Raw genomic sequence first — 101,449 nt, 5'->3', positions numbered from 1 at the left:
AGCAGCCCCAGTAACGCTTAACCTTTAGTTTCGGAACTTCTGGCACTTTTTGACGCGCAAATAAAAACCCCGCAGACGTTAATCTGCGGGGCTTTCGAATGGTGGAGGCCGAGGTCGGAATCGAACCGGCGTAGACGGATTTGCAATCCGGAGCATAACCACTTTGCTACTCGGCCTCAAAGTCGGACATAGCAGCTTGCGCTTTGCTATCCCCTTGAAACACTGAACCTTTTCAAGGTTCGCTGCGTTTCGATGGGCGCCATTATGTCTTCATTCTTTTAACCTTGCAACCCCCTCGACGAAAAAAAATTTCAACGGGTTCAAGGTGTTAGCGCAGGCGGCCGAGTTTGCTCCACAAACCCACCAAGGTGTTCTCCATCGCGCCACTGGCTGCCACGCCGATTCGCTCCTGCAGGCTTTTGCGCTCGGCATAGTGCAGGTGGAACAGGTTGGCGTTGCGAGCACGTTCGCTAAGGTACTCGTCGCTGGTCTGCAAGGTATCTACCAACTGGCGGTTGAGGGCCGCCACACCTAGCCACACTTCACCGGTAGCCACTTCGTCAATGTGCAATTGCGGGCGATAGCGGGCTACGAAGTCCTTGAACAGCTGGTGGGTGATGTCGAGGTCTTCCTGGAACTTCTCCCGGCCTTTCTCGGTGTTTTCGCCGAATACGGTCAAGGTGCGCTTGTATTCGCCAGCGGTCAGCACCTCGAAATCGATGTCGTGTTTCTTCAGCAAGCGATTGACGTTGGGCAGTTGCGCCACCACGCCGATCGAACCCAGTACGGCGAATGGCGCACTGACGATCTTGTCGCCGATACAGGCCATCATGTAACCACCGCTGGCAGCCACCTTGTCGATGCACACGGTCAGCGGGATGCCTGCCTGGCGAATGCGCGCCAGCTGGGAGGCGGCCAGGCCGTAGCTGTGCACCAGACCACCGCCGCTTTCCAGGCGCAGTACCACTTCATCGCGTGCGGTAGCGAGGGTCAGCAGCGCAGTGATTTCATTGCGCAGGCTTTCAGTGGCCGAGGCCTTGATGTCGCCATCGAAGTCCAGGACGAACACGCGGCCCTGCTCGTCGGCCTTGCCTTTGCCCTTCTTCTGTTGTTTCTCCGCCTTGGCCTGCTGCTTGCGCAGCGCCTTTAGCTGGGCCTTGTCGAGCAAGCCGGATTCCAGGCGCTCGCGCAGGTCCTTGTAGAACTCGTTCAGACGGGTGACCTGCAACTGCCCACCCGATTTGCGCCGCCCTTTGCCACGCAGCCCGGCGATGGCCGATAACACCACCAGAATGGCGATGACCAGGGTGGCGGTTTTGGCGAGAAAGCTTGCGTATTCGGCAAGAAACTCCACGTTGACTCCTTAAATACCAGCGCCATCACGGCGCGTAACTGTTGCAAGCATACCGGTGCATCTGGCGTGCTGCCAGCGTACGCAAACGCTGGCAACATCTTTCAAACAACCTTTTCAAACGCTTGTATGTTTTTCGTTGACAGCCTCTGTGCCGCGTCCTAACCTCGCAGCAACCTCCTACAGGCCGGAACCTTCCGTGGGCAACCTCTACCTGATCCGACACGGCCAAGCCTCTTTCGGTGCCGCTGACTACGACGTACTTTCGCCAGTGGGCGAACGTCAGAGCCTGGCGCTGGGCGAACACCTGGCCCAACTCGGCGTGCGGCTGGACCGCTGCGTAGCTGGGGACCTGCGCCGCCAGCAGGACACCGCGCGCCTGGCGCTGCAGGCCTTGCACGCCACGGGTTGCCCGGTACCCGCTGTAGAGACCGACGTGGCGTTCAACGAGTTCGATGCCGACGGTGTTATCCGGGCCATGCTGCCTGGGCTGCTGCCGGCAGAGCCCGATGCGCTGCAGGTGCTGCGCAACGGCGCCGAGCACCGTAGCGAGTTCCAGCGCCTGTTCGCACTGATGGTGCAGCGCTGGCACGATGGCGAGCACGCCGGCGATGACCTGGAAACCTGGCAGGCCTTCACCGGCCGCGTGCACGCAGGCCTGCAACGCGTACTGGATGCAGCCGGCAGCGGCGACAACATCGCTATCTTCACCTCGGGTGGCACCATTGCTGCCCTGCTCCACCTGGTGACCCGTATCACCCCCAGCCAGGCGTTCGCGCTGAACTGGCAGATCATCAACACGTCGCTCAGCCAGCTGAAGTTTCGCGGCCGCGACGTGGCGTTGGCTTCCTTCAACAGCCAGGCCCATGTGCAGCTGTTGAGGGCGCCGGAGCTTGTCACTTACCGATAAAGCCGGCTAGTTATGTCCCTGCGGGGACGTGTAAATCACTCAATAAGGAATGCGCCATGACCTCCGTAGCTGATGCCGTCAAAAAGATGCAAGAGAAGTTCAACCCATCCGCTGCTGCCGGCCTGGACCTGGTGTTCGGCTTCAATATCACCGATGAAGACAAGCACTACGCACTGATCGTCAAGGACGGCACCTGCGAGCTGCAGGAAGGTGAAAACCCGGATGCCAACTGCACCCTGGTAATGGACAGCGAAACCCTGAAGGGCATCGTCAGTGGCGAAACCGACGGCATGCAGGCCTTCATGGGCGGCAAGCTGCGCGTAGAGGGCGACATGATGTTGTCGATGAAGTTGAGCGAACTGTTCCCATCCTGAAGGCCGGGAACAGCGCATGATCGAAAAACCGAAGCCTGACCGGCTTCGGTTTTTTTTTTGCCTGCACAACCCTTCAGCGGCTGCATCAAGGCAGCTGATCGTACAGCAACACCCCCACCTATTACGCACCTGGGACGCTTGTTCCATAACGGGCAGGCCATTAGATTAGCCAATAGTTCTTGCGATCGAGAATAAGGAAAACGCATGACGCTCACCGACCAGTCCACCCAGGCACGCCCCGGCGAAGAGCTCGACGCGGGCGTCATCGATCCTTATCTGAAGGCCAACATCGCCGGCCTTGATGGCCAGCCCAGCATCAGCCAGTTTCCGGGCGGCGCTTCGAACCTTACCTACCTGGTCAGCTACCCTGGTCGCGACCTCGTGCTGCGCCGCCCGCCGTTTGGCCAGAAGGCCAAGTCGGCCCACGACATGGGTCGCGAGTTCCGCATACTCAACCAACTGAACAGCGGCTTCCCGTACTGCCCAAAAGCCTACGTACATTGCACCGACACCAGCCTGGTCGGCAGCGAATTCTATGTGATGGAACGGGTCAAGGGCATCATCCTGCGCTCGGACATTCCGGCTGAACTCAAGCTGGATGCCGAGCGCACCGAAACCTTGTGCAAAAGCTTCATCGATCGGCTGGTCGAACTGCACCGGGTGGACTACAACGCCTGCGGCCTGGCCGACCTGGGCAAGCCGGAAGGCTACGTGCAGCGCCAGGTAGAAGGCTGGACCAACCGCTACGAGAAGGCCCTGACACCGGATGCGCCGCACTGGCAACACGTGACCGCCTGGCTGCACGAGAAAATGCCCGCCGACCACCCGCGGCCCGGCATCGTGCACAACGATTACCGCTTCGACAACGTGATCCTCGACGCGGACAACCCTATGCGCATCATCGGCGTGCTGGATTGGGAAATGGCCACCGTGGGTGACCCGTTGATGGACCTGGGCAACAGCCTCGCCTACTGGATCGAAGCGGGTGACCCGGCGCCCGTGCAACTCATGCGCCGCCAACCCAGCAATGCGCCAGGGATGCTCAGCCGTCGGCAGTTCGTTGACTATTATGCCGAGCGTGCCGGAATACGCCTGGAAAACTTCGATTTCTACTACTGCTACGGCCTGTTCCGCCTGGCCGGGATTGTCCAGCAGATCTACTACCGCTACTACCACGGCCAGACTCAGGACAAGCGCTTCGCCCAGTTCATCCACATGAACCGCTTGCTGGAACAGATGACCCTGCAGGTCATCGCCAAGTCCAGCCTTTGAGCCCCGCCCACCACGGATAACAAGGAAAACAGCATGTCCAAGACCCACCTGTTCGACCTCGATGGCAAGATTGCCTTCGTTTCCGGCGCTAGCCGTGGCATTGGCGAGGCCATTGCACACTTGCTGGCGCAGCAAGGTGCCCACGTGATCGTTTCCAGCCGCAAGCTGGAGGGCTGCCAGCAAGTAGCGGACGCCATCACTGCTGCAGGTGGCAAGGCCACGGCGGTGGCCTGCCACATCGGTGAACTGGAGCAGATCCAGCACGTGTTTGCCGGCATCCGCGAACAGTTCGGGCGCCTGGACGTGCTGGTCAACAACGCCGCCACCAACCCGCAATTCTGCAACGTGCTGGACACCGACCCGGGCGCCTTTGAGAAAACCGTGGACGTCAACATCCGCGGTTACTTCTTCATGTCGGTCGAGGCCGGCAAGCTGATGCGCGAGCATGGCGGCGGCAGCATCATCAACGTGGCCTCGATCAACGGGGTGTCACCAGGCTTGTTCCAAGGCATCTATTCGGTAACCAAGGCAGCGGTCATCAATATGACCAAGGTGTTCGCCAAGGAGTGCGCCCAGTTCGGTATCCGCTGCAACGCCCTGCTGCCGGGCCTGACGGACACCAAGTTCGCCTCGGCGCTGGTGAAGAACGATGCCATTCTCAACGCGGCCTTGCAGCAGATCCCCCTCAAACGCGTGGCCGACCCCAAGGAGATGGCCGGCGCGGTGCTCTACCTGGCCAGCGATGCCTCCAGCTATACCACCGGCACCGCGCTGAATGTCGACGGTGGGTTCCTGTCCTGATCAGGCTTTGACCGCCACCAGGGTATAGCTCAGGGGCAGGCGTGCGGGCTGTTCGCGAAGGCGATACTCGCCGTCGTCGCCCTTGATCATTTGCCCTGGCAGCGCCTCCGAGGGAATGCTCTGGTGCTCGACCAGCGTGGTCAGGTGCAGGCCGTGGCAATGACTTTACAAGCAGGTCGCAGCCGCTGCCCGGCGCTGCAGCGCCACGCCGTCGCGCTTCTGCGCGTAGTAATCGACCCGCGTGCCACCGGCCTGCGGGTACACGTCCACGAACGCTTCGGCTTCACGGGTATACACCGTCAACCCGCCCTGCTTACGCGACTGCAGGTAACCACTGGCATTGTCACCGAACACCCTTTCTTCCTGCCAGCTGTACTGAATGCACTGGGCCACCAGCTCTGGCGCCTTGTGCGAGTCGAGCTGCGCCGTCGGCTTGCCGCCGCGGGCAGTGTCCATGGTCGCAGCAGCACAACCAACCAGCATCAGCGCCGCAGCCATCGGCAGAATCGCACGCATGTTCCATCCTCGGGGGTTTGAAAAAGAAGCGACTCTAGCATTGGCACGCAGCGCGAGTGAATTGTCACGCGTATTCCGCTGTCGCAGACAATACAAGCCGTCATAAGGACATTGCCATGAAACTGCACTATCTACTGTTCGCCGCCCTGCCCTGCCTGCCATTGGCCGCCACCGCTGCTCCCTCGAGCGAAGAAAGCGTCACCGCGCCAGATACCCACAACCGCGAGCTGAAGGTTGGTGACAAAGCGCCAGACCAGTACAAGCGTGAGGAGGAAGCCATCAAGAACTGGAAAGCCAAGGGCCTGCCACAGCCTGAGAAGGAAAGCCACTGGGTGCGCATGGGCGATCACTACGTACTGATACAGATTACCAACGGCGTGGTGCTGGCCATTCAGCCTGCCTCCTGATTCAACCCGCTGCGTCCAGCGCCACCATGCGCACGGTGTCGCGCCCGGCGGCCTTGGCCTGATAAAGCGCCGCATCGGCCTGCGCCAATAGGCTGGCGGTGCTGTCTTTGCTCCCCGGCACACCGCACCACAGGCCAACGCTGAAACGCAGCTCGATGTGGTCGCCGGCAAACCGGGCCGGGCTGCGCGCAATGGCCTCGCGCAGCCCTTGCACCGCAGCCAGGGCACCGGCGCGGTCGGTAGCAGGCAGCAGCAACAGAAACTCCTCTCCACCGTAACGCCCCAGGCTGTCGCCCTGACGCAAGCGTTGCTGCAACTGCCGTACGCAATGGCATAGCACTTCGTCACCGGCCAAGTGCCCATACAAGTCGTTGATGCGCTTGAAATGGTCAATATCGATCATCGCCACCGCAAGGCTCGCCTGCTGCCCGCGTGCGCGGTCCAGTTCGCTGGCAAAGCGCTCGAGAATCGCCCGACGGTTGAGGGTACCGGTGAGCACATCATGCAAGGCCAGGTGCTGCAGGCGCGATTCACTGCGCTCCTTGGCCATCAGCACCAGCCCGATCGAATACATCATCACCGTCACGGTGCCAATGGCTACCGAGATGCTCTGTTTCAGGTTGCTGGTGTCATAGCGCAGTTCCACAGCCGTGCCATTGGCCACCGCAACCACCCGCATGCCCAGGCCCACCAGGCTGATCAGCGCACCGATCTCCAGCAGCAGGTGCGCTTTGCCCGGTCGTTCGCCATGGCGCCATGCCCAATAAAGGATCAGCGCACATTGCAACATCAGTACCAGGGTCGCCAGCAACATGCGCGGCTCGACGGTATCGAGCAGTAGCATCAACCCCACCAGCATGAACGCCGGGATGATGAAAATGACCCGCCAGGGCACTACCCGCTCACGCACACGGAACAAGCTGGCCGTATAGAAGGCCAGCGCCAGGGAAAGCAGGCTGTTGCCCAACCCGTAGCTGAGCCACAGGGGGGCCTGGGCATAAAGGGTGTAACAGACGTAAGCCAGCGCATGCACCAGCAACCCGCAACCGGTGAGCATCAGGTTGTCGCGGCGGTTGCCGTGCCCCACCAGCAACAGGCAGAACGCCAGGATGGTGGCAACCAAAGCAACAGCGGCGAACAAGGTAGGGGTATGCGCGATCATCATGATTCACTGAGTGGCAGACTGCCGTCTTGGCTGCGGCTTACCGTGCAGTCTAGAGCTGCCACGGGCGCCCGGCCATGACCGTGCGGGACAGAACAGCAACCCAGAAGCACGTGGAGGCCCGTGGATAGCACAAATTTTTGCCCGCCCACGAAACCAAATGGATCGATCCGGGTCTCAGAGAGTGTGCGGTAAACCTTTGTGGATCAAGGACCTATCTCGTGATAAACCGTCTTGCAAGCCTTTCGCTGGTTGCTGTGGTACTGCTGACTGCAGGTTGCCACAGCCATCGCTACCATGACGACGATGGCTGGCGTGATCGCGACCGTGATCATCGCCACCACCGGCATGACCGCGACGATGACGACCGTCAATACCGCGGCGACCGCTACTACCGCTGAAGCGTTTACAGCCCCGGCTCGGCTCGCCGCCGTTCAGGCGGCACCTTAACCTGGTGAAATTTTCGAGGTTTATATCATGCGTCTGACTCTGCCTTCCGTTGCCCTTGGCCTGCTGCTGTGCCAAGGCGCTTTCGCCGGTGATGGTACTGCCGCCATCGGCGGTGGCCTGGGTGGCGTACTGGGTAATGTGGTTGGTCAGCAACTGGGTGGCAAGACCGGCGCAGCCATTGGTGCTGGCGTTGGCGGCGCAGCAGGCAGTGCGGTAGGGGCGCGCAAGGGCAACCGTACCGAAGCGGCGCTGGGCGGCGGCCTGGGCTCGGCGGGCGGCTCATTGCTGGGCGGTGCAGTTGGCGGGCAGACTGGCTCGACCGTAGGCGCAGGCCTGGGTGGCGCCGCCGGGGGTGCCTTGGGCAACCATCTGGGCGACGACGACCGGGGCGGCAAGAAGCACCGCCGGCACCGTCACTGACCAGCCGAGCTGGCCGGGGCCGCTGACGCCGATTGGTAGCAGCGGCCTTAAACCCTGCAGTACATCAACACCCCCTTCACCACAAGCTGGCACACTGGCTGCTACTGTCTAACGTGCCCCTGTGTGAAGGAACACCCCCTCCCCATGAACCAAGAGTTGCTTTGGGTCCTTGGCCTGCTGGCCATCGTCATTGTTCTGTTCGTCATCAACCGCCCACGCATGGACGTGGTTGCGCTGATGGTGATCCTTGCCCTGCCGCTGCTGGGCATCCTGAGCGTGGAGCAGGCGCTGGCCGGTTTCAGCGACCCCAATGTGGTGCTGATCGCCGCCTTGTTCGTGATCGGCGAGGGCTTGGTACGCACCGGCATTGCCTACCGCATTGGCGAGTGGATGAGCGAGCGGGCCGGCAACAGCGAGGCGCGCCTGCTGGTGCTGCTGATGGTCGCGGTAGCCGGCCTGGGCTCGATCATGAGTTCCACAGGTGTGGTCGCCATTTTCATCCCGGTGGTGCTGAGCATTGCCGCGCGCCTGCAGCTCTCGCCCAGCCGCCTGATGATGCCGCTGGCCTTCGCCGGCCTGATCAGCGGCATGCTCAGCCTGGTCGCCACGCCGCCCAACGTAGTGGTGCACAGCGAGCTGGTACGCCATGGCCATGCCGGCTTCAGCTTCTTCAGTTTCACCCCCTTCGGCCTGGTAGTGCTGGTGCTGGGTGTCGGCTACATGCTGCTGACCCGCAACTGGCTCAACGGCGAGGTGCGCAAGGACGGCCGCGTGGAAAGCCGCCGCACCCTGCTGGACCTGGTACTGGACTACAAGCTCAACGGGCGCGAGCGGCGCCTGCGTATTCGCCCACACTCGCCGCTGATCGGCCATACCCTCGGCGAACTGGAACTGCGTACGCGGCATGGCGCCAACGTGATCGGTATCGAGCGCCAGCACAAGTTCACCACGCGGGTCATCACCGCAGATTCCAACACGGTGCTGCACCAGGGCGATGTGCTGCTGCTCGACCTGTTCGCCAACCATGACAACCTGCGTAGCCTGTGCCAGACCATGCAACTGGAACCCCTGCACTTCAAGGCAGCTTATTTCATCGACCAGTCCCAGGAATTGGGCATGGCCGAGGTGTCGCTGCCGCCTGGCTCGCAGCTGATCGGCAAAAGCATCCTGGAACTGGCGTTCCGTACCCGCTATGACCTCAACGTGGTCGGCCTGCGCCGCGACCAGGCGGCGATTGAAGGCCAGCTGGTAGAAGAAAAGCTGCGCCTTGGCGACACACTGCTGGTGGTCGGCCCGTGGAAGGCTGTGCGCCTGCTGCAGGGCAAACCCAAGGACTTCCTGGTACTGAGCCTGCCTGCAGAGATCGACCAGGTAGCACCAGCCCGCACCCGCGCACCGCAGGCGTTGCTGAGCCTGGCAGTCATGGTGGGGCTGATGGTCACCGGCGTGGTACCCAATGTCATCGCCGCGCTGATCGGCTGCCTGCTGATGGGCGCAGGTCGTTGCATCGACATGAACAGCGCCTACCGCGCCATCCACTGGCAGAGCCTGGTGCTGATCGTGGGCATGCTGCCATTTGCCCAGGCACTGCAGAAAACCGGCGGCATCGACCTGGCAGTGGGCGGCCTGGTCAGCGTGCTGGGCGGAGCCGGCCCCAGTGCCATTCTGGCCTGCCTGTTTGCGGTTACCGCGGTGATCGGCCTGTTCATTTCAAACACCGCCACGGCTGTGCTGATGGCACCGGTTGCGGTCAGCACTGCGGCGCAGCTGGGCATGTCGCCCTACCCGTTTGCCATGACCGTGGCGCTGGCCGCATCGGCGGCGTTCATGACGCCCGTGTCTTCGCCGGTCAACACGTTGGTGCTGGGCCCGGGCCAATACCGCTTCGCCGATTTCGTCAAGATCGGGGTGCCGTTCACCGTGCTGGTGATGCTGGTCACCGTGCTGATGGTGCCGTGGTTCTTCGGCCTGCAGTAAAAACGCCAAGCAGTAGCGGCAGTTTGGCATTATTACGACCTGCCGCGGCAGATTGACATCAACTGCCATGACGAAACACACTGCCGAACAAAGTCCCAGGTGCTACAAGGCGTTGTCCTGGATTTCGTCTCCGCTTGCCGGTCGAGCCCATGGTTTTCCCAGCCCCATCGCGCCTATTGCCCTACGCTGCTCTGCTATGCCTGGCCTTCGGCCTCACCTTGGGCGGCATCCTTGCGCGCCCGATCGAGTCCCTGTCATTGTTCTGGCCTGTGAATGCGGTAATGGCCGGCGTGTTGCTGCGGCACCCGCGCCAAGCCACGCTGGCCGGCTTCAGCCTGATGTGGCTGGCCATGGTCGGCGCCGACCTGCTGTGCGGCAGCGCCTGGCTGCCCGCACTGTGGTTCAACCTGTGCAACCTGGCTGTCGTGGCCACCCTCTGGCTGCTACTGTCGCGCCTGCCTCGTGTGCACCGGCGCTTGCGCACCCCACAGGGTGTACTCAGCGTGTTCGCCGCCTGTGCCGCCGGCGCCGTGGTTGCGGCCAGCATGGCAGCGGTGATGGCCGCACCCTGGTTTGAACAGTCCCTTGGCGCCACCTGGCGGGCGTGGTTCAGCGAACAGTTCTCGACCAGCGTGCTGATCCTGCCCGTGCTGCTCACTGCACCCTCGATGCGAGCCATGATACGCGGTGGCGCGCAGCCTGTGCGGCTGGCGCCGCTGCTGGGGCTGCTGGCCTCACTGGCGTTCAGCATTGCCTTCGGCGGCCCTGGCGCCATCGCCTTTCCCATCGCTGCACTGCTGTGGTGTGCCTGGACCTACTCGCCGTTTCTGGTCTCGCTGCTGGCACTTACCGCTGGGAGTACGCTGATCGTGGCCGTGGCACAAAACCTCATGCATTTCATCGTGCCGCAAAGCGCGCCGGGGGTGACGACACTGTTGTCGGCGCGCCTGGGCATTGCCATGCTGGTGCTCGGGCCGCTGGTGGTGGCCTGCGTCAGCCAGGCCAACCGTAGCCTCATGGCCCGCCTGGCCCACCAGGCCACCATCGACCACCTCACCGGCACGCTCACCCGCAGTGCCTTCACCCGCCGCGCAAACGCGCTGCTGGACAGCCGGCAACACACCCAGGCACTGCCACTGACCCTGATGATGCTGGACATCGACCACTTCAAGTCGATCAACGACGCCCATGGCCATGGAGTGGGCGACCAGGTGCTGCGCCAGTTCGCCGGCGCCCTGCAAGACCAGCTGCACAACAATGAACTGTTTGCCCGCCTGGGCGGGGAAGAGTTTGTCTTGGTGATGCCAGGCCTTGCGCCCGAGCGGGCCAAGTTCACCGCCGAACGGCTGCGCCGTGCCGTGCAGGACCTGCAGGTGGTCCACGGTGAGCACCGCCTGCAAATTACTGTCAGCATCGGCGTGGCCGGGTGCGAAGCGCACATGCCGTCACCCAGCCTGGACGTGCTGTTGGCCAGCGCCGACCAAGCGCTGTACCGGGCCAAGGCCCATGGCCGCAACTGTGTGGTGCATGCAGAACCGCAGCGCCAGGTGGTCTGATTCAGCCGACGAACACATCCCACGACAGCTTGGCGATCAGCACGCACAACAGCACCAGGAACAGCCCGCGAACGAAGCCCGCGCCCTTGCGCACCGCCAGCCAGGTGCCGGTCAACGCACCAAGGACATTGCACAGGGCCATGGGCAGGGCAATGGCGTACAGCACGTTGCCCGACGGCACGAAAAACACCAGCGCCGCCAGGTTGGTGGCAATGTTCACGACCTTGGCCGAGGCCGATGCGTGCAGGAAATCCAAGGCAAAGAAGCGGATGAACAGGAAGATCAGGAAGCTGCCGGTGCCAGGGCCGAACAGACCATCGTAGAAACCGATCGCCCCACCGATCAGCACTGCCAGGCATTGCTCCTTGCGGCCGATCCGGGCCGGTTTGTGCAGGGTGCCGAAGTCTTTCTTGCAGAACGTGTACACCGCCATCAGCACGATAAGCACCAACACCGCCGGGCGCATTACCCCCGGCGGCAGCAGCGACACCGTGGCAGCACCGGCGAACGACATGACGAAGGCGCTGACCGCCGCCGGCACGATCAGGCCCCAGTCCAACGTGACCTTGCGGATGAACGAACGCGCTGCGAAGGCCGTGCCACACACCGAAGCCAGCTTGTTGCTGCCTAGCAATGCCGCCGGTTGCGCGGTGGGTAGCACGTTGAACAACGCGGGAATCTGGATCAAGCCGCCGCCGCCCACGGCCGCATCGATCAGGCCGGCGGCAAAGGCAAATACAGAAAGTACAGCGATATCCATCATGACGCGGTTCCAGGCAGTGGGTACTGGTGCAAGGCTAATCAAAATGGCGTGGCTGTGTTGAAATGCCATATTGCGAAAACTGCAACAAGGAGCAGCGCATGGCATTGGACATGCTGCGGGAAATTCAAGCGTTCGTGAGCGTCGCGCACAAGCGCAGTTTTGTTGCCGCGGCTCGGGCACTCGGGCGTTCGCCCAGCGCGGTGACACGTGCGGTACAAACCCTGGAAGACAACGCCGGGAGCAAGTTGCTCAACCGCAACGCCAATGCGGTCACCCTGACCGCAGCGGGCGAACGCTTGCTGCCGCATGCCGAGCGCTTGCTGGATGTGCAACGCGATGCAGCCGACGAACTGGCTGCGCTCAGCGGGAGCGCACAAGGCTGGATCCGCTTTGCCGTGCCGCAACTGCTGGGCGAACACCTGTTGCCCCAGGTGCTCGCAGATTTTTCCCGTTGCAACCCCCAAGTCACATTGGACGTGCAGTACAGCGACGAAGCGCTCGACCCCCTGCTGGGCAAGATGGATTTCGTAGTACGCGGCGCCTTTCCGCAGTCCAGCGAACTGATCGGCTACCCGCTTTGGCCCTACCAGCGGCACTTGTATGCGAGCCCGGCGTACCTGGCCTTGGCCGGTACGCCGGCGCATCCCGAACAGCTGGAAGGCCACTCGCTGATCCTGCATACCGCACCGCGCATCCTCAAAGCCTGGCACTTTTGCCGCGATGGCCAGATCACCAGCGTGCGCCCCAGGCCACGGTTGCGCCTCGCCTCGGGCACTGCGGTGTACCACGGCGCCTTGGCGGGCGCCGGTATCGCGCGCCTGGCAGCCTGGGTAGGCGAAGCGCAGGTCAAGGCTGGGCGCCTGGTGCGTGTATGCGCGCCATACCGCCTCACCTCCAGCACTGGCCAGGACCCGCAAATGCACGCCGTATACCCGGCGGGCGAGCTGCCCGCCCGGGTACGCGACTTGCTGACAGCCCTGCGCCAGGCCGGCCTGGCGCCATGAACCGGCCCCGAAAAGGCTGTTCAAATTCTGCTCAATTTAACAGAGCCCGCCGCCGGCATGGCTTTCAGCACTTTATCCACAGACCTACCCACGTTTTTTGTGGACAGATTTCCCAACGCAAAGAATGACTTATCCCACACCCAGCAATGCCGCATTGGCCAGCTTTACCAGCTCGATCCACTCTGACGTGCTGATATCCCCAGCCTGCTCCAGCGCTTGCGCATTGCGCAGCGCCTGCTCATAACCGTGCTCATCCAACGTGCCCTCGGCGAGGAAACGGCTACGCCACTCCAGGGCGGCGCAGGCGCCTTTCTTGCATTCCATTAATGTGTCGACTCCCAGCTGAAAAGGCCGACCCGAATGAGCGGCGGCGGGAGACTACACGAGGTATTAGTGCTTGAAAATGAGGTGCAGCGACCGCCGGTCCAGCGATGCTGACGGTAGAGATAGCAGCCATTTGCCAGGAGATTGGGCCCGAGCTTGAAGTAGACGGGCCGCGCGGAAAAAAGACCGATCACCCTCAGCTTGGCGGAATGGTGCCAAGCAGACCGATCAGAATAGTGAGTAGCAGAAACCCTCCCAGGAACAGCGCCAGCTTGCCCATTGGAACCTCGACAGTTATGAAGCGGGAATGGGCGTATTGTCGGGCAAGGGCTGATACGGTTACAGATCCAGGTTGGCGCAAAAAAAGCGTATCAGATGCAGCGCACAACACATGGCAGCGTTGTGGCGCCCCTCAGCCCAATTGCTGAAGCTTCTCTGCCGGTAACCAGCCCAGCTCGCCATTGCCATGGCGACGGCACCAGAGCCATCCATTGAGCGGCCGCACCATCTGCACCAGTTGCCCCGGGTCGGCGTCCAGCTCGTGCGCACAGTAATGATCCAGCGCCCGCCCCTGGCAAACGCTGAGCCGTTCAATGAGCTGCGCGGGCACCCAGCCGGGCTCCTGGCCGGTGCAACTGCACAAATACCAGTCCTGCCAGCCAGGCTCGCCTTCATAGCGTGGGCCAATCTCCAGCAAAGTGCCTTTTGCGAAGCGGATTGGCCGCAGGTACTCGCTGCGGTGGGATTCGATCACAACGTAGTGCATGGGCCTCTCCTTGGCCGGTAAAACCTTCGCGCCAGGCTCAGGCGGCAGATACCGCCCGTTATCGGCGCATGAATGGGGCGACAACGGCAATGATACACACCAACGCCGCAGTGTTGCCTGCGGCATGCAGAGCGTTATGACAACCCCTGTTTTGCAGAAGTTGCACCGGCTCTGGATAGGTCCCGAGCAGGTCGCTGGGGGCACGGCACCTGCAGGTTGTGCGAGGTAAGTGCTACATAACATTTCCAAAGCTGATCAAGCCCTGCGCAGAAGGCCTGCCGATGGAGAACCGCCCCAACCCAGCGGATATGGGATGCCAGGCGGCATGTGGCGACATATTCAGAAATGCATCTTGTAGGAAACTTTACCGCTCGATGTGGGAAATACCGCGATCACCAGATTTTCCTGTATGAAACATCAGTTTCTAGGGGGAATTCGAGCTGTTACGGTCCAAGTTTCCTACAACGGCATGGAAGCCCACAGTGTGAGAAGCCCATGGACCCTTTCAACGCTTCAGCCCTGAAATTGCAGAAAACCCTGCTCAACCTGCGCATCGAGCGGGACCGCCTGAAAAGTGCGGGCAAGCACGAGGAGGCTGATCAACTTGCCCAGTCTGTCGCGCAACTGGAGGCGGCGTTGCAGCAGTTGCCAAGCGAGCTCAAACCAGCGACCTTGCAGTAAGAATACCCACGCGGTGCCCCCAGGCCGGTGAAGCCTACCGGGCTGAAAACCGCCGCCTGGGGGGGCCGCACAACGATCCCCTGCGGCCGGCTGACGCTGTGCCGCATCCACAATTCCACTGGCCTTGATCCTGATAATTAATTGGAGGCAAGCGCTCATCCGCCTTACCGTGGCAAGCCACCAAGCCCCAGTAGAGAAGGCCAGTTCCATGAACGACCGTGAGTTCATCAACGCCATCGATGCCGATGGCCTGCCCCTGCACATTGCCGTCAGTAACGGCCGCATCAGCCACATTGGCCCGCAGCGCGCCGGCACCCCAGCCCTCGAGACCATCGACCTGGAAGGGTTGCTGGTATTGCCGGGTTTCGTTGATGGCCACATTCACCTGGACAAGAGCTTCGTGGGTGATCGCTGGCGCCCGCACCAACCTGTCGCCAGCCTGCGCGAGCGCCTGGCCGTGGAAAAACGTGAGCTGGCGAGCGCACCGCCCATCATCGAGCGCGCCAACGCGCTGATGCGTCAGGCTGCTGCGTACGGCACCCTGGCCATGCGTTGCCATGTGGACGTGGACGCCACCACCGGCCTGAGTCACCTGCACGCCATGCTCGAAGCCCGGGATAACTGGAAACACCTGCTCGACATCGAGCTGGTGGCCTTCCCCCAGGCCGGCGTGGTCACCTGCCCGGGCGCCGCCCAGGTCATGGAAGCCGCTATCGGCGAAGGTGCGCAGGTGGTAGGCGGCATCGACCCCACCACCTTGGACGGCGACGCTGACGCCCAGCTGGATATCGTATTCGGCATCGCTGAGCGGCACGGCGTTAAAGTCGATATCCACCTGCATGAACCCGGCGATATCTGCATCGCCCAACTTCAGCGCATTGCCGCGCGCACCCAGGCCCTGGGCATGCAAGGCCTGGTTGCGGTCAGCCACGCCTACGGCCTGGGCGACGTCACCGACGCGGTAGTCGACCACACCGCCGAAGCTTTGGCGGGCGCAGGTATCTCGATCATGACCAATGCCCCGGGCGACCGTGCCTTTCCGCCGGTGCTACGCTTGCGCGCCGGGGGTGTGCAGGTGTTCACCGGCAACGACAACATCCAGGATGCCTGGTGGCCGTATGGCAATGGCGACATGCTGCAGCGGGCGATGCTGGTCGGTTACCGCTCGGGGTTCAACACCGACGAAGAGCTGCGGGTGGCGCTGCAGATGGCGACCGAGGCCAGTGCCGCGGTCATGGGCAAGCAGGATTACGGCCTGCAGCTGGGTAACGAGGCCAGCTTCGTGTTGTTGAGGGCGCCCAATGCGGCGGCGGCGGTGGCAGCGGCCATTCATGAACGGGTGATCGTCCGCCACGGCGCGTTCTGGGGCGGGCCTGCACAGGTGCACCTGCAGGCTGGCCAGTTCGCTGCCGAACTGCGGCGCTGACAACAGCCCTGGCCGGCGTCGGCACTCAAGCGGCAGCCGCCCGTTTGCCCTCTTCGCTGGTCTCGAACTGCCCGACCAGCTTCTGCAACTTGCCGGCATCCACCCGCACCTTCTGCGCACTGCTCTGCAACACCACCGCGGTCTGGCGCATCTCGTGGGAAGACTGGTTGACCTGCTCGATGGTCTTGCCATATTCCAGGCTGCGCCGGTTGAGCTGCTGGATGATCGCGAACATACCCTCCACCGCCTGGTGCAGTTGCACGTTTTCGGACGAGGCGTCCTCGGCCAGGCGCAGGCTGCTGTCCACGTCCTGCACGCCCCGCTCCATGAAACTCACGGCCTGACGGGTCTCACCCTGCAGGCTCTCGACCATGGTGCGTATGTCATCGGCAGCCCGCGCCGTTCGCGCCGCCAGGCTGCGCACTTCGTCGGCCACCACGGCAAAGCCACGGCCGTGCTCGCCAGCGCGCGCCGCCTCGATCGCAGCATTGAGCGCCAACAGGTTGGTCTGGTTGGTAATGTCACTGATCAACCCGGTGATGTTGTCGATCTCGACCATGCGGCTGTCAAGGCGTTGCACACTGGACGACGAGCGCGCCACCACGTCGCGGATCGACTGCGTACCGGCCTGCACCGCCTGGAACTGCTCGCGGGCGCGGGTGACCACTTCGTCCATGGCCTGCTTCATCTGCTCGGCGCTGACCGAGGCCTGCTGCAATTCGCCCAACTGCTCTTCCATGATGATCATCATCTGATGCACGGCCTCGGCCACGTCAGCCGAAGTGACGCTGGCATCCTGGCTACGGCCCAGCATCATCTGGTTGGTGACGCCCACCGTGTGGCTGGCCTTGACCACCTGCCCTACCACTGCATCCAGGCGGTCGATGAAGCTGTTGATCCAGCGGGCCATGTCGCCGCTTTCATCGTTACCCACCGTGTGGGTATCCAGCCGCTGGCGCAGGTTGCCCTCACCCTCGGCGATGGTCCGCAGCACATTGCTCATGCCATTGAGGCGCGCCGCCACACGGCGCGGCCCGAGCATGCCGAACAGCACCGCGGCGGCGAGCATGGCCAAGGCTTCGACCACCTCGTTCAGGCCCTGCGGCAGGCCAGCGTAGTGCTGCACCAGGTAGTTGCAACCGAACAGGCCGACCATCGTCGCAAGGTAGGGCTTCATCAAGCCATAACTGAGCGAGCGGCGCCGGTACACCTCCTCGAGGTCTGCCTCGCACATCATTCCCCAGCGGTCCGGCGAGCCCGGCAGTTGGAAGGTCACGCCCTTGCCCACCACTGGCACATGACGGTAGTCGGAATACCCGGGGTAGGTAACGAACACGTTGGCGCCGCAACGGATGGTTTCGCGCACCCCCGGGTGCAGCTCGCGGGTGGATGGGTCGGTGAAACGCAGCTCCAGCTCGGTATGGCGCTGCACCTGCACGGTGCCCCACGTCGTGTGAACGCCGTTTTTCAGGTTCTCGCCGTGGGTGAAGGTGGCATCTTCGAAACGCGAGCGCGACAACGCCGTACCCGGCTGGATCGTCGGGTCGAAGCGCGACTGCGCCATGAACAGGTAGTTGTCACCCGATTCGGCGTAAATATGCCCGGCCTCGCGCTGGATCAGATCGCCCAGCACATCGTTGGGTACGCGACCACAGAGGCAACCCACGACGTTGCCGGTAACCTTCACAGGCTGGTAGAACATCAGGGTTACCTCATCGTGAAAGCGCGAAGAGGACGGGCCGATGCTCAAGGTCAGCGGGTCGCAATAGGGGCCGTGCAGAAATGGCGCCTTCAGCCCCTGCGCCAGCGCACGGGTGTGCTCGATGGGCGCTGTTGCCCGTTGCCGCCAGGTCGAGGCAAGCACCTTGCCAGTGGGGTCGACGACGAACAGCTCGGAGAAGTCCTCAGCCTGGGCCAGCTTGTCCTGCAATTGCGCGCTGCCCAGCCGGTCAAAGCCGGGGGCCAGTTGCTCGGCCAGCTCGGCCAGGTGCTCCCATTGTTCGTGCGCCCACTCATGCAGCAAACGGACGCGGGTCTGGGCAATGGCCTCGAAGGTTTGCTCGATTTGCGGGTAATTTGCCCGGTTCAAGTGACATGCCCAGCCCATGCTGAACTTGCCGGTTCTGCCAAACCAGGGCAGCCAGCCCTTCTCTTGGGATGACAACTGCATAGAAGCACTGGAAAGCGACATTATCTTCACCATACGCGACATCGAATGGCAATTTGATAGCAAGTCGCAGGCCAATACAGGCATCGGGATAGAATCAGGGTTCACCACCGCATCTCGCCCGCTAACGGTGCAAAAACACACAGTCAGGTGGCTGGTCGCACCCTACAGGGGCACAAAGGGAGGCGCCAAGCCCCTGAGCAAACGCGACTGCACCGCCCCTGCGGGGTGCTCGCAGATCGCACAACAGTTCGATAATCGCACGAATTCCGCCAAACCCCCTCTACTGTTGCCCTATCTTGCGGCACGCTATGGCCAAAGTCAGCAAGCAATTGCACATGCTGACAGGCCCATCGCTTTACAGGCGCCGGCCAGCCCGACAACTCCAACTCCAGGAACAACCAGGAGCTCGCCTTGATCAATAAAACGTACGAGTCCATCGCCAGCGCGGTGGAAGGGATCACCGACGGATCGACCATCATGGTCGGTGGCTTCGGCACTGCCGGCATGCCGTCCGAGCTGATCGATGGCCTGATCGCCACCGGCGCCCGCGACCTCACCATCATCAGCAACAACGCCGGTAACGGCGAGATCGGCCTGGCAGCCTTGCTGATGGCCGGCTGCGTGCGCAAGGTGATCTGCTCGTTCCCGCGTCAGTCCGACTCGTACGTGTTCGACGAACTGTACCGCGCCGGCAAGATCGAACTGGAGGTGGTGCCCCAGGGCAACCTGGCCGAGCGTATCCGCGCAGCGGGCTCGGGCATTGGTGCGTTCTTCTCGCCGACCGGCTACGGCACGTTGCTGGCCGAAGGCAAGGAAACCCGTGAGATCGACGGCCGCATGTACGTGCTGGAAATGCCGCTGCACGCCGATTTTGCACTGATCAAGGCGCACAAAGGCGACCGTTGGGGCAACCTGGTCTACCGCAAGGCGGCGCGCAACTTCGGCCCGATCATGGCCATGGCCGCCAAGACGGCCATCGCCCAGGTCGACCAGGTTGTCGAACTGGGTGAACTGGACCCAGAACACATCATCACCCCGGGTATCTTCGTCCAGCGCGTCGTCGCCGTTACCGGCACCCGCGCTGCTTCGCTTGCCACCGCTGTCTGAGGCCTGCCATGACCATCACCAAAAAGCTCTCCCGCACCGAGATGGCCCAACGCGTGGCCGCAGACATTCAGGAAGGTGCCTACGTAAACCTGGGCATCGGCGCACCGACCCTGGTGGCCAATTACCTGGGTGACAAGGAAGTATTCCTGCACAGCGAAAACGGCCTGCTGGGCATGGGCCCTAGCCCGGCCCCGGGCGAAGAAGACGATGACCTGATCAACGCCGGCAAGCAACATGTGACCCTGTTAACCGGTGGCGCTTTCTTCCACCATGCCGACTCGTTCTCGATGATGCGCGGTGGCCACCTGGACATCGCGGTATTGGGTGCCTTCCAGGTCTCGGTCAAAGGCGATCTGGCCAACTGGCACACCGGTGCCGAGGGTTCGATCCCGGCGGTAGGCGGCGCGATGGACCTGGCCACCGGCGCGCGCCAGGTGTTCGTGATGATGGACCACCTGACCAAGACAGGCGAAAGCAAGCTGGTGCCTGAATGCACCTACCCACTGACCGGTATTGGCTGCGTCAGCCGTATCTACACCGACCTGGCAGTGCTGGAAGTCACGGCTGATGGGTTGAAAGTGATCGAAATATGCGCAGACATCGACTTTGAAGAACTGCAAAAACTCAGTGGCGTGCCACTGATCCAGTGATCGAGCGCAGGCGCCCGCTAAAGGCAGGCCCTCGGCAAATGATCGATAACCGCATTCGGGTTCATCTGAACGCGGTTATTCGGTACACTAGCGCCCGGGTGTCTGCTGCATGGTGCAGTGAGGCAGGTTAAAGAACAGCGCAGGTCGGGCCGCCATGCGGGAGTACTTGCGCCTATGCCTAAAACAGATTTGCCTCGCGCCCAGAAAGTGGCCGAGCGCGCCTTGGCCAGCCTTCAACGCTTTTTGCATATTGAAGCAGTCAGTGGCATCGTCCTGTTGGTTGCCGCTGTCGCCGCCCTGATCTGGGCAAATTCCCCTGCCGCACACAGTTATGAAGCCCTGTGGCACGCCCCGATAACGTTCGGCGTGGGCTCGTATGTGTACTCGCAGTCCCTGCATTTCTGGGTCAATGATGGGCTGATGACCATCTTTTTCCTGGTGGTGGGCATGGAGATCCGCCGCGAAATCCACGAGGGTGCACTGGCCAGCCTGCGCCAGGCCATGCTGCCCATGGCCGCTGCAATCGGCGGCGTAGCCGCACCGGCACTTCTCTACCTCGGTATCGTTCATTCGCCAGCCGACCATCAGGGTTGGGCAGTGCCAACGGCCACCGATATCGCTTTTGCGGTAGGCGTCTTGGCCCTGCTGGGCAAGTCGATTCCGTCCAACGTACGTGTGTTTCTGCTTGCCCTGGCGATCATCGATGACATTATCGCTGTGCTGATCATCGCGGTCTTCTACTCGGGCGGCCTCGACTACAGCGGTTTCGGCGTCGCGGCGATCGGCCTGCTGATGGTAATCGCGCTGCAGAAGATTGGTGTGGGGTCGGCCTACGCCTATATCGTGCCCGGTGCGATCGTTTGGCTAGGCATCCTGTTGACCGGTGCCCACCCGACCCTCGCCGGCGTTGTGCTCGGGCTGATGACCCCGGTAGCCGCCATGCCGATGCGTGAGCGCCCTCTGGATGCCATTAGCCGCTTCACCAACGAGTTGCTGGGCCGCGCCAAAGCGCCAGAGCGCGATGCCAGCGAACTCATCGACCCACTGAAACGCCTGCGCCTGGCCCAGCGCGAACTGCTGCCGCCGGTGGTGCGGATGCAAGGCACGCTGCACCCTTGGGTAGCCTACGGCATCATGCCAGTGTTCGCCCTGGCCAATGCCGGGGTCAGCCTGGCTGGGGTCGACCTGTCTGCTGCGGGCCCACAATGGGTCATGATCGCCGTGGTAGTCGCCTTGGTCGCAGGCAAGCCCTTGGGCATCATCAGCGTCAGCTGGTTGATGGTACGCCTGGGCTGGTGCGCGCTCCCCGCCGGGGTGAACTGGCGCAGCATCACGCTGGTGGGCCTGTTGGCCGGTATCGGTTTCACCATGTCGATCTTCATCGCCAACCTGGCGTTCGTCGACCCCGGCTCACTGGGGGCAGCCAAACTTGGCGTGCTATCGGCCTCGGTGATCGCGGCGGTGTTGGGGCTGACCTGGGGCGTATGTAGCGTGCGCCGTGCAGCCCCTGCAGGCAACCTGGGTTCGTCAACCTAGCAGCGCCTGCACCGGGCCGCTTTGCCGGGCTGGCCGGGGCTGAAAAATGCCCTGGCCAGCCCGGCGGCCCTTTGCAATCTACAGGAGCAACCGGCGCCGCTGATGCTGGCATGAGCATGAGGCGAAAAACCATCGCCCACAAAAAAGCCCCATTTTCAGGGGCTTTGATGAAGAATATGGCGGAAGCGTAGAGATTCGAACTCTAGGATAGTTGCCCATCGACGGTTTTCAAGACCGTTGCCTTAAACCACTCGGCCACGCTTCCAGCTCGTTTGCGGCCGCCATAATACCGTAATGAAACAAGCTGTCAAACTCTCTGTGTCGCGGGTTGCAATGGCTCTGGTAGACTCCCAGCATCTGAACGTTCGAAACCACAGGTTTACCAAGGAGTGTCGCCATGCGCGAACAGGATTATGCCGTACATCACGGCCAGCAGGTCGAGCAGCAGGAGATCAGCAAGGTCCTGCGCAACACGTACAGTCTGCTGGCGCTCACCCTCGCCTTCAGCGGCGTCATGGCCTTCGTTGCCCAGCAAATGCGTGTCGGCTACCCGAACGTGTTCGTGGTGCTGATCGGCTTCTACGGGCTGTTCTTCCTGACCAACAAGCTGCGTGATTCGGCCTGGGGCCTGGTCTCCACCTTCGCCCTTACCGGCTTCATGGGCTTCATTCTCGGCCCAATCCTCAACCGCTACCTGGGCATGGCCGGTGGTGCCGAGGTTGTCAGCTCGGCATTTGCCATGACTGCCCTGGTGTTCGGTGGTCTGTCGGCTTACGTACTGATTACCCGCAAGGACATGAGCTTCCTCAGTGGCTTCATCACTGCCGGCTTCTTCGTGCTGCTGGGTGCGGTCGTGGCCAGCTTCTTCTTCCAGATCAGCGGCCTGCAACTGGCGATCAGCGCCGGCTTCGTGCTGTTCTCGTCGGTGTGCATCCTGTTCCAGACCAGCGCGATCATTCACGGTGGTGAGCGGAACTACATCATGGCCACCATCAGCCTGTATGTGTCCATCTACAACCTGTTCGTCAGCCTGCTCCAGCTGTTTGGCATCATGGGGCGTGATGACTGATTGTTGTAGGTTGTGAGAAAGCCCGCTTCGGCGGGCTTTTTTGTGGGTGTGGGAAAGGCATGCCGGTGTTCGCCTTCAGCATGGGTTAACCGGCGCGGCAGTGCACATTCGCGGCAGGCAGTTTTTGACTGAAAAGTCAGGTAATTAGGCATAGGGTCGCCGATCATGTCGGCATCGTGCTTTGCTCTACCGCAATCTGCCTTCACCCCGTAGAATGCGCTCCTTTTTTCTTCAGGGGCAGCTTTCAGCCATGAGCACACATGAACACAGCCCAGCAGCATCGGCCCCCGCCAATGAGCTGGTGCTTGGCCTCGAGGACAAGCCTCGGCTGCTGATCGGCCTGCTGGCAGCGCTGCAACACCTGCTGGCGATCATCGTGCCGATCGTAACGCCCGGGCTGTTGATCTGCCAGGCGCTGGGGGTGTCCGCACGGGATACCAACCTGATCGTCTCCATGTCGCTGGTAATCTCCGGTATCGCCACATTCGTACAGTGCAAGCGCTTCGGGCCGTTTGGCGCCGGGTTGCTGATCGTGCAGGGCACCAGCTTCAACTTCGTGGGCCCGCTGATTGCCGGGGGTGCGCTGATGGTCAAGCAAGGCACGCCGGTCGAAGGTGTAATGGCCGCCATCTTTGGCGTGGTCATCGCTGGCTCGTTCGTCGAAATGGGTGTTTCGCGCATCCTGCCCTTCGTCAAACGCCTAATCACCCCGCTGGTCACCGGTATTGTCGTGCTGATGATCGGCCTGACGCTGATCAAGGTCGGCCTGATCAGCATGGGCGGTGGCTTCGGCGCCATGGCCAATGGCACCTTCGCCAATGGCGAGAACTTGCTACTGTCGGGTGTGGTGTTGGCAATCATCGTCATCCTCAACCGTATTCCACTGGTATGGATGCGCAGCTGTGCCATCCTCATTGCCCTGGCGGTCGGCTATGCCCTGGCGGGCTACCTGGGCCGCCTGGACTTCACCGGCATGCACCAAGCCGCGCTGTTCCAGCTGCCGACGCCGCTGCATTTCGGCCTGAGCTTCTCCTGGGCGCTGTTCATTCCGATGCTGGTGATCTACCTGGTGACGTCGCTGGAAGCGATTGGTGACGTCACCGCCACCAGCAAGGTATCGCGCCAGCCCGTCGATGGCCCAGTGTGGATGCAGCGCATCAAGGGTGGTGTGCTGGTCAACGGCGCCAACTCGTTGTTGGCGGGCTTGTTCAACACGTTCCCGAGCTCGATCTTTGCGCAGAACAACGGCGTGATTCAGCTCACAGGCATTGCCAGTCGCCATATCGGCATGTGGATTGCCGTAATGCTGGTGATATTGGGGCTGTTCCCCAGTGTTGCCGGGGTGATCCAGGCGGTGCCAGAACCGGTGCTGGGGGGTGCGGCAATGGTCATGTTTGGCGCGGTTGCAGCGTCGGGCATCAATATTCTGGCCAGCACCCGCCTGGACCGGCGTGCGCTGCTGATCATCGCCGTGTCGTTGGCGCTGGGCCTGGGTGTGGCGCAGGTGCCGGAGTTCCTGGCGCATATGCCGGCGGCGGTGCGCAATGTGCTGGAGTCGGGCGTGGCGACCGGTGGCATCTGTGCCCTGGTGCTGAACTGGTTCCTGCCGGAGAGCAAGGAACAGGCTTGAGGCCTGTTCCCTTCTGACAGGGCCTTGCGCAATCCCTGTAGGAGCGGCCTTGTGTCGCGAATGGGCTGCGAAGCAGCCCCAGCAATTTGTGCATTTGCGCTGAAGCCCCGGGGCTGCTTTGCAGCCCATCGCGACACAAGGCCGCTCCTTCAAAAGCCCGCGCCCGCATGCACAAGCGGGCGCGGGCTTTTTTGCTTTATCATGGCGGTAGTCCTTTGCATGAGTTACCCATGAAATTCGCTATCGCGGTATTCTCCCCGGCCCATGCGCCCTCCTCGCGGCGCGCCTTGCGCTATGCCGAGGCGGTGCTGGCCGGCGGGCATGAGATTGCCCGGCTCTTCTTCTATCAGGACGGGGTACACAGTGCCTCGGCCAACGTGGTCGCGCCCCAGGATGAAGTGGACGTGGCCGCGCAGTGGCGTGCCTTTATCGAGACCCACCAGCTGGACGCCGTGGTGTGCATCGCCGCCGCCTTGCGCCGTGGCGTGCTCGACGAGGCCGAGGCCAACCGCTATCAGCGCCCGGCCGTGAACCTGCCCAAGCCATGGGAGTTGTCCGGCCTGGGGCAACTGCATGAGGCCGCGCAAATCGCCGACCGCCTTGTCTGCTTTGGAGGCGACTGAAATGGCCAAATCCTTGTTGATCATCAGCCGCCAGGCGCCGTGGAACGGCCCATCTGCCCGCGAGGCGCTGGACATCGCCCTGGCCGGTGGCGCGTTCGACCTGCCGCTGGGCATGCTGTTCCTCGACGATGGCGTGTTCCAGCTAGCGCCAAACCAGCGACCTGCCGCCGTGCAACATAAGAACCTGGCCGCCAACCTGCAGGCGTTGCCGATGTTCGGCGTCGAAGAACTGTTCGCCTGCAACCACAGCCTCACCCGCCGTGGCCTGGCCGCCGACAGCCTGGCACTGCCCGTGCAAGTGCTGGATGACGCGGCACTGACCGCACTGATCGCCCGTTTTGACCAGGTGGTAACGCTCTGATGACGACCCTGCACGTAATTGCCCACTCCCCGTTCGGCGACGAGCGCCTGGCCAGTTGCCTGCGCCTGCTTGGCGCGAACGACGCCCTGCTGCTGTGCGGCGATGCGGTGTACGCCCTGCGCAGCGGCAGCGAAGCGTACCGCCAGTTGCAAGCCGCCAGCCTGGCCCAGCGCCTGTTCGCCCTGGACGAAGACCTGCAAGCCCGCGCGGTTGGCAACGAACTGGCCAAGGCCGTGGACTACGCCAGTTTCGTCGAACTGTCGCTGCACTACGACAAGGTCAACAGCTGGTTATGAATACCCTCACCGTTGCCGATCAGGCGATCGCCCTGGACAAGGACGGCTTCCTGGTCGACCTGCAAGACTGGTCCCATGCAGCCGCCGAGGCCCTTGCCGAGCGCGAGGGCATTGCGCTGACCGCGGACCACTGGGAAATCCTCGAACTGCTGCGACAGTTCTACCAGGAGTACCAGCTGTCCCCGGCCACCCGCCCAATGATCAAGTACACCGCCCTGAAGCTGGGCCCTGACAAGGGCAATAGTCCGCACCTGAACCGCCTGTTCAATGGCACCCCCGCCAAACTTGCCGCCAAGCTGGCGGGCCTGCCCAAGCCGACCAATTGCATATGACCCTGCCACCCTTGAATCAAGCCCGCCCGCTGACCCTGGAAACTCCGGCCGAACACCCGTTCGCTGAATTCGTGCGCATTCTTGGTAAAGGCAAGCGCGGCGCGCGCGGCCTTACCCGCGAGGAAGCACGGGCTGCCATGACCCTGCTGCTGGAAGGCAAGGTCGAGGACACCCAGCTGGGCGCCTTCCTGATGCTGCTGCGGCACAAGGAAGAAAGCGCCGAAGAGCTGGCCGGCTTCACCGAAGCGCTACGCGGCCACCTACAAGCCCCGCGCATTGCCGTGGACCTGGACTGGCCAACCTACGCTGGCAAGAAGCGCCACTTGCCCTGGTACCTGCTGGCCGCCAAATGCCTGGCCGGCAATGGCGTGCGCATCCTGATGCATGGCGGCGGCGCACACACGGCCGGGCGGCTGTACACCGAGCAATTGCTCGACCTGTTGCAGATCCCCCTGTGCCGCGACTGGGCAGCGGTCGACACCGCGCTGGGCCAACATCAGCTGGCGTTTTTCCCCTTGCACGACTGGGCACCGCAACTGCAGCGCATGATCGACCTGCGCAACACCCTGGGCCTGCGCTCGCCCATTCACTCCCTGGCGCGGGTGCTCAACCCGCTGGGCGCGCGGTGCGGCCTGCAAAGCATCTTCCACCCCGGTTACCAGGCGGTACACCGTGAGGCCAGCCGCCTGCTGGGCGACCATGCCGTGGTGATCAAGGGCGATGGCGGCGAGATCGAGGTCAACCCGGACGTCATCAGCCACCTCTACGGCACCACTGCCGGCGTAGCCTGGGATGAGGAATGGCCGGCGCTGAGCGAGCGCCGTCACGTCAAACCCGCCACGCTGCAACCGGAGCATTTGCTCGCCTTCTGGCGTGGTGAAGTGCAGGACAGCTACGGCGAGAAAGCGCTGATCGCGACCATGGCCTTGGCACTGCGTGGCCTGGAGCAGACCCGGGAACAGGCCTTCACCAACGCGCAGACCTATTGGGACAACCGTGATAGATCGATTTAGTCGATAACACTACCCGGATCTTTGCGCTATTACTTCGAACGATCTGGCCTAGACTGGGCTCCAACGACAAACCCTTTGTTCCAGGAGCTCACCATGGGCCTTTTGATCGACGGCCGCTGGCATGACCAGTGGTATGAAAACGGCAAGGACGGCACCTTCAAACGCGAAAACGCCCAGCGCCGCCATTCGTTGCCTGCCCCCGAAGCCGGCCGTTACCACCTGTACGTGTCGCTGGCCTGCCCTTGGGCCCACCGCACGTTGATCTTCCGCGCCATCAAAGGCCTGGCCCCGTTGATCGACGTTTCGGTGGTGAGCTGGCTGATGCAAGACCATGGCTGGACCTTCGACCAGCAGCAAGGCTCCAGCGGCGATCACCTCGATGCGCTGCAGTACCTTCACCAGCGTTACACCCAGGACGACCCGCACTATACCGGCCGGGTGACAGTACCCGTGTTGTGGGACAAGAAAGAGAAACGCATCGTCAACAATGAGTCGGCTGAGATCATTCGCATTTTCAACAGCGCGTTCAACGAGTTAACCGGCAACACCCTCGACCTGTACCCAGCGCCGCTGCGCCCGGCCATCGAGGCGCTGAACGAACGTATCTATCCGGCGGTGAACAACGGTGTGTATCGCGCCGGCTTCGCGACTACGCAGGAGGCCTACGAGGCGGCGTTCGATGACGTGTTCAACGAGCTGGATCATCTGGAAGAGTTGTTAGGCCGCAATCGCTACCTGGCGGGGGAATACCTGACTGAAGCCGATGTGCGCCTGTTCACCACGCTAGTGCGCTTCGACGCTGTGTATCACGGGCACTTCAAGTGCAACTTGCGGCGCCTCAGCGATTATCACAACCTGTCGAACTGGCTGCGCGAGCTGTACCAGTGGCCTGGGGTGGCGGGAACTGTAGATATGGAGCATATCCAGAAGCACTATTACATGAGCCACAAGACCATCAACCCGAACGGGATCGTGCCTAAGGGGCCGTTGCAGGATTTCAACCAGCCGCATGATCGGGAGCGGTTGGTGGGTGAAGGGATTTGGCAAGGTTGAGATCGTTGGGCTGCTTTGCAGCCCATCGCGACACAAGGCCGCTCCTACAGGGTGTGTAGGAGCGGCCTTGTGTCGCGATGGGCCGCAAAGCGGCCCCGGCGGCTTCAGCTGTTCTGCGAACCTTCAAACCAGGCCAGCTTGTCGCGCAACTGCACCACTTCCCCAACAATCACCAGGGTCGGCGCATGCACTTCATGCTGGGCCACCAGCTCCGGCAAGTCCGCCAAGGTACCGGTGAACACCCGCTGGTTACGCGTAGTGCCCTGCTGCACCAGGGCCGCCGGGGTACTGGCCGCACGCCCATGGCGAATCAGCTCTGCGCAGATCGTAGGCAAGCCCACCAAACCCATGTAGAACACCAGGGTCTGCGACGGCGCTACCAGGTCGTTCCATGGCAGGTTGCTGGTACCATCCTTGAGGTGCCCGGTCACGAAGCGCACCGACTGGGCATGGTCGCGATGGGTCAGTGGAATGCCGCCATAGGCGGAACAGCCACTGGCCGCCGTAATACCCGGCACCACCTGGAAGGGGATGCCATGCTCGGCCAGCTCTTCGATCTCTTCGCCACCGCGGCCAAAGATGAACGGGTCGCCGCCCTTCAGGCGCAGCACGCGCTTGCCTTGCTGGGCCAGGTCAACCAACAGGCGGTTGATCTGGTCCTGCGGTACAGCGTGGTCAGCGCGGCGCTTGCCAACATAGATACGCTCGGCATCACGCCGGCACATATCGATGATCGCCGGGGCCACCAGGCGGTCATACAGCACCACGTCGGCCTGCTGCATGAGGCGCAAGGCGCGGAAGGTGAGCAGGTCAGGGTCGCCTGGGCCCGCACCTACCAGGTACACCTCGCCCCCCTGCTGCACCGGTGCGCCCTCCACCATCGCCTGCAACAGGCGTTCGGCTTCGGCGCCCTGCCCGGCCAGCTGGCGCTCGGCGATCGGGCCCTGGAACACGGTCTCCCAGAAGCCGCGGCGCTGGTTCACGTCCGGATACAAGGACTTGACCTTGTGCCGGAACCGCGCCGCCAGCCCGGCCAGCTCACCGTAGGCAGCCGGGATCCACGCCTCCAGCTTGGCGCGAATCAGACGCGCCAGCACCGGAGCGTCCCCGCCACTGGAGACCGCAATCACCAACGGTGAACGGTCGACAATCGCCGGGAAGATCACCGTGCACAAGGCCGGCGCGTCCACCACGTTGACTGGCAGGCTGACGGCCTGCGCATCGGCCGACACCTGCGCGTTCAGCCCAGGGTCGTCAGTGGCGGCGATCACCAGCCGGCACCCGACCAGGTCGGCGGCCTGGTAGCCACGCACCAGCACCTCACCGCCACCTTCCCGCGCCAATGCAGCCAACTGACCGTCGACGTCCGGCGCCACCACGCGCAGCACACTCCCGGCATCGGCCAGCAAGCGCGCCTTGCGCAAGGCGATCTCACCGCCGCCGACGACCAGTACACGGCCGCCCTGCAGCTTGTGGAACAGCGGCAGATAATCCATTTAGCGGATGACCTCGACGCCGCCCATGTAAGGCTTCAGCACCTCTGGCACGCGGATCGAGCCGTCGGCCTGCTGGTAGTTTTCCAGCACCGCAACCAAGGTACGGCCAACCGCCAGGCCGGACCCGTTGAGGGTGTGTACCAGTTCTGGCTTGCCGGTTTCCGGGTTGCGCCAGCGGGCCTGCATGCGGCGCGCCTGGAAGTCGCCGCAGTTGGAGCACGAGCTGATTTCACGGTACTTGTCCTGGCTCGGCACCCACACTTCCAGGTCATAGGTTTTCACCGCGCCGAAGCCCATGTCGCCGGTGCACAGGGCCAGCACGCGGTACGGCAGCTCCAGCAGCTGCAGCACGCGCTCGGCGTTGGCCGTCAGCCCCTCCAGGGCTTCCATCGATTTCGCCGGCTCCACCACCTGCACCATCTCGACCTTGTCGAACTGGTGCTGGCGGATCATGCCGCGGGTGTCGCGGCCGGAAGCGCCCGCTTCACTGCGGAAGCACGGGGTGTGGGCAACCAGCTTAAGCGGCAGTTGCTTGGCGTCCAGAATCGCGCCTGCCACCAGGTTGGTCAGCGACACCTCGGCAGTCGGGATCAGGTAGAAGTCAGCCTCGCCTTCGCGGGTAATCTTGAACAGGTCTTCTTCGAACTTCGGCAACTGGCCAGTGCCCTGCAGCGCTGGGGCCTGCACCAGGTACGGGGTGTAGTGCTCCTCGTAACCATGCTCGCCGGTGTGCAGGTTGATCATGAACTGCGCCAGGGCGCGGTGCAGGCGGGCAATCGGCCCGCGCAGCACGGCAAAGCGTGCGCCGGACAGCTTGGCGGCGGCTTCAAAGTCCAGGCCACCGCTGAGTTCACCCAGGGCAACGTGGTCCTTGATGTCGAAATCGAAGGTTTTCGGGGTGCCCCAACGGCGCACTTCAACGTTGTCGTCTTCGCTGGCACCGACCGGTACGCTGGCATCCGGCAAGTTGGGAATGGTCAGCAGGATGCCGTCCAGCTCGGCCTGGATCTCGTCCAGTTCGGCCTTGCCGGCCGCCAGCTCATTGGCCATGCGCTCGACATCGGCCATCAGTGGGGCGATGTCTTCACCCTTGGCTTTTGCCTGGCCGATGGACTTGGAACGGGCGTTACGCTCGGCCTGCAGTTGCTCGGTACGGGTCTGCACCGCCTTGCGGCGTTCTTCCAGTGATTCGATGCGCGCGACATCCAGGCTGAAGCCACGGGAGGCCAGGCGATCCGCCACTTCCTGAAGTTGGCCGCGTAACAGTTTGGAATCGAGCATATCGTTCTCTCGTTATAGGTAGGTGTTGGTTCAGAAACGGGTCAGGGACAGGCCAGCCCAGGTCGCGAGCAGCCCGCCCACTACGCTGATAGTGGTATAGCCCAAGGCCAGCGGCACTTGCCCGCTTTCCATCAGGCGCACGGTATCGAGCGAAAAAGAGGAAAAAGTTGTAAGGCCACCAAGGAAGCCGACGATCAAGCCGGCGCGCAACTCGACCGGCGCCAGCGGCTTGTGCAGGAACAAGCCGTAGAGCAGGCCGATCAGCAGGCAGCCAACCAGGTTGACCGCCAGCGTACCGGCATAGAAGTGCCGTGGCCAGTGGGCGGTGACCCAATTGGCGGTGGCGAAGCGCAGCAACGTACCGGCCACGCCCCCGGCACTCACGGCAGCGATCAAGGCAATCATGGTTTTCTCCGCTGACGGGGGCTATTGCGGTCAAGGTCGGCCAGGTGACGCAGCTTCTCGCCGATTTTCAGTTCCAGGCCGCGCGGCACGGGCTGGTAGTACTGGCGCGGCTCGAGTGCATCGGGGAAGTAGTCCTCACCGGCCGCATAGGCGTCGGGCTCATCGTGGGCGTAGCGGTACTCGTCGCCGTAACCCAGTTGCTTCATGAGCTTGGTGGGCGCATTGCGCAAGTGCAGCGGCACTTCCAGCGAGCCATGCTCGGCGGCTTCGCGCAGGGCGGTCTTGAAGCCCATGTACACCGCGTTGCTCTTCGGTGCACAGGCCAGGTAGGTGATGGCCTGGGCCACCGCCAGCTCGCCTTCGGGGCTGCCCAGGCGCTCTTGGACATCCCAGGCCGCCAGGCACAAGCCGAGCGCCCGCGGGTCGGCGTTGCCAATGTCTTCGCTGGCCATGCGCACCACACGGCGGGCGATGTACAGCGGGTCGCAGCCGCCGTCGAGCATGCGCGCGAACCAGTAGAGGGCGCCGTCCGGGTTGGAGCCGCGTACCGATTTGTGCAGCGCGGAAATCTGGTCGTAGAAGGCTTCGCCGCCCTTGTCGAAACGGCGACGGCTGTCGCCCAACAGGCTCTGCAGCATCTCGACGTCGATTTCACTGCCATCTTCGGCCAGGTCCGAGGCGTTTTCGAGAAAATTGAGCATGCGCCGGCCGTCGCCGTCTGCGGCGGCCATCAGCATCTTGAAGGCATCGTCGCCCACCCGCAGGTTGCGCTTGCCCAGGCCACGCTCCTCGGTGAGGGCGCGGTCGACCAGCTTGCGCAACGCCGCCTCGTCCAGGCTCTTGAGCACGTACACCCGCGCCCGCGACAACAGTGCGTTGTTGAGCTCGAACGAGGGGTTTTCGGTGGTGGCGCCAATGAACAGCAGGGTGCCGTCTTCCACATATGGCAAGAAGGCATCCTGCTGCGACTTGTTGAAGCGGTGCACCTCGTCGACGAACAAAATGGTGCGCCGGCCGTATTGCCCTGCCTGCTGCTTGGCAACCTCCACCGCCTGGCGAATTTCCTTGACCCCGGCCAGTACCGCCGACACGGTTTCGAAATGCGCATCACAGAACTGCGCCAGCAGCCGCGCCAGGGTGGTTTTGCCTACCCCTGGCGGGCCCCAGAAGATCATCGAGTGCAGCGCGCCTTGCTCCAATGCCTCGCGCAGCGGTTTGCCGCGCGCCAGCAGGTGCTCCTGGCCTACGTACTCGTCCAGGTTGGACGGGCGCAGGCGGGCCGCCAGAGGCTGGGCGACAGGTTCGCTTCGAAACAGGTCCATGGCGAGCTCTGGTTACTCCTTGATCACGTCCGCGCCTTTGGGGATGTCGAACTTGAACCTGCTGTCCGGCACCGCCTGGTTGGCCTTGACGCCATTGAACAGGATGTTGGTGCGCTGGCCGACGCTGTCGATCAGCTGCATGTCATTGATCAGGCCCTTGCGGAACGACACGCGCAGCGAGTCGAACAAGGTGTCCTTGGTTTTCGGCTTGAGGGTGAAGTCCATGACTTCGCCCTGCTCCTTCGAGGTGATGTCGAAACTCTGGCTGATCTTCGACACATCACCCGACAGCAGCAGCGCCGGGGTCTGGTTCAGGCGCACGTCGAGCTTCTTGATGGTGGCCTGTTCCAGGTCCGGGTCCCACAGGGTGACGTTCTTGCCGTCCGACACCACCACTTGCTCCTGCGGTGCGTCGGTATGCCAGTAGAACAGGCCCGGACGCTTGACGGTCATCTTGCCCGAGGTTTCTTGCAGGCTGGTGCCATCGGCGCCCAAGGTCAGCTGGGAGAAATTGGCCTCGATAGTCTGTGACTTTTCCAGCAACTGGGTCAGGCGTTGCACATCTTGCTCACCGGCGTAAGCGGTAACCGAGCCCAGGGTCAGGGCAGAAACCAACAGCATGCGAATCGCGCGCATGGGAATCCTCATTGAGCATTGAAAAGGCCGGGCATCAACACTGGCGCCCGGCAGGGTGTTCATCAGTCGCGCGGGCCGCCTGGGGCAATTACTTCCCGCGAGCCGTTGCTGTTCATCGGGGTAACCACGCCGGCCATCTCCATCGACTCGATCATGCGAGCAGCACGGTTGTAGCCAATCTTCAGTTTGCGCTGCACGGCAGAAATGGAAGCACGCCGGCTCTCGAGCACGAACTGCACCGCTTCATCATACAGCGCATCGGTTTCGGCATCGTCGCCATCACCGCCACCGCCGCCGCCGTCGAAGCCGCTGCCGGCCTCTTCCACGCCATTGAGAATGTCGTCGTTGTAGTCTGGGGCGCCGCGCAGCTTCCACGCCTCTACCGTGCGATGCACCTCGTCATCGGAAACGAACGCGCCATGCACCCGGATCGGCAGGCTGGTACCCGGCGGCATGTACAGCATGTCACCGTGGCCCAGCAGTTGTTCGGCACCGCCCTGGTCGATGATGGTCCGCGAGTCGATCTTGCTCGACACCTGGAAGGCCATGCGGGTCGGGATGTTGGCCTTGATCAGACCGGTAATCACGTCCACCGACGGGCGCTGGGTGGCGAGGATAAGGTGAATACCCGCCGCGCGCGCTTTCTGCGCGATACGGGCGATCAACTCTTCGACCTTCTTGCCGACAATCATCATCATGTCAGCGAATTCGTCGACCACTACCACGATGGTCGGCAGGGTTTTCAGCGCCGGCGGCTCATCGTCCATGCTTTCGCGGCGATACAGCGGGTCGTGGATGATTTCCCCGGCTTCCTGGGCGTCCTTGATCTTGCGGTTGAAGCCGGCCAGATTACGCACACCCATGGCCGCCATCAGCTTGTAGCGGCGCTCCATCTCGGCCACGCTCCAGCGCAGGGCGTTGGCGGCGTCCTTCATGTCGGTGACCACCGGGCACAACAGGTGCGGAATGCCTTCGTAGATCGACAGCTCGAGCATTTTCGGGTCGATCATGATCAGCCGTGCGTCTTCCGGGCTGGACTTGAACAGGATCGACAGGATCATCGCGTTGACCCCCACCGACTTACCGGAACCCGTGGTACCGGCCACCAGCAGGTGGGGCATCTTGGCCAGATCGGTAATTACCGGTTTGCCGCCAATGTCGTGGCCAAGGGCCAGGGTGACAGGGGACTTCTGCTCGTCGTACTGCGGCGTGGCCAGCACTTCGGAGAAACGCACCATCTGGCGGTTTTCGTTGGGGATCTCGATACCCACGGTGGTCTTGCCGGGGATTACCTCGACCACACGCACGCTGGTCACCGCCAGCGACCGTGCCAGGTCCTTGGCCAGGTTGGCGATACGGCTGACCTTGACGCCAGCGGCAGGCTGGATTTCGTAACGGGTGATCACCGGGCCCGGGTGGATCGAGTCCACCGAGACCTCAACGCCGAATTCCTTGAGCTTGATTTCCAGCAGCTGACCGACACCGGCCAGGGATTCTGGCGAGTACTCGATCTTCTTCTGTTCGGCCGGGTCGAGGATGGATATCGACGGCAGCGTGCCTTCCACGGCGCTGTCGATGAACAGCGGCGTCTGTTTCTCTTTCATCACCCGCTTGCTCGGCTCTGGCGCCTTGTCCACGGCCGGGGGCACGATGGTTGGCGTGGACGACGCTACTCGGGCAAGGCTTGGCTCGCGGGGGGGCACCACCGGCTCGCGGGCCAGGGCCGGTTCGCGGAGCGGGGCCGCGGGCTCGCGCCCGAGGGTCGGCTCGCGGGGCTCGACCGCCGGTGCCGGCGCCTCTTCGCGCTTGAAGATGCGCTCACGCAGCGCCGGTTTGGCGGGTTCGCGTTTCTCGGCGACCGTTGGCGCGGCCTTCACCACAGGCTCATCCTCGCGCAACTGCGCCTCGAGGCGCTTGCGTTCGTTGCGGGCTTCCCACCAACGATTGGCGGCGCCCTGCACCAGTTCGAACAGGTCGAGGGTGATCTTGCCCGTCAGGTCCATCACCTTGAACCACGACAGGTCGGTGAAAACGGTCAGGCCGAACAGGAACAGGGCAATGAACATCAGCGTACTGCCCTGCACGTTCAGCAGGTTGCGCGCCAGGTCGCCAAGGCTTTCGCCCAGGGCGCCGCCGGCAGAAAACGGCAAGCTCGCAGGCGAATGGAAGTGGATGTGCGCCAGCGCGGCCCCCGACAGCACCAGGAATACCAGGCCGATCAGCCGCCAGGAAAACAGCCAGCCGCTCCAGTCCCAGGGCTGATGGCGCTGGCGGAAGATCTGCCAGGTTTTCACCGCCAGCAGCAGCGGGAAGATATAGGCGAAGTAACCCAATACCATGAACAGGATGTCGGCAAAGTAGGCACCGGCACGCCCGGCGGCGTTCTGCACCTGGTCGACGGTGGCGGTGTGGCTGAAGCCCGGATCCGAAGTGTCGTAGGTCAGCAGCGCCATCCACAGGTACAGGCACAGAGCGCCAACGGCGATCAACGCACCTTCTTTGAGGCGATAGTGCAGCTGCTGCCGCCACAGGGGCACGGGCAAGGGAGCTGGGGTTGCGGTGGATTTCTTCAAAACACGTCTATTCCTGCGCGTGCTGCGCGTCCAATAGTGCTCGGCCGGCAGTGCGGCCAATGAACCACTACTTTTAACATTACTGCCCGCCCACTGCCATGACGGCGCGCCGTAAGGCGCTCAAGCGGGGGCGACTTTCACATGCCTGCAATTTGAGCACGCATTTTCTTTCGTGACAAAGGCTTATGCTGTGTTTTTGCACAGGTATGACAGCAAATGTAGCGGATGGTGCCTGCGGTTTCATCAATGCGCAGGAAATTGCCCGAATTCCGCGGCCGCGCTGCCCCCGGCCGCCGCTGCGGGCGCTCAGCCATTGACCCTGCCCGGTGCGCACGCCATGCTGCCCGCTCCCCTCCCCCACCGCACGATAGACCATGCTCACCTGGCTGACCCGCGACTCGCTGACCTTCCCACCCCTGGAAAAGGCCCTGCACGAACCCAACGGCCTGCTCGCCGCCGGCGGCGACCTGAGCCCCGAACGGCTGGTGCAGGCCTACCGCCATGGCTGCTTCCCCTGGTACCAGGACGGCCAGCCGATCCTGTGGTGGTCACCCGACCCGCGCACGGTGTTGCTGCCCGACCAGCTTCACGTATCGCGCTCGCTGGCCAAGCTGATGCGCCAGGGGCGCTACCAGGTCAGTTTCGACAGCGACTTCCCGGCGGTAATCGATGCCTGCGCCGCCCCCCGCGATTACGCCGACGGCACCTGGATCACCGACACCATGCGCAACGCCTACTGCGAACTGCACCGTCGCGGCATTGCCCATTCGGTTGAGGTACGCCAGCACGGCGAACTGGTCGGTGGCCTGTACGGCCTGGCCATGGGCCAACTGTTCTTCGGCGAATCGATGTTCAGCCGCGCCGACAACGCCTCCAAGGTCGGTTTCGTGACCCTGGTCGAGCACCTGCGCCAGGCCGGCTTCGTACTGATCGACTGCCAGATGCCCACCAACCACCTGCACAGCCTCGGCGCCCATGCCATCAGCCGCGCCGAGTTCGCCCGCTACCTGGCCCGCCACCTCGACCAGCCCAACAGCGCGACTTGGGTGGTCGCCTAGGCGGTTTTCCCTGGCTGGCTTACACTTAGAACAAAGTCTCACCGAGGGGTTGATCATGACAGAGTTGGCGCGGTTGAAGTTCTATGCCACTCAACCCCACACCTGCAGTTACCTGCCCGACGAGCAGGCAACCACACTGTTCCTCGACCCCAGCCAGCCGATGGACGTGAACGTCTATGCCGACTTGTCGGACATGGGTTTCCGCCGCAGCGGCGACCACTTGTATCGCCCCCACTGCCAGAACTGCAACGCCTGCGTACCGGCGCGCATTCCCGCAGCCCGCTTCATTCCCAACCGCCAGCAGCGGCGCATCCTCAAGCGCAATGCCGACCTCACCGTGAGCGCAGCGCGCCCGGCGTTCAAGGAAGAGTACTTCGAGTTGTACCGGCGTTACATCGAAACCCGCCATGCCGACGGTGACATGTACCCACCCAGCCGCGACCAGTTTTCCACCTTCCTGGTGCGGGACCTGCCCTTCTGCTGGTTCTACGAATTTCGCCTGGCCGGCCGACTGATGGCAGTGGCCGTGTGCGACGTACTGCCCAATGGCCTGTCAGCGGTCTACACCTTCTACGAGCCCGACGAAGAGCGTCGCAGCCTGGGCCGTTTCGCCATTCTCTGGCAAATTGGCGAAGCCCTGCGCAAGGATCTGGAGGCGGTGTACCTGGGCTACTGGATCAAGAACTGCAAGAAGATGAATTACAAGACACAGTATCGGCCCATCGAATTGTTGATAAACCAGCGCTGGGTCACCCTCAACTGAAAGCATTGGCTTGACACACAGTTTTCCGGCATAATCCACGCCACTTTTTTGCCCGGTGCGGTTATGCGTCGGGCCAACACTGGACACCGAGGGCTCAACTGCATGTCGAAAGAAGACAGCTTCGAAATGGAAGGTACTGTCGTCGACACCCTGCCCAACACCATGTTCCGCGTGGAGTTGGAAAACGGGCACGTCGTAACCGCGCACATCTCCGGAAAGATGCGCAAAAACTACATCCGTATTCTCACTGGCGACAAGGTCCGCGTCGAACTGACGCCTTATGACCTGAGCAAGGGCCGCATCACCTACCGTGCGCGCTAAGCTCCAGCCATGAAAAAGCCCGGCCAAGTGCCGGGCTTTTTCATGGCTTCAAGTTTCTAAGGGGCTGCGTTGCAGCCCCATGTATCACGCTACTTCAGCCGTGGTCTCGAAGTCGAACACCAGCTCGCCATCGCGCAAGTCGACGTGCACCACACCGCCATGCTCGGCCAACTCACCAAACAGGATCTCCTCGGCCAGCGGCCGCTTGATCTTGTCCTGAATCAACCGCGCCATCGGCCGCGCGCCCATCTGCACGTCATACCCCGAAGCCGCCAGCCAGCCGCGGGCCTCATCGCTGACCTCAAGCAGCACCCGCTTGTCTTCCAGCTGCGCCTGCAGTTCGATAAGGAACTTGTCGACGATGCTCTTGATGGTTTCGGTGCTCAGGCGGCCAAACTGGATGATGGTGTCCAGGCGGTTGCGGAATTCTGGCGTGAAGCTCTTGCGGATCACTTCCATCGCATCGGACGCATGGTCCTGATGGGTGAAGCCGATCGAGGCCCGCGCCGCGGTTTCCGCGCCGGCGTTGGTGGTCATGATCAGGATCACATTACGGAAGTCGGCCTTGCGCCCGTTGTTGTCGGTAAGGGTGCCGTGGTCCATCACCTGCAGCAGCAGGTTGAAGACTTCCGGATGAGCCTTCTCGATTTCGTCGAGCAGCAACACGCAGTGCGGCTGCTTGGTAATCGCCTCGGTCAGCAGACCACCCTGGTCGAACCCAACATAGCCAGGTGGTGCACCGATCAACCGCGAAACCGTGTGGCGCTCCATGTACTCGGACATGTCGAAGCGCACCAGCTCCACACCCAGCGCCTTGGCCAATTGCCGGGCCGCTTCGGTCTTGCCGACGCCTGTAGGGCCGGCAAACAGGAACGAACCCACCGGCTTGTCAGGGGCCTTGAGGCCGGCACGCGACAGCTTGATGGCCGTGGACAGCGAATCGATGGCCTGGTCCTGACCGAAAACGGTCAGCTTCAGGTCGCGCTCCAGGTTACGCAGCAGTTCCTTGTCGGAGCTGCTGACATGCTTCGGCGGAATTCGCGCAATCTTGGCGACGATGTCCTCCACCTGCGGCACATCGATGCGCTTGACGCGGCTGGCTTCCGGTTGCAGGCGCTGGTAGGCGCCAGCTTCGTCGATCACATCGATGGCCTTGTCCGGCATGTGCCGGTCATTGATGTAGCGCGAGGCCAGCTCAGCGGCGGCGCGCAGGGCTTCGTCGCTGTACTCGATGTTGTGGTGGCTTTCGAACCGCCCTTTCAGGCCACGCAGGATGCCCACGGTGTCTTCAACCGAGGGTTCGCTGACGTCTACCTTCTGGAAGCGCCGCGCCAAGGCGCGGTCCTTCTCGAAAATGCCACGGAATTCCTGGAAGGTCGTGGAGCCGATGCAGCGGATTTCACCCGAAGACAACAGCGGCTTGAGCAGGTTGGACGCATCCATTACCCCACCCGACGCCGCACCGGCACCGATGATGGTGTGGATCTCATCGATGAACAGAATGGCCTGCGGGCGCTTGCGCAGCTCGCCAAGCAGCGCCTTGAAGCGCTTCTCGAAGTCGCCGCGGTACTTGGTACCGGCCAGCAGCGCGCCCAGGTCGAGCGAGTACACCACGCTCTGTGCCAGCAGGTCAGGCACCTGGCCATCGACAATACGCTTGGCCAGCCCTTCGGCAATCGCCGTTTTGCCCACCCCGGCCTCACCCACCAGCAGCGGGTTATTCTTGCGGCGGCGGGCAAGGATCTGTGCAACGCGCTCCACTTCCTGCTCGCGGCCTACCAGCGGGTCGATACGGCCGGCACGCGCCAGCTCGTTGAGGTTGCTGGCATAGGCGTCCAGCGGGTTGCTGGAAGAAGAGGTTTCACCGCCCTCTTCATCCTGCATGTCCTGGTCGCTTTCGGATTGCGAGCCATGCCCCGGCACCTTCGAAATGCCATGGGCGATGTAGTTGACCACATCGATGCGGGCCACGCTCTGCTGCTTGAGCAGGAACACGGCCTGGCTTTCCTGTTCGCTGAAGATTGCCACCAGCACGTTGGCGCCGGTCACCTCGCGCTTGCCAGAGCTTTGTACGTGGAACACGGCGCGTTGCAGCACACGCTGGAACCCCAGAGTTGGCTGGGTTTCCCTGTCTTCATCGTTGACAGGAATCAGCGGTGTGGTCGAATCGATGAACTCTTGCAGGTCGTGCTTGAGCTTGTCGAGATTGGCGCCACAGGCGCGCAGAACGGTCGCGGCAGCCTCATTGTCCAGGAGTGCCAGCAGCAGATGTTCGACGGTCATGAATTCATGACGCTTCGAACGGGCCTCCTTGAAGGCAAGATTGAGGGTGACTTCGAGCTCGCGGTTTAACATAGCTTCACCTCATACCCAAGTGGTCGGCGATTAACCGTCCTTCTCGATTTCACAGAGTAGCGGATGCTGGCTTTCCCTGGCGTATTGGTTGACCTGCATAGCCTTCGTTTCGGCGATGTCGCGGGTAAACAATCCGCACACTGCCCGCCCCTCGGTATGGACGGTCAGCATGATCTTGGTCGCCAGCTCGCGGTTCAGACTGAAGAACGTCTCGAGCACTTCGACGACGAAATCCATCGGTGTGTAGTCATCGTTGAACAAAACCACCTTGTACATCGGTGGCGCCTGCAGGATCGGCTTGGCTTCCTGAACCGCCAGACCGGAGCCATCGTCCTCATTCGATTGGGGACGATCCTGATTGAATGTTAGTCGAATCTGGCTGTGTGCATGCATGGAAAGAATTTCATCACATCGACAGGTTAAGGTTGTGGGTTGACCCTGCGAACGGCCATTGGTGCAGCCGCTGCATGACCTTGACTATCGGCAAAACGGTGTTACAACCAATAGGAACCCACCGTGGTCGATAAAGATCCGCGCAGTCAACCAGATTTTTTCGCAAGGTTCGTATGCGGATGAAGTGGATGATACTCCAGTGATGGAGTCCTTTGCAGAGGGACATAGGGATGGCAAGCGGTAAAGTCAAGTGGTTCAACAATGCCAAGGGCTATGGATTCGTCAATGAAGAGGGCAAGAACGACGACTTGTTCGCTCATTATTCAGCCATCCAGATGGACGGGTACAAGACGCTCAAGGCCGGCCAGGCCGTGACCTTCGACGTCATCCAAGGCCCGAAAGGTCTACATGCCGTCAATATCAGCAGCGCATCCACGGCTGCGCCCGCTCCGGCCAGTGCACAGCCCGCCGGCAGCACGGCCGACGCCTGACCGACTGCTCTGCCAGCGGGTAAACGAAAAGAAAGGCCGCTTCTTTACCAGAAGCGGCCGTTTCACATTCGCTTACATATGTTTGATCATAGCGTCGCCGAAGCCTGAACTTCCCACCAGCGTGGCACCGTCCATCAGGCGCTCGAAGTCGTAAGTCACAGTCTTGGCCGCAATCGCGCCATTGGTGCCTTTGATGATCAGGTCGGCGGCCTCGGTCCAGCCCATGTGGCGCAGCATCATTTCTGCCGAAAGAATCACCGAACCCGGGTTGACCTTGTCCTGCCCGGCATACTTGGGCGCCGTGCCGTGGGTAGCCTCGAACATGGCCACGGTGTCGGACAGGTTGGCCCCCGGGGCGATACCGATGCCGCCCACCTCCGCCGCCAGGGCGTCAGACAAATAGTCGCCGTTGAGGTTGAGCGTGGCGATCACGTCGTACTCGGCCGGGCGTAGCAGGATCTGCTGGAGCATGGCGTCGGCAATGGCGTCCTTGACGATGACTTCGCGGCCGGTCTTGGGGTTGTTGAACTTCATCCACGGCCCGCCGTCGAGCAACTCGGCACCGAACTCGTCACGCGCCACTTCGTAGCCCCAGTCCTTGAAGGCACCTTCGGTGAACTTCATGATGTTGCCCTTGTGCACCAGCGTCAGCGACTCACGGTCGTTATCCACCACGTATTGCAGGGCTTTGCGTACCAGACGCTTGGTCCCTTCGCGGGAAACCGGCTTGATACCAATGCCGCAGTCCTGGTCGAAGCGGATCTTGGTAACGCCCATTTCCTCCTTGAGGAACTTGATCACCTTGTCTGCTTCCGGCGAACCGGCCTTCCATTCGATGCCGGCATAAATGTCTTCGGAGTTCTCCCGGAAGATCACCATGTCGACATCCCCCGGTTTTTTCACCGGGCTTGGCACACCTTGGAACCACAGCACAGGGCGCAGGCACACATACAGGTCCAACTGCTGGCGCAAAGCCACGTTCAGCGAACGGATGCCGCCACCCACCGGGGTGGTCAGCGGGCCCTTGATCGACACCACGTAGTCACGCACCGCGTCGAGGGTTTCCTGCGGCAGCCAGGTGTCCTGGTCATAGACGTGGGTGGCCTTTTCGCCGGCGTACACCTCCATCCAGGCGATCTTGCGCTTGCCGCCATAGGCCTTCTGCACAGCGGCATCGACCACCTTGATCATCACCGGTGAGACATCAACGCCGATCCCGTCGCCTTCGATGTAGGGAATGATCGGCTGGTCGGGCACGTTGAGCGAATGGTCTGCATTGACGGTGATCTTGGCGCCGTCGGTCGGAACCTTGATTTTCTGGTATGCCATGCTTGCACTACTCCGCTATCGGGTGTGGGTTGGACATCACGCGTTGCAATGAGCCTAAACCACATCTGCCGACCTGCAAGCTGTGGGCGTGGGCGCGCCCGCGCAGAACACCCCGCCGGCGCTGCGGCATTACGCCACATTGCCCCTCAGTCTTTGGTCTTATAAATGGGCCGATATCACTTGGCCTTGCTGATTAGGCCAAATGGTTTGATATACTCCGCCGCGACCGTTGGGTCATCGGGGCGAATCCCAGGAAAATGCGGACCGCCCTAGGCCGTGATCGGCCAAAAAGCCGGGCCTTTCCCGCCTGGCTGCCAACGCCTGGGCTGTTACCGCAGTTCAGCACTTGACGCTCGACTGATGCATCCACCATCACCGCTCGCAGCTTCTCGACTTTCCGCTCATGGCTTGCCAGGGCGATGCGCCTTACCCTGCGCACCACGAGACTCGAGCACGCTCAGCACACAGAGAGTTAACCCGCATGCCCACCCGTTCCAAGATCATCTATACCTTCACCGACGAAGCCCCTGCCCTCGCCACCTACTCGCTGCTGCCGATCATCGAAGCGTTCACCGCTTCGGCTGACATCGCTGTCGAAACTCGCGACATCTCCCTGGCTGGCCGTATCCTTGCCGCCTTCCCGGAGCAACTGGGCGCAGAGAAGCAAGTAGGCGATCACCTGGCGGAACTGGGCCAGCTGGCTACCACCCCCGAAGCCAACATCATCAAGCTGCCGAACATCAGCGCCTCAGTACCGCAGCTCAAAGCCGCGATCAAGGAGCTGCAAGGCAAGGGCTACAACATCCCTGACTACGCCGACGAGCCGGCCACCGAGCAAGAGAAAGAATCCCGCGCCCGCTACGACCGCATCAAAGGTTCGGCCGTGAACCCGGTCCTGCGTGAAGGCAACTCCGACCGCCGCGCACCGCTGTCGGTCAAGAACTACGCGCGCAAGCACCCGCACAAGATGGGCGCCTGGGCCGCCGACTCCAAGTCGCACGTCGCCCACATGACCCAAGGCGACTTCTACGGCAGCGAAAAGGCTGCACTGATCGAAGCTGACGACAGCGTACGTATCGAACTGGTCGGCAAAGACGGCAGCACCACCGTGCTGAAGGAAAAGACCGCGGTCAAGGCTGCCGAAGTCATCGACTGCGCAACCATGAGCCGCAAGGCCCTGAAGGCCTTCATCGCCGAGCAGATCGCCGATGCCAAGGCCGCCGGCGTGCTGCTGTCGGTACACCTGAAAGCCACCATGATGAAGGTCTCCGACCCGATCATGTTCGGCGTCATCGTCGAAGAGTTCTACAACGACGTGCTGGCCAAGCACGCCGCCGCCCTGGCCGAAGTGGGCTTCAACGCCAACAACGGCATCGGCGACCTGTACGCCCGCATCAAGGACCTGCCAGCTGACAAGCAGGCCGAGATCGAAGCCGATATCCAGGCCCTGTACGCCCAGCGCCCGGCCCTGGCCATGGTCAACTCCGACAAGGGCATCACCAACCTGCACGTACCGAGCGACGTGATCGTCGACGCCTCGATGCCGGCCATGATCCGTGACTCGGGCAAGATGTGGAACACCGCTGGCGAGCTGCAAGACGCCAAGGCAGTGATCCCGGACCGTTGCTACGCCGGCATCTACCAGGCCACCATCGAAGACTGCAAGGCCAACGGCGCCTTCGACCCTACCACCATGGGCAGCGTGCCGAACGTTGGCCTGATGGCGCAGAAAGCCGAAGAGTACGGTTCCCACGACAAGACCTTCCAGGTCAAGGCCGACGGCGTGGTTCGCGTGGTCGACAGCAAGGGCAACGTGGTTCTGGAGCAGAACGTCGAGGCCGGTGACATCTTCCGCATGTGCCAGACCAAGGATGCGCCGATCCAGGACTGGGTCAAGCTGGCCGTCAACCGTGCCCGCCTGAGCAACACCCCAGCGGTGTTCTGGCTGGACCCGGCCCGTGCCCACGACGGCGTGATGATCGAGAAGGTGCAAAAGTACCTGAAGGATCACGACACCACCGGCCTGGACATTCGTGTCATGGCCCCGGTCGACGCCATCAAGTTCTCCCTGGCCCGCATTCGCGAAGGCAAGGACACCATCTCGGTTACCGGTAACGTACTGCGCGACTACCTGACCGACCTGTTCCCGATCATGGAACTGGGCACCAGCGCCAAGATGCTGTCGATCGTGCCGCTGATGAGCGGCGGCGGCCTGTTCGAAACCGGCGCCGGCGGTTCGGCACCCAAGCACGTGCAGCAGCTGGTCGAAGAGAACTTCCTGCGTTGGGACTCGCTGGGTGAATTCCTGGCCCTGGCCGCTTCCCTGGAGCACCTGGGCAACACCTACGACAACCCGCGCGCCAAGGTTCTGGCCAGCACCCTGGACCAGGCAACCGGCAAGTTCCTCGACACCAACAAGTCGCCATCGCGCAAGGTCGGCGGTATCGACAACCGCGGCAGCCACTTCTACCTGACCCTGTACTGGGCCCAGGCCCTGGCTGCACAGAGCGACGACGCCGCCCTGCAGGCACGCTTCGCCCCACTGGCCAAGACCCTGACCGAGAACGAGGAGACCATCGTCGCCGAGCTCAACGCCGTTCAGGGCAAGCCAGCCGACATCGGTGGCTACTACGCCCCGGATGCCGAGCTGACCGCCAAGGTGATGCGCCCAAGCCAGACCCTGAACAGCGCCATCGCCGCCCTGTAAGGCCCGCTTGACGTAACCGCACAAACCCCGGCCACGCACCGGGGTTTGTGCTTTTTCAGCTGCAAGTTTCGAGCTACAAGCTACAAGCCACAAGCCACAAGTCGAAGCGGTACGCGGTCGCTTCAACTTGCTACTTGCTACTTGCTACTTGCTACTTGCTACTTGCTACTTGCTACTTAGGGAGAGCATCGACCGTGTCTTGGCAACCCCACATCACCGTCGCCACCATCGTCGAGCAGGACGGCAAATTCCTGTTCGTCGAAGAATTCAAAGCCAACCGGCACGTCTTCAACCAGCCCGCCGGGCACCTGGAAGCCAACGAGACCCTACCCCAGGCCGCCCTGCGCGAAACCCTGGAAGAAACCGCCTGGGAAGTCGAGCTCACCGGCGTGGTCGGCATCTACCTGTACACCGCGCCTAGCAACGGCGTGACCTACCAGCGCATCTGTTTTGCCGCCCGCCCCGTGCGTCACCATGCCGACCTGGCCCTGGACAGCGACATCGTCCGCGCTGTCTGGCTGACCCGCGAAGAGCTGCTGGCCGACCCCACCCGCTGGCGCAGCGAGCTGGTGCCGCGCTGCCTGAACGACTACCTTGCAGGCCCGCTGCACAGCCTTGAACTGCTGCGCGACTGACGTGGCGCCGCGGCTTTGATAGAATCGGCGTTTTTCCCCCTTGATACACACCGGTACCCATGACCAGCCCAGCACTCAAAGACCCCGCCAAGACCCGCGTCATCGTCGGCATGTCCGGCGGCGTGGACTCTTCCGTCTCCGCCCTTCTGCTCATCGAGCAGGGCTACCAGGTGGAAGGGCTGTTCATGAAGAACTGGGAAGAAGACGACGGCACCGAATACTGCACCGCCCGTGAAGACCTGGCCGACGCCCAGGCCGTGTGCGACCGCATCGGTATCAAGCTGCACACCGCCAACTTCGCCGCCGAGTACTGGGACAACGTGTTCGAGCACTTCCTCGAAGAGTACAAGGCCGGCCGCACGCCCAACCCGGACATCCTCTGCAACCGCGAAATCAAGTTCAAGGCGTTCCTCGACTACGCCCTGTCGCTGGGTGCAGACCTGATTGCCACCGGCCACTATGTACGCCGTCGCGACACCGGCGCCGTTACCGAACTGCTCAAAGGCCTGGATCCGAACAAGGACCAGAGCTACTTCCTGCACGCCGTTGGCGGCAAGGAAATCGCCCGCACGCTGTTCCCGGTGGGCGAACTGGAAAAACCCGAGGTCCGCGCCATCGCCGAAAAACACGGTCTGGCCACCGCCAAGAAAAAGGACTCCACCGGCATCTGCTTTATTGGTGAACGCCGCTTCAGCGACTTCCTCAAGCAGTACCTGCCCGCCCAGCCAGGCAACATCGAAACCACCGAAGGCGAGGTGATCGGCCGCCACCATGGCCTGATGTACCACACCATCGGCCAGCGCCAGGGCCTGGGTATCGGCGGCCTGAAGGACGCCGGTGACGAGCCCTGGTACGTGCTGCACAAAGACCTGACCCGCAACGTGCTGGTGGTCGGCCAGGGCAACGAACACCCCTGGTTGTTCTCCCGCGCCCTGCTCGCGTCGGAAATCTTCTGGGTCAACCCGGTGGACCTGAGCAGCCCGCGCCAGCTCACCGCCAAGGTACGCTACCGGCAGAGCGACCAGCGCTGCACCCTGGCGCTGACCGACGGCGGCTACCGTGCCGTGTTCGACGAGCCCCAGCGCGCCGTGACGCCGGGCCAATCAGTGGTGTTCTATGATGGCGAAGTGTGCCTGGGTGGCGGCGTGATCGAGGCGGCCGAGCCGTGGAGCCCGCGGGCATGAGCACACTGCGCGAGCAATTGATTGCCCTGGGCGGCGTATTCCAGGCAGCCGTGCTGGTTGACCGCATCGCCCGCACCGGCCAGGCCAGCGAGGCCAACATCGGCTGCATGCTGGGCAGCTTGCTGGTACGCGACCCCAAAGACACCCTGGAAGTGTTCGGCGGCGACGACCTGAACCTGCGCGATGGCTATCGCGCGCTGGTCGGCGCCCTGGAACGCGACCCCAGCAGCCTGCAGCGCGAGCCCCTGCGCTACGCCTTGTCTATGCTGGGCCTCGAGCGCCAGCTGAACAAGCGTGGCGACCTGCTCGACACCATCGGCAACCGCCTGCCACAAATCCAGTCGCAGGCCGATCACTTCGGCCTGGTTCACGAAAATGTCATCGCTTCCAGCGGAGCCTTGTACCAGGACACCCTGAGCACCCTGCGCCAGCGCATCCAGGTACACGGCGACATGCGCTTCCTGCAGCAGGCCAGCAACGCCTCGAAAATCCGCGCCCTGCTGCTCGCCGGCATCCGCGCCGCGCGCCTGTGGCGCCAGCTGGGCGGGCACCGCTGGCAACTGGTGTTCAGCCGGCGCAAACTGCTGAACGAGCTGTACGACATGATGCGCAGCCCCAACTGACGGGCTGGGCAGCCCCTTGTGGGAGCGGGCATGCCCGCGAAGCAAGCGACGCGGTGTATGGCACCGGCTACGCCGGTGTTCGCGGGCATGCCCGCTCCCACAGGGCCCCCGACCAGATCCGAATTGGGCCGACCTTTGGTCAGCCACCCGACCCAGGCGCATTTTTCATGTATGATATGCGCCCTTCCAAAAGCCTGACTGTCCGAGAACACCCCATGCAGCTTTCTTCGCTCACTGCGGTTTCCCCTGTAGACGGCCGTTACGCCGGCAAAACCCAGGCCTTGCGCCCCATCTTCAGCGAATTCGGCCTGATCCGTTTCCGCGCCCTGGTCGAAGTGCGCTGGTTGCAGCGCCTGGCCGCCCACCCGCAAATCGGCGAAGTGCCGGCGTTCTCCGCCGAGGCCAACGCCCTGCTGGACACCCTGGCCAGCGATTTCAAGCTTGAGCACGCCGAGCGCGTCAAGGAAATCGAGCGAACCACCAACCACGACGTCAAGGCGATCGAATACCTGCTCAAGGAGCAGGCCGCCCAGCTGCCTGAGCTGGCCAAGGTCAGCGAGTTCATTCACTTCGCCTGCACCAGCGAGGACATCAACAACTTGTCCCACGCCCTGATGCTGCGCGCTGGCCGTGACGACGTGCTGCTGCCGCTGATGCGCCAGATCGCCGAGGCCATTCGTACCCTGGCCCACGCTCACGCCGACGTGCCGATGCTGTCGCGCACCCACGGCCAGCCGGCTTCGCCGACCACCCTGGGCAAGGAACTGGCCAACGTCGTGTACCGCCTGGAGCGCCAGATCGCCCAGGTTGCCGCCGTACCGCTGCTGGGCAAGATCAACGGCGCCGTGGGCAACTACAACGCCCACCTGTCGGCCTACTCGCAGATCGACTGGGAAGCCAACGCCCGTGCCTTCATCGAAGACGAGCTGGGCCTGCAGTTCAACCCGTACACCACCCAGATCGAGCCGCACGACTACATCGCCGAACTGTTCGACGCCATCGCCCGCTTCAACACCATCCTGATCGACTTCGACCGTGACGTATGGGGTTACATTTCGCTGGGCTACTTCAAGCAGAAGACCGTCGCCGGCGAAATCGGCTCGTCGACCATGCCGCACAAGGTCAACCCGATCGACTTCGAAAACTCCGAAGGCAACCTGGGCATCGCCAACGCCCTGTTCCAGCACCTGGCCAGCAAACTGCCGATCTCGCGCTGGCAGCGTGACCTGACCGACTCCACCGTGCTGCGCAACCTGGGTGTGGGTTTCGCCCACAGCGTCATTGCCTACGAAGCCAGCCTGAAAGGCATCGGCAAGCTGGAAGTGAACGAAGCCCGCATCGCCGCCGACCTGGACGCCTGCTGGGAAGTGCTGGCCGAACCGATCCAGACCGTGATGCGCCGCTTCAACATCGAAAACCCCTACGAAAAGCTCAAAGAGCTGACCCGTGGCAAGGGCATCACCCCACAAGCGCTGCTGACCTTCATCGACGGCCTGGACATGCCAGCCGAAGCCAAGGCCGAGCTCAAGCTGCTGACCCCTGCTACCTACATCGGTAACGCGGCAGCCCAGGCCAAACGCGTCTAAGCGGACCGCCGCGTATAACGCCCGGCCTGGCCGGGCGTTTTTATTCCCGTACGAAAATTACGTTTTTTCAATAGGTTGAACATGAATCCTGATACTCCACTGCAGCTGCTCGGCGGCATCTCGGCCCGCGAATTCATGCGCGACTACTGGCAGAAAAAGCCGCTGCTGGTGCGCCAGGCCTTCCCGGACTTCATCAGCCCGATCGACCCCGACGAGCTGGCTGGCCTGGCCCTGGAAGAAGAAGTCGAGTCGCGTATCGTGCTGGAGCATGGCGCCCACCCGTGGGAACTGCGCCGTGGCCCGTTCACCGAAGACACCTTCGCCGAGCTGCCGGAAAAAGACTGGACGCTGCTGGTACAGGCCGTCGACCAGTTCGTTCCCGAAGTCGCCGAGCTGCTGGAGAACTTCCGCTTCCTGCCCAGCTGGCGCATCGACGACGTGATGATCAGCTTCGCTGCCCCTGGTGGCAGCGTTGGCCCGCACTTCGACAACTACGACGTGTTCCTGTTGCAGGGCCACGGCCAGCGCAACTGGAGGGTCGGCCAGATGTGCAGCAGCGACAGCGCGCTGCTGGAGCATGCCGACCTGCGTATCCTGGCCGAGTTCGAGCAGGGCGAAGAATGGACCCTGGAGCCAGGTGACATGCTGTACCTGCCACCACGCCTGGCCCACTACGGTGTTGCCGTGGACGAGTGCCTGACCTACTCGGTTGGCTTCCGTGCCCCTAGCGCCGCCGAAGTACTTACCCACTTCACCGACTTCCTCGGCCAGTTCCTGCCCGACGAAGAACGCTACAGCGACGCCGACGCCGAGCCTGCCAGCGACCCGCACCAGATCCAGCATGACGCCCTCGACCGCCTCAAGGCACTGCTCGACAAGCACATGAACGACAAGGACCTGCTGCTGACCTGGTTTGGCCAGTTCATGACAGAACCGCGCTACCCGGAACAGATCGTCGGTGAAGAGCTCAGCGAAGAGGAACTGATCGATGCGCTGGAACAAGGCGCCATCCTGATCCGCAACCCGAGCGCCCGCCTGGCCTGGTCGGAATTCGAAGACGACCTGCTGCTGTTCGCCAGCGGCCGCAGCTGCCCACTGCCTGGCAAGCTGCGCGAGCTGCTGAAACTGGTGTGCGCGGCCGACGCCCTGCACATCGACAACCTCGGCGAATGGCTGCAGGATGAAGATGGCCTTATGCTGGTACAGCAGCTGGTGAAACAAGGAAGCCTGGGATTCGCCAATGAATAAGATCCGTGTGCGCCTCGCCGACTGGCACAAGGACAACGCCGACATCCGCCGTATCCGTGAAGCGGTGTTCATCGCCGAACAGCACGTGCCGCCGGAGCTGGAATGGGACTCGGACGATCCGACCGCCGTGCACTTCCTGGCCCTGGAAGGCGACTATCCGATCGGCACCGCCCGCCTGCTGCCCGATGGCACCATCGGCCGGGTCTCGGTATTGAAGGACTGGCGCGGGCTGAAGGTGGGTGACGCACTGATGAATGCGGTGATTGTCGAAGCGCAGAACCGTGACCTGAAGCAGCAGATGCTCAGCGCCCAGGTACACGCCACGCCGTTCTACGAGCGGCTGGGCTTTCGCGTAGTCAGCGAAGAGTTCCTCGAAGCCGGCATTCCGCACGTTGACATGGTGCGCGACTCGCGCCCCTGACTCATAGCCTTTACCGGCCTCTTCGCGGGTAACCCGCGAAGAGGCCGGCGCAGGCCGGTGACATGCTCACTCACAAAAAGCTGTACATCCATCCAGATAAAACTTGCCTCCGCGCCCCTGCTTGCGCATCCTAGTGCTCATCATTCCCCGATGAAGCGTTCCCGGCCATGCGCCTGTTCCTCTGCGAAAAACCCTCCCAGGCAAAAGACATCGCCAAAGTGCTCGGCGCCACCCGCAAGGGCGACGGCTGCTGGCAAGGCACCGACGTCTGCGTAACCTGGTGCATCGGCCACCTGCTGGAAACCGCCCCGCCCGACAGCTACGACGAACGCTACAAGCGCTGGAACCTGGCCGACCTGCCGATCATCCCTGACCAGTGGAAGATGCTGGTCAAACCCAAGACCGCCAGCCAGTTCAAGGCAGTCAAGCGCCTGCTGGGCGAAGCGCGGGAACTGGTGATCGCCACCGACGCCGATCGTGAAGGCGAAATGATCGCCCGCGAACTGGTCGAACATTGCCGCTACCGTGGCCCGGTGCAGCGCCTGTGGCTGTCGGCGCTGGACGACGCCTCCATCCGCAAGGCCTTGGCGCGCCTGCTGCCCGGCCACGAAACCTTCAACCTGTACCACTCGGCGCTGGGCCGTTCCCGCGCCGACTGGCTGATCGGCATGAACATGAGCCGGCTGTTCACCCTGCTGGGCCGGCAATCCGGGTACCAGGGCGTGCTGCCAGTGGGCCGGGTGCAAACGCCCACCCTGCGCCTGGTGGTTGACCGCGACCGCAGCATCGCGAACTTCGTGCCGGTGCCGTTCTGGGCTATCGACGTGCAGTTGGAACACGCCGGCCAGGGTTTCAACGCGCAATGGCGGGCGCCGGAAGACGCCTGTGACGACCAGGGGCGCTGCCTGAACCAGGCACTGGCGCAACGAGCGGCTGCCGATATCGGCCAGGCCGCCACTGCAAGGGCCATGAAGGTGGCCACCGAGCGCGTGCGCGAAGCAGCACCATTGCCCTTCGACCTCGGTACCCTGCAAGAGCTGTGCTCGAAAAAATTCGGCCTCGGCGCCCAGGAAACCCTCGACATCGCCCAGGCGCTGTACGAAACCCATAAGCTGATCACCTACCCGCGCAGCGACTGTGGCTATCTGCCGCAAAGCCAGCACGCCGAGGCAGCAGCCATCCTCGCCGCCCTGCAACGGGCCGATGCCAGCCTGGCGCCCCTGCAGCCCTACCTTGAGCCGCAACGCCGCTCGCGGGCCTGGAACGACGCCAAGGTCAGTGCCCACCACGGCATCATCCCCACTGCCGCTGCCAGCGACCCGGCGCGCCTGCCAGCCAAGTACAAGGCGGTGTACACGCTGATCCGCGCCCGCTACCTGGCGCAGTTCCTGCCCAACCACGAGTATGACCGCACCCAGGCCGACTTCGACTGCGCGGGCCATGCCCTGCGCGCGGTGGGCAAGCAGATCGTCGAACCGGGCTGGCGCCGCGCGCTACCCGAGGCGCTGACCCCAACCAAGGGCCGTGAGGCACCACCCGCCCAGGTACTGCCAGTGCTGCGCGAAGGCCAGGACTGCGACGTGCAGGGCCTGCAGCTGAAAGACCTATGGACCCAGCCGCCCAAGCCGTTTACCGAAGGCGACCTGATCAAGGCGATGAAGAACGTGGCCAAGCTGGTCGACGACCCACGGCTGAAACAGAAGCTCAAGGAAACCACCGGTATCGGCACCGAAGCCACCCGCGCCAGCATTATCCAAGGCCTGCTCGATCGCGGTTATCTGGTGAAGAACGGCAAGGCACTGTCGGCCACGCCTGCCGCGTTCAGCCTGATCGACGCCGTACCGCGCGCCATCGCTGACCCAGGCACCACGGCCATCTGGGAGCAGGCGCTGGACATGGTGCAGAGCGGCGAGATGAGCCTGGAAGACTTCGTCGCCCGGCAGTCGGCATGGATGGGCAAGCTGGTGGAGCGTTGCCAGGGTATGCGCATGACCATCAGCGGGCCCGCAGTCGGGGCGGCACCCCCTTGGAAGAAGAAGCGCCGGGGTAGCGGGAGAAGCAAAGCGGCCGGGGGCAAAGCAGCGGCGGGCAAACCAAGGCAGCCGCGGAAAAAAGCGGCAACCTGAATGTTTGCAGTGCCAGTACCGGCCTCTTCGCGGCTAAAGCCGCTCCCACCTGCGGGAGCTGGCTTGCCGGCGATGAGCCCCGCACAGGCAGCACAACTTCCCGCTACTCGCCAAAATCTCTCCTAACCTCAATAGCTCCCATCGGTTCCTGCGCACAGGAGACACGAACATGAGCTATGTAACCACGAAGGACGGCGTACAAATCTTCTACAAAGACTGGGGCCCGCGCGATGCGCCCGTCATTCACTTCCACCACGGCTGGCCGCTGAGCGCCGACGACTGGGACGCACAGATGCTGTTCTTCCTCGCCCAGGGTTACCGCGTGGTAGCCCACGACCGCCGTGGCCATGGGCGCTCCAGCCAGGTATGGGACGGCCACGACATGGACCACTACGCCGACGATGTGGCGGCCGTGGTCACCCACCTGGGCACCCAGGGTGCCGTGCATGTCGGCCACTCGACCGGCGGCGGCGAAGTGGTGCGCTACATGGCGCGTCACCCTGAAGGCAAGGTGACCAAGGCCGTGCTGATAGCTGCCGTACCACCGCTGATGGTGCAAACCCCAACCAACCCGGGCGGCCTGCCCAAGTCAGTGTTCGACGGCTTCCAGGCCCAGGTGGCCAGCAACCGTGCGCAGTTCTACCGGGATGTGCCGGCGGGGCCGTTCTATGGCTACAACCGCCCCGGTGTTGAAGCCAGTGAAGGCATTATCAACAATTGGTGGCGCCAGGGCATGATCGGCAGCGCCAAAGCTCATTACGACGGTATCGTGGCCTTTTCCCAGACCGACTTTACCGAGGATTTGAAAGGCATCCAGCAGCCCGTACTGGTAATGCACGGCGATGATGACCAGATCGTGCCGTATGAAAACGCCGGGCCGCTGTCGGCAAAGCTGTTACCCAATGGCACGCTGAAGACCTACAAGGGCTACCCGCATGGCATGCCGACTACCCATGCCGATGTGATCAATGCGGATTTGCTGGCGTTCATCCGCAGCTACTGGCGACACAGTTATCTTCTCTGCAGGGTTGGTTTGAAACAAGTACGCGGCCTGAAACACTGACAGCCTTAGGGACGAGGGATTACCATGCTCGTTTATCTGTCCTTTTGCCGCACCCCCGGCCCTTCAGCTTGAAGCCTCCCATGCCCTTCGAACTCACCGTAGAACCCCTCACCCTGCTGATCCTGGCCCTGGTCGCCTTCGTCGCCGGTTTCATCGATGCCATCGCCGGCGGGGGCGGCCTACTCACCACCCCAGCACTGCTCACTGCCGGCATGCCGCCGCACCTGGTGCTGGGCACCAACAAGCTCAGCTCCACCTTCGGCTCGGCCACGGCCGGCTTTACCTACTACAAGCGCAAGCTGTTCCACCCCGCGCAGTGGCGCCCGGCGCTGTTCGCCACGCTGGTGGGCGCATTGATCGGGGCGATCGTGGCCCATTACATGCCAGCCGAATGGCTGAACAAGATGCTGCCGGTCATCGTCTTCGCCTGCGGCGTGTACCTACTGTTCGGCGGAACGCCCAAGGCACCGCTGGACGCCGATGCCCCGATCAGGAAGAAATGGCAGATGCCCCAAGGCTTCACCTTGGGCTTCTACGATGGCGTGGCCGGCCCGGGCACCGGGGCGTTCTGGACCGTCAGCACCCTGCTGCTTTACCCCATCGACCTGGTTCGCGCCAGCGGCGTGGCGCGCAGCATGAATTTCGTCAGCAACATCGCGGCGCTGACGGTGTTCATCATTTCCGGGCAGGTCGACTATATCGTCGGCCTGTGCATGGGCCTGTCGGTGATGGTCGGTGCCTTCTTTGGCGCACGCACGGCGATCAGCGGCGGCAGCAAGTTCATCCGCCCGGTGTTCATCACCGTGGTGCTGGCGTTGACCGTGCGCCTAGCGTGGCAGCACTGGTTCGGGCAGGCCTAAGCGGCGAGCGACATAGAGGTCAATCAGGTAGCGCGCAATAGAGCGCCCAGCCGGCAGCGGCGGCAAGTCATGGACGCTGAACCACTGGGCGTCCTCGATCTCGTCCGGCTGCATGACGATCTCGCCACCCGCGTATTCAGCATGGAAGCCCAGCATCATCGAGTGCGGGAACGGCCAGCACTGGCTGCCAACGTACTGGATGTTCTGCACCTCCACCGCCACTTCTTCACGCACTTCGCGCACCAGGCAGTCCTCGGCCGACTCGCCCGGCTCGGCAAAGCCTGCCAGGGTGCTGTACACCCCCGTGACGAAGCGCGGCGAGCGTGCCAACAGGATTTCGTCGCCACGGGTCACCAGCACGATCATGCTCGGCGAAATGCGCGGGTAGCTGCGTAGATCGCACCGCTGGCAGTACATCGCACGCTCCCAGCGGATTTGAGTCATCGCCTGGCCGCAGCTGCCGCAGAAACGGTGCTCGCGAGCCCAGGTGCCGATCTGCGCGGCATAACCCAGAACCTTGTAGGTGTCGAAGTCGCCCTCCAGCATGAACGCGCGCAGGCCGCGCCAGTTGCAACCGGGCACGTCGCTGGCAGCGCGCAGTTCCAGCAGGAATACAGGCTCGCCGTCGAAGTGGCCAATGCCGTGTTCGCACAGCACATCCAGGCCCTGGCGCTTGAGCCAGTCACGAGGGAACAGCGCGCCGTTGGCGTCGTGCAGAAACCCTTCCGGGCTGCGCGCCACGGCCAGCCCGCCAGTGATCTGTGGGTCGAGTACTGCGGTAGTCCAGCGTGCTGACATCTCGGGTTTCCTTTACTGCGCGTGCGCCGGCCCGGTCAGTCGGCGAACGTCGGTTTCTGTTTGCTCATGTGCGCGGCCACGGCCACGCGCAGGTCTTCGGACTGCAGCATCGCGGCGTTCCACGTGGCGATGTAGTCCAGGCCATCGTCGATGCGGTGGTCGCGCATGTAGCTGAGCATTTCCTTGGTGCCCGCCACCGCGATCGGCGATTTTGCAGCAATCTGGCGGGCGATGGCAAAAACCCCGTCCAGCAGCGCGGCGTGGTCACCATAGACCCGGTTCACCAGGCCAATGCGCAGCGCCTCGTCAGCGGCGACATTACGCCCGGTGAACGCCAGCTCACGCATCATGCCGTCGCCGATGATATGTGGCAAACGTTGCAGCGTGCCGACGTCGGCGGCCATGCCCATGTCGATTTCCTTGATCGAGAATTGCGCGTCACTGCTGCAGTAGCGCATGTCGCAAGCCGAGATCAGGTCGATGGCGCCACCGATGCAATAGCCCTGCACCGCCGCCAGCACCGGTTTACGGCAACTGTCCACGGCGGTGAACGAGGCTTGCAGCCGCTGTATGGTCTTGCGCAGGAACCGCGCATTGCGGCCCACGTCCTTGCCCATCTCCCCGGCCAGCGAGGCCAGCATCATCAGGTCGATACCGGCCGAGAAGTGCTTGCCGGCACCGCTGATGACCACCGCACGCACGGCGTCTGTGTCGTCGACCCACTGGAAGATATCGACGATCTCTTCCCAGAAGGCCGCGTTCATCGCGTTGACCTTTTCCGGGCGGTTGATCTGAACGTGGGCGATGCTATCGGTCAGCTCGACCTTGAATGCGGTGTATTCGGTCACGAACGGAACTCCTAGGGTTGGATGGTTCACCATCGTGGATGGTAACCCAGCTGGACCAGACAATGGTTTGCACATACAACTTTTGCCCCGCCGCGGGATCGAACCCCAGGTAAGCCCTCATCCGTTTCAAGGAGATCAACCATGGCGCTACGCACCACGCTGCTGCTTTCCTGCATGACCCTTGCCTTGCTCGGCTGCGCCGGCAACGACCACCCTGCACCGCCGCGCACCCAACAGGTGGACCTGCAGCGCTACCAGGGCACCTGGTACGAACTGGCGCGGCTGCCGATGTTCTTCCAGCGTAATTGCGTACAGTCCGAGGCTCATTATGGGCTACGCGCCGATGGCCGTATCGACGTGACCAACCGCTGCAAGGAAAAGGATGGTGAGGTGAACGAAGCCAAAGGCATCGCTGAAGCCCAGCAGCCGGGTAGTACCGACAAATTGTGGGTGCGCTTCGACAACTGGTTCAGCCGCCTGGCCCCTGGCCTGACCAAGGGCGAGTACTGGGTGCTGTACCACGACAAGGATTACCGCGTGGCGCTGGTCGGCCACCCCAACCGTGAGTACCTGTGGCTGCTTTCGCGCACCCCTGCGGTCACCGACCAGCAGCGCGAACAGTTGCTGAACATTGCCCGCGAGCAAGGCTACGACACCAGCAAGCTGATCTGGCGGCAGGCTGACTAACCGACAATCGACGGTCTGCGGCAACCCGGCTAAGGTGTGCGGCGTTGTTCGTCTCGAAGGAACGAGGCCCTGCGTATTGCGCGAGTTTGCGCGACTGGACTGGCCCAAGGAGCCGCAACATGGACCTGCTGTTTCTCGGTACCTCCGCCGGGGTGCCCACCAAAGCCCGCAACGTCAGCGCCACCGCCGTAGTCGAAGCCAGTGGTAGCCACTGGTACCTGGTCGACTGCGGCGAGGGCACCCAGCACCGACTGTTGCACACGCCGCTGTCGGTTCGCGACCTGCAGGCGGTTTTCATTACCCACGTTCATGGTGACCATTGCTTCGGCCTCCCCGGGCTGCTCGCCAGTGCTGGCATGAGTGGCCGTAGCCAACCGCTGGATATTGTCTTGCCTGCCGCGCTGCACGGCTGGCTGCGCCAAGGCCTGGCCGCCAGTGATACCTTCCTGCCGTTCGAGCTGCGCCTGCTGGCCGTGGAAGATTGGCAGGGCTGGCGCAACCAGACCCTGCAGGTGACAGCGGTGCGCTTGTCGCACCGGGTACCGAGCGTAGGTTTCGTGTTTACCGAAACCAACCCCGCCCCCCGCCTGGACATCCTGCGCCTGGAGGCTGAGGGCATACCGCGTGGCTCGATGTGGGGCGAGCTGGCCAAGGGGCGTACCGTGCAATTCGGCGAGCAGCTGTTGCATGGCAATGAATACCTGCGTGGCTCGCGCCCGCCCCGGCGGGTTATCGTGTGTGGTGACAATGACAACCCGCAATTGCTCGCCGACGCCGCCCGAGGCGCCGATGTGCTGGTGCATGAGGCAACCTTCACGCAGGCGGTGGTGGAGCGGACCGGGGTCACCTTTGGCCACAGCACCGCGGCGGCGGTGGCGCGCTTTGCCGAGGCGGCAGGCGTGCGCAACCTGGTGCTGACGCACTTCAGTGCCCGCTATCAGAGCGACCCAAGGCGCAGCCCGAGCATCAACGACGTGCGTGATGAGGCGCTGGCGCACTACCGCGGCCGGCTGGTGCTGGCCCGGGACCTGCAGCGCTATCACATTGGCCGTGACGGCTACCTGGAACCAGCCCTGTAGGAGATAACACAGCACTACGGACTGCGCTGTCGCGCAGAGACCTGAATTCGTAAGCGCGACGCGGCCTGTGTGGGAGCGGGCGCGCCCGCGAAGAATCCAGCGCGGTGGCTGGCACCGGCTACGCCGGTGTTCGCGGGTGAACCCGCTCCTACAAACGGACGGAGTGGCTCCGCCGATCTATGGCCAAACACGACCAGTGAAGGAGCCGCCCTTACCCCTGATCAGGCTGCCAGGCGGCCGCTGGCAATGGCCTGCGAAGCAGCCAGCATCGCCCGCAACAACACCGCACACCCCGCCGCCAGGTCACCGGGTGCGGCGTTTTCAATCTCGTTGTGGCTGATGCCGTTCTCGCACGGAACGAAAATCATCCCCGCCGGCCCCAGCTCGGCGAGAAAGATCGCGTCATGCCCTGCCCCGCTGACGATGTCCATGTGCGGCAACCCCAGTGCCTTGGCCGAATCGCGCACGGCATCGACACAGCCCTTGTCAAAGTACAATGCCGGGAAGTCCGCCGTGGGCACCAGTTCGTGGCTCAGGCCATGCTTGGCACAGGTGGCCTCGATGACCTCTCGCACCTCGGCGATCATCGCATCCAGTTGTTCGCCCTCAAGGTGGCGGAAGTCCAGGGTCATGCGCACTTCGCCCGGGATTACGTTGCGTGAGCCCGGGTAGGCCTGCAAGCAACCCACCGTGCCGCAGGCATGCGGCTGGTGGCCGAAGGCTGTGCGGTTGACCGCTTCGACCACCGCGGCGGCACCCACCAGGGCATCCTTGCGCAGGTGCATGGGGGTGGGGCCGGCATGGGCTTCGACACCGCGCAGGGTCAGGTCGAACCACTTCTGGCCAAGGGCACCAAGGACCACCCCAATGGTCTTGGCCTGGTCCTCGAGTATCGGCCCTTGCTCGATGTGCGCTTCGAAATATGCCCCCACCGGGTGCCCGAGCACCGCACGTGGGCCGGCGTAGCCGATGGCATTCAACGCCTCGCCCACACTGGTGCCCTGGGCATCGCGCTTGGCCAGGGTTTCTTCCAGGGTGAACTTGCCGGCGAACACACCCGACCCCATCATGCAGGGGGCAAAGCGCGAACCTTCTTCGTTGGTCCACACCACCACCTCCAGCGGTGCTTCGGTTTCCACGCCCAGGTCGTTGAGGGTACGGAGCACTTCCAGCCCGGCCATCACGCCGAAACAGCCGTCGAACTTGCCGCCAGTGGGCTGGGTATCGATATGGCTGCCGGTCATCACCGGTGGCAGCTTGGGGTTACGCCCAGGGCGACGGGCGAAGATATTGCCCACGGCATCGACGCTGACCGTGCAACCGGCCGCCTCACACCACTGCACGAACAAATCACGGGCCTGGCGGTCGAGGTCGGTCAGGGCCAGGCGGCAGACACCACCCTTGGGCGTGGCGCCGAGGCGGGCCAGGTCCATCAGCGATTGCCAGAGGCGGGCACTGTCGATGTGGTGGGCGGTGGTCTTGAGAATGTCTTGGAAAGGGGTCACGGGTTTCTCCTTCAGGCTTTTTTGTCGTCTGTTCGGGCCTCTTCGCGGGCATGCCCGCTCCCACCAGATCGCCACAGGTTTGCAGTACTGCGCAGTACCTGTGGGAGCGGGCACGCCCGCGAAGAAGCAGACACGGTCTCAGGGCAAGGGCTTGACCAGCCGCGCCGGGCTGCGCGCCGCCAAGCCAGCGAACACGCAGTACAACGCCGCCCCCAGCAGTGAGCCGGTGAACCAGCCATAGTCGTAGAACCAGCTGAAGCTGCTGTTGCCGATCGCCAGCACCGTCAACCCCACGGGCAGCACGAAGGCGGCGAAGCCGGCCCAGTTCCACGCCGGGTACACGTCGTCGCGGTACAGCCCGGCCAGGTCCAGCTTTTGCCGGCGGATCAGGAAGTAATCCACCACCATGATCCCGGCTATCGGCCCGAGCAGGCTGGAGTAGCCCAGCAACCAATTGGAGTACACGCTTTCCAGGCTCAGGTCGGACACGATCCAGCCCAGTTTCTTCAGCAACTCGTGGCCCATCAGCGCCAGGCCGATGAAGCCGGTCAGCCACACCGCACGGCTACGCCCGATCAGGCGCGGGGCAATGTTCTGGAAGTCGTTGGTCGGCGACACGATGTTCGCCGCAGTGTTGGTCGACAGCGTGGCGATCACGATCAGCGCCATGGCCAGGGCGACCCAGAACGGGCTGTGGATCTTGCCGATCAGGCTGACCGGGTCGGACACCGTTTCGCCCACCAGCGACGCCGAGGCCGCAGTCAGCACCACACCCAAGGCCGCGAACAGGAACATGGTCAGCGGCAGGCCAAAGATCTGCCCGAGGATCTGGTCCTTCTGGCTGCGGGCATAACGGCTGAAATCGGGGATGTTCAGCGACAGCGTGGCCCAGAAGCCGACCATGGCCGTGAGCCCAGCGCAGAAGTAGCTGACCACGCTGGCGTCTTCAGGGCGTTTGGGCGGTTGCGCCAGCAGTTCGGTCATCGACATGTGTGGCAAGGCCCACACCAGCAGGCCCAGCCCAACGGCCACCAGCAGCGGCGCCGAAAGCGTTTCCAGCCACTTGATCGACTCGGCGCCGCGCAGTACCACCCACAGGTTCAGGCACCAGAAGATCATGAACCCGATCACCTCGCCGACACCGCCCAAGGCCTTCCACCCGTCGAACACCGAACCCAGGAACAGGTGGATAGCCAGCCCGCCGAACAGGGTCTGGATGCCGAACCAGCCACAGGCCACCACGGCGCGAATCAAGCACGGTACGTTGGAGCCCAGAATGCCGAACGACGAGCGCAGCAGCACCGGAAACGGGATGCCGTACTTGGTGCCGGGAAACGCGTTGAGGGTCAGCGGGATCAGCACGATGAGGTTGGCCAGCAGAATCGCCAGCAACGCCTCGCCGACGCTGAGGCCAAAGTAGGCTGTGAGCACGCCGCCGAGGGTGTAGGTTGGCACGCAGATGGACATGCCTACCCACAGGGCCGTGATATGCCATTTGTTCCAGGTGCGCTGGTGCACCTTGGTCGGGGCGATGTCGTGGTTGTAGCGCGGGCTGTCGAGAACATCACTGCCCTCGGCCAGCTCGAACAGGCCATCCTGCTCGACCACTTGCGATCTGCTCTGTTGCATGGGCCTTTCTCCAGACTTTTTCTAGTTGTCTGCTCATCGGGCTAATTCGATGGCCGGAGTACACACGCGTCTAAGTGCCTTAGAAATCTCGACCAATTTTCTATCTTGTCAAGTTAGTCAAAAACCCTGAAAGCCCCGAGCTAGGCGGGATCGAAATATTTAATTCATGCAAATCAACGACTTAAAGACCACCAAATAAATAGGAAATTTTCTTGCTGAATTCAGGATCAGCATCTAGCCTCGAATCTTGTCAGGTATGACAGGATTAAACCCCTGCCCTGCTCCCGAAAATTCCAAGAACCGGCCAAGACCGGTCAGCCTGCGAGGTAAACGGCATGTCCCTGTTGATCCGTGGCGCCACCGTTGTTACCCACGAAGAGAGTTACCCCGCCGATGTGCTGTGTGCCGATGGCCTGATCCGAGCAGTCGGGCCTGGCCTGGAAGCGCCGACCGATTGCGAGATCCTCGACGGCAGCGGGCAATACCTGATGCCGGGTGGCATCGACCCGCACACCCATATGCAATTGCCGTTCATGGGCACCGTGGCCAGTGAAGACTTCTTCAGCGGTACCGCCGCCGGCCTGGCGGGCGGCACCACATCGATCATCGACTTCGTCATTCCCAACCCGCAGCAGTCACTGCTGGAGGCCTTTCACACCTGGCGCGGCTGGGCCCAGAAAAGTGCCAGCGACTATGGCTTCCACGTCGCCGTCACCTGGTGGAGCGAGCAGGTGGCCGAGGAGATGGGCGAACTGGTGGCCAAGCATGGGGTGAACAGCTTCAAGCACTTCATGGCCTACAAGAACGCCATCATGGCGGCCGACGACACCTTGGTGGCCAGCTTCGAGCGCTGCCTGCAGCTAGGTGCAGTGCCCACCGTGCATGCCGAAAATGGCGAGCTGGTGTTCCACCTGCAGAAAAAGCTGCTGGCACAGGGCCTGACCGGGCCGGAAGCGCACCCCCTGTCGCGCCCTTCGCAGGTTGAAGGCGAGGCGGCCAGCCGCGCTATCCGCATTGCCGAAACCCTCGGTACACCGCTGTACCTGGTGCACATTTCCAGCCGCGAGGCGCTGGATGAAATCGCCTATGCGCGAGCCAAGGGCCAACCGGTTTACGGCGAAGTGCTGCCTGGCCACTTGCTGCTGGACGACAGTGTCTATCGTGACCCGGACTGGGCCACAGCCGCCGGCTATGTCATGAGCCCGCCGTTCCGCCCGCGCGAGCACCAGGAAGCGCTGTGGCGCGGGCTGCAGGCGGGCAACCTGCACACCACCGCCACCGACCACTGCTGCTTCTGCGCCGAACAGAAAGCCATGGGCCGGGATGACTTCAGCCGCATCCCCAATGGCACCGCCGGCATCGAAGACCGCATGGCGGTGCTGTGGGATGCCGGGGTCAACAGCGGGCGCCTGTCGATGCACGAGTTCGTGGCACTGACCTCTACCAACACGGCGAAGATCTTCAACCTGTTCCCACGCAAGGGCGCCATCCGCGTTGGGGCCGATGCCGACCTGGTGCTATGGGACCCGCAAGGCACACGCACCATCTCGGCCCAGACCCACCACCAGCGGGTGGACTTCAACATCTTCGAAGGCCGCACTGTACGTGGCGTCCCCAGCCACACCATCAGCCAGGGCAAAGTGGTCTGGGCTGATGGCGACCTGCGCGCCGAGGCGGGCGCGGGGCGCTATGTGGAGCGGCCGGCGTATCCGTCGGTGTATGAGGTGCTGGAGCGTCGGGCCGACCAGCAGCGGCCGACGCCCGTTCAGCGCTGAAGCCATTGGGGCTGCTGCGCAGCCCATCGCGACACAAGGCCGCTCCTACAGGAATGCGCGGTCCCTTGTAGGAGCGGCCTTGCGTCGCGATGGGCCGCACAGCGGCCCCCGATCCCACCACAACAGCTGTCGCCTGAACCAAAAAAATAGAGAGGCTACAACCGTGATCGACGCCCTGAACCATTTGCCGCGCCCCCGGGCCGGCGCCGACCAATTGGCCGAGTGCTTCAGCGACCTGGCCCCACCCCTCACCGCGCGCCAGGCCGCCGTGGAAAGCGCCCGCTGCCTTTATTGCTACGACGCCCCCTGCGTCAACGCGTGCCCCAGCGAAATCGACATCCCGTCATTCATCCACCGCATCAGCGACGAGAACCTGCAAGGCGCTGCCGAACGGATTCTGTCGGCCAACATTCTCGGCGGCAGCTGCGCCCGCGTCTGCCCGACCGAAATCCTGTGCCAGCAAGCGTGTGTGCGCAACAACGCGCAGGAATGCGCCCCGGTACTGATCGGCCAGTTGCAGCGCTATGCCCTGGACAATGCCCGGTTCAGCGAACACCCGTTCCAGCGTTCACCGGCCACGGGCAAGCGCATTGCGGTGGTCGGCGCTGGCCCTGCGGGGCTGGCCTGCGCGCATCGGCTGGCCATGCATGGCCATGACGTGGTGGTGTTCGAAGCCTGTGACAAGCCAGGTGGCCTCAATGAATACGGCATCGCCCGCTACAAGCTGGTGGACGATTATGCCCAGCGGGAAGTGGCATTCCTGCTGGGCATCGGCGGTATCGAGCTGCGCCATGGCCAGCGCCTGGGGGGCAACCTCAGCCTGGGCGAACTGCGCGAACAATACGATGCGGTGTTCCTTGGCCTGGGCCTGAATGCCGTGCGCCAGCTGGGGCTGGCCGATGAAGAGGCCCCCGGCCTGCTCGCCGCCACCGCTTACATCCGCGAGTTGCGCCAGGCAGACGACCTCAGCCAACTGCCGCTGGCCGAGCGCTGCCTGGTGATCGGCGCTGGCAACACCGCCATCGACATGGCAGTGCAAATGAGCCGCCTAGGTGCACGCGACGTCAACCTGGTGTACCGCCGTGGCCACGCCGACATGGGGGCCACCGGGCACGAACAGGACATCGCCAAGGCCAACCAGGTGCGCTTGCACACCTGGGCCCGCCCCGACAGCGTGCTGCTGGATGACACCGGCAACGTGCGCGGCATGCGCTTTGCCCGCACAGCCTTGGTCGACGGCCGCCTGCGCGACACCGGCGAAACCTTTGAACTGGCCGCCGACGCCATCTTCAAGGCCATCGGCCAGCGTTTCGACGACAGCAGCCTCGCCGACCCTGTGGCCGCACAACTGGCCCGCGACGGTGAGCGTATTCGCGTTGACGTGAACATGCAGACCAGCCTGCCAGGGGTATACGCCGGTGGCGACTGCACCGCGCTGGGCCAGGACCTCACCGTTCAGGCCGTACAACACGGCAAAGTGGCCGCCGAAGCCATCCATGCCCAACTCATGCTCAACGTGGAGGCAGCGTAATGGCCGACTTGTCTATCGTGTTCGCCGGAATCAAGGCCCCCAACCCGTTCTGGCTGGCGTCCGCGCCGCCCACCGACAAAGCCTACAACGTGGTCCGCGCCTTTGAAGCCGGCTGGGGTGGCGTGGTGTGGAAGACCCTTGGCGAAGACCCGGCCGCGGTCAACGTCTCGTCGCGCTACTCGGCCCATTACGGCGCCAACCGCCAGGTGCAGGGCATCAACAACATCGAACTGATCACCGACCGTTCACTGGAAATCAACCTGCGCGAAATCACCCAGGTGAAGAAGGACTGGCCCGACCGCGCGTTGATCGTGTCGCTGATGGTGCCGTGCGAGGAAGCGTCGTGGAAGTTCATCCTGCCGCTGGTGGAAGCCACCGGCGCCGATGGCATCGAGCTGAACTTCGGCTGCCCGCACGGCATGCCGGAGCGCGGCATGGGCGCGGCGGTCGGCCAGGTGCCGGAGTACGTGGAAATGGTCACCCGCTGGTGCAAGCAGCACTGCTCGCTGCCGGTGATCGTCAAGCTGACGCCGAACATCACCGACATCCGCCAATCGGCACGGGCTGCGCATCGCGGCGGGGCCGATGCAGTGTCGCTGATCAACACCATCAACTCGATCACCAGCGTCGACCTTGACCGCATGGTCGCCCACCCCATCGTCGGTGACCAGAGCACCCATGGCGGTTACTGTGGCTCGGCGGTGAAGCCGATCGCCCTGAACATGGTCGCGGAGATTGCCCGTGACCCGGCCACCCATGGCCTGCCGATTTGCGGCATCGGCGGCATCGGCAACTGGCGCGACGCGGCCGAATTCATGGCGCTGGGCAGCGGCGCGGTGCAGGTGTGCACGGCGGCCATGCTGCATGGCTTTCGCATCGTCGAAGACATGAAAGACGGCCTGGCCCGCTGGATGGACCAGCACGGCCACGCCAACATCGAGGCGTTCCGGGGCCAGGCGGTAGGGCATACCACCGACTGGAAGTACCTGGACATCAACTACAAGTCGGTGGCGCATATCGACCAGCAAGCCTGCATCGGTTGCGGTCGCTGCCACATCGCCTGCGAGGACACCTCGCACCAGGCCATCGCCAGTACGCTGAAGGCAGACGGTACGCATGCCTACAGCGTGATCGAGGAAGAATGTGTGGGCTGCAACCTGTGCCAGATCACCTGCCCGGTGGAGAACTGCATCGACATGCAGGCGCAGGACACCGGCAAGCCTTACCTGAACTGGACCCAGGACCCGCGCAACCCCTACCGCGAAGCGAGCTGATGTAGACCGGCGCCCGCCGTACTGGCACGGCCTTTTTGTTGGCAGCAAAAAGACCGTGCGCGGCAGGCATGGCCGGTCACGGCTCCAGGCCAATCCCCCGCAGGATCACACTGGTCACCGTTTGCACCGCACTTTCGAACGCCAGGTCCGACAGTTCATCGCCGCCGTTGAGCAACTGCACCTGGTAACCGAAGTCGGCGTAATGCTGGGTCGAGGCCCAGATCATGTACAGCAGCGCCGAGGGCTCGACCGGCAGAATGCGCCCTTCCTCCACCCAGCGGCGGATCTTCGCCTCCTTCAGCTTGGCCCACGGCACCAGGCTGTCATCCAGGTTGCCCCCCAGCACCGGTGCCCCATGCAGCATTTCCTCGGCCCAGATCTTCGAGCCTAGCGGCCGTGACCGCGAATGCCCCATTTTCGCGCGGATGTAGCTGGTCAGGACCACCCGTGGGTCGTCGAAATTCTCGAAACACAGCGCGTCCTGCTTCCACACGTCCAGCAGGTCCTGCAGCACCGCGCGGAACAACTCGTCCTTGGTGCTGAAGTAGTAATGCAGGTTGGAACGCGGCAGTTCAGCCTGCTCGGCGATATCGCCCATGGAGGTCGCGCCGTAGCCTTTTTCGGCGAACACCTTTTCCGCCGCTTGCAGGATCTTGCCAACGTTGCGCCGGCGAATTTCGATCTTGTGATTGGCCATCAGGCTTGAGCCGTCCACACCGCCAGTTCATAACCGTCCGGGTCAATGAAATGGAAACGCCGCCCACCGGGGAAGGCAAAGGTCGCGCGGCTGATACTGCCCCCCGCCGCGGTCACGCGCTGCTGCGTGGCTTGCAGGTCATCGGCGTAAAGGATTACCAGCGCGCCCCCCGGGCGTACCGGCTCCCCCGTGGTAAAGCCGCCCGTGAGGCGGCCATCGCTGAATTCGCTGTAGGTTGGGCCGTAGTCGGTGAAGCGCCAGCCGAAAACATGCCCATAGAACGCCTTGCTGCGCGCGATGTCGCTGACATTGAACTCGATGTTGTCGATCTGCCGATCCGAACCGCGGATACCCATGTACGCTCCTTGCCGAATGAGATTTGACCTAGTCTACCCCGCTCGCTTGCCGGAGCGCGCACAAATCTGGTGCAGCCGGCTTAACCGCAACTGGCCCGGTCGCGGGCCGGGCAGCTGGCCTGCTGGAGGTTCAGGGCGGTGTTGATGATGCCGATATGGCTGAACGCCTGCGGGTAGTTGCCAAGCATGCGCTGGCAGGCCGGGTCGTATTGCTCGGCCAGCAGGCCCACGTCGTTGCACAGGCCGGTCAAACGCTCGTACAACGCTTGCGCTTGCGCCATCCGGCCCAGCAGGATGTAGACGTCGGCCAGCCAGAACGAGCACACCAGGAAAGTACCCTCGCCCGGGGCCAGGCCATCGCCTGCACTGTCACTGTCGTAGCGCATCAGCAAACCGTTTTTCAGCAAGCGTTGCTCGATCTGTTCCAGTGTGCGCAGAAAGCGCGGGTCATCGGCAGGCAGGAAGCCGGTCAGGGCGATCTGCAACAGGCTGGCGTCCATCTCATCCGAACCATAAGCCTGAACGAAGAAACTGCCGCTGCTGTCGAGCCCTTGCTCACACACTTCACGGCGGATCTGGTCGGCCACCTGGCGGTAATGCTGGCCATGCTCACGGCCTTCTTCGGTGGTGTCTGCCAAGCCGGCAGCGCGGTCGAACGCCACCCAGGCCATCACCTTGGAGTGCACGAACTGCTGGCGGCCGCCGCGGACCTCCCAGATACCCTCGTCCGGCTGGCGCCAGATACGTTCCACATAAGGCAGGATCAGCCGGGAGATGGCGGCGCTACGCGGATGGCGCGGCAAGCCGCCCTTGATTGCCTGGCTCATGGCATCGGCCAGTTCGCCATAGATATCCAGCTGCGCCTGGGCCGACGCGGCATTGCCCACCCGCACCGGTTGCGAGTGCTCGTAACCCGGCAACCAGGGCAAGGTGTATTCCTGCAGGTCGCGCTCGCCACCCAGGCCGTACATGATCTGCATCTGTTCGGGGTTGCCGGCCACCGAGCGCAGCAGCCATTCGCGCCAGGCCTGGGCCTCGTCGAAATAGCCCAGGTTCATGAATGCCAGCAAGGTCATGGTGGCGTCGCGCAGCCAGCAGAAACGGTAATCCCAGTTGCGCTCGCCGCCGAGTTGTTCCGGCAACGACGTGGTGACGGCCGCAACGATGCCGCCAGTAGGCGCATATGTCATGGCTTTCAGGGTGAGCAACGAGCGACGAACCAGTGCGCTGTAGGGGCCCACCTGAGGGCAGCGGTCGGCGAACGCCTGCCAGTGCTCGCAGGTATAGGCCAGGGCCGCGTCGGCATCGCAGCCGGGCTGCACCGGCAGGTGCGAGGGCTGGTGGCGCAGGTTGAACACCTGGCGCTGGCCGGCCGCCACGCGAAAGCGCGCGCCGGTGTGGTGGTCGCGGGCATGGGGCGGTACGGTGCTGCACAGGATCAGGCGGTCGGGGCCGGCCACCGCGCTGAGGGTGAGCGGGTCCAGGCGTTCGACCCATGGCACGCTGCGCCCGTAATCGAAGCGCATGACCAGGTCCATTTCAAAATTGGTTTCGCCCGAGAGACCTTCGACGATGCGCACCACGGCGTTGACGTCACCCAGCGGCATGAAATCGAGTACGCGGGCCCGGCCAGTGGCAGTGACCCACGTAGTTTCCAGCACCAGCGTATCGTTCAGGTACTGCCGGCTGCAGTGCTCGACCGGGTCGCAAGGGGCCAGGCGCCAGCGGCCGTTTTCTTCGTTGCCCAGCAAGGCGGCGAACACGGCCGGGGCGTCGAAGCGTGGCAGGCATAGCCAGTCGAGCGAGCCATCACGGCTGACCAGGGCGGCGCTGCGGCAATTGCCCAGCAGGGCGTAATCTTCTATGTGGGCGGGCATCGCGTTTCCTTAAAGTGGTTGCCTGTGCTGGCCCTTTCGCTTGTCAACCCGCCCCACAGGGCCGCGCCGCCCAAGGGGTTGTGCAGCACCTGTCAGAGGGGTTTCACGCGCGAAGCGGCCGGCACACGCTGACAAACCTGTTACCCCAATCGGTGCCATTCCCGCTTGTCCCGGCTCAGCAGGTCATTGCCCGCCTCGGGGCCATCTTCACCCGCCGGGTACTCGTGCACCTCGCCCCCCTGGGCCCAGGCGTCGAGGAACGGCTGCACGGCACGCCAGCCGTTCTCGATGTTGTCGGCCCGCTGGAACAGGGTCTGGTCACCGGTCAGGCAGTCATAGATCAAGGTCTCGTAGCCGGTCGCCGGGGTCATCTTGAAGAAGTCCTTGTAGGCAAAGCCCAGCTCGACGTTCTCCATCACCAACTCCGGCCCGGGGCGCTTGGCCTGCAGGTCGAACCACATGCCTTCGTTGGGCTGAATCTGGATTTTCAGGTAATTGGGTTTGGGCCGCTCCAGCTCCGACTCGCGGAACTGCGCGTACGGTGCCGGCTTGAAACAGATGGCAATCTCGGTGTCACGCACGCTCATGCGCTTGCCGGTACGCAAGTAGAACGGCACGCCCGCCCAACGCCAGTTGTCGATCATCACCTTCAGCGCCACGTAGGTTTCGGTCTGGCTGTCGGGCGCGACGTTGGCCTCCTCGCGGTAGCCGGGCAGGTGCTTGCGCCCCTGCTTGCCGGCGCTGTACTGGCCCCGCACGGAATGCTTCAGCGCCATCTTCGCCGACCACGGGCGGATGGCGCCGATCACCTTGGCCTTTTCGCCGCGCACGGCGTCGGCGCCGAACGCTGCCGGCGGTTCCATGGCAACCATGGCCAGCAGCTGGAACAGGTGGTTGGGCACCATGTCGCGCAAGGCGCCGGTGGCGTCGTAGAAGCCACCCCGCGTCTCGACACCGACGGTTTCTGCGGCGGTGATCTGCACATGGTCGATGTAGTGGTTGTTCCAGAAAGACTCGAATAGCCCATTGGAGAACCGGCTGACCAGAATGTTCTGCACCGTTTCCTTGCCCAGGTAATGGTCGATACGGTAGATCTGCCGCTCGCCCATCACCTTCAGCAGGCAGGCGTTCAACGCCTCGGCACTGGCCAGGTCGGTGCCGAACGGCTTCTCCACCACTACCCGGCGAAAGCCGCCGGCAGACTCGTCGAGCAAGCCGGCCTCGCCAAGGCGCTGGGCCACTTCAGGGAAGAAACGCGGCGAGGTGGCCAGGTAAAAGATGGCGTTGCCGTGGCTGGTCTTCTCGATGCGCTTGCCCAGGGCCTGGTAAGTGGCCGGGTCGAGAAAATCGCCCGTCTGGTAGTCCAGGCGCTTGGCCAGCCGCGCCCAGAGTTTTTCGTCCAGGCACTGCGCGGCGCCCTCGCCGCCCTTGTCCCGCTCAGCCATGAACGCATGCAGGCGTGCGGCAAACTCCTCGGCCGTGGCAGGGTTGTGATCAACGCCAACGATGCGCAGGTTGCGGTCGAGCAAACCGTCGCGGCTGAGGTTGTACAGCGCAGGCATGAGCAAGCGCTTGACCAGGTCGCCATTGGCGCCGAACAGAAACAGCGTGCAGGGGGGTGCGGCCGGAGTGCTCTTTTTAGTCATTCGTCTTTTTTCTCGACATGGCCACCGAAGCCCAGGCGCATGGCCGAGAGCACTTTGTCACCGTAGGTGCCCTGCTGCTGACGCGAGCGGAAACGGGCAAACAATGCGCTGGACAGGACCGGTACCGGCACTGCCTGCTCCACGGCGGCATCGATGGTCCAGCGGCCCTCGCCACTGTCGGATACCGAACCACTGAACTGCGACAGCTGCGGGTCGGCCACCAGCGCATCGGCGGTGAGGTCGAGCAGCCACGAGGTGACCACACTGCCCCGGCGCCATACCTCGGCGATTTCGGCCACATCAAGGTCGAAGCGCTGGTCTTCCGGCAGTTCGTTGCCGCCTTTGCTGCGAAGCAGGTCGAAGCCTTCGGCATAGGCCTGCATCAGGCCGTACTCGATGCCGTTGTGCACCATTTTCACGTAGTGGCCAGCACCCGGTGGGCCAGCGTGGATATAACCATGCTCGGCGCGCTGGTGTTCGCCGCTGCGGCCATGGGTGCGCGGAATGTCCCCTACACCCGGTGCCAACGCCTTGAACAGCGGCTCCAGGCGCTCGAACACGTCCTTCTCGCCACCGATCATCATGCAGTAGCCGCGGTCCAGGCCCCATACCCCGCCAGAGGTACCTACGTCCAGGTAATGCAGGCCACGCTTGGCCAGCTCGGCGGCGCGGCGCATGTCGTCCTTGTAGAAGGTGTTGCCGCCGTCGATGATGGCATCGCCCGGCTCCAGCAGCTCGGCCAGTTGCGCGATGGTCTGCTCGGTCGGCTCGCCAGCCGGCAGCATCACCCACACCGCGCGTGGCGCTTTCAGTTTTTGCACCAGCGCGCCAAGGTCGTGTGCGCCCTGGGCGCCCTCGCCTTCAAGGCCGGTAACCGCCTCGCGGTTGCGGTCGTGCACCACGGTGCGGTGGCCAGCGCGCATCAGGCGCCTTGCGATATTGCCGCCCATGCGGCCCAGCCCGACGATTCCCAGTTGCATGAGCCGATGCTCCCCTTTCGAAATAAATGACAACAGTCCAGCTGTTCAGGTTAGTCCAGCATGCCGCCCGAGGGTTCAGCGACGAACGGCAAGACCACGATAAACAAAAAAGTTCCCAAGGCTTGTGAAAGAATTCAAAATGCGCCCGCCAGAAGCGTCTACGCTTTGAATTGTCACCAGCCAAAACCGCGAGGTGTGCTCATGGGTACCTTGATGCCTGCAACCCCAACCCAGACCCTCTATGTCTCCGTGCGCCGTGATGAGCTGCGTAAACTCAAAGACGAACGTGACCAACTGCGCCAGCAGGTCGCCGAGCTGAATGTGCTGCTGGACCAGGCACGCATCGCCGCAAAAGCCATCGACCTCTGATTTTCCCCCGCCCTCGGTGGGAGTCCTGCGCTCCCACGCTGCAGCCCTGCCCCGCGGTAAAAGTTGAATTGTGAAGGGTTCGCCTTCAAGGCGCGCGATTTCAGGCCTCGAAAAACTCGAACCCTCCACCGGCCACCCCATCCAGTACCATCGGCTATCAACGCCTCCACATCAGGTTCAGCGAACATGGCTTTCTCCAGCGACTCCCTGGCAATCTTCCTCGCAGTGCTGGATGCCGGCTCGTTCTCCGCCGCCGCCCGCAAGCTGGGGCGGGTACCGTCCGCGGTAAGCATGGCAATCGCTCAACTCGAGGCCGAACTGGACCTGCCGCTGTTCGACCGGGCAACGCGCAAGGCCCTGCCCACCAGCGCCGCCCTGGCCCTGGAGCCTCAAGCCAGGCAAGTGATCTGCCAGCTCAATCTGCTTGATGCCCAGGCCCTGCAATTGCACAAAGGCCTGGAGAAACGCCTGACCATCGCCATGGCGCCCGAACTGCAGACCGGGCGCTGGAGCCAGCCACTGGAAACCCTCGCCCAGGCGTTTCCCAGCCTGGAAGTGGAAGTGCGCTCGGCGACCCAGACCGAGGCCATTCGCCTGCTGCACGAAGGCAGCGTGCAACTGGCACTGGTGTTCGAGCGGCCAGGCATCGATGAGCGCGAGTCATTCCTCGAAGCCGGGAGCCAACTGCTGGTTGCGGTGGCCTCGCCGCGCCATCCGGCCGGGCAGAACAGCGGCACGCCGTTGCCCGAAGAAGCCTTCGCCGAGCAACGGCAAATCATCGTGGCTTCGGGCAAGCCCACCGGCTCGGACCCGCGCATGGTGCTGTCGCGGCGCATCTGGCTGACCGACAGCTACCTGGCCACCCTGGATCTGGTGCAGTCCGGGCTGGGTTGGGCATACCTGCCACAACCCCTGGTGGAACCACTGATTGCATCCGGCGCGCTGGCCGAAGTGCGCTTCGACAACATGGCCAGCCGCTTGCGCTTGTGGGTGGACATCATCTGGCTCAAGGCACGCCCCTTGGGCCTGGGCGCCCGCCGTTATCTGGACGTCATGCGCCAGTGCTTCGAGGCAGAGCCGCCCAGGGCCTGAACGGTGATTGCCCAGCGCCCGGCTAAGCCAATAGGTGCCGGCGGTACGGTGCGGGCAGATTCAAAAAAAGAAAATTCCTACAGCCCGCTAAGACTCCAGTAACTGCCCACTGAAGCGATTCCTCGCTAGATTCGCGCTCGCCATCCGGAAGAAAAGGAACTTCTCATGTCGAGCCAAGCCGCACGCGGCTACCAACAGTCGGTGGATGACTTCGCGCACCGCCACCGCCACCGCGATGAAGCCTTTTACCTGCTGCTGGCCCCCTTCGCTGGCTGCCCGAGCGGGCACCCGCTGGACATCACCATGCTGGCCGAGGCGCTGGGCAGTGACGCCGTAACGCGCATCGACAGCAGCGGCCTGGTGCAGGCCCCTGAACGCTGGCCTGCGCTGGTGCGCCTGGCCCGCCCCGGCCAGGCATGCGGCGCTCTGGCCGCATTGAGCGCAACCTACGCCGCCCGAGAGGCTACGGCCACCTGGCACTATGTGTGTGCCTGGTTGCTCAGCGATCAACCCGCCGAAGCCATTGCCCGGCACATCAGCCAGCAGTGCCATGTGCTGCATCAGCCCGCCCCGCATGGCATCACGGCCTGGTACGAACCCGTGAGGCTGGCGTTGCTGCGCGTCACCCTGAACAATGCTGGCGCAGTACTCGGGCCAATTCGCAGCTGGCTGCATCCCGATGGTTGCGGCAGTTGCACGGTGCTCGAACGGCCATCGCCGGCTGGCGAGCTGCGCATCACCCGTGAAGTCCGCGCAACCCAGAACGTCGCGCCCCAGATCATTCAACTGCTCAGTGCCTGGCATCGCCTGGCGACCACGCAAACTGGCGCCCCCCGTGGCCAATGCCCAGGCTCATCCGGCTTGCCGGCCAACGCCCCCGTCCATGTCATGAACCTGATGATCAGGGCCTTCAGGCAGGGCCTGCGCGACCGTGCCGATATCCAGTGCATGTGCCTGCACCTGCTCATGATCCACCCCTTGCTGCTGCAGCACCCGACCATCCAGCGCGACGTGGCACAGGCAGTGGCTGGCCAGCAGCGCCTGGCAGCCTGCTTCGCCCGCTACGGCGACAGTGCCTGGGCACGCATCGTCGCCGACCTGCCGCAGGCAAGAGGCTACTCATGAGCATCAGTGCAAACATCCATGCCGCCATGCAGGAAGAAATCCCCAACAGCCACGGTGGCTGCAACGCCTGCGGGCGTATTGGCCTGCCCATCCTGCTGCTGCGCGAGGCCTATGCCCCGCGCCCCGATGCCGGGCACCTGTTTCGCTGGGCCAGTGATAGCGAAATCACCTACCACCCGATGCATACCGACCAGCTCCGCCTGTTGCGCCAGGGTTACGTCTACGTGCTGCTCGACCAGGCCACCTGGCAGGCCTACGCAGTGGCGGCCGATGCCACCTTGCAGCGGTTTCCGGTATCGCAGATGCCGCTGGGGCCGCCCAGGCCATTGCCCAAATGGTGTGCCACCGCAGGCCATGACGTCATCGCCTCGTTCATCAACCTCGACACGTCGCTGTACCGCACCGCATGGGTTGCCTTCGCCAACGATCCCTGGCCGCGCACCGTGCTCGACCGCTACCGCAAAGGCATCGCCCAGTCAGACCCAGCCACCCTCGCCCGCTTCGTCGAAGTCGACCTGCACCGCGCACGCAATGACCCCGCCAGCCTCGGCATCGCCATGACCGACAGTTTCCGCTTCGGCATGGAGGGCGTGCTCGAGTTCTCCACCTTTTCATCGGCCCGGTTCACGAGTGCTCACGGCTTCTACAGCCGTTTGGGTCGGTGGTCCGAAACCCACAACTATCTGCGTACCGTCATTGCCCGGGAACAACTGCCAAACGGTGTGCTGGCACTGACCTTGCCCGACCCCGTCGGCATGGTGGTGGAACTGAACGCCCAGCGCACAGGTTGGGTCCAGGCCATGCAGGCGTGGCGCGCGCAGCCGCAGCGGCACTTCGAGTACTTCACCTCCCAGGCGTTGCTGGGCATCCAGCAACTGCACGCGGCCACGGCCGCCGCACAGGGCGCCGAGGCAGCTGAGCGTGAGGCACGCCAGGTCGAACAGTGGAACAACAGCCCCGTCGGCATCAAGGCGCACCTGCCGCCAGTGGATATCGCAAGGCAGACACGCCGCAACACCGCCCGCAACCAGGAGCAAGCCCGGGACCGCTTGCAAGCGCGCTATGACGAAAGCGCCCGCGCGGCGTTCCAGGCTGGCTACGACCGTGAACTGCACCACTGGCAGTCGATGATCGACCAGGTTGGCCAGCTGTACGCGCTGCACCACGCCCAGCCGGCGTTTCACCAGATCAGTCGCTTCGACTACGACGCTGCCGACCCGGTCTCGGTCGAGTACTTCATCCAGATGATGGCCAACTGCCTGGCCGGTGGCCCTAGCGAACTGGTGCCCGAGGAAGGTCAGCCGCTGGGTATGACGCAGCTCGTCTGGCAGCACCTGCTGGAAGACGAGCACAGCTTGTTGTACCAGGCGCTGATGGCCAGGAACCAGACGCTGCTGCAGCACGTGATCGGCGGCTTGGCAGGCGACGACTTCGGCAAGGTCTACGACATCATCAAAGCCATCGCTGGCACCCCCGAGGGCCAGTTGCTGATGGTCAAGCCGCTGCAGGATGCCATCGGTCAACTGCTGGCCGCGACCACCAGCGCAGGGAATACGCTCGCCCAGCACCTCAGCGAACACAGCCGCACCCTGGTCGGCCATGTGCACCGTGCGGCTTTCGCGCTGTATGCCGGGCAGCACGTAACCCCGCTGCGGGTTTCATTGACCGTCGGCGAGTACCTGAGCGTGCTCGACGAGGCCCTGCAAATCCGCACCGATGCATTTTTGCAGCAAGTCGACCAGCAGTTCCGCGACCCCGTGGGGCGCAAGGTCCGCGCCATGGTGCTGAGCGGCGCAATCCATATCGCCGCGGTCGGTAACCGCAACCAGATGATCGACGTGGTGCTGTGGACCTTCGAGAGCGCCGAGCAATTACAGGCACGGTTGGTCCAGCTGAAGTCGTCGACGGCCGAAGGTTTCGGCGCGCTGGTGCGCAATGTGGCGATCGGTGCAGCCTCGGTAAAGGCACAGGTGTCTGCCGGGCTGCAGATCAGTTCGATGGCGGCGCAAAGCGTGGCCAGCGATGCAATGCGTAGCCTGCGGGATGCGGCGACCGGTACGGGCAGCGTCGGCCTGCTGCTTGCGCTGGGCGGGCTGTGGTTTCAGCAGGACAGCCTGCGCAGAAATTACCGGGCGTTACAGCAAACACATCAGCACAACCCCGAGGCGCAGGCGGCGGTCTGGTCTTCATCGCTGGGGGTGCTGGGTGCCAGTGTTGAGGCCGCAGGACTGGTTGTTGCGCAGGTATTCGCACGTACACAGCGCCCTGGGCAGATACTAACGGCGGGTTTGGGCATCAGTATTGCGCGGTACGGCGGTGGCATCGCGGCGATGGCTGGTGTTATGGATGCCGTGCAGTACTGGAATGCCGGCCTTCGAACTGGCCGTGAGGGTGATGAGTTAGCGAGCCTCTCATACAAGCACGCAGCCGCAGCATCAGTACTCTCTGCTGGCGCTGGCATTGTTAACGCCGTATTGACGACCTCTCTTCTCATCGCGCTAGGCACTGTTGTTTTACTTGGACTGGCGGCCTACGCACTGGCGATAAACGCCAAAGACCATGAGTCTTCATTGTTAGAGCTGTGGACACGACACAGTAAATGGGGAAAGCCAGAGGGCCATCGACGCTGGATCGAAGACAAAGACCTCGACAACGCTGTTAGCGCATTCAATGCAGCAGTCATTGGTCTACACGCTTACGTGTCGATCGAAACGAGATTTCATTCCTCCCACACCGCAAATACGCCATATTCAGCAGGAGGGATGCTTAATGACGGAAACGCTGTTGCGGCGGGCTTCTATCTAGACGTAAATCTCAGTCTGCCGAACCCGACCTCCGAATTGACGCAGTACGAATGGCATCTTGTAATAATCCCATCACGCGTTGGTCAACCATGTTGCATCGCCGCTTATAACTCTGATACCGGGAGAATCGAATACAACTCAAGAGCTTCAGAAGGTGTCCTCGCTGAGCCTGCGAGTCTCGATAAACACTTTATCTTCAAAGCCCTCGACAGAACCATTCGCATCACTGGCTCACTTCCCCTTTCGGACAATCATAATATAGAGGGGATAGAGTTGACTCTTGCCTATTGGCCCAACAGACACGATAAATCGAACCATGCAAAAGTGATAACAATCGAGAATAAAATTAATTCCACCTGGAGTATCTTCTAATGCCCCGGCCGCTACTGAATCCTCCTTGTGCTGGTTGGAAGGAAGACCTTCCCCTACCCGATGCTCCCTGCACAAGTATACCTGGCTTAGGTTACCAACCCCCAAACCACCAAGATTCAATCTACCTTGAAATAGCTAGAGCTATAAGCGGAGCCAGGGAATTAATGGCCATAATTTCACTGCCCGTTATTTTTTTCACTGCCTACTTACCCATTGAGACAATAAAAACTCTCGAACAATTTGACTTTGAGTTCCTAATCATTAGCATTTTTTCATTAGTCAGCGGAGTATGGGGATCCGTTTTTTTCATTCGAATCAGTCTATCTCTCCCCCGCGACGAACCCATTCGTTTCAACCGGAAACGAAAAAAAATCTATGCCTACAACTTCAAATACTGTTGGTGGAAGCCTTTCGGAACCTGGAGAGTCGAGCCAGTCTGCTACGACTGGTCGCAAGTGCGCGCCGAGCGCTGGTTTCAGCGTGGCCTGCCGGGAAGCGGTGCGCCCAGTTTCAAATGTGGGGTGGTGCTGTCCATCGTCGCACCCGGAACGAACAACGTCATCGACCGGTTTCCCCTGAGTACCATGGGGGCGGACCAGCATGCCTGGGCTTACATCTGCACTTACATGCAGCAAGGCCCCAGCGCCTTGCCCCCACCTGGGGAGCCCAAGGATCACAACGACGTACTCTGGTGTGAGTTCGCCTTGCGCCTGGCCCCTAAAGTGGAGTGGCCGGCCGAAATGGATCTGGAGTCAAGAACCGCACCTTGAAGTCACCCGATGCTCAATTCACCGGGCGAAGAACCTGTTCCACCCCAGGCAGCCGCGCGGTCGGCGCTGCGTGATCCCGCCGCAACGAGCGCGACTTTCCGCTAGGCAACAGGCGCCACCAGCCTATACCCCACCCCCGCCTCGGTGATGATGAAGCGTGGCGCCGTAGGGTCATCGCCTAGCTTCTGGCGCAGGTGCCCGACCACGATGCGCAGGTAATGGGTATCCTCCACATGGCTGGGCCCCCAGATATCCTTGAGCAACTGCTGCTGGGTCATCACTCGCCCCGGGTGCCCGGCCAGTAACGCCAGCAGCGCATACTCCTTGCGTGTCAGCGCCACTTCCACGCCCTCCAGGGTTACCCGGCGAAAGGCGAAGTCCACCGTCAACGGCCCGAAGCTGGCCGCCACTTCCGAGCCCCCGGCTTGCGGCACCTGGCGCAGCAATGCACGGACCCGGGCGAGAAATTCCTGGATACCGAACGGCTTGGTCACATAGTCGTTGGCCCCACTATCCAGCGCATCGACCTTCTGCAGCTCACTGGCACGCACTGACAGCACCAACACCGGGACCGAGCTCCATTCCCGCAGCTCCCGCAACACCTGCTGGCCGTCCATGTCAGGCAGGCCCAAATCCAGCACGACCAAATCCGGCTTACCCAGGGCCGCCTGGGCCAAGCCTTCGGCGCCGGTAGCGGCCTCAAGCACCTTGTAACCTTGCGAGGCCAGGCTGATACGCAGGAATTTGCGGATCTGCGGTTCATCGTCGATAACCAACAGGGTGGCGGGCTGGCTCATGGGCTTTCACTTTCGGCTGCAGGTTGCGGGGGCAGCGGCAAGCATAAAGTGATGCCGGTGCCCTGGCCATCAATGCCTTCGCCCACCAGGATCTGCCCGCCATGGGCACCGATCATGCCCTGGCAGATGGCCAGGCCCAGGCCGGTACCCTGCCCGCCGCGATCGCCACGGGCGGCGGTGTAGAACATGTCGAAGATCTTTTCGCGATCGCCCACGGGAATGCCCGGCCCTTGGTCGCTCACGGTCAGGCACAGCCGCTCGTCCTGCACCGCCACCCGCAGTTCCAGCCGACCATTGGCCGGCGAGAAGCGCGCAGCGTTCTCCAGCACATTGACCAATGCCTGCTCGATCAATGCCGCATGCACGAACAGCAGCGGCAGATCACCGGGCACGTCGGTGTGCACGCGAAGCGGCGCCAACACCACGCGCAGGCGGTTGAGCGCACTGCCAACGATATCGGCTGGCGCCACCCAGTCGCGGGCCAGCTTGAGGCCACCGTGCCCCAGGCGTGTCATGTCCAACAGGTTCTGGATGTAGCGGTCCAGGCGCTCGGCCTCGTCGCGGGTGCCCTCCAACAGCTCGCGGCGGTCGTCGAGCGGAATCGCTTCGCCCAGCGCCAGCAAGCTGTCGATGCTGCCGCGCATGGCCGTCAATGGGGTGCGCAGGTCGTGGGACACCGAAGCCAGCAAGGCACTGCGCAGCTGCTCGGTCTCGCCATGCAAGCGCGCGGCTTCCAGTTGTTCGGCAAGGCGGGCCCGGGCCAGGGCCTGGGCCAGCGGCTGGCCAAGGGCGATCAGCAGGCGCCGACGCGGGTCGCTCAGCGGCTGGCCTGAACGTGGGCGCACGCCCAACAGCGCCAGCGGTTGCTCATCCACCGCCAGTGGCCACCACCACCAGCGCCCCTCCGGCAGGGTGTCGCTGCCGTGCCCGGCGGCCTGCCCGTGTTGCCAGGCCCAATCGGCGGCGGCCCGCTCGGTGGCGCTGAAGCCCTGCTGCTCGCCGCTGGCCACCTGCAGCTGGCCATCGGCAGTGCGCTGCAGCAGGCACACTTGCAGGTCGCGCCAGCCGCCCAGGTGCTGCCCGGCGGCGTTGAACACGGCCTGGCGGTCAGTGGCCACTGTCAGCCTGCGCGACAGGTCGAGCAGTTGGCTGGTCTGCGCCTGGGTTTCGCGCAGCGCCTGCAGCTGGCGGCGCTGGCGGGCGGCCAGGTTGCCGGTAAGGGCGGCCATCAGCAGGAAGAACACCAGCGTCAGCACATCTTCTTCGCGCTGGATGCTGAACGAGAAATTGGGCGGAATGAACAGAAAGTCATACGCCAGGAACGACAGTGCCGCGCAGGCCAGGGCCGGCCCCAGGCTGCTGCGTACCGCCACCAGCAGCACCGCGGCCAGAAACACCAGCGAGATGTTCGGCAGTGCCAGCACGCTCGACACCGCCCAAGCCAGGCCTGCGGCCATCCCGGTGGCCAGCAACGCCAACAGGTAGTGCCGCCAGACCCACACCCGGCGCACCGCCGAACGCGGCGCCGAGGGCTGTACATCGCGGTCCAGCACGTTGATTTCCAGCCCATGGCTTTCACGCAACAGCCGGGCAGCCACCCCTGCACCGAACCAGCGCCGGTGCACACGGTCGCGCGACTGGCCGACCAGTACCAGGCTGGCGCGCCGCTCGGCCGCATGCTGGATCAGCGTGCGCGCCACTTCACCGGCGCGCAGCAGCACCACTTCGCCTCCCAGGCGCTCGGCCAACTGCTGGGCCGCCTGCAGGCGCTGGCGGGCTGCCTCGTCACGCAAACGGCCGTTGTCCACGTGCACCAGGCTCCACGGCAAGTGGCGGCGCTGGGCCACGCGGCTGGCGTGACGCACCAGGCGCTCGGCCTGATCATCGCCATCCACACCGACCAGCAGCCGGCCGCGCAACGCGGGGGCTGCCTGCCCGCGCTGGCGGTAGCCATGGGCCAGGTCGGCATCGACCTGGGCGGCGGCCGTCTGCATGGCCAGTTCGCGCAGTGCGGTGAGGTTGGTTTGCGAGAAAAACGCATCGATGGCGGCCCGCGCCTGCTCGGGCACGTACACCTTGCCTTCACGCAAGCGTTCCAGCAGCTCACGCGGTGGCAGGTCGATCAGCACCAGCTCAAAGGCTTCCTGCAGCACCCAGTCAGGCAAGGTTTCGCGCACGTGCACGCCGGTGATGTCGCGCACCTTGTCGTTGAGGCTTTCCAGGTGCTGCACATTGACCGTGGTGTACACGTCGATGCCCGCGGCCAGCAGCTCCTGCACGTCCTGCCAGCGCTTGGCGTGGCGGCTGCCGGGGGCATTGGTGTGCGCCAGCTCATCGACCAGTGCCAAGGCTGGCGCACACGCGAGCAGGCCGTCGAGGTCCATTTCCTCAAGGGTGACCCCCCGGTACTGGCTGCGCAGCATGGGCTGCTGCGGCAAGCCGGCAAGCAGCGCCTCGGTTTCGCAACGGCCGTGGGTTTCGACCACCCCGGCCACTACCTGCACGCCCTGGCGTTGCTGGGCATGCGCGGCTTGCAGCATGGCGAAGGTCTTGCCCACCCCCGGCGCAGCACCGAGGAACACCTTCAGCCGGCCACGGCCGGTGCGCGGCAAGGTAGCCAACAACGCGTCTGCACGCGCGGAATCACTCATGTTTCATCCTTTGCTCTTGCTGGCGAGCTTTTCCAGGGCCCGGTTCAACGCCAGCACATTGACCACCGGCGGGCCGATCAAAGGCCTGAGGGTGGCCTCTTCCTGCAAGGCTTGCAAGCGCGCCACAGGCAACTGCCGCGCCGCTGCGACCCGGGGAATCTGGTAGGCCACCGCCGCCGGTGGCAGGTGCGGGTCCAGGCCGCTGCCCGAGGTGGTCAGCAGCGCCTGCGGTACCGGCCCTTGCTGGGCCTGGTACAGCAGCGCCGCATCACCCTGGACCCGCTCCACCAGCGCCGGGTTGCTCGGCGCAAGGTTGCTGGCGCTGCTGGCCACGGTGGCATACGCGCCTGCCGAAGGCCGTGAATGGAACCAGCCATCGCCCTGGAAGTTCTGGGCAATCAGGGCCGAACCCCGCACCTGGCCCTGGTCATCGCGCACCAGGCTGCCATTGGCCTGTACCGGGAAAGCCACTTGGGCCACGCCGGTCACCGCCAGCGGGTAAAGCGCCCCAGTGATCAAGGTCATCGTCAAGGCCAAGCTCAAGGCAGGGCGTAGATAAGCGTTCATGGTGGCCTCCTCAGACCAGGTGCAGGGCGTTGAGCAACAGATCGATCAGCTTGATGCCGGCAAACGGCACCACGATGCCGCCCAACCCGTAGATCAACAGGTTGCGCCGCAACAGGTGGGCAGCGCTGGCCGCCTGGACCCGCACACCCCGTAGCGCCAAAGGAATCAGCACGACGATGATCAGGGCATTGAACACGATGGCCGAAAGGATCGCGCTTTGCGGGCTGGCCAGGTGCATCAGGTTGAGCACACCCAACTGCGGGTAGATGGCGGCGAACAGCGCCGGCAGGATGGCGAAGTACTTGGCCACGTCATTGGCGATGGAAAAGGTGGTCAGCGCCCCCCGGGTCACCAGCAACTGCTTGCCGACCTGCACCACGTCCAACAGCTTGGTCGGGTCGCTGTCCAGGTCGACCATGTTGGCCGCCTCGCGCGCCGCCTGGGTACCGTCATTCATGGCCATGCCCACGTCGGCCTGGGCCAGCGCCGGGGCGTCGTTGGCACCGTCGCCGCACATGGCCACCAGACGGCCGTCGTTCTGCTCCTGACGAATGCGCGCCAGCTTTTTCTCCGGCGTGGCCTCGGCCAGCACATCATCCACCCCGGCCTCCGCTGCGATGGCAGCAGCCGTCAACGGGTTGTCGCCGGTCACCATCACGGTGCGGATACCCAGCTTGCGCAATTCGGCGAAGCGTTCGCGGATGCCAGGCTTGACCACGTCCTTGAGGTGGATCACCCCAAGCAGGCGCTTGTCCAGGCACACCAGCAAGGGCGTGCCACCGCTCTGGGCGATGCATTCAACCTCACGGGCCAGCGCTGGCGGCATGTCCAGGCGCTGCATGCCGACGAATGCCAGCACCGCATCGACGGCACCCTTGCGGTAGCGGCGCTGCTGGAAGTCGATGCCCGACAGACGCGTTTCGGCACTGAACGCCACGGCTTCGTAGTGCCCGGCAGGGGGCTCGACAACGTCATGCAACTGACGCAGGTACTCGACGATCGACTTGCCCTCGGCGGTGTCGTCGGCCAGCGAGGCCAGCAGGGCACCCTCCCCCAGTTCCCGCGCGGTGACGCTCGGTGCGGCGTGCAGCGCGCTGCAACGGCGGTTGCCGAAGGTGATGGTGCCGGTCTTGTCGAGCATCAGGGTGTGCACGTCCCCGGCCGCTTCCACGGCACGGCCCGAGCGGGCGATCACGTTAAGCCGTACCAGCCGGTCCATACCGGCAATGCCGATGGCCGACAACAGGCCACCGATGGTGGTGGGGATCAACGTCACCAGCAAGGCAGCGAGAAAGATCAGCGGCAAGCTGCCGCCGACAAAGTGGGCGAATGGCTGCAAGGTCACCACCACGATCAGGAAGATCAGCGTCAGCCCGATCAGCAGGATGTCGAGGGCGACTTCATTGGGGGTTTTCTGCCGCTTGGCACCTTCGACCAGGGCAATCATGCGGTCCAGGGTGGACTCGCCCGGGTTGCTGGTGATGCGGATCACCAGCCAGTCCGAAACCAACCGGGTGTTACCGGTGACGGCCGAGCGGTCGCCGCCGGATTCACGAATGACCGGCGCCGACTCACCCGTGATCGCTGCCTCGTTGACCGCTGCGATCCCTTCGAGCACCTCACCATCGGCGGGGATCATTTCACCGGCCACCACACGCACCACATCGTCTTTGCGCAAGGCGCCGGCAGCCACCGTTTCATAGTGGCCGTCACGCTGACGGCGCTGGGCGGTCAAGCCTTGGCTGCCGGCCTTGAGGCTGTCGGCGCGGGCTTTACCGCGCCCTTCGGCAAGGGCTTCGGCAAAGTTGGCGAACAACACGGTGAACCACAGCCACAGGGCAATCTGCACGGCCACGCCGCGGCTGACGCCACTGCCAGGGGCAAAACACAGCACCGTGGTCAGCAGCGCAGTCACCGCCACCACCAGCATGACCGGCGAGCGCTGCAACTGGCGTGGGTCGAGCTTGACCAACGCCTGTACCAGCGCTGGGCGCCACAGCGCCGCAAAACGGGTCTGGTCTTTGGCACTGTGCCGGGCTTTCATTTCAGGAATGGGCATATTCATGGTCGATCCTCAAAAACCCAGGCTCAAATGTTCGGCGATCGGCCCAAGGGCCAAGGTCGGCAGAAACGTCAGGCCACCGACCAGCAGGATGGTCACCAGCAGCAGGCCGGTGAACAGCGGGCCGTGGGTGGGGAAGCTGTTGACCCCAAGGGGCGCGGCCTTCTTGGCCGCCAGGCTGCCGGCCAAGGCCAGTACCGGCAGGATGTAGCCGAAGCGGCCGATCAGCATGGCCAGGCCGATCATCAGGTTGTGGTACACCGTGTTGGCACCGAACCCGGCGAACGCCGAGCCGTTGTTGGCGGCACCCGAGGTGTAGGCATACAGCAGTTGGCTGAAACCATGCGCCCCCGGGTTGCTGGCCGCCCCCGCCGGGCCCGGCAGGCTGGCGGCAATGGCACCAAGCACCAGCACACCCAGTGGCATCACCAGCAGCGTGGCCACCAGCAACTGCACCTCACGGGCCTGCAGCTTCTTGCCCAGGTACTCCGGCGTACGACCAATCATCAGCCCCGCCAGGAACACGGCGATCAACACGAACAGCAACATGCCGTACAGCCCCGCGCCGACACCGCCAAAAATCACCTCACCGACCATCATGTTGACCATCGCCACCATGCCAGTCAGCGGGTTGAGGCTGTCGTGCATGGCATTGACCGAGCCATTGGATGCGGCAGTGGTGGTCACGGTCCACAGTACCGAAGCGGTAGTCCCGAAGCGGCTTTCCTTGCCTTCCATGGGGCCGCTCTGCTGGACCTGTTCGCCTGCAAGCGCCGGGTTGGGCTGGTGCTCGGCCCACAGCGCCGTGCTGCCGCCAATCAGGAACAATGCGAGCATGCAGGCAAGGATGGCGCGGCTCTGGCGCAGGTCCTTGACGTAGTGGCCGAAGGTGAACACCAGGGCCGCCGGAATGAGGATGATCGATGCCACCTCGAACAGGTTGCTCCAGGCCGTGGGGTTCTCGAACGGGTGCGCCGAGTTGACGCCGAAAAAGCCGCCGCCGTTGGTGCCCAGCTGCTTGATGGCGATCTGGCTGGCGGCCGGGCCCAACGGGATGGTCTGGTCGGCACCTTGCAGGGTCAACGCGTGGGCGTAGTCGGCAAAGGTCTGCGGAACGCCCTGCCATACCAGCAGCAGCGCCAGCAACAGGCACAACGGCAGCAAACCGTAAAGGGTGGCGCGGGTCATGTCGGCCCAGAAGTTGCCCAGCGTTGCGCTGCTACGCCGGGCAATACCGCGGCACAGCGCGACCAGCACGGCCAGGCCCGTGGCGGCGCTGACGAAGTTCTGCACCGTCAGGCCAAGCATCTGGCTCAGGTAGCTGACCGACGCCTCGCCGCTGTAAGCCTGCCAGTTGGTATTGGTGACGAAGCTGACGGCGGTATTGAATGCCAGCGACCATTCCTGGCCAGGCAGGTGCTGCGGGTTGAGGGGCAGGTAGCCCTGCAGCAGCAATACGGTGAATAAAAGCACAAAGCCGGCCAGGTTGAAGCTCAGCAACGCCAGGGTGTACTGGCGCCAGTTCTGCTCTTGGCGCGCGTCTACCCCAGCCAGCCGGTAGCAAGCCTGCTCGACCGGGCCGAGTACGGGTGACAGCCAGGTGCGCTGGCCTTCCATGACCTTGAAATAGAAACGCCCTAGCCAGGGTGCCGGCAGTAGCACCAGGGCGAAGAATGCCAGGAGCAAGGCGTAGTCGTAACTGTGCATGGCCGCTCCTTAGCCGCGATCGGCGCGCAAAAGCGCCACCAGCAGATAAAACGCCAAGGCCACTGCCAGTAGCAGTGACAGCCCGTCGAGCATGTTCATGTGTGGTTCTCCCCGAGATGCGGCTTGGGCCGCGTTGGGGAATTGTCCGAGGAAGGGGTGTAAAGGAACGAGATGGAGGGGCAGTGATGGGTATAAAGAATGCGTAAAGATCAGGGTGTCGAGGCGGCGGCGCGGCCCGCTTCGCGCATGCCTGCGCGAAGCGGGCCCGTACAGGCTAGTGCTGGGGCGGTTGCTCTACGGCGTTACGGCTCCAGTCCAGCAACAGGCTGTAGCCGACCGCCAGCAAGGTAGGCCCGATGAACAGGCCAATGAAGCCGAACGCCAGCAGGCCGCCGAACACGCCCAGCAATACGATGACCAGCGGCAGGTTGCCGCCCCGGCTGATCAGGTAGGGCTTGAGCACGTTGTCCACGCCACTGATGACGAACGTGCCCCAGATACCGAGGAACACCGCCATGCCGTACTCGCCCTTCCACACCAGCCAGGCGGTGGCCGGAATCCAGGCAAGTGGCGGCCCCATGGGAATCAGGCTGAGCATGAAGGTCACCAGGCCGAGCACAATGGCCCCCGGCACGCCGGCGATCAGGAAGCCGATCAACGCCAACAGCGCTTGGGCCGCTGCGGTACCAATCACCCCGTTGACCACCCGCTGGACGGTGGCGGCCACCAGCTCCAGGTAATATGCGGCACGGTCGCCCATCAAGCGGTGCAGCAAGCGCAGCACGAACGCCGACAAGCGCGGCCCGTCACGGTAGAAAAAGAACACGAACACCAGGCTGAGTGTGAGTTCCAGCACGCCGCTGCCGATTTGCGCGCTGCGCGCCAGCAACCAGTTGCCAACCTGCCCCAGGTGCGGTTTGACCGAGGCCAGCAAGGCTGCCCCCTGCTGGTCCAGCGACTGCCACCAGCTGACCAGGCGCTCGCCCACGAACGGCAGCCCCCCCAGCCAGGCCGGGGCATCTGGCAGGCCGTCGACCTGCACGTCACGCACGAACGCGGTGGCATCACGGATGTGGTCGGCCAGGTTGAAACCCAGCCACACCAGCGGTAACGCCACGATCAGGATCCAGGCCATGGTCAGCAGGCTGGCCGCCAGGGTTTCGCGCCCCCCCAATACCCGCGTGAGCAGGCGCATCAACGGCCAGCTGGCAAAGGCCAGGATAGCCCCCCACAGCAATGCCGATATGAACGGCGCCATCACCCAAAGGCCCGCCCCCAGCAACGCCAGCAGCAGAATCTGGACCAGCAGGCGATCATTGTTGACCATCGCAGCACCCGCTCAACGAATCAGTTCAAGGTGCAAGCCAGTGGTGGGCGCAGTGCCCACTTCAAGGCGCCCGTTGCGCACCCCGGCCTTGATCAGCGCCTCGCGCCAGGCTTCAGCCTGAACGCCGCTGAGGCTGACGCGCAAGGTGCTATCGAGGTTCAGGCTGCGTGCCAGCAGGTTCGCCCAGGCAGCCTGGGGTGCCGCCAGGTCCGGGTAGTCGAGCTTGCCGGTATCGCGCATTTCACGCAGCACCGTGGCCGCCGTGGGCAGCAAGTCGCCCAACGGGCTGCCGGCGACGAACTCTTCCACATGCAAATAGGCGCGGCGGTTGCCACGGGTGACGCTGTACAGCGCAACCAGGGTGTCGGCCTGTTCCGCCGAACGGCGCAGCAGAATGAACGCCTGTTGTTCGTCGCCCCCGTTGAGGCGGGCATTGGCAAACACCTCGTTGGCCCACAGGCTGGCCTCGCCGCAATCGCGGCCCTGGCACCAGAACAGCGGGTAGCCACCGTCGCGCTGCAGCGCTTCGCGGGCGCTGGTAAAGGCTTCGCGGGCGGTGCGTTCGACCGGCAGCTCGTAGGTGACCGAGCTGACCTGGCCACGGCTTTCGACCTTGTCGTCAACCCGCAGGCGGCCGCTGATTTTGCGCAATGGGCCCAGCGGGTAGACGCGCTCCTGCTCCACGGCCGGGCGCTGGTCGACCACTTTGGCGTCTGCAGGCACCGGCAGGCTGCCAGCCCATAGCAGGGGGCTGGCAAATGCCAGGCAGGCAGCGGCAACGGTGCGGATGGACAGGGGCGCGCTCATCGGCGACCCTGGCGGCGCCGTGCGCCGAGGTGAAGCTCCAGGTTGTCTGGCAATTGCATGGTTGTCTCCCTTTCAACCCGCCAAGCCTCGACACTTGTCCGGTGCAAGTCAAGCAAAGCCAAAGAAGCGATTGAAACAGTCTGCGACAAGGGCCGCGCCCTGCTCATCGTTCAAGTGCAGGTGGTGACCACCCGGCAGTGTCAGTTGCTCAAAGGGTAGCTGCTCCAGCAATGCGGTGTGGCGCACCAGCATCCCGTCGGCGGCAATCACCAGTTGCGCCGGGCAATTCACCCGGCGCACGTAGGCCATGGCCTGGGCTTCGCTCAGGCGCAACGGAGAAGGCAAGGTCAGGCGGCTGTCGCTGCGCCAGCTGTAGCCCCCGGGCACCGGCATCAGCCCGCGCTGCGCCAGCAGTTCGGCCGCTTCCCGGCTTACCGCGACCATGCCCTTCATGCGCGCCTGCACACCTTGCTCGAGGGTGGTGTACACCGATTTGCGCTTGTCATCCAGGCGCAGCTGCGCCAACAACGCCATGCCCAGGCGCTCACCGGCATCCTGCTCGGCGCCGGTGGGTGGGATAACGCCGTCGATCAAGGCCAGGTGGCTGACCCGCTCCGGCAACGCACCGGCCAATTGCACCGCAATGATGGCGCCGAGCGAATGGCCGAGCAGGGCGAAACGCTGCCAGCCCAGTTGCTCGGCAACCCGCAGTACATCGTGGGCGTAGTCGGCCAGGGCATAGCTGGCCCCTGGCGGGCGGTGCTCCGAATAGCCATGCCCGGCCAGGTCCAGGGCAACGATGCGCAAGCCGCGCAACAGCGGCGCCAGGCGGGCGAAGCTGTTGGCGTTGTCCAGCCAGCCATGCAGGGCGATCACCGGCAGGCCGTCCACAGGCCCGAACAGATGCGCGGCCAGTTCGATGTGGCCCAAACTCAGGCGAACTTCCTCGACATGCGCGCTCATGCCTGGCCCCAGCGGTCGAACAGGCCCTTGAGCAGGCTGGCGGTATCGGCAGGCCGCTCCAACGGGAACATGTGCCCCCCTGGCACACTGTGGTACTCCCCTAGCGGCATGCCACGCACCGCCAGGGCATGGTGGCGCCGGATGACCTTGCTGCGGTCACCCCGCACCATGGCCAGCGGTACCCGCAACTGTCGCGCCGGGGCGGGGCTGGTGTGCGGGATACTGCGGTAGATGCTGATCTCGGTGGCCGGGTCGAAGCGCAGCTGCAGGCCCTGCTCCATCGCCTGCAGGCCATGCTCTATGTAAGCGTCCAGGCAGTCGGGGTCGAACTGGCGAAACAGGGACTTGCCGGCGAAGTACTCACGGGCACTGTCGCGGTCCGTGAAAAGATGACGGCGCCCCAAGGTGCGCCCCGCCGGGGTGATGCGGTCGATGAAGCCGAAGCGCTTGGCGGTGCGCAGCAGCCATTGATCTGCACGGGTCAGCACCGGCGAGTCGAGCATGACCACCCCACGGTAGTACTCGGGGCAGCGCAACGCCGCGTGCAGGTGCAAAACCCCACCCAGCGAATGGCCTACGCCCCACACCGGCTGATCCTGCTGCGCCAGGTGGTGCAGCAACTCATCGACCAGGCTCTGCCAATTGTCATCCACCGGAAAGCGCGGGTCGTGGCCGTGCTGAGCCAGATGCCGGACCTGATAGTCCGGCGCCAACGCGGCGAACAGCTTGCCGTAGGTGGCCGAGGGAAAACCGTTGGCATGGGCGAAAAAGATCTGTTGCGACATGGCGCCTGATCCGGACGGGAATGATGGCCCATTGTCGGCATGGCGAGCCGGTTCGGCAATGCCCGGAAAGGTCATCAGCGGCGGCTATCAGGCCATGAAGCGTGGTCGAAACTCTCCAGTGAACGGCGAAGGCAGGCCTGCATGTAGGCCAGTTGGCTCTGCAGCGCTTCACGGGCCAGGCGCTGGTCCTGGTAATCCAGTTGCAGGCGGCGCAGTGCCAGGCAGCTGGATTGCAGCAGATGAGAGACCCGCAGGCAGGCATCCTGGAGGTTCTGCAGGTCGTGCTCGCTCGGTTGCTGGGCGATCGGCCCCGGCGCCGTATAACCCTCGACCTTGCGCATCAGCTGGTAGAACTTGGCGTCGGCAGCCTCGCGCAGCAGGCTGTACTGGGCGAAGTCCAGCGAAACGCCTTGGTCAACCTGGTCTATGGTGGGTTGCAGGTCCAGGGAGCACAGCAGCTCCCACATCGCACCGCTCATGCATCGCTCCCTGACTGCTGATTTTCGGGCAACGCTATCAAGCAGTCGACACGCGCGACAACTGGCAAAAATGTCAGTTGCCATCGCGGTGTGCGGGGGCCCTGGGCCCCCGCTAGCTCAGGCAGGGGCGTTGAGCGCCTTCAGGGCCATCAGCCCGGCCAGGGGCCACTCCCCTTCCAGCTCGGCCAGGCTGGCCGTGCTCATGGCCGCTTGCTGTTGCAGGTGGCCATGCTGCAACAGCCCGACCAGGTTGCCCACCAGCGGCTGATGGCTGACCAGCAGCACATGCTCCAGCCCCAGCCGCTCGATTTCGCCGATGACCTGCTGCACATCGCCGTCTGGCGTGAGCCAGGGCACGGTGCGCAGCGGCTTGGCAAACCCCAGGGTCTCGTGCACCAGCGCCGCAGTCTGCTGGGCCCGCACATAAGGGCTGGCGATGATCGCCTGCAATGGCTGCCCCAGCAGGTGGGCAGCGCTGCGCACCACCTGCTCGCGACCATGCGCAGTCAGGCGCCGTTCGGCATCGCTTTTGGCCCGCGGTTCGGCCTCGCCGTGGCGCAGTACCCACAGTTTCACAGCTTGGGCTCCTCGTCCCGCACAGGGTGCGGTGCCGGGGCTACGGCGTGCGGCGCCTCGCCTTCCGGCGCACGCGCTGCTGGCCAATCGGCGAACGGCCAGGGTTTCTGGTCGGTATGGAAAGTGCCGAAACGGCCGATCTGTGCCAGGTACTGGCTCAGGCTGTCGCCGAAATTCATCAGGCTGGCGCTGGGGGCGCCATACACCAGGCGGTAGACCAGTTGCACCAGCACCAGGCCTCCCAGCAGCAATTCAGCCAGTTGCCAAACCACCAGGAACACCAGCATCCACAGCACCCGCAGGATGATCGACTCGCGCTGGGCGCGCTCCGGGGTATCGTTCATGTACCGCTCCTTGCTCTGTTCGGCTCAGTTGAAGCCGCTGATGGAAATGAAATCGACGTCGGTCTTGGGCTCGGCACGCATCAGGTGCTCGATGACCTGGTTCAGCGTGCGGCCCTCGAACAGAATGGCATGCAGGCCCGCCACCAGCGGCATGTACACCTGCACCTCCTGGGCCTTGGCCTTGAGCACCTTGAGCGTGTTGACGCCTTCGGCCACTTCGCCCAGGCGGGTAACGGCCTCCTCCAGGCTCTGGCCCTGCCCCAGTGCGAAACCCACCTGGTAGTTGCGGCTTTTGGGGGACGAACAGGTGACGATCAGGTCACCGACCCCGGCCAGGCCCAGGAAGGTCATGGGGTTGGCGCCCAGGCTGACGGCAAAGCGGGTCATTTCGGCCAGGGCACGGGTAATCAGCATGCTCTTGGTGTTTTCGCCCATGCCCAGGGCCACGGCCATGCCGGCGATGATCGCGTAAACGTTCTTCAGCGCCCCGCCCAGCTCCACGCCAAAACGGTCGGCACTGGCGTAAACGCGGAAGGTGCGCCCGTGCAGCACCGCTTGCACCTGCTGGCACAGCGCTTCGTGTTCGCTGGCCACTACCGTGGCAGTCAATGCGTGCTCGGCAATTTCGCGGGCCAGGTTGGGCCCGGACAACACGCCGATGCGTGCCTGGGGGGCGATCTCTTCGAGGATCTGGCTCATCAGCTTGAAGCTCTGCGCCTCGATGCCCTTGGTCAGGCTGACCAGGCCCTTGCCGCGCAACAACTCGGCATGCGGCGCCAGTACGCTGCGCAGTGCGCTGGATGGCAGGGCCACGAACACCAGCTCGCTGGCTTGCAAGGTGGCCAGCAGGTCATTGACCGGTTCCACCCCGTCGTGCAGGCGAATGCCCTTGAGGTAGCGCGGGTTTTCACGATTGACACGCATGGCCTCGGCCTGGGCCGGGTCGCGCATCCATTGGCGCACCGGCACACCGTTTTCCGCCAGCAGGTTCGCCACGGCGGTGCCGAAGCTGCCGCCGCCCAGAACTGCAACAGGTTGCTGTTCAGTCATATTCAATCCGTTAAAGCCATAAATTAAGTGGCGACCGGCGCATTATAAAGCCAAGCTGCAAGCTTCGAGCTACCGGCAGCGAGAAAAGCCTGGCACGGTGTGCTGGCAGCCAGAAGCTTGAGGCGGGTCACTGGCAATTGCGCCAAGGTCGGTTACCATGCCTGTTTCCATCCTGAGACAAGGCTGCTCTGTGTTCCCTGGCACGCCCCCTTTCCCGCGTCTGCTCATATTGACCGCCCTGCTCGGTAGCCCGGCCGTGGCCGAGGATCTGTTCATCGACAACACCGACCTGCCCCAGGTTCTGACCGCCACGCGCCTGAAACAGTCGCCGGCAGCGGTGCCGGGCAGCATGACCGTCATCGATAGCGAGCTGATCCGTGCCAGCGGTGCCCGTGACATCCCCGAGCTGCTGCGCCTGGTGCCGGGTATGATGATCGGCTACGGCGCCGGCAACCAGCCCACGGTCAACTACCATGGCAGCAACGCCAACGACGCGCGGCGCATGCAGGTGCTGATCGATGGCCGCTCGGTGTACCGCGCCGGCCTGGCCACGGTGGACTGGAGCGACATTCCCCTGGCCATGGAGGATATCGAGCGTATCGAGGTGTTCCGTGGCCCGAACACGGTCAGCTATGGCGCCAACGCGCTGATGGCCGTGGTCAACATCCTGACCCGCAACCCGGCCGACAGCCATGGCACGCGGATGAAACTGACCCGCGGCCAGGACGGCATCAACGATTATTACCTCAGCCACGGCTTCGGCTGGGAGGGCGGCGACATGCGCCTGTCGGTATCGGGCCAGCGTGACGACGGCTTCGACGAGAACCAGTTCGGCCAGGACTACCGCGACAGCCGCCGCTTGAACCGCTTCAACCTCAGCGCCGGTCACACCCTGGCCACCGACCAGACCCTGGAATGGCAACTTGCGGCCAAGGAAGGCAGCAATCAGCGGCCCTACACTTACCAGCCGGTTTTCCAGCAGTACGAAGCCGGCAACAACGCCGATGTCAACGCCAAGGACTACGCCGGCTCGCTGCGCTGGAGCAAGGAATTCAGCGCTGAACACAGCCTGTATGTTCAGGGCTCGGCGCAACATTTTGACCGCCAGCAAGTGTGGCGCGCCTGTGATGCGGTGCAGTCATTCAGCCCCGAGCTGACCCAGCTCTGGCAACTGAACCCGGACTTCGCCGAAAGGGTGGCGCGCGGCATCGCCACAGGTGCCCCGCTGGCCACGAACGACCCGGCCCTGAAAGGGCTTTTGCAGAAAGTGCAGGAACAATGGCAGAACGGTGGCAAGCAACAGGTATGCGGCGATGTTGACCAGAGTACCCGCGAAACCCGCTATGACCTGGAAATCCAGGACACCCTGAGCCTGACCGACAGCCTGCGCCTGCTCAGCGGCATGAACTACCGCTATGACCGTGCCGATTCGCAGACCTACTTCAACGGCAGCGTCGACGACCAGACCTGGCGGCTGTTCGGCCAACTGGAATGGCGCGCCGACGAGCACTGGATCCTGCAGGGCGGCGCCATGTTCGAGGACTCGCAGCTGTCCGGCAACTCGCTGACCCCGCGGGTGGCGGTCAACTACCTGATCACCCCGCGCCATGGCCTGCGCGCGGTGTATTCCGAGGCCGTACGCTCGCCCGACATGTTCGAGAACAACGTCAACTGGAGCTACACGGTCAAGAACCTGACGCCCAATGCATTTGGCCTGCAAAACGGCGAATACTTCGTCAAGACCCGCGGCCCCGGCAACCTCGAGCAAGAGCGCATGCGCTCGCGCGAACTGGGCTACAACGGCTATTTCAGCGACATCGACCTGAGCATGGACGTGAAGCTGTTCTACGACGAGATCACCGGCATGATCAGCGAGCCGCTGCGCAACAACCAGTACATCGCCAGCAACGCCAACAAGGCCCGCTTCAGCGGCAGCGAGGCACAACTGGACTGGCGCCCTACCCTGCGCGACCGCCTGCGCCTGACCTACGCCTATGTCGATGCCTGGGCCAGCAACCCCGACGATCGCCGCCTCAGCGCCCGCAACAGCGGTTCGGCCGGGTGGATGCGCGACTGGGGTGCAGGTTGGTCGAGCGCGCTGTTCTACTACGGCGACGATGCCCTCAACGAGTACCGCTACGAGCGCCTGGACCTGCGCCTGGCCAAGCGTTTCCGGGTATATGGCAGCAACCTGGAGCTGGCGGCGTTGTGGCAACAGCGCCTGGACGATGAGCCGACCACGGCAGCCCAGAACCGCTATGACAGCCGCCACCGCCTGAGCGTCAGCGCGGAGCTGGAGTTCTGATGAGTCTGCTGCTGCGCCTGCTGGTACTCTGCCTGTGGCCGCTGGGGCCACTGTCGGCCAGCGAGATCCTGCTGATCGGTGCCGAGGACCAGCCCGGCATCCGCAGCTTCGTGGCGGCACTGGAAAACCGTCGGCCCCACGATCATGTGCACTTCCAGACCACCGCCGACTTGCCATCCCCGGGCAAACTCAAGGCCGACCAGCGTCTGATCCTGCTCGACAACGCTGCTCTCGAATGGCGCCTGAGCGAAACCGCCGGGCCACCGGCCCTGGCCATGCGCGTCAGCCGTGTTCAGGCTGAGCAGCGCCTGGGAAAGTCGCGCCCGGCGTTTCTCACCTTCCTGTGGAATGACGCGCCACCGGCCCGTCAGTTGCGCCTGGCGCGTTACTTGCTGCCCCAGGCACGGCGTATTGGCGTGCTGTACGGCCAGCACAGCGGGTTTCTGCTCGAGGAGCTGCGCCATGCAGCGGGTCCGCTGGGCCTGGAGATCGTGGCCCAGGACTGGTCCGACCCGCGCGACAACCGGCCATTGCAGCATCTGTTGGGCAACAGCGATGTCCTGCTGGGGCTGGACGACCCTGACCTGTACAACTCCAAGACGGCGAAAAACCTGCTGCTGAGCAGCTATGGCCGGCAGATGGCGCTGATCGGCCCCAACGCAGGTTTTGTCCGCGCCGGCGCACTGGCCAGCAGCTACAGCGACCAGGACGACTGGCTGGCGGAACTCGACCAATTGCTCGACCAGCCCCCGGCACGCTGGCCACGCAGCCTCTACCCCAAGCGCTACAGCGTCAGCGGCAACCAGCAGGTGGCCCGGGCCCTGGGCCTTGAACCGATCGATCCGAACGCCGCCGCCCAGGTACTGGCCGAAGGAGAACCCACCCCATGAGCAAACGCCTGAGTTGGGACATTCACACCCGCACCCAGATCATCAGCCTTGGCCCTGCGCTGCTGCTGACCTTGCTGCTGATCAGCTTCTTTACCTTCGTCCGTATCCAGGACCTGCGCCAGGAACTCAACCACACCGGGCAATTGATCGCCAACCAGCTGGCACCGGCGTCGGAGTACGGGGTGATTTCCGGTAACAACGAAGTGCTTGAGGGGCTCATGCGGGCCACCCTCAGCATCCCGCACGTCCGCTTCCTGGAGGTACAGGACAGCCGCAACCACATCCTGGTCTACGTGGAGCAGTCCGACGAAAGCGCCAACCGCGCGCAGCAGGTCGAAGTGTTCCAGGCGCCCATCCGCCTGCAGCAGATACGCCTGGACAACGATTTCCTGCAACAGGGCAAAGCCAACACCCCGGCCATCGGGGACGACTACCTGGGCCGGGTGATCGTCGGCATGTCCGATGATGCGTTCAGCCAGCGCCAGCAGGAAATCGTGATCAAGGCCGGCATTCTGGCGTTGTTCGCCCTGCTGTTCACCTTCTTGCTGGCTCGCCGCCTGGCCCTGAGCCTGGCCAAGCCGATCAGCGACATGGGCCACGCGGTCAAGGCCATCCAGCAAGGCAAGTACAACACCCCCTTGCCGGTGGTAGACGACAGCGAGCTGGGCCACCTGGCGCGCCACATCAACAACCTGGCCAGCGCCCTGGAGCAGGCCAGCGCTGAACAGCAACAAACCATCGCCGAGCTGATCCAGGCCCGTGAAGAGGCTGAACAGGCTAACCGCGCCAAGTCCGATTTCCTGGCCATGATGAGCCACGAGCTGCGCACCCCGATGAACGGCGTGATGGGCATGCTGCAGTTGCTGGAAACCACCCCGCTCAGCACCGAACAGGCCGATTACACCGCCGTGGCCAGCGAGTCCACCGGGCACCTGCTGAAAGTCATCAACGATATTCTGGACTTCTCGCGCATCGAACGCGCCGCGCTGCAACTGGAGCATATCGACTTCAACCTCGGCGAGCTGATCACCAGCAGCGTCCAGTCCTTCCAGCACAGCGCCCAGCAACGCGGCCTTGGGCTGCACCTGCAACTGCCGGCCGACATCGGCCAGTTGCAGGTGAACGGCGACCCTACGCGCATCCGCCAGATCCTGCTGAACCTGGTGGGCAACGCGCTGAAGTTCACCGAACGCGGCCAGGTGCAGGTCGAGGCTCGCTGGCAAGTGGTCGACCGGCAGTTGATCTGGCTGACCTGCAGCGTGCGTGATACCGGCATCGGTATCGATAGCGACCGCCTGGAAATGATGTTCGTCGCGTTCCAGCAAGCGGACAGTTCGATTTCCCGCCGCTATGGCGGCACCGGGCTGGGGTTGTCGATCGCCCGTACCTTGGCCGAGCGCATGGGTGGCAAGCTGCGCGGCGAGAGCCACGTGGGCTTGGGTTCAACGTTCACCCTGGAGATGCCCTTGGCCCTGGCCAGCCAGGCGCCGGCGCCACTGCCGCACCCAATCGACGCGCTACCGGCGGCTGCCGAGCAGGAAAAGGTGCTGTTGGTCGAGGATAATCCGGTCAACCAGAGTGTCATAGAAGCCATGCTGCGCAGCCTGGGGCTGACGGTGTGCACCGCTGCAGACGGCCTCGAGGCGGTCGACCTGGTGGGCCGCCAGCGCTTTGCCGCGGTGCTGATGGACTGCCGGTTGCCGCACATGGACGGCTATGAAGCCACCCGCCGCATTCGCCAACTGGGCAATGGCACAGGCCTGCCGATCATCGCCCTGACCGCCAACGCGCTCGACGGCGACCGCGAGCGATGCATGGCCGCCGGCATGGATGACTACCTGAGCAAACCCTTGCGCCGCAGCGAACTGCAGCGGGTGCTGCAACGCTGGTTACCCGGCCAGACAACCGCGACTGGCGATAAATGCTAAAGTGCGGCAGTCTTAAACACTGGACAGGACCTTCATCGGCCCTGAAAATAGACGTTTCAGTGCACACCTGTACTTCTTTCACCAGGTGCGCTGTGACTTTCACCACAACGCAATAGTCTACCTGTAGGCTACCGCCCCGAAGCCGTTGGTTATTTGGGTCGGTCGGGAAGATTCATCCCCTGCCACAGGGGGTTATTGAGGAGCTCGCATGACCAAACAACACGCCTTTACTCGGGAAGACCTGCTGCGCTGCAGTCGCGGTGAGCTGTTCGGCCCAGGTAATGCGCAACTGCCCGCGCCGAACATGCTGATGGTCGATCGCATCACCCACATCAGCGAAGAAGGCGGCAAGTACGGCAAAGGTGAGTTGGTCGCCGAGCTGGATATCACCCCGGACCTGTGGTTCTTCGCCTGCCATTTCGAAGGCGACCCGGTCATGCCGGGCTGCCTGGGCCTCGACGCCATGTGGCAGCTGGTCGGTTTCTTCCTCGGCTGGCAGGGCCTGCCAGGCCGCGGCCGCGCCCTGGGTTCGGGCGAAGTGAAGTTCTTCGGCCAGGTTTTGCCTACCGCCAAGAAAGTCACCTACAACATCCACATCAAGCGCGTCCTGAAGGGCAAGCTGAACATGGCCATCGCCGATGGCTCGGTCAGCGTTGACGGCCGCGAGATCTACACCGCCGAAGGCCTGCGGGTCGGCGTGTTCACCTCCACTGACAATTTCTAAGGGTTATTCGCATGCGCCGCGTCGTTATCACTGGTCTGGGCATCGTTTCGTGCCTGGGCAATGACAAAGCTACCGTCACCGAAAACCTGCGCAACAGCCGTCCGGGTATCCGTTTCAACCCGGAATACAAGGAAATGGGGCTGCGTAGCCAGGTTTCCGGGTCCATCGACCTCAACCTCGAAGAACTGATCGACCGCAAGGTCTACCGCTTCGTTGGCCACGCGGCTGCCTACGCCTACCTGGCGATGCAGGACGCGATCAAGGATTCCGGCCTGACCGAAGAGCAGGTGTCCAACCCGCGTACCGGCCTGGTGGCTGGCTCCGGCGGCGCGTCGACCCTGAACCAGATGGAAGCGCTGGACACCCTGCGCGAGAAAGGCGTCAAGCGTGTCGGCCCATACCGTGTCACGCGCACCATGGGCAGCACCGTTTCGGCATGCCTGGCTACGCCGTTCAAGATCAAGGGCATCAACTACTCGATCTCGTCGGCTTGCGCCACCTCGGCTCACTGCATCGGTACCGCACTGGAGCAGATCCAGTGGGGCAAGCAGGACATCGTTTTTGCCGGCGGCGGTGAAGAAGAGCATTGGAGCCAGTCGTTCCTGTTCGATGCCATGGGCGCGCTGTCGACCAAGCGCAACGAAACCCCGGAACTGGCCTCGCGTGCCTACGACGCAGACCGTGATGGCTTCGTCATCGCTGGCGGCGGCGGCATGGTGGTGGTCGAGGAGCTGGAACACGCCCTGGCCCGTGGCGCCAAGATCTACGCCGAAATCGTTGGTTACGGTGCGACCTCCGACGGTTACGACATGGTTGCCCCGAGCGGCGAAGGCGCTATCCGCTGCATGCAGCAGGCGCTGTCCACCGTTGACACCCCGATCGATTACCTGAACACCCACGGCACCTCGACCCCGGTCGGTGACGTTGCCGAGATGAAAGGCGTTCGCGAGGTATTCAAGGACAAGGCGCCGAAAATCAGTTCGACCAAGAGCCTGTCGGGCCACTCGCTGGGCGCCGCGGGCGTGCACGAGGCGATCTACTGCCTGCTGATGATGGAAAACAACTTCATCGCCGGCTCTGCCAACATCGACGAGCTGGACCCGGAAGTGGCCGACCTGCCGATCCTGCGCAAAACCGAAGAAAACGCCAAGATCGACACGGTCATGAGCAACAGCTTCGGCTTCGGCGGCACCAACGCCACCCTGGTGCTCAAGCGCTGGGAAGGCAAGTAAGGCGCTCAAGCAGTAATCAAAACGCCCCGACTGGTTCGGGGCGTTTTCTTTTGTGTGGCCTGTACTGGCCCTATCGCAGGCAAGCCAGCTCCCACAGGTACTGCGCAAGGTTCGGAACCTGCGCAACCCTGTGGGAGCTGGCTTGCCTGCGATAGGTCAGTACTGGTAAACCGTTACTTCTGCTTGGGCAACACAGCCAGGAAGTTCTCCTTGGCTACCTTGTTCGCCACCACCTCCGGCAACGCATCCAGAAACGGCTTGAACCCGTGCATCTGCTCGCCCAGGCTGCCAAACTGCCCCACCACATCCGATCCCAGCATGAACCGCTCCGGGTACTTCTCGACCAACGCCAGCCATTCCTTGCGTGGCACACCCTTGTCATCCAGCAGATACGGCTGCAGTACACTCCACGACAAATCGACATACAGGTTTGGGTAGCTCTCCAGCAACCGCGTCAGCACTGGCAGTAAAAAGTCCATTTGCGTCTGATGCCGGTGTATCTCCATGCTGCTGCCAGCATGGGCCCAGATGAACCGGGTGTGCGGGTGATTGCGTAGCGGCTCTTCGATCTCTGCCAGGTACAGCGGGTTGCGCTCGCGCTTGGAGGTGATGTTGGAGTGCAGCAGCACTGGCAGGTCGCGCTCGGCGGCCAGGTGATAGATCCGGGTCATGGCTTCGTTGTTGGCGCGCGGCGTTTCGCCACTGGTCAGCGCGGTCAAGTCATCGTGGCGGGTGAACACCTCCCCGATGCCCTGCCATAGCCCCGGGTACAGCTCGAGCATACGCTCGATATGGCTGACGGCATTCTTGTCCACCGGATTGAACCCGCTCAGGAACGGGTGGAAGCGTTTACGCTGCTGCGGTGGCAACTGCTGGAGCGCGGCGGCCACATAGATGTCGGTGGCGCTGTACCAGTAAGCATCGGCATCATCACCGGCATAGTAACGCGGGCGCTTGGGCTCGTCTTCGTGCCACTTCTTGGCCACCGGAATGCCGGAAATCATCGACTGGTCAACGCCTGCCGCATCCATCGCCTTGAGCAATGCTGGCATCCCTTCGCTTTCCTGGAAGAAATCCACGTAGTGCAGGTGGGCGTCACTGTAGCGGTAGTCACGCGCCTGTACCGCTTGGCACAAGCAAGCGGACAATAACGCGCAGGCCAGCGCTTTGGCATTCATGGGCAGCTCCATTCTCCTGGTATCAGACAGGGTAGACCGGCCGGTGCAGAAGACGGTTCAGGCCCAGCAGGCAAACCGTTATGCTTGGGCACTGCCACCTTGCCTGGAGCCCTTCCCATGAGCAGCACGCTGATCATTCGCCCCCGTGCAGAATCGGTCGAGGGCCAGCCGATCCTACGCCCGCTGCCAGCGGCGCAGTGCCGCAGTGTCGGCCCGTTCGTATTCTTCGATCACATGCTGAAAACCGCCTACGCACCCGGGCGCGGCATGGACATCCGCCAACATCCGCACATCGGCCTTTCAACCCTGACTTTTCTGTTCGAAGGGGCGATCCAACACAAGGACAGCCTGGGCTCAGACCAGTTGGTGCTGCCCGGCGACGTCAGCTGGATGACGGCCGGTCGCGGCGTGGCGCACGTCGAGCGCACCCCGGCAGACGCCTTGGCCAATGGGTCCAGCCTGCACGGCTTGCAGGTTTGGCTGGCCTCGCCACGTGAGCATGAACAAGGCGCGCCGAGCTACAGCCATCATCCTGCGGCCAGCCTGCCGGTCAGCGACAGCCTGGGGGTGCGCATCTGCATGATTGCCGGCACCGGGTTCTGCCTGGCGTCACCGGTGCCGGTGCTGTCCCCTACCCTCTATGCACAGGTGCAGATGCAAACGGCGGCTACCTTGCAGGTGCCGAACGAGCATGTGCAGCGGGCGCTGTACCTGTTGCAGGGCGAACTGCAGATAAACGGCGAGGATGTGGCGCCGTGCAGCCTGGTGGTGCTGCCGGAGGGCGAAGAGGTGACGCTGTATGCGCAAGGTGAATGCCAGCTGGTACTGATTGGCGGCGCGCCGCTGGATGGGCCGCGGCGGATGAACTGGAACTTTGTCGCCAGTGACCCGGCGCTGATCGAGCAGGCCAGGGCCAGATGGGCTGCGGGGGATTGGCCGGTAGTGCCGGGGGAGAGCTCGAGGATCGAGTTGCCTCGCTGATTGGGG

Annotated in this window: 92 protein-coding genes, 2 tRNA genes and 2 pseudogenes; 53 read left to right on the top strand and 43 right to left on the bottom strand. The window is 63.4% G+C overall.

What is annotated here, in order from left to right; genetic code table 11:
* Nucleotides 1-102: 102 nt before the first annotated feature.
* Nucleotides 103-176: transfer RNA gene (locus ACF8SD_RS05070), tRNA-Cys, on the bottom strand.
* A gap of 152 nt (nt 177-328) precedes the next feature.
* Complete coding sequence (sohB, locus tag ACF8SD_RS05065) at nt 329-1,354, bottom strand: protease SohB (RefSeq protein ID WP_392483981.1); 1,026 nt, start codon at nt 1,352-1,354, stop codon at nt 329-331.
* A gap of 196 nt (nt 1,355-1,550) precedes the next feature.
* Between sohB and ACF8SD_RS05060 the strand changes: the two genes are divergently transcribed.
* The 4 genes from ACF8SD_RS05060 to ACF8SD_RS05045 all read left to right on the top strand — a co-directional run bounded on the left by ACF8SD_RS05060 (nt 1,551) and on the right by ACF8SD_RS05045 (nt 4,708).
* Nucleotides 1,551-2,261 (top strand): histidine phosphatase family protein, encoded by a 711-nt coding sequence (locus ACF8SD_RS05060; protein ID WP_392483980.1) that lies wholly within the window; start codon nt 1,551-1,553, stop codon nt 2,259-2,261.
* Between the two features lie 56 nt (nt 2,262-2,317).
* On the top strand, nt 2,318-2,635 hold the full coding sequence (locus ACF8SD_RS05055) for an SCP2 sterol-binding domain-containing protein (RefSeq protein ID WP_009682121.1): 318 nt from the start codon (nt 2,318-2,320) through the stop codon (nt 2,633-2,635).
* Nucleotides 2,636-2,839: 204 nt separating this feature from the next.
* Nucleotides 2,840-3,907: a phosphotransferase family protein gene (locus ACF8SD_RS05050; RefSeq protein ID WP_392483979.1), complete on the top strand. Its 1,068-nt coding sequence runs from the start codon at nt 2,840-2,842 to the stop codon at nt 3,905-3,907.
* A 33-nt stretch (nt 3,908-3,940) separates the two neighbouring features.
* Complete coding sequence (locus tag ACF8SD_RS05045) at nt 3,941-4,708, top strand: SDR family oxidoreductase (protein WP_173888411.1); 768 nt, start codon at nt 3,941-3,943, stop codon at nt 4,706-4,708.
* Here ACF8SD_RS05045 and ACF8SD_RS05040 read toward each other — a convergent pair.
* Together ACF8SD_RS05040 and ACF8SD_RS05035 are read right to left on the bottom strand one after the other, a co-directional pair.
* A pseudogene (locus ACF8SD_RS05040) lies at nt 4,709-4,864 on the bottom strand (SAM-dependent methyltransferase); the annotation flags it as partial.
* A 9-nt stretch (nt 4,865-4,873) separates the two neighbouring features.
* Nucleotides 4,874-5,224, bottom strand: a complete 351-nt coding sequence (locus ACF8SD_RS05035; RefSeq protein WP_392483978.1) for a hypothetical protein — start codon at nt 5,222-5,224, stop codon at nt 4,874-4,876.
* Between the two features lie 116 nt (nt 5,225-5,340).
* On the opposite strand from ACF8SD_RS05035, the gene ACF8SD_RS05030 reads away from it, so the two are divergent.
* Complete coding sequence (locus ACF8SD_RS05030) at nt 5,341-5,631, top strand: RcnB family protein (protein ID WP_392483977.1); 291 nt, start codon at nt 5,341-5,343, stop codon at nt 5,629-5,631.
* Nucleotide 5,632: 1 nt separating this feature from the next.
* Here the strand turns inward: ACF8SD_RS05030 and ACF8SD_RS05025 are convergent, their stop codons facing one another.
* Complete coding sequence (locus ACF8SD_RS05025; protein WP_173888406.1) at nt 5,633-6,793, bottom strand: diguanylate cyclase; 1,161 nt, start codon at nt 6,791-6,793, stop codon at nt 5,633-5,635.
* A gap of 221 nt (nt 6,794-7,014) precedes the next feature.
* Between ACF8SD_RS05025 and ACF8SD_RS05020 the strand changes: the two genes are divergently transcribed.
* The 4 genes from ACF8SD_RS05020 (at nt 7,015) to ACF8SD_RS05005 (ending at nt 11,196) form a co-directional block, all read left to right on the top strand.
* On the top strand, nt 7,015-7,194 hold the full coding sequence (locus ACF8SD_RS05020) for a hypothetical protein (protein WP_173887062.1): 180 nt from the start codon (nt 7,015-7,017) through the stop codon (nt 7,192-7,194).
* Between the two features lie 76 nt (nt 7,195-7,270).
* Nucleotides 7,271-7,663, top strand: a complete 393-nt coding sequence (locus ACF8SD_RS05015) for a glycine zipper domain-containing protein (RefSeq protein WP_009682112.1) — start codon at nt 7,271-7,273, stop codon at nt 7,661-7,663.
* A gap of 144 nt (nt 7,664-7,807) precedes the next feature.
* Nucleotides 7,808-9,640 carry an SLC13 family permease gene (locus ACF8SD_RS05010; protein ID WP_392483976.1) on the top strand — a complete coding sequence of 611 codons (1,833 nt, stop codon included), beginning with the start codon at nt 7,808-7,810 and terminating at the stop codon, nt 9,638-9,640.
* A gap of 134 nt (nt 9,641-9,774) precedes the next feature.
* Complete coding sequence (locus ACF8SD_RS05005) at nt 9,775-11,196, top strand: GGDEF domain-containing protein (RefSeq protein WP_173888402.1); 1,422 nt, start codon at nt 9,775-9,777, stop codon at nt 11,194-11,196.
* Between the two features lies 1 nt (nt 11,197).
* On the opposite strand, the gene ACF8SD_RS05000 is transcribed toward ACF8SD_RS05005, so the two are convergent.
* Complete coding sequence (locus ACF8SD_RS05000; RefSeq protein WP_173888401.1) at nt 11,198-11,959, bottom strand: TSUP family transporter; 762 nt, start codon at nt 11,957-11,959, stop codon at nt 11,198-11,200.
* Between the two features lie 98 nt (nt 11,960-12,057).
* Between ACF8SD_RS05000 and ACF8SD_RS04995 the strand changes: the two genes are divergently transcribed.
* Entirely contained in the window at nt 12,058-12,963 is a 906-nt protein-coding gene (locus ACF8SD_RS04995; RefSeq protein WP_173888399.1) for a LysR family transcriptional regulator, read from the top strand.
* Between the two features lie 129 nt (nt 12,964-13,092).
* On the opposite strand, the gene ACF8SD_RS04990 is transcribed toward ACF8SD_RS04995, so the two are convergent.
* Together ACF8SD_RS04990 and ACF8SD_RS04985 are read right to left on the bottom strand one after the other, a co-directional pair.
* Nucleotides 13,093-13,287 (bottom strand): hypothetical protein, encoded by a 195-nt coding sequence (locus tag ACF8SD_RS04990; RefSeq protein ID WP_054904596.1) that lies wholly within the window; start codon nt 13,285-13,287, stop codon nt 13,093-13,095.
* Between the two features lie 412 nt (nt 13,288-13,699).
* Nucleotides 13,700-14,053 (bottom strand): SH3 domain-containing protein, encoded by a 354-nt coding sequence (locus ACF8SD_RS04985; RefSeq protein WP_173888397.1) that lies wholly within the window; start codon nt 14,051-14,053, stop codon nt 13,700-13,702.
* Between the two features lie 495 nt (nt 14,054-14,548).
* Here ACF8SD_RS04985 and ACF8SD_RS04980 point away from each other — a divergent pair, with 495 nt between their 5' ends.
* Nucleotides 14,549-14,734, top strand: coding sequence for a hypothetical protein (locus ACF8SD_RS04980; RefSeq protein WP_392483975.1), 186 nt, complete (start codon nt 14,549-14,551; stop codon nt 14,732-14,734).
* Nucleotides 14,735-14,942: 208 nt separating this feature from the next.
* Nucleotides 14,943-16,160 (top strand): amidohydrolase family protein, encoded by a 1,218-nt coding sequence (locus ACF8SD_RS04975; protein ID WP_392483974.1) that lies wholly within the window; start codon nt 14,943-14,945, stop codon nt 16,158-16,160.
* A 25-nt stretch (nt 16,161-16,185) separates the two neighbouring features.
* Here ACF8SD_RS04975 and ACF8SD_RS04970 read toward each other — a convergent pair whose 3' ends face one another.
* The gene (locus ACF8SD_RS04970; protein ID WP_370593820.1) at nt 16,186-16,836 is read right to left on the bottom strand and encodes a methyl-accepting chemotaxis protein; all 651 of its coding nucleotides are present in this window, start codon (nt 16,834-16,836) and stop codon (nt 16,186-16,188) included.
* A 1,905-nt stretch (nt 16,837-18,741) separates the two neighbouring features.
* Between ACF8SD_RS04970 and ACF8SD_RS04965 the strand changes: the two genes are divergently transcribed.
* The 3 genes from ACF8SD_RS04965 (at nt 18,742) to nhaA (ending at nt 21,623) form a co-directional block, all read left to right on the top strand.
* Entirely contained in the window at nt 18,742-19,437 is a 696-nt protein-coding gene (locus tag ACF8SD_RS04965; protein ID WP_173888391.1) for a 3-oxoacid CoA-transferase subunit A, read from the top strand.
* Between the two features lie 8 nt (nt 19,438-19,445).
* Entirely contained in the window at nt 19,446-20,087 is a 642-nt protein-coding gene (locus ACF8SD_RS04960; protein WP_173888390.1) for a 3-oxoacid CoA-transferase subunit B, read from the top strand.
* A gap of 174 nt (nt 20,088-20,261) precedes the next feature.
* The gene (nhaA, locus tag ACF8SD_RS04955; protein ID WP_392483973.1) at nt 20,262-21,623 is read left to right on the top strand and encodes a Na+/H+ antiporter NhaA; all 1,362 of its coding nucleotides are present in this window, start codon (nt 20,262-20,264) and stop codon (nt 21,621-21,623) included.
* A gap of 177 nt (nt 21,624-21,800) precedes the next feature.
* Here the strand turns inward: nhaA and ACF8SD_RS04950 are convergent.
* Nucleotides 21,801-21,888, bottom strand: a tRNA-Ser gene (locus tag ACF8SD_RS04950).
* A 132-nt stretch (nt 21,889-22,020) separates the two neighbouring features.
* On the opposite strand from ACF8SD_RS04950, the gene ACF8SD_RS04945 reads away from it, so the two are divergent.
* From ACF8SD_RS04945 to ACF8SD_RS04910, 8 genes are all read left to right on the top strand, one after another.
* A complete protein-coding gene (locus tag ACF8SD_RS04945) occupies nt 22,021-22,692 on the top strand; it encodes a Bax inhibitor-1/YccA family protein (protein WP_003251184.1) in 672 nt (223 codons plus the stop codon).
* A 250-nt stretch (nt 22,693-22,942) separates the two neighbouring features.
* Nucleotides 22,943-24,322, top strand: coding sequence for a nucleobase:cation symporter-2 family protein (locus ACF8SD_RS04940; RefSeq protein WP_173888372.1), 1,380 nt, complete (start codon nt 22,943-22,945; stop codon nt 24,320-24,322).
* 230 nt (nt 24,323-24,552) lie between these two features.
* Nucleotides 24,553-24,945 carry a sulfurtransferase complex subunit TusD gene (gene tusD, locus ACF8SD_RS04935; RefSeq protein ID WP_392483972.1) on the top strand — a complete coding sequence of 131 codons (393 nt, stop codon included), beginning with the start codon at nt 24,553-24,555 and terminating at the stop codon, nt 24,943-24,945.
* A 1-nt stretch (nt 24,946) separates the two neighbouring features.
* Nucleotides 24,947-25,306, top strand: coding sequence for a sulfurtransferase complex subunit TusC (gene tusC / locus ACF8SD_RS04930; protein ID WP_173888368.1), 360 nt, complete (start codon nt 24,947-24,949; stop codon nt 25,304-25,306).
* Complete coding sequence (tusB, locus tag ACF8SD_RS04925; protein WP_173888366.1) at nt 25,306-25,602, top strand: sulfurtransferase complex subunit TusB; 297 nt, start codon at nt 25,306-25,308, stop codon at nt 25,600-25,602. The genes tusC and tusB overlap by 1 nt, the downstream gene beginning before the upstream one ends.
* The gene (locus tag ACF8SD_RS04920) at nt 25,599-25,934 is read left to right on the top strand and encodes a TusE/DsrC/DsvC family sulfur relay protein (protein ID WP_173888364.1); all 336 of its coding nucleotides are present in this window, start codon (nt 25,599-25,601) and stop codon (nt 25,932-25,934) included. Before tusB ends, ACF8SD_RS04920 begins: the two co-directional genes overlap by 4 nt.
* A gap of 11 nt (nt 25,935-25,945) precedes the next feature.
* Nucleotides 25,946-26,947 carry a glycosyl transferase family protein gene (locus ACF8SD_RS04915; protein WP_173891674.1) on the top strand — a complete coding sequence of 334 codons (1,002 nt, stop codon included), beginning with the start codon at nt 25,946-25,948 and terminating at the stop codon, nt 26,945-26,947.
* Nucleotides 26,948-27,040: 93 nt separating this feature from the next.
* Nucleotides 27,041-28,000, top strand: coding sequence for a glutathione S-transferase family protein (locus tag ACF8SD_RS04910; protein ID WP_173888361.1), 960 nt, complete (start codon nt 27,041-27,043; stop codon nt 27,998-28,000).
* Between the two features lie 104 nt (nt 28,001-28,104).
* Here ACF8SD_RS04910 and cysG read toward each other — a convergent pair whose 3' ends face one another.
* The 6 genes from cysG to ACF8SD_RS04880 all read right to left on the bottom strand — a co-directional run bounded on the left by cysG (nt 28,105) and on the right by ACF8SD_RS04880 (nt 35,764).
* Complete coding sequence (gene cysG / locus ACF8SD_RS04905) at nt 28,105-29,496, bottom strand: siroheme synthase CysG (RefSeq protein WP_009683104.1); 1,392 nt, start codon at nt 29,494-29,496, stop codon at nt 28,105-28,107.
* The gene (serS, locus tag ACF8SD_RS04900) at nt 29,497-30,777 is read right to left on the bottom strand and encodes a serine--tRNA ligase (RefSeq protein ID WP_173888357.1); all 1,281 of its coding nucleotides are present in this window, start codon (nt 30,775-30,777) and stop codon (nt 29,497-29,499) included.
* Between the two features lie 30 nt (nt 30,778-30,807).
* The gene (crcB, locus tag ACF8SD_RS04895; protein ID WP_173888355.1) at nt 30,808-31,182 is read right to left on the bottom strand and encodes a fluoride efflux transporter CrcB; all 375 of its coding nucleotides are present in this window, start codon (nt 31,180-31,182) and stop codon (nt 30,808-30,810) included.
* On the bottom strand, nt 31,179-32,504 hold the full coding sequence (locus tag ACF8SD_RS04890) for a replication-associated recombination protein A (protein WP_054904213.1): 1,326 nt from the start codon (nt 32,502-32,504) through the stop codon (nt 31,179-31,181). Before ACF8SD_RS04890 ends, crcB begins: the two co-directional genes overlap by 4 nt.
* A 12-nt stretch (nt 32,505-32,516) precedes the next feature.
* A complete protein-coding gene (gene lolA, locus ACF8SD_RS04885) occupies nt 32,517-33,140 on the bottom strand; it encodes an outer membrane lipoprotein chaperone LolA (protein WP_009683108.1) in 624 nt (207 codons plus the stop codon).
* 62 nt (nt 33,141-33,202) lie between these two features.
* On the bottom strand, nt 33,203-35,764 hold the full coding sequence (locus ACF8SD_RS04880) for a DNA translocase FtsK (protein WP_392483982.1): 2,562 nt from the start codon (nt 35,762-35,764) through the stop codon (nt 33,203-33,205).
* A gap of 323 nt (nt 35,765-36,087) precedes the next feature.
* Here ACF8SD_RS04880 and aat point away from each other — a divergent pair, with 323 nt between their 5' ends.
* The 3 genes from aat (at nt 36,088) to infA (ending at nt 37,855) form a co-directional block, all read left to right on the top strand.
* Nucleotides 36,088-36,771 carry a leucyl/phenylalanyl-tRNA--protein transferase gene (aat, locus tag ACF8SD_RS04875; RefSeq protein ID WP_054881605.1) on the top strand — a complete coding sequence of 228 codons (684 nt, stop codon included), beginning with the start codon at nt 36,088-36,090 and terminating at the stop codon, nt 36,769-36,771.
* A gap of 55 nt (nt 36,772-36,826) precedes the next feature.
* Nucleotides 36,827-37,534 carry an arginyltransferase gene (locus ACF8SD_RS04870; RefSeq protein ID WP_173888348.1) on the top strand — a complete coding sequence of 236 codons (708 nt, stop codon included), beginning with the start codon at nt 36,827-36,829 and terminating at the stop codon, nt 37,532-37,534.
* A 102-nt stretch (nt 37,535-37,636) separates the two neighbouring features.
* Nucleotides 37,637-37,855, top strand: coding sequence for a translation initiation factor IF-1 (gene infA / locus ACF8SD_RS04865; protein WP_002553999.1), 219 nt, complete (start codon nt 37,637-37,639; stop codon nt 37,853-37,855).
* 84 nt (nt 37,856-37,939) lie between these two features.
* On the opposite strand, the gene clpA is transcribed toward infA, so the two are convergent.
* Both clpA and clpS read right to left on the bottom strand, forming a co-directional pair.
* Nucleotides 37,940-40,210: an ATP-dependent Clp protease ATP-binding subunit ClpA gene (gene clpA, locus ACF8SD_RS04860; RefSeq protein WP_173888347.1), complete on the bottom strand. Its 2,271-nt coding sequence runs from the start codon at nt 40,208-40,210 to the stop codon at nt 37,940-37,942.
* A gap of 30 nt (nt 40,211-40,240) precedes the next feature.
* Nucleotides 40,241-40,603, bottom strand: coding sequence for an ATP-dependent Clp protease adapter ClpS (gene clpS / locus ACF8SD_RS04855; protein WP_009683116.1), 363 nt, complete (start codon nt 40,601-40,603; stop codon nt 40,241-40,243).
* 230 nt (nt 40,604-40,833) lie between these two features.
* On the opposite strand from clpS, the gene cspD reads away from it, so the two are divergent.
* A complete protein-coding gene (gene cspD / locus ACF8SD_RS04850; protein ID WP_009683117.1) occupies nt 40,834-41,094 on the top strand; it encodes a cold shock domain-containing protein CspD in 261 nt (86 codons plus the stop codon).
* Between the two features lie 72 nt (nt 41,095-41,166).
* On the opposite strand, the gene icd is transcribed toward cspD, so the two are convergent.
* Complete coding sequence (gene icd, locus ACF8SD_RS04845) at nt 41,167-42,423, bottom strand: NADP-dependent isocitrate dehydrogenase (protein ID WP_054912648.1); 1,257 nt, start codon at nt 42,421-42,423, stop codon at nt 41,167-41,169.
* Between the two features lie 481 nt (nt 42,424-42,904).
* On the opposite strand from icd, the gene ACF8SD_RS04840 reads away from it, so the two are divergent.
* From ACF8SD_RS04840 to ACF8SD_RS04795, 10 genes and pseudogenes are all read left to right on the top strand, one after another.
* Nucleotides 42,905-45,130, top strand: coding sequence for an NADP-dependent isocitrate dehydrogenase (locus ACF8SD_RS04840; RefSeq protein WP_392483971.1), 2,226 nt, complete (start codon nt 42,905-42,907; stop codon nt 45,128-45,130).
* Nucleotides 45,131-45,324: 194 nt separating this feature from the next.
* A complete protein-coding gene (locus tag ACF8SD_RS04835; RefSeq protein WP_392483970.1) occupies nt 45,325-45,765 on the top strand; it encodes an NUDIX hydrolase in 441 nt (146 codons plus the stop codon).
* Between the two features lie 59 nt (nt 45,766-45,824).
* Entirely contained in the window at nt 45,825-46,949 is a 1,125-nt protein-coding gene (gene mnmA / locus ACF8SD_RS04830) for a tRNA 2-thiouridine(34) synthase MnmA (protein WP_029887826.1), read from the top strand.
* The gene (hflD, locus tag ACF8SD_RS04825; RefSeq protein ID WP_144188000.1) at nt 46,946-47,572 is read left to right on the top strand and encodes a high frequency lysogenization protein HflD; all 627 of its coding nucleotides are present in this window, start codon (nt 46,946-46,948) and stop codon (nt 47,570-47,572) included. Before mnmA ends, hflD begins: the two co-directional genes overlap by 4 nt.
* Nucleotides 47,573-47,787: 215 nt before the next feature.
* Nucleotides 47,788-49,158, top strand: coding sequence for an adenylosuccinate lyase (purB, locus tag ACF8SD_RS04820; RefSeq protein WP_154211427.1), 1,371 nt, complete (start codon nt 47,788-47,790; stop codon nt 49,156-49,158).
* Between the two features lie 81 nt (nt 49,159-49,239).
* Nucleotides 49,240-50,406 (top strand): JmjC domain-containing protein, encoded by a 1,167-nt coding sequence (locus ACF8SD_RS04815; protein WP_392483969.1) that lies wholly within the window; start codon nt 49,240-49,242, stop codon nt 50,404-50,406.
* On the top strand, nt 50,399-50,827 hold the full coding sequence (locus ACF8SD_RS04810; RefSeq protein ID WP_173888339.1) for a GNAT family N-acetyltransferase: 429 nt from the start codon (nt 50,399-50,401) through the stop codon (nt 50,825-50,827). The genes ACF8SD_RS04815 and ACF8SD_RS04810 overlap by 8 nt, the downstream gene beginning before the upstream one ends.
* A gap of 167 nt (nt 50,828-50,994) precedes the next feature.
* Nucleotides 50,995-52,953, top strand: coding sequence for a DNA topoisomerase III (locus tag ACF8SD_RS04805; protein WP_392483968.1), 1,959 nt, complete (start codon nt 50,995-50,997; stop codon nt 52,951-52,953).
* 169 nt (nt 52,954-53,122) lie between these two features.
* Nucleotides 53,123-53,947, top strand: a pseudogene (locus ACF8SD_RS04800) (alpha/beta fold hydrolase); the annotation flags it as partial.
* A 149-nt stretch (nt 53,948-54,096) separates the two neighbouring features.
* Entirely contained in the window at nt 54,097-54,876 is a 780-nt protein-coding gene (locus ACF8SD_RS04795; RefSeq protein ID WP_173888333.1) for a TSUP family transporter, read from the top strand.
* Here the strand turns inward: ACF8SD_RS04795 and nudC are convergent.
* Both nudC and ACF8SD_RS04785 read right to left on the bottom strand, forming a co-directional pair.
* Nucleotides 54,844-55,674: an NAD(+) diphosphatase gene (gene nudC, locus ACF8SD_RS04790; RefSeq protein ID WP_392483967.1), complete on the bottom strand. Its 831-nt coding sequence runs from the start codon at nt 55,672-55,674 to the stop codon at nt 54,844-54,846. The two genes, ACF8SD_RS04795 and nudC, sit on opposite strands and share 33 nt — an antisense overlap.
* Nucleotides 55,675-55,709: 35 nt before the next feature.
* Nucleotides 55,710-56,522 (bottom strand): crotonase/enoyl-CoA hydratase family protein, encoded by an 813-nt coding sequence (locus ACF8SD_RS04785; RefSeq protein ID WP_173888329.1) that lies wholly within the window; start codon nt 56,520-56,522, stop codon nt 55,710-55,712.
* Between the two features lie 141 nt (nt 56,523-56,663).
* Here ACF8SD_RS04785 and ACF8SD_RS04780 point away from each other — a divergent pair, with 141 nt between their 5' ends.
* Together ACF8SD_RS04780 and ACF8SD_RS04775 are read left to right on the top strand one after the other, a co-directional pair.
* Nucleotides 56,664-57,209, top strand: coding sequence for a lipocalin family protein (locus tag ACF8SD_RS04780; protein WP_173888327.1), 546 nt, complete (start codon nt 56,664-56,666; stop codon nt 57,207-57,209).
* A 119-nt stretch (nt 57,210-57,328) separates the two neighbouring features.
* The gene (locus ACF8SD_RS04775; RefSeq protein WP_392483966.1) at nt 57,329-58,288 is read left to right on the top strand and encodes a ribonuclease Z; all 960 of its coding nucleotides are present in this window, start codon (nt 57,329-57,331) and stop codon (nt 58,286-58,288) included.
* Between the two features lie 221 nt (nt 58,289-58,509).
* Here ACF8SD_RS04775 and ACF8SD_RS04770 read toward each other — a convergent pair whose 3' ends face one another.
* Both ACF8SD_RS04770 and ACF8SD_RS04765 read right to left on the bottom strand, forming a co-directional pair.
* Nucleotides 58,510-59,793 (bottom strand): Zn-dependent hydrolase, encoded by a 1,284-nt coding sequence (locus ACF8SD_RS04770; RefSeq protein ID WP_392483965.1) that lies wholly within the window; start codon nt 59,791-59,793, stop codon nt 58,510-58,512.
* A 138-nt stretch (nt 59,794-59,931) separates the two neighbouring features.
* On the bottom strand, nt 59,932-61,422 hold the full coding sequence (locus tag ACF8SD_RS04765; RefSeq protein WP_392483964.1) for an NCS1 family nucleobase:cation symporter-1: 1,491 nt from the start codon (nt 61,420-61,422) through the stop codon (nt 59,932-59,934).
* Between the two features lie 335 nt (nt 61,423-61,757).
* On the opposite strand from ACF8SD_RS04765, the gene hydA reads away from it, so the two are divergent.
* The 3 genes from hydA to preA all read left to right on the top strand — a co-directional run bounded on the left by hydA (nt 61,758) and on the right by preA (nt 66,002).
* A complete protein-coding gene (hydA, locus tag ACF8SD_RS04760; protein WP_009683141.1) occupies nt 61,758-63,197 on the top strand; it encodes a dihydropyrimidinase in 1,440 nt (479 codons plus the stop codon).
* A 163-nt stretch (nt 63,198-63,360) separates the two neighbouring features.
* A complete protein-coding gene (locus ACF8SD_RS04755; protein ID WP_392483963.1) occupies nt 63,361-64,728 on the top strand; it encodes an NAD(P)-dependent oxidoreductase in 1,368 nt (455 codons plus the stop codon).
* Nucleotides 64,728-66,002 (top strand): NAD-dependent dihydropyrimidine dehydrogenase subunit PreA, encoded by a 1,275-nt coding sequence (gene preA, locus ACF8SD_RS04750; RefSeq protein ID WP_054911519.1) that lies wholly within the window; start codon nt 64,728-64,730, stop codon nt 66,000-66,002. The genes ACF8SD_RS04755 and preA overlap by 1 nt, the downstream gene beginning before the upstream one ends.
* A 76-nt stretch (nt 66,003-66,078) precedes the next feature.
* Here preA and ACF8SD_RS04745 read toward each other — a convergent pair whose 3' ends face one another.
* The 5 genes from ACF8SD_RS04745 to gnd all read right to left on the bottom strand — a co-directional run bounded on the left by ACF8SD_RS04745 (nt 66,079) and on the right by gnd (nt 71,558).
* Nucleotides 66,079-66,699, bottom strand: coding sequence for a TetR/AcrR family transcriptional regulator (locus tag ACF8SD_RS04745; RefSeq protein ID WP_173888316.1), 621 nt, complete (start codon nt 66,697-66,699; stop codon nt 66,079-66,081).
* Nucleotides 66,699-67,055, bottom strand: coding sequence for a VOC family protein (locus ACF8SD_RS04740; RefSeq protein ID WP_173888314.1), 357 nt, complete (start codon nt 67,053-67,055; stop codon nt 66,699-66,701). Before ACF8SD_RS04740 ends, ACF8SD_RS04745 begins: the two co-directional genes overlap by 1 nt.
* Before the next feature lie 80 nt (nt 67,056-67,135).
* Nucleotides 67,136-68,932, bottom strand: a complete 1,797-nt coding sequence (locus ACF8SD_RS04735; RefSeq protein WP_392483962.1) for a glycoside hydrolase family 15 protein — start codon at nt 68,930-68,932, stop codon at nt 67,136-67,138.
* 140 nt (nt 68,933-69,072) lie between these two features.
* Nucleotides 69,073-70,578, bottom strand: a complete 1,506-nt coding sequence (gene zwf, locus ACF8SD_RS04730; protein WP_392483961.1) for a glucose-6-phosphate dehydrogenase — start codon at nt 70,576-70,578, stop codon at nt 69,073-69,075.
* Entirely contained in the window at nt 70,575-71,558 is a 984-nt protein-coding gene (gnd, locus tag ACF8SD_RS04725; protein ID WP_029887475.1) for a phosphogluconate dehydrogenase (NAD(+)-dependent, decarboxylating), read from the bottom strand. Before gnd ends, zwf begins: the two co-directional genes overlap by 4 nt.
* 201 nt (nt 71,559-71,759) lie before the next feature.
* On the opposite strand from gnd, the gene ACF8SD_RS04720 reads away from it, so the two are divergent.
* From ACF8SD_RS04720 to ACF8SD_RS04700, 5 genes are all read left to right on the top strand, one after another.
* The gene (locus ACF8SD_RS04720; protein ID WP_009683150.1) at nt 71,760-71,927 is read left to right on the top strand and encodes a DUF6026 family protein; all 168 of its coding nucleotides are present in this window, start codon (nt 71,760-71,762) and stop codon (nt 71,925-71,927) included.
* A 186-nt stretch (nt 71,928-72,113) separates the two neighbouring features.
* Nucleotides 72,114-73,019: a LysR family transcriptional regulator gene (locus tag ACF8SD_RS04715; RefSeq protein ID WP_029887476.1), complete on the top strand. Its 906-nt coding sequence runs from the start codon at nt 72,114-72,116 to the stop codon at nt 73,017-73,019.
* A 165-nt stretch (nt 73,020-73,184) separates the two neighbouring features.
* A complete protein-coding gene (locus ACF8SD_RS04710; protein WP_392483960.1) occupies nt 73,185-74,144 on the top strand; it encodes a hypothetical protein in 960 nt (319 codons plus the stop codon).
* Complete coding sequence (locus ACF8SD_RS04705) at nt 74,141-77,320, top strand: T6SS effector BTH_I2691 family protein (RefSeq protein WP_392483959.1); 3,180 nt, start codon at nt 74,141-74,143, stop codon at nt 77,318-77,320. The genes ACF8SD_RS04710 and ACF8SD_RS04705 overlap by 4 nt, the downstream gene beginning before the upstream one ends.
* 164 nt (nt 77,321-77,484) lie before the next feature.
* Nucleotides 77,485-78,090 (top strand): DUF6708 domain-containing protein, encoded by a 606-nt coding sequence (locus tag ACF8SD_RS04700; protein WP_249414331.1) that lies wholly within the window; start codon nt 77,485-77,487, stop codon nt 78,088-78,090.
* Between the two features lie 101 nt (nt 78,091-78,191).
* Here ACF8SD_RS04700 and ACF8SD_RS04695 read toward each other — a convergent pair whose 3' ends face one another.
* From ACF8SD_RS04695 to ACF8SD_RS04630, 14 genes are all read right to left on the bottom strand, one after another.
* Nucleotides 78,192-78,887, bottom strand: a complete 696-nt coding sequence (locus ACF8SD_RS04695; RefSeq protein ID WP_173888305.1) for a response regulator — start codon at nt 78,885-78,887, stop codon at nt 78,192-78,194.
* Entirely contained in the window at nt 78,884-81,538 is a 2,655-nt protein-coding gene (locus ACF8SD_RS04690; protein ID WP_392483958.1) for a DUF4118 domain-containing protein, read from the bottom strand. The genes ACF8SD_RS04695 and ACF8SD_RS04690 overlap by 4 nt, the downstream gene beginning before the upstream one ends.
* A gap of 3 nt (nt 81,539-81,541) precedes the next feature.
* Nucleotides 81,542-82,105 carry a potassium-transporting ATPase subunit KdpC gene (kdpC, locus tag ACF8SD_RS04685; RefSeq protein ID WP_173888301.1) on the bottom strand — a complete coding sequence of 188 codons (564 nt, stop codon included), beginning with the start codon at nt 82,103-82,105 and terminating at the stop codon, nt 81,542-81,544.
* Between the two features lie 10 nt (nt 82,106-82,115).
* A complete protein-coding gene (gene kdpB, locus ACF8SD_RS04680) occupies nt 82,116-84,170 on the bottom strand; it encodes a potassium-transporting ATPase subunit KdpB (RefSeq protein ID WP_392483957.1) in 2,055 nt (684 codons plus the stop codon).
* 9 nt (nt 84,171-84,179) lie between these two features.
* Entirely contained in the window at nt 84,180-85,874 is a 1,695-nt protein-coding gene (gene kdpA / locus ACF8SD_RS04675; RefSeq protein WP_392483956.1) for a potassium-transporting ATPase subunit KdpA, read from the bottom strand.
* A gap of 9 nt (nt 85,875-85,883) precedes the next feature.
* Nucleotides 85,884-85,973 (bottom strand): K(+)-transporting ATPase subunit F, encoded by a 90-nt coding sequence (gene kdpF / locus ACF8SD_RS04670; RefSeq protein WP_033690477.1) that lies wholly within the window; start codon nt 85,971-85,973, stop codon nt 85,884-85,886.
* A gap of 175 nt (nt 85,974-86,148) precedes the next feature.
* Entirely contained in the window at nt 86,149-87,201 is a 1,053-nt protein-coding gene (locus tag ACF8SD_RS04665) for an AI-2E family transporter (protein ID WP_047149931.1), read from the bottom strand.
* Nucleotides 87,202-87,213: 12 nt separating this feature from the next.
* Nucleotides 87,214-88,008, bottom strand: a complete 795-nt coding sequence (locus ACF8SD_RS04660) for a DUF4892 domain-containing protein (protein ID WP_173888295.1) — start codon at nt 88,006-88,008, stop codon at nt 87,214-87,216.
* A gap of 108 nt (nt 88,009-88,116) precedes the next feature.
* Nucleotides 88,117-88,971: an alpha/beta hydrolase gene (locus ACF8SD_RS04655; RefSeq protein ID WP_173888293.1), complete on the bottom strand. Its 855-nt coding sequence runs from the start codon at nt 88,969-88,971 to the stop codon at nt 88,117-88,119.
* Complete coding sequence (locus ACF8SD_RS04650; RefSeq protein ID WP_173888291.1) at nt 88,968-89,756, bottom strand: alpha/beta fold hydrolase; 789 nt, start codon at nt 89,754-89,756, stop codon at nt 88,968-88,970. Before ACF8SD_RS04650 ends, ACF8SD_RS04655 begins: the two co-directional genes overlap by 4 nt.
* Nucleotides 89,757-89,830: 74 nt before the next feature.
* Nucleotides 89,831-90,235, bottom strand: a complete 405-nt coding sequence (locus ACF8SD_RS04645; RefSeq protein ID WP_392483954.1) for a hypothetical protein — start codon at nt 90,233-90,235, stop codon at nt 89,831-89,833.
* Nucleotides 90,236-90,352: 117 nt separating this feature from the next.
* Nucleotides 90,353-90,811 (bottom strand): phosphohistidine phosphatase SixA, encoded by a 459-nt coding sequence (gene sixA, locus ACF8SD_RS04640; RefSeq protein WP_392483952.1) that lies wholly within the window; start codon nt 90,809-90,811, stop codon nt 90,353-90,355.
* Nucleotides 90,808-91,155, bottom strand: a complete 348-nt coding sequence (locus tag ACF8SD_RS04635) for a DUF4389 domain-containing protein (protein WP_029887739.1) — start codon at nt 91,153-91,155, stop codon at nt 90,808-90,810. Before ACF8SD_RS04635 ends, sixA begins: the two co-directional genes overlap by 4 nt.
* A gap of 24 nt (nt 91,156-91,179) precedes the next feature.
* The gene (locus tag ACF8SD_RS04630; protein WP_173888287.1) at nt 91,180-92,205 is read right to left on the bottom strand and encodes an NAD(P)H-dependent glycerol-3-phosphate dehydrogenase; all 1,026 of its coding nucleotides are present in this window, start codon (nt 92,203-92,205) and stop codon (nt 91,180-91,182) included.
* A 157-nt stretch (nt 92,206-92,362) separates the two neighbouring features.
* Here ACF8SD_RS04630 and ACF8SD_RS04625 point away from each other — a divergent pair, with 157 nt between their 5' ends.
* The 5 genes from ACF8SD_RS04625 (at nt 92,363) to fabB (ending at nt 99,284) form a co-directional block, all read left to right on the top strand.
* The gene (locus ACF8SD_RS04625; protein ID WP_392483950.1) at nt 92,363-94,510 is read left to right on the top strand and encodes a TonB-dependent receptor plug domain-containing protein; all 2,148 of its coding nucleotides are present in this window, start codon (nt 92,363-92,365) and stop codon (nt 94,508-94,510) included.
* On the top strand, nt 94,510-95,400 hold the full coding sequence (locus tag ACF8SD_RS04620; RefSeq protein WP_392483948.1) for an ABC transporter substrate-binding protein: 891 nt from the start codon (nt 94,510-94,512) through the stop codon (nt 95,398-95,400). Before ACF8SD_RS04625 ends, ACF8SD_RS04620 begins: the two co-directional genes overlap by 1 nt.
* The gene (locus ACF8SD_RS04615; protein ID WP_173888281.1) at nt 95,397-97,328 is read left to right on the top strand and encodes an ATP-binding protein; all 1,932 of its coding nucleotides are present in this window, start codon (nt 95,397-95,399) and stop codon (nt 97,326-97,328) included. Before ACF8SD_RS04620 ends, ACF8SD_RS04615 begins: the two co-directional genes overlap by 4 nt.
* A gap of 208 nt (nt 97,329-97,536) precedes the next feature.
* Nucleotides 97,537-98,052 (top strand): 3-hydroxyacyl-[acyl-carrier-protein] dehydratase FabA, encoded by a 516-nt coding sequence (gene fabA, locus ACF8SD_RS04610; protein WP_008089108.1) that lies wholly within the window; start codon nt 97,537-97,539, stop codon nt 98,050-98,052.
* Nucleotides 98,053-98,063: 11 nt separating this feature from the next.
* Complete coding sequence (fabB, locus tag ACF8SD_RS04605) at nt 98,064-99,284, top strand: beta-ketoacyl-ACP synthase I (protein ID WP_173888279.1); 1,221 nt, start codon at nt 98,064-98,066, stop codon at nt 99,282-99,284.
* A gap of 173 nt (nt 99,285-99,457) precedes the next feature.
* Here the strand turns inward: fabB and ACF8SD_RS04600 are convergent, their stop codons facing one another.
* Complete coding sequence (locus ACF8SD_RS04600; RefSeq protein WP_173888277.1) at nt 99,458-100,462, bottom strand: amidohydrolase family protein; 1,005 nt, start codon at nt 100,460-100,462, stop codon at nt 99,458-99,460.
* Nucleotides 100,463-100,579: 117 nt separating this feature from the next.
* Here ACF8SD_RS04600 and ACF8SD_RS04595 point away from each other — a divergent pair, with 117 nt between their 5' ends.
* Complete coding sequence (locus tag ACF8SD_RS04595) at nt 100,580-101,443, top strand: pirin family protein (RefSeq protein WP_173888275.1); 864 nt, start codon at nt 100,580-100,582, stop codon at nt 101,441-101,443.
* The last annotated feature ends 6 nt before the right edge of the window (nt 101,444-101,449 follow it).

The organism is Pseudomonas sp. CJQ_9 (assembly GCF_043106615.1).
GTDB lineage: Bacteria > Pseudomonadota > Gammaproteobacteria > Pseudomonadales > Pseudomonadaceae > Aquipseudomonas > Aquipseudomonas juntendi.
Note: the sequence above shows the minus strand (reverse complement) of the source record. Positions and strands in the feature narration are given on the sequence as shown.

Bases quoted from the DNA above. Each gene is read 5' to 3' on its own strand.
- ACF8SD_RS04740 (WP_173888314.1), bottom strand. From the start codon at position 67,055: ATGGGTATCCGCGGTTCGGATCGGCAGATCGACAACATCGAGTTCAAT.
- ACF8SD_RS04710 (WP_392483960.1), top strand. From the start codon at position 73,185: ATGTCGAGCCAAGCCGCACGCGGCTACCAACAGTCGGTGGATGACTTC.
- ACF8SD_RS04655 (WP_173888293.1), bottom strand. From the start codon at position 88,971: ATGAGCGCGCATGTCGAGGAAGTTCGCCTGAGTTTGGGCCACATCGAA.
- lolA (WP_009683108.1), bottom strand. From the start codon at position 33,140: ATGCGCGCGATTCGCATGCTGTTGGTTTCTGCCCTGACCCTGGGCTCG.
- purB (WP_154211427.1), top strand. From the start codon at position 47,788: ATGCAGCTTTCTTCGCTCACTGCGGTTTCCCCTGTAGACGGCCGTTAC.
- nudC (WP_392483967.1), bottom strand. From the start codon at position 55,674: ATGTCAGCACGCTGGACTACCGCAGTACTCGACCCACAGATCACTGGC.
- ACF8SD_RS04620 (WP_392483948.1), top strand. From the start codon at position 94,510: ATGAGTCTGCTGCTGCGCCTGCTGGTACTCTGCCTGTGGCCGCTGGGG.
- ACF8SD_RS04940 (WP_173888372.1), top strand. From the start codon at position 22,943: ATGAGCACACATGAACACAGCCCAGCAGCATCGGCCCCCGCCAATGAG.
- hflD (WP_144188000.1), top strand. From the start codon at position 46,946: ATGAGCACACTGCGCGAGCAATTGATTGCCCTGGGCGGCGTATTCCAG.
- clpS (WP_009683116.1), bottom strand. From the start codon at position 40,603: ATGCATGCACACAGCCAGATTCGACTAACATTCAATCAGGATCGTCCC.
- fabB (WP_173888279.1), top strand. From the start codon at position 98,064: ATGCGCCGCGTCGTTATCACTGGTCTGGGCATCGTTTCGTGCCTGGGC.
- ACF8SD_RS04650 (WP_173888291.1), bottom strand. From the start codon at position 89,756: ATGTCGCAACAGATCTTTTTCGCCCATGCCAACGGTTTTCCCTCGGCC.
- ACF8SD_RS05000 (WP_173888401.1), bottom strand. From the start codon at position 11,959: ATGATGGATATCGCTGTACTTTCTGTATTTGCCTTTGCCGCCGGCCTG.
- ACF8SD_RS04700 (WP_249414331.1), top strand. From the start codon at position 77,485: ATGGCCATAATTTCACTGCCCGTTATTTTTTTCACTGCCTACTTACCC.
- ACF8SD_RS04595 (WP_173888275.1), top strand. From the start codon at position 100,580: ATGAGCAGCACGCTGATCATTCGCCCCCGTGCAGAATCGGTCGAGGGC.
- ACF8SD_RS04715 (WP_029887476.1), top strand. From the start codon at position 72,114: ATGGCTTTCTCCAGCGACTCCCTGGCAATCTTCCTCGCAGTGCTGGAT.
- ACF8SD_RS04600 (WP_173888277.1), bottom strand. From the start codon at position 100,462: ATGAATGCCAAAGCGCTGGCCTGCGCGTTATTGTCCGCTTGCTTGTGC.
- ACF8SD_RS04630 (WP_173888287.1), bottom strand. From the start codon at position 92,205: ATGACTGAACAGCAACCTGTTGCAGTTCTGGGCGGCGGCAGCTTCGGC.
- ACF8SD_RS04985 (WP_173888397.1), bottom strand. From the start codon at position 14,053: ATGCACTACGTTGTGATCGAATCCCACCGCAGCGAGTACCTGCGGCCA.
- tusB (WP_173888366.1), top strand. From the start codon at position 25,306: ATGACGACCCTGCACGTAATTGCCCACTCCCCGTTCGGCGACGAGCGC.
- ACF8SD_RS04840 (WP_392483971.1), top strand. From the start codon at position 42,905: ATGCCCACCCGTTCCAAGATCATCTATACCTTCACCGACGAAGCCCCT.
- cysG (WP_009683104.1), bottom strand. From the start codon at position 29,496: ATGGATTATCTGCCGCTGTTCCACAAGCTGCAGGGCGGCCGTGTACTG.
- ACF8SD_RS05030 (WP_392483977.1), top strand. From the start codon at position 5,341: ATGAAACTGCACTATCTACTGTTCGCCGCCCTGCCCTGCCTGCCATTG.
- ACF8SD_RS04695 (WP_173888305.1), bottom strand. From the start codon at position 78,887: ATGAGCCAGCCCGCCACCCTGTTGGTTATCGACGATGAACCGCAGATC.
- ACF8SD_RS04980 (WP_392483975.1), top strand. From the start codon at position 14,549: ATGGACCCTTTCAACGCTTCAGCCCTGAAATTGCAGAAAACCCTGCTC.
- kdpA (WP_392483956.1), bottom strand. From the start codon at position 85,874: ATGCACAGTTACGACTACGCCTTGCTCCTGGCATTCTTCGCCCTGGTG.
- icd (WP_054912648.1), bottom strand. From the start codon at position 42,423: ATGGCATACCAGAAAATCAAGGTTCCGACCGACGGCGCCAAGATCACC.
- zwf (WP_392483961.1), bottom strand. From the start codon at position 70,578: ATGACTAAAAAGAGCACTCCGGCCGCACCCCCCTGCACGCTGTTTCTG.
- ACF8SD_RS05045 (WP_173888411.1), top strand. From the start codon at position 3,941: ATGTCCAAGACCCACCTGTTCGACCTCGATGGCAAGATTGCCTTCGTT.
- ACF8SD_RS04810 (WP_173888339.1), top strand. From the start codon at position 50,399: ATGAATAAGATCCGTGTGCGCCTCGCCGACTGGCACAAGGACAACGCC.
- ACF8SD_RS04945 (WP_003251184.1), top strand. From the start codon at position 22,021: ATGCGCGAACAGGATTATGCCGTACATCACGGCCAGCAGGTCGAGCAG.
- ACF8SD_RS04615 (WP_173888281.1), top strand. From the start codon at position 95,397: ATGAGCAAACGCCTGAGTTGGGACATTCACACCCGCACCCAGATCATC.
- infA (WP_002553999.1), top strand. From the start codon at position 37,637: ATGTCGAAAGAAGACAGCTTCGAAATGGAAGGTACTGTCGTCGACACC.
- ACF8SD_RS05055 (WP_009682121.1), top strand. From the start codon at position 2,318: ATGACCTCCGTAGCTGATGCCGTCAAAAAGATGCAAGAGAAGTTCAAC.
- ACF8SD_RS05010 (WP_392483976.1), top strand. From the start codon at position 7,808: ATGAACCAAGAGTTGCTTTGGGTCCTTGGCCTGCTGGCCATCGTCATT.
- ACF8SD_RS04870 (WP_173888348.1), top strand. From the start codon at position 36,827: ATGACAGAGTTGGCGCGGTTGAAGTTCTATGCCACTCAACCCCACACC.
- kdpB (WP_392483957.1), bottom strand. From the start codon at position 84,170: ATGAATATGCCCATTCCTGAAATGAAAGCCCGGCACAGTGCCAAAGAC.
- kdpF (WP_033690477.1), bottom strand. From the start codon at position 85,973: ATGAACATGCTCGACGGGCTGTCACTGCTACTGGCAGTGGCCTTGGCG.
- clpA (WP_173888347.1), bottom strand. From the start codon at position 40,210: ATGTTAAACCGCGAGCTCGAAGTCACCCTCAATCTTGCCTTCAAGGAG.
- ACF8SD_RS04665 (WP_047149931.1), bottom strand. From the start codon at position 87,201: ATGGTCAACAATGATCGCCTGCTGGTCCAGATTCTGCTGCTGGCGTTG.
- cspD (WP_009683117.1), top strand. From the start codon at position 40,834: ATGGCAAGCGGTAAAGTCAAGTGGTTCAACAATGCCAAGGGCTATGGA.
- aat (WP_054881605.1), top strand. From the start codon at position 36,088: ATGCTCACCTGGCTGACCCGCGACTCGCTGACCTTCCCACCCCTGGAA.
- ACF8SD_RS04910 (WP_173888361.1), top strand. From the start codon at position 27,041: ATGGGCCTTTTGATCGACGGCCGCTGGCATGACCAGTGGTATGAAAAC.
- mnmA (WP_029887826.1), top strand. From the start codon at position 45,825: ATGACCAGCCCAGCACTCAAAGACCCCGCCAAGACCCGCGTCATCGTC.
- ACF8SD_RS04815 (WP_392483969.1), top strand. From the start codon at position 49,240: ATGAATCCTGATACTCCACTGCAGCTGCTCGGCGGCATCTCGGCCCGC.
- ACF8SD_RS04635 (WP_029887739.1), bottom strand. From the start codon at position 91,155: ATGAACGATACCCCGGAGCGCGCCCAGCGCGAGTCGATCATCCTGCGG.
- ACF8SD_RS04745 (WP_173888316.1), bottom strand. From the start codon at position 66,699: ATGGCCAATCACAAGATCGAAATTCGCCGGCGCAACGTTGGCAAGATC.
- ACF8SD_RS04890 (WP_054904213.1), bottom strand. From the start codon at position 32,504: ATGGACCTGTTTCGAAGCGAACCTGTCGCCCAGCCTCTGGCGGCCCGC.
- kdpC (WP_173888301.1), bottom strand. From the start codon at position 82,105: ATGAACGCTTATCTACGCCCTGCCTTGAGCTTGGCCTTGACGATGACC.
- ACF8SD_RS04975 (WP_392483974.1), top strand. From the start codon at position 14,943: ATGAACGACCGTGAGTTCATCAACGCCATCGATGCCGATGGCCTGCCC.
- ACF8SD_RS05025 (WP_173888406.1), bottom strand. From the start codon at position 6,793: ATGATCGCGCATACCCCTACCTTGTTCGCCGCTGTTGCTTTGGTTGCC.
- ACF8SD_RS04795 (WP_173888333.1), top strand. From the start codon at position 54,097: ATGCCCTTCGAACTCACCGTAGAACCCCTCACCCTGCTGATCCTGGCC.
- ACF8SD_RS04720 (WP_009683150.1), top strand. From the start codon at position 71,760: ATGGGTACCTTGATGCCTGCAACCCCAACCCAGACCCTCTATGTCTCC.
- ACF8SD_RS05035 (WP_392483978.1), bottom strand. From the start codon at position 5,224: ATGCGTGCGATTCTGCCGATGGCTGCGGCGCTGATGCTGGTTGGTTGT.
- ACF8SD_RS04780 (WP_173888327.1), top strand. From the start codon at position 56,664: ATGGCGCTACGCACCACGCTGCTGCTTTCCTGCATGACCCTTGCCTTG.
- preA (WP_054911519.1), top strand. From the start codon at position 64,728: ATGGCCGACTTGTCTATCGTGTTCGCCGGAATCAAGGCCCCCAACCCG.
- nhaA (WP_392483973.1), top strand. From the start codon at position 20,262: ATGCCTAAAACAGATTTGCCTCGCGCCCAGAAAGTGGCCGAGCGCGCC.
- ACF8SD_RS04735 (WP_392483962.1), bottom strand. From the start codon at position 68,932: ATGCCCGCCCACATAGAAGATTACGCCCTGCTGGGCAATTGCCGCAGC.
- gnd (WP_029887475.1), bottom strand. From the start codon at position 71,558: ATGCAACTGGGAATCGTCGGGCTGGGCCGCATGGGCGGCAATATCGCA.
- ACF8SD_RS04960 (WP_173888390.1), top strand. From the start codon at position 19,446: ATGACCATCACCAAAAAGCTCTCCCGCACCGAGATGGCCCAACGCGTG.
- ACF8SD_RS05050 (WP_392483979.1), top strand. From the start codon at position 2,840: ATGACGCTCACCGACCAGTCCACCCAGGCACGCCCCGGCGAAGAGCTC.
- ACF8SD_RS05015 (WP_009682112.1), top strand. From the start codon at position 7,271: ATGCGTCTGACTCTGCCTTCCGTTGCCCTTGGCCTGCTGCTGTGCCAA.
- hydA (WP_009683141.1), top strand. From the start codon at position 61,758: ATGTCCCTGTTGATCCGTGGCGCCACCGTTGTTACCCACGAAGAGAGT.
- crcB (WP_173888355.1), bottom strand. From the start codon at position 31,182: ATGATTGCCTTGATCGCTGCCGTGAGTGCCGGGGGCGTGGCCGGTACG.
- serS (WP_173888357.1), bottom strand. From the start codon at position 30,777: ATGCTCGATTCCAAACTGTTACGCGGCCAACTTCAGGAAGTGGCGGAT.
- ACF8SD_RS04805 (WP_392483968.1), top strand. From the start codon at position 50,995: ATGCGCCTGTTCCTCTGCGAAAAACCCTCCCAGGCAAAAGACATCGCC.
- tusD (WP_392483972.1), top strand. From the start codon at position 24,553: ATGAAATTCGCTATCGCGGTATTCTCCCCGGCCCATGCGCCCTCCTCG.
- ACF8SD_RS04625 (WP_392483950.1), top strand. From the start codon at position 92,363: ATGCCTGTTTCCATCCTGAGACAAGGCTGCTCTGTGTTCCCTGGCACG.
- ACF8SD_RS04660 (WP_173888295.1), bottom strand. From the start codon at position 88,008: ATGAGCGCGCCCCTGTCCATCCGCACCGTTGCCGCTGCCTGCCTGGCA.
- ACF8SD_RS04645 (WP_392483954.1), bottom strand. From the start codon at position 90,235: ATGAGCGGTGCGATGTGGGAGCTGCTGTGCTCCCTGGACCTGCAACCC.
- ACF8SD_RS04690 (WP_392483958.1), bottom strand. From the start codon at position 81,538: ATGAGTGATTCCGCGCGTGCAGACGCGTTGTTGGCTACCTTGCCGCGC.
- ACF8SD_RS04705 (WP_392483959.1), top strand. From the start codon at position 74,141: ATGAGCATCAGTGCAAACATCCATGCCGCCATGCAGGAAGAAATCCCC.
- ACF8SD_RS04765 (WP_392483964.1), bottom strand. From the start codon at position 61,422: ATGCAACAGAGCAGATCGCAAGTGGTCGAGCAGGATGGCCTGTTCGAG.
- ACF8SD_RS04775 (WP_392483966.1), top strand. From the start codon at position 57,329: ATGGACCTGCTGTTTCTCGGTACCTCCGCCGGGGTGCCCACCAAAGCC.
- ACF8SD_RS04970 (WP_370593820.1), bottom strand. From the start codon at position 16,836: ATGGACGAAGTGGTCACCCGCGCCCGCGAGCAGTTCCAGGCGGTGCAG.
- tusC (WP_173888368.1), top strand. From the start codon at position 24,947: ATGGCCAAATCCTTGTTGATCATCAGCCGCCAGGCGCCGTGGAACGGC.
- ACF8SD_RS04990 (WP_054904596.1), bottom strand. From the start codon at position 13,287: ATGGAATGCAAGAAAGGCGCCTGCGCCGCCCTGGAGTGGCGTAGCCGT.
- ACF8SD_RS04995 (WP_173888399.1), top strand. From the start codon at position 12,058: ATGGCATTGGACATGCTGCGGGAAATTCAAGCGTTCGTGAGCGTCGCG.
- ACF8SD_RS04920 (WP_173888364.1), top strand. From the start codon at position 25,599: ATGAATACCCTCACCGTTGCCGATCAGGCGATCGCCCTGGACAAGGAC.
- fabA (WP_008089108.1), top strand. From the start codon at position 97,537: ATGACCAAACAACACGCCTTTACTCGGGAAGACCTGCTGCGCTGCAGT.